Source organism: Bacillus sp. Cr_A10 (assembly GCF_029222665.1).
Lineage (GTDB): Bacteria > Bacillota > Bacilli > Bacillales_A > Planococcaceae > Psychrobacillus.
Genome location: NZ_JARHXR010000001.1, coordinates 1 through 115343 on the forward strand (window position 1 = coordinate 1; position 115343 = coordinate 115343).

The 115343-nt window shown below is 36.5% G+C and carries 114 protein-coding genes, 2 pseudogenes and 3 riboswitches (1 of these 119 running past the window's edge); of the genes and pseudogenes, 45 read left to right on the plus strand and 71 right to left on the minus strand.

All coding sequences use genetic code 11. The annotated features are described in order from the left end of the window. Positions 1-250: 250 nt before the first annotated feature. Genes P2Q73_RS00005 through phnG form a run of 8 tightly spaced genes read right to left on the minus strand, consistent with a single transcriptional unit; the run spans position 251 to position 6826 of the window. Positions 251-1054, minus strand: coding sequence for a PHP domain-containing protein (locus P2Q73_RS00005; RefSeq protein WP_056828838.1), 804 nt, complete (start codon positions 1052-1054; stop codon positions 251-253). Beyond that, positions 1044-1766, minus strand: coding sequence for a phosphonate C-P lyase system protein PhnL (gene phnL / locus P2Q73_RS00010; protein WP_275782530.1), 723 nt, complete (start codon positions 1764-1766; stop codon positions 1044-1046). Before phnL ends, P2Q73_RS00005 begins: the two co-directional genes overlap by 11 nt. A gap of 20 nt (positions 1767-1786) precedes the next feature. Next, a complete protein-coding gene (gene phnM, locus P2Q73_RS00015; protein WP_056828842.1) occupies positions 1787-2968 on the minus strand; it encodes a phosphonate metabolism protein PhnM in 1182 nt (393 codons plus the stop codon). Positions 2969-2982: 14 nt separating this feature from the next. Then, positions 2983-3822 carry an ATP-binding cassette domain-containing protein gene (locus P2Q73_RS00020; protein ID WP_275782532.1) on the minus strand — a complete coding sequence of 280 codons (840 nt, stop codon included), beginning with the start codon at positions 3820-3822 and terminating at the stop codon, positions 2983-2985. After that, positions 3815-4681 carry an alpha-D-ribose 1-methylphosphonate 5-phosphate C-P-lyase PhnJ gene (locus tag P2Q73_RS00025; RefSeq protein WP_275782533.1) on the minus strand — a complete coding sequence of 289 codons (867 nt, stop codon included), beginning with the start codon at positions 4679-4681 and terminating at the stop codon, positions 3815-3817. The genes P2Q73_RS00020 and P2Q73_RS00025 overlap by 8 nt, the downstream gene beginning before the upstream one ends. Then, complete coding sequence (locus tag P2Q73_RS00030) at positions 4671-5786, minus strand: carbon-phosphorus lyase complex subunit PhnI (protein ID WP_275782535.1); 1116 nt, start codon at positions 5784-5786, stop codon at positions 4671-4673. Before P2Q73_RS00030 ends, P2Q73_RS00025 begins: the two co-directional genes overlap by 11 nt. After that, positions 5786-6382, minus strand: coding sequence for a phosphonate C-P lyase system protein PhnH (phnH, locus tag P2Q73_RS00035; RefSeq protein ID WP_275782538.1), 597 nt, complete (start codon positions 6380-6382; stop codon positions 5786-5788). Before phnH ends, P2Q73_RS00030 begins: the two co-directional genes overlap by 1 nt. 21 nt (positions 6383-6403) lie before the next feature. After that, the gene (gene phnG / locus P2Q73_RS00040) at positions 6404-6826 is read right to left on the minus strand and encodes a phosphonate C-P lyase system protein PhnG (protein WP_275782541.1); all 423 of its coding nucleotides are present in this window, start codon (positions 6824-6826) and stop codon (positions 6404-6406) included. 360 nt (positions 6827-7186) lie between these two features. On the opposite strand from phnG, the gene P2Q73_RS00045 reads away from it, so the two are divergent. After that, positions 7187-7378 carry a hypothetical protein gene (locus P2Q73_RS00045; RefSeq protein ID WP_056828855.1) on the plus strand — a complete coding sequence of 64 codons (192 nt, stop codon included), beginning with the start codon at positions 7187-7189 and terminating at the stop codon, positions 7376-7378. A 20-nt stretch (positions 7379-7398) separates the two neighbouring features. Here P2Q73_RS00045 and P2Q73_RS00050 read toward each other — a convergent pair whose 3' ends face one another. From P2Q73_RS00050 to P2Q73_RS00100, 11 genes are all read right to left on the minus strand, one after another. Next, entirely contained in the window at positions 7399-8124 is a 726-nt protein-coding gene (locus P2Q73_RS00050) for a GntR family transcriptional regulator (RefSeq protein WP_275782545.1), read from the minus strand. A 374-nt stretch (positions 8125-8498) separates the two neighbouring features. Continuing rightward, positions 8499-8816 carry a hypothetical protein gene (locus P2Q73_RS00055; protein WP_275782546.1) on the minus strand — a complete coding sequence of 106 codons (318 nt, stop codon included), beginning with the start codon at positions 8814-8816 and terminating at the stop codon, positions 8499-8501. A 2-nt stretch (positions 8817-8818) separates the two neighbouring features. Continuing rightward, positions 8819-9157 (minus strand): YrdB family protein, encoded by a 339-nt coding sequence (locus P2Q73_RS00060; protein WP_056828861.1) that lies wholly within the window; start codon positions 9155-9157, stop codon positions 8819-8821. Further along, a complete protein-coding gene (locus P2Q73_RS00065; RefSeq protein ID WP_275782549.1) occupies positions 9154-9846 on the minus strand; it encodes an MBL fold metallo-hydrolase in 693 nt (230 codons plus the stop codon). The genes P2Q73_RS00060 and P2Q73_RS00065 overlap by 4 nt, the downstream gene beginning before the upstream one ends. A 9-nt stretch (positions 9847-9855) precedes the next feature. Further along, positions 9856-10473: a TetR/AcrR family transcriptional regulator gene (locus P2Q73_RS00070; RefSeq protein WP_275782552.1), complete on the minus strand. Its 618-nt coding sequence runs from the start codon at positions 10471-10473 to the stop codon at positions 9856-9858. A 119-nt stretch (positions 10474-10592) separates the two neighbouring features. Beyond that, the gene (locus P2Q73_RS00075; RefSeq protein ID WP_053590934.1) at positions 10593-11363 is read right to left on the minus strand and encodes a sporulation protein; all 771 of its coding nucleotides are present in this window, start codon (positions 11361-11363) and stop codon (positions 10593-10595) included. Between the two features lie 346 nt (positions 11364-11709). After that, positions 11710-13161, minus strand: a complete 1452-nt coding sequence (locus tag P2Q73_RS00080; protein ID WP_056828866.1) for a putative bifunctional diguanylate cyclase/phosphodiesterase — start codon at positions 13159-13161, stop codon at positions 11710-11712. A gap of 205 nt (positions 13162-13366) precedes the next feature. Then, positions 13367-14275 (minus strand): DUF2971 domain-containing protein, encoded by a 909-nt coding sequence (locus P2Q73_RS00085; RefSeq protein ID WP_053590936.1) that lies wholly within the window; start codon positions 14273-14275, stop codon positions 13367-13369. 109 nt (positions 14276-14384) lie between these two features. Then, positions 14385-15578 (minus strand): quaternary amine ABC transporter ATP-binding protein, encoded by a 1194-nt coding sequence (locus tag P2Q73_RS00090; RefSeq protein ID WP_275782560.1) that lies wholly within the window; start codon positions 15576-15578, stop codon positions 14385-14387. Next, on the minus strand, positions 15575-16435 hold the full coding sequence (locus P2Q73_RS00095; protein ID WP_053590938.1) for an ABC transporter permease: 861 nt from the start codon (positions 16433-16435) through the stop codon (positions 15575-15577). The genes P2Q73_RS00090 and P2Q73_RS00095 overlap by 4 nt, the downstream gene beginning before the upstream one ends. 65 nt (positions 16436-16500) lie before the next feature. After that, entirely contained in the window at positions 16501-17499 is a 999-nt protein-coding gene (locus P2Q73_RS00100) for an ABC transporter substrate-binding protein (protein ID WP_056828870.1), read from the minus strand. Between the two features lie 477 nt (positions 17500-17976). Here P2Q73_RS00100 and P2Q73_RS00105 point away from each other — a divergent pair, with 477 nt between their 5' ends. The 4 genes from P2Q73_RS00105 (at position 17977) to P2Q73_RS00120 (ending at position 22120) form a co-directional block, all read left to right on the plus strand. Further along, positions 17977-19422, plus strand: coding sequence for a sensor histidine kinase (locus P2Q73_RS00105; protein ID WP_275782565.1), 1446 nt, complete (start codon positions 17977-17979; stop codon positions 19420-19422). Position 19423: 1 nt separating this feature from the next. Next, complete coding sequence (locus tag P2Q73_RS00110) at positions 19424-20110, plus strand: response regulator transcription factor (RefSeq protein WP_053590941.1); 687 nt, start codon at positions 19424-19426, stop codon at positions 20108-20110. 168 nt (positions 20111-20278) lie between these two features. Then, positions 20279-21013 (plus strand): ankyrin repeat domain-containing protein, encoded by a 735-nt coding sequence (locus tag P2Q73_RS00115; RefSeq protein ID WP_481747122.1) that lies wholly within the window; start codon positions 20279-20281, stop codon positions 21011-21013. 24 nt (positions 21014-21037) lie between these two features. Beyond that, entirely contained in the window at positions 21038-22120 is a 1083-nt protein-coding gene (locus P2Q73_RS00120; protein WP_275782569.1) for a hypothetical protein, read from the plus strand. Between the two features lie 50 nt (positions 22121-22170). Here the strand turns inward: P2Q73_RS00120 and P2Q73_RS00125 are convergent, their stop codons facing one another. Beyond that, a complete protein-coding gene (locus P2Q73_RS00125) occupies positions 22171-23130 on the minus strand; it encodes a 2-hydroxyacid dehydrogenase (protein WP_056828876.1) in 960 nt (319 codons plus the stop codon). Between the two features lie 153 nt (positions 23131-23283). Continuing rightward, a riboswitch (TPP riboswitch) is annotated at positions 23284-23390 on the plus strand. A gap of 79 nt (positions 23391-23469) precedes the next feature. Here P2Q73_RS00125 and P2Q73_RS00130 point away from each other — a divergent pair. The 6 genes from P2Q73_RS00130 to P2Q73_RS00155 all read left to right on the plus strand — a co-directional run bounded on the left by P2Q73_RS00130 (position 23470) and on the right by P2Q73_RS00155 (position 27920). Continuing rightward, complete coding sequence (locus tag P2Q73_RS00130; RefSeq protein ID WP_056828877.1) at positions 23470-24060, plus strand: YkoF family thiamine/hydroxymethylpyrimidine-binding protein; 591 nt, start codon at positions 23470-23472, stop codon at positions 24058-24060. Next, complete coding sequence (locus tag P2Q73_RS00135) at positions 24053-24634, plus strand: ECF transporter S component (protein WP_053590945.1); 582 nt, start codon at positions 24053-24055, stop codon at positions 24632-24634. Before P2Q73_RS00130 ends, P2Q73_RS00135 begins: the two co-directional genes overlap by 8 nt. Further along, entirely contained in the window at positions 24621-25997 is a 1377-nt protein-coding gene (locus P2Q73_RS00140) for an ABC transporter ATP-binding protein (protein ID WP_481747126.1), read from the plus strand. The genes P2Q73_RS00135 and P2Q73_RS00140 overlap by 14 nt, the downstream gene beginning before the upstream one ends. Then, the gene (locus P2Q73_RS00145; RefSeq protein WP_275782578.1) at positions 25978-26733 is read left to right on the plus strand and encodes an energy-coupling factor transporter transmembrane component T family protein; all 756 of its coding nucleotides are present in this window, start codon (positions 25978-25980) and stop codon (positions 26731-26733) included. Before P2Q73_RS00140 ends, P2Q73_RS00145 begins: the two co-directional genes overlap by 20 nt. Positions 26734-26813: 80 nt before the next feature. Next, complete coding sequence (locus tag P2Q73_RS00150; protein ID WP_275782582.1) at positions 26814-27314, plus strand: DUF1697 domain-containing protein; 501 nt, start codon at positions 26814-26816, stop codon at positions 27312-27314. 237 nt (positions 27315-27551) lie between these two features. Beyond that, on the plus strand, positions 27552-27920 hold the full coding sequence (locus tag P2Q73_RS00155; RefSeq protein ID WP_053590949.1) for a VOC family protein: 369 nt from the start codon (positions 27552-27554) through the stop codon (positions 27918-27920). Between the two features lie 35 nt (positions 27921-27955). On the opposite strand, the gene P2Q73_RS00160 is transcribed toward P2Q73_RS00155, so the two are convergent. Further along, positions 27956-29158, minus strand: coding sequence for a DUF418 domain-containing protein (locus P2Q73_RS00160; RefSeq protein WP_275782586.1), 1203 nt, complete (start codon positions 29156-29158; stop codon positions 27956-27958). Between the two features lie 114 nt (positions 29159-29272). Between P2Q73_RS00160 and P2Q73_RS00165 the strand changes: the two genes are divergently transcribed. Both P2Q73_RS00165 and P2Q73_RS00170 read left to right on the plus strand, forming a co-directional pair. Next, a complete protein-coding gene (locus tag P2Q73_RS00165) occupies positions 29273-29977 on the plus strand; it encodes a response regulator transcription factor (RefSeq protein ID WP_275782589.1) in 705 nt (234 codons plus the stop codon). 1 nt (position 29978) lies between these two features. Beyond that, positions 29979-31652, plus strand: coding sequence for a sensor histidine kinase (locus P2Q73_RS00170; RefSeq protein WP_275782591.1), 1674 nt, complete (start codon positions 29979-29981; stop codon positions 31650-31652). 71 nt (positions 31653-31723) lie between these two features. On the opposite strand, the gene P2Q73_RS00175 is transcribed toward P2Q73_RS00170, so the two are convergent. The 5 genes from P2Q73_RS00175 to P2Q73_RS00195 all read right to left on the minus strand — a co-directional run bounded on the left by P2Q73_RS00175 (position 31724) and on the right by P2Q73_RS00195 (position 38027). Then, positions 31724-32761, minus strand: a complete 1038-nt coding sequence (locus tag P2Q73_RS00175) for a ribonucleotide-diphosphate reductase subunit beta (RefSeq protein ID WP_053590953.1) — start codon at positions 32759-32761, stop codon at positions 31724-31726. Positions 32762-32776: 15 nt separating this feature from the next. Next, entirely contained in the window at positions 32777-35062 is a 2286-nt protein-coding gene (locus P2Q73_RS00180; RefSeq protein ID WP_275782594.1) for a ribonucleoside-diphosphate reductase subunit alpha, read from the minus strand. Between the two features lie 131 nt (positions 35063-35193). Next, a riboswitch (cobalamin riboswitch) is annotated at positions 35194-35372 on the minus strand. A gap of 127 nt (positions 35373-35499) precedes the next feature. Next, complete coding sequence (locus P2Q73_RS00185; protein WP_053590955.1) at positions 35500-36327, minus strand: undecaprenyl-diphosphate phosphatase; 828 nt, start codon at positions 36325-36327, stop codon at positions 35500-35502. 9 nt (positions 36328-36336) lie between these two features. Further along, the gene (locus tag P2Q73_RS00190; protein ID WP_053590956.1) at positions 36337-36939 is read right to left on the minus strand and encodes a DedA family protein; all 603 of its coding nucleotides are present in this window, start codon (positions 36937-36939) and stop codon (positions 36337-36339) included. Next, the gene (locus tag P2Q73_RS00195) at positions 36939-38027 is read right to left on the minus strand and encodes a metallophosphoesterase (RefSeq protein WP_275782599.1); all 1089 of its coding nucleotides are present in this window, start codon (positions 38025-38027) and stop codon (positions 36939-36941) included. The genes P2Q73_RS00190 and P2Q73_RS00195 overlap by 1 nt, the downstream gene beginning before the upstream one ends. 157 nt (positions 38028-38184) lie before the next feature. Between P2Q73_RS00195 and P2Q73_RS00200 the strand changes: the two genes are divergently transcribed. The 6 genes from P2Q73_RS00200 (at position 38185) to P2Q73_RS00225 (ending at position 42184) form a co-directional block, all read left to right on the plus strand. After that, on the plus strand, positions 38185-38538 hold the full coding sequence (locus tag P2Q73_RS00200; protein WP_053590958.1) for a lmo0954 family membrane protein: 354 nt from the start codon (positions 38185-38187) through the stop codon (positions 38536-38538). 13 nt (positions 38539-38551) lie between these two features. Continuing rightward, entirely contained in the window at positions 38552-39190 is a 639-nt protein-coding gene (locus P2Q73_RS00205) for a PspA/IM30 family protein (protein ID WP_275782602.1), read from the plus strand. A 260-nt stretch (positions 39191-39450) separates the two neighbouring features. Further along, positions 39451-40152: a cell wall-active antibiotics response protein LiaF gene (liaF, locus tag P2Q73_RS00210; RefSeq protein ID WP_053590960.1), complete on the plus strand. Its 702-nt coding sequence runs from the start codon at positions 39451-39453 to the stop codon at positions 40150-40152. Then, on the plus strand, positions 40149-41237 hold the full coding sequence (locus P2Q73_RS00215) for a sensor histidine kinase (protein ID WP_056828893.1): 1089 nt from the start codon (positions 40149-40151) through the stop codon (positions 41235-41237). The genes liaF and P2Q73_RS00215 overlap by 4 nt, the downstream gene beginning before the upstream one ends. After that, the gene (locus P2Q73_RS00220; RefSeq protein WP_275782607.1) at positions 41212-41853 is read left to right on the plus strand and encodes a response regulator transcription factor; all 642 of its coding nucleotides are present in this window, start codon (positions 41212-41214) and stop codon (positions 41851-41853) included. Before P2Q73_RS00215 ends, P2Q73_RS00220 begins: the two co-directional genes overlap by 26 nt. Before the next feature lie 55 nt (positions 41854-41908). Next, entirely contained in the window at positions 41909-42184 is a 276-nt protein-coding gene (locus P2Q73_RS00225) for a hypothetical protein (protein WP_275782610.1), read from the plus strand. A 48-nt stretch (positions 42185-42232) separates the two neighbouring features. On the opposite strand, the gene P2Q73_RS00230 is transcribed toward P2Q73_RS00225, so the two are convergent. Next, positions 42233-42742, minus strand: a complete 510-nt coding sequence (locus P2Q73_RS00230; protein ID WP_275782612.1) for a P-loop NTPase family protein — start codon at positions 42740-42742, stop codon at positions 42233-42235. A gap of 3 nt (positions 42743-42745) precedes the next feature. Next, on the minus strand, positions 42746-43210 hold the full coding sequence (locus tag P2Q73_RS00235) for a DinB family protein (RefSeq protein WP_056828901.1): 465 nt from the start codon (positions 43208-43210) through the stop codon (positions 42746-42748). A 151-nt stretch (positions 43211-43361) separates the two neighbouring features. Here P2Q73_RS00235 and P2Q73_RS20305 point away from each other — a divergent pair, with 151 nt between their 5' ends. Then, positions 43362-43595 carry a nuclease-related domain-containing protein gene (locus P2Q73_RS20305; RefSeq protein WP_345798813.1) on the plus strand — a complete coding sequence of 78 codons (234 nt, stop codon included), beginning with the start codon at positions 43362-43364 and terminating at the stop codon, positions 43593-43595. Between the two features lie 779 nt (positions 43596-44374). Here the strand turns inward: P2Q73_RS20305 and P2Q73_RS00240 are convergent. Both P2Q73_RS00240 and P2Q73_RS00245 read right to left on the minus strand, forming a co-directional pair. After that, a complete protein-coding gene (locus P2Q73_RS00240) occupies positions 44375-46486 on the minus strand; it encodes a sensor histidine kinase (protein ID WP_275782615.1) in 2112 nt (703 codons plus the stop codon). Between the two features lie 141 nt (positions 46487-46627). Beyond that, complete coding sequence (locus tag P2Q73_RS00245) at positions 46628-47320, minus strand: response regulator transcription factor (RefSeq protein ID WP_053590968.1); 693 nt, start codon at positions 47318-47320, stop codon at positions 46628-46630. Between the two features lie 395 nt (positions 47321-47715). Between P2Q73_RS00245 and P2Q73_RS00250 the strand changes: the two genes are divergently transcribed. Beyond that, positions 47716-48147 (plus strand): hypothetical protein, encoded by a 432-nt coding sequence (locus P2Q73_RS00250; RefSeq protein WP_275782619.1) that lies wholly within the window; start codon positions 47716-47718, stop codon positions 48145-48147. Between the two features lie 146 nt (positions 48148-48293). Here P2Q73_RS00250 and P2Q73_RS00255 read toward each other — a convergent pair whose 3' ends face one another. Continuing rightward, positions 48294-48491, minus strand: coding sequence for a VOC family protein (locus P2Q73_RS00255; protein WP_275782622.1), 198 nt, complete (start codon positions 48489-48491; stop codon positions 48294-48296). Between the two features lie 48 nt (positions 48492-48539). Further along, positions 48540-48890, minus strand: coding sequence for a VOC family protein (locus tag P2Q73_RS00260; protein ID WP_275782624.1), 351 nt, complete (start codon positions 48888-48890; stop codon positions 48540-48542). A 179-nt stretch (positions 48891-49069) separates the two neighbouring features. Between P2Q73_RS00260 and P2Q73_RS00265 the strand changes: the two genes are divergently transcribed. Further along, positions 49070-49762: a BsuPI-related putative proteinase inhibitor gene (locus P2Q73_RS00265; protein ID WP_275782627.1), complete on the plus strand. Its 693-nt coding sequence runs from the start codon at positions 49070-49072 to the stop codon at positions 49760-49762. 80 nt (positions 49763-49842) lie between these two features. Here the strand turns inward: P2Q73_RS00265 and P2Q73_RS00270 are convergent, their stop codons facing one another. The 3 genes from P2Q73_RS00270 to aceA are packed head-to-tail and all read right to left on the minus strand — an operon-like array spanning position 49843 to position 52906. Continuing rightward, positions 49843-49965, minus strand: coding sequence for a YhfH family protein (locus tag P2Q73_RS00270; RefSeq protein ID WP_216598629.1), 123 nt, complete (start codon positions 49963-49965; stop codon positions 49843-49845). Positions 49966-49995: 30 nt separating this feature from the next. Next, positions 49996-51591: a malate synthase A gene (gene aceB, locus P2Q73_RS00275; RefSeq protein WP_275782632.1), complete on the minus strand. Its 1596-nt coding sequence runs from the start codon at positions 51589-51591 to the stop codon at positions 49996-49998. A gap of 31 nt (positions 51592-51622) precedes the next feature. Then, positions 51623-52906 carry an isocitrate lyase gene (aceA, locus tag P2Q73_RS00280; protein ID WP_275782634.1) on the minus strand — a complete coding sequence of 428 codons (1284 nt, stop codon included), beginning with the start codon at positions 52904-52906 and terminating at the stop codon, positions 51623-51625. Positions 52907-53111: 205 nt separating this feature from the next. On the opposite strand from aceA, the gene P2Q73_RS00285 reads away from it, so the two are divergent. Continuing rightward, complete coding sequence (locus tag P2Q73_RS00285; protein WP_275782636.1) at positions 53112-53768, plus strand: LytR/AlgR family response regulator transcription factor; 657 nt, start codon at positions 53112-53114, stop codon at positions 53766-53768. 206 nt (positions 53769-53974) lie between these two features. Here P2Q73_RS00285 and P2Q73_RS00290 read toward each other — a convergent pair whose 3' ends face one another. After that, entirely contained in the window at positions 53975-54841 is an 867-nt protein-coding gene (locus P2Q73_RS00290; protein WP_275782639.1) for an EamA family transporter, read from the minus strand. Between the two features lie 101 nt (positions 54842-54942). Between P2Q73_RS00290 and P2Q73_RS00295 the strand changes: the two genes are divergently transcribed. Continuing rightward, the gene (locus P2Q73_RS00295; protein ID WP_053590977.1) at positions 54943-55173 is read left to right on the plus strand and encodes an excisionase family DNA-binding protein; all 231 of its coding nucleotides are present in this window, start codon (positions 54943-54945) and stop codon (positions 55171-55173) included. Positions 55174-55267: 94 nt separating this feature from the next. Here P2Q73_RS00295 and P2Q73_RS00300 read toward each other — a convergent pair whose 3' ends face one another. Further along, a complete protein-coding gene (locus tag P2Q73_RS00300; protein ID WP_056828922.1) occupies positions 55268-56254 on the minus strand; it encodes a homoserine dehydrogenase in 987 nt (328 codons plus the stop codon). A 128-nt stretch (positions 56255-56382) separates the two neighbouring features. Continuing rightward, positions 56383-57675, minus strand: a complete 1293-nt coding sequence (locus P2Q73_RS00305) for an O-acetylhomoserine aminocarboxypropyltransferase/cysteine synthase family protein (RefSeq protein ID WP_275782646.1) — start codon at positions 57673-57675, stop codon at positions 56383-56385. Between the two features lie 167 nt (positions 57676-57842). Next, positions 57843-57955, minus strand: a riboswitch (SAM riboswitch). A gap of 137 nt (positions 57956-58092) precedes the next feature. Between P2Q73_RS00305 and P2Q73_RS00310 the strand changes: the two genes are divergently transcribed. Beyond that, positions 58093-58734, plus strand: a complete 642-nt coding sequence (locus P2Q73_RS00310; RefSeq protein WP_275782649.1) for a glycerol-3-phosphate acyltransferase — start codon at positions 58093-58095, stop codon at positions 58732-58734. Between the two features lie 18 nt (positions 58735-58752). After that, positions 58753-59340 carry a YdcF family protein gene (locus tag P2Q73_RS00315; protein ID WP_231687475.1) on the plus strand — a complete coding sequence of 196 codons (588 nt, stop codon included), beginning with the start codon at positions 58753-58755 and terminating at the stop codon, positions 59338-59340. A gap of 364 nt (positions 59341-59704) precedes the next feature. Here P2Q73_RS00315 and P2Q73_RS00320 read toward each other — a convergent pair whose 3' ends face one another. Together P2Q73_RS00320 and P2Q73_RS00325 are read right to left on the minus strand one after the other, a co-directional pair. Further along, a complete protein-coding gene (locus P2Q73_RS00320; protein WP_345798814.1) occupies positions 59705-60067 on the minus strand; it encodes a GIY-YIG nuclease family protein in 363 nt (120 codons plus the stop codon). A 9-nt stretch (positions 60068-60076) separates the two neighbouring features. Then, positions 60077-60832 (minus strand): DUF2087 domain-containing protein, encoded by a 756-nt coding sequence (locus tag P2Q73_RS00325; RefSeq protein ID WP_053590982.1) that lies wholly within the window; start codon positions 60830-60832, stop codon positions 60077-60079. Positions 60833-60993: 161 nt separating this feature from the next. Here P2Q73_RS00325 and P2Q73_RS00330 point away from each other — a divergent pair, with 161 nt between their 5' ends. The 5 genes from P2Q73_RS00330 (at position 60994) to P2Q73_RS00350 (ending at position 66137) form a co-directional block, all read left to right on the plus strand. After that, on the plus strand, positions 60994-62691 hold the full coding sequence (locus P2Q73_RS00330; RefSeq protein WP_053590983.1) for a M3 family oligoendopeptidase: 1698 nt from the start codon (positions 60994-60996) through the stop codon (positions 62689-62691). A 33-nt stretch (positions 62692-62724) separates the two neighbouring features. Further along, positions 62725-63132 (plus strand): RDD family protein, encoded by a 408-nt coding sequence (locus P2Q73_RS00335; protein WP_053590984.1) that lies wholly within the window; start codon positions 62725-62727, stop codon positions 63130-63132. 118 nt (positions 63133-63250) lie between these two features. Then, positions 63251-63904: a lysoplasmalogenase gene (locus P2Q73_RS00340; protein WP_275782662.1), complete on the plus strand. Its 654-nt coding sequence runs from the start codon at positions 63251-63253 to the stop codon at positions 63902-63904. Between the two features lie 36 nt (positions 63905-63940). Further along, positions 63941-65167: a peptidase T gene (gene pepT / locus P2Q73_RS00345; protein ID WP_275782664.1), complete on the plus strand. Its 1227-nt coding sequence runs from the start codon at positions 63941-63943 to the stop codon at positions 65165-65167. A 13-nt stretch (positions 65168-65180) separates the two neighbouring features. After that, complete coding sequence (locus tag P2Q73_RS00350) at positions 65181-66137, plus strand: DMT family transporter (protein WP_053590987.1); 957 nt, start codon at positions 65181-65183, stop codon at positions 66135-66137. Positions 66138-66418: 281 nt separating this feature from the next. On the opposite strand, the gene P2Q73_RS00355 is transcribed toward P2Q73_RS00350, so the two are convergent. Next, positions 66419-67618 carry an NAD(P)-dependent malic enzyme gene (locus tag P2Q73_RS00355; RefSeq protein ID WP_275782668.1) on the minus strand — a complete coding sequence of 400 codons (1200 nt, stop codon included), beginning with the start codon at positions 67616-67618 and terminating at the stop codon, positions 66419-66421. A gap of 483 nt (positions 67619-68101) precedes the next feature. On the opposite strand from P2Q73_RS00355, the gene P2Q73_RS00360 reads away from it, so the two are divergent. The 3 genes from P2Q73_RS00360 (at position 68102) to P2Q73_RS00370 (ending at position 69453) form a co-directional block, all read left to right on the plus strand. Continuing rightward, the gene (locus P2Q73_RS00360; RefSeq protein ID WP_275782671.1) at positions 68102-68788 is read left to right on the plus strand and encodes a hypothetical protein; all 687 of its coding nucleotides are present in this window, start codon (positions 68102-68104) and stop codon (positions 68786-68788) included. Positions 68789-68933: 145 nt separating this feature from the next. Next, a complete protein-coding gene (locus tag P2Q73_RS00365) occupies positions 68934-69248 on the plus strand; it encodes a DUF3243 domain-containing protein (protein ID WP_053590992.1) in 315 nt (104 codons plus the stop codon). Beyond that, positions 69238-69453, plus strand: a complete 216-nt coding sequence (locus P2Q73_RS00370; RefSeq protein ID WP_056828936.1) for a hypothetical protein — start codon at positions 69238-69240, stop codon at positions 69451-69453. The genes P2Q73_RS00365 and P2Q73_RS00370 overlap by 11 nt, the downstream gene beginning before the upstream one ends. Before the next feature lie 36 nt (positions 69454-69489). On the opposite strand, the gene P2Q73_RS00375 is transcribed toward P2Q73_RS00370, so the two are convergent. The 4 genes from P2Q73_RS00375 to P2Q73_RS00390 form a co-directional block, all read right to left on the minus strand. Further along, a complete protein-coding gene (locus P2Q73_RS00375) occupies positions 69490-70029 on the minus strand; it encodes a biotin transporter BioY (RefSeq protein ID WP_053590994.1) in 540 nt (179 codons plus the stop codon). A gap of 484 nt (positions 70030-70513) precedes the next feature. Next, positions 70514-70894 (minus strand): DnaJ family domain-containing protein, encoded by a 381-nt coding sequence (locus P2Q73_RS00380; RefSeq protein WP_053590996.1) that lies wholly within the window; start codon positions 70892-70894, stop codon positions 70514-70516. A 9-nt stretch (positions 70895-70903) separates the two neighbouring features. Continuing rightward, the gene (locus P2Q73_RS00385) at positions 70904-71356 is read right to left on the minus strand and encodes a PH domain-containing protein (RefSeq protein ID WP_275782678.1); all 453 of its coding nucleotides are present in this window, start codon (positions 71354-71356) and stop codon (positions 70904-70906) included. A gap of 14 nt (positions 71357-71370) precedes the next feature. After that, the gene (locus P2Q73_RS00390; RefSeq protein WP_053590998.1) at positions 71371-72459 is read right to left on the minus strand and encodes an AI-2E family transporter; all 1089 of its coding nucleotides are present in this window, start codon (positions 72457-72459) and stop codon (positions 71371-71373) included. Between the two features lie 139 nt (positions 72460-72598). On the opposite strand from P2Q73_RS00390, the gene P2Q73_RS00395 reads away from it, so the two are divergent. Next, entirely contained in the window at positions 72599-73039 is a 441-nt protein-coding gene (locus P2Q73_RS00395; RefSeq protein WP_275782682.1) for an NUDIX hydrolase, read from the plus strand. Between the two features lie 38 nt (positions 73040-73077). Here the strand turns inward: P2Q73_RS00395 and P2Q73_RS00400 are convergent, their stop codons facing one another. The 3 genes from P2Q73_RS00400 to P2Q73_RS00410 all read right to left on the minus strand — a co-directional run bounded on the left by P2Q73_RS00400 (position 73078) and on the right by P2Q73_RS00410 (position 76128). After that, positions 73078-73647: a GNAT family N-acetyltransferase gene (locus P2Q73_RS00400; RefSeq protein WP_275782685.1), complete on the minus strand. Its 570-nt coding sequence runs from the start codon at positions 73645-73647 to the stop codon at positions 73078-73080. Positions 73648-73663: 16 nt separating this feature from the next. Continuing rightward, positions 73664-74533, minus strand: coding sequence for an AraC family transcriptional regulator (locus P2Q73_RS00405; RefSeq protein ID WP_275782688.1), 870 nt, complete (start codon positions 74531-74533; stop codon positions 73664-73666). Between the two features lie 155 nt (positions 74534-74688). Beyond that, entirely contained in the window at positions 74689-76128 is a 1440-nt protein-coding gene (locus P2Q73_RS00410; protein ID WP_275782842.1) for a DEAD/DEAH box helicase, read from the minus strand. 323 nt (positions 76129-76451) lie between these two features. Here P2Q73_RS00410 and P2Q73_RS00415 point away from each other — a divergent pair, with 323 nt between their 5' ends. Beyond that, the gene (locus P2Q73_RS00415; RefSeq protein WP_053591003.1) at positions 76452-76673 is read left to right on the plus strand and encodes a DUF2187 family protein; all 222 of its coding nucleotides are present in this window, start codon (positions 76452-76454) and stop codon (positions 76671-76673) included. Here P2Q73_RS00415 and recQ read toward each other — a convergent pair. The 3 genes from recQ to P2Q73_RS00430 all read right to left on the minus strand — a co-directional run bounded on the left by recQ (position 76658) and on the right by P2Q73_RS00430 (position 79495). After that, positions 76658-78424 carry a DNA helicase RecQ gene (gene recQ / locus P2Q73_RS00420; RefSeq protein WP_275782692.1) on the minus strand — a complete coding sequence of 589 codons (1767 nt, stop codon included), beginning with the start codon at positions 78422-78424 and terminating at the stop codon, positions 76658-76660. The two genes, P2Q73_RS00415 and recQ, sit on opposite strands and share 16 nt — an antisense overlap. 82 nt (positions 78425-78506) lie before the next feature. Continuing rightward, positions 78507-78743 carry a hypothetical protein gene (locus P2Q73_RS00425; protein WP_275782694.1) on the minus strand — a complete coding sequence of 79 codons (237 nt, stop codon included), beginning with the start codon at positions 78741-78743 and terminating at the stop codon, positions 78507-78509. Positions 78744-78922: 179 nt separating this feature from the next. Continuing rightward, on the minus strand, positions 78923-79495 hold the full coding sequence (locus P2Q73_RS00430) for a GNAT family N-acetyltransferase (RefSeq protein WP_053591006.1): 573 nt from the start codon (positions 79493-79495) through the stop codon (positions 78923-78925). 386 nt (positions 79496-79881) lie between these two features. Here P2Q73_RS00430 and P2Q73_RS00435 point away from each other — a divergent pair, with 386 nt between their 5' ends. Next, the gene (locus P2Q73_RS00435; RefSeq protein ID WP_275782698.1) at positions 79882-81072 is read left to right on the plus strand and encodes a class I SAM-dependent rRNA methyltransferase; all 1191 of its coding nucleotides are present in this window, start codon (positions 79882-79884) and stop codon (positions 81070-81072) included. Between the two features lie 466 nt (positions 81073-81538). Next, entirely contained in the window at positions 81539-82108 is a 570-nt protein-coding gene (locus P2Q73_RS00440) for an urease accessory protein UreF (RefSeq protein WP_275782700.1), read from the plus strand. An 81-nt stretch (positions 82109-82189) separates the two neighbouring features. On the opposite strand, the gene P2Q73_RS00445 is transcribed toward P2Q73_RS00440, so the two are convergent. Further along, entirely contained in the window at positions 82190-83017 is an 828-nt protein-coding gene (locus tag P2Q73_RS00445; RefSeq protein WP_275782703.1) for a phytoene/squalene synthase family protein, read from the minus strand. Between the two features lie 200 nt (positions 83018-83217). Between P2Q73_RS00445 and P2Q73_RS00450 the strand changes: the two genes are divergently transcribed. Both P2Q73_RS00450 and P2Q73_RS00455 read left to right on the plus strand, forming a co-directional pair. Next, positions 83218-83961: an alpha/beta fold hydrolase gene (locus tag P2Q73_RS00450; protein WP_275782706.1), complete on the plus strand. Its 744-nt coding sequence runs from the start codon at positions 83218-83220 to the stop codon at positions 83959-83961. Between the two features lie 232 nt (positions 83962-84193). Then, a complete protein-coding gene (locus tag P2Q73_RS00455) occupies positions 84194-85198 on the plus strand; it encodes a nucleoid-associated protein (protein WP_275782709.1) in 1005 nt (334 codons plus the stop codon). Between the two features lie 73 nt (positions 85199-85271). Here the strand turns inward: P2Q73_RS00455 and P2Q73_RS20310 are convergent. The 8 genes and pseudogenes from P2Q73_RS20310 to P2Q73_RS00490 form a co-directional block, all read right to left on the minus strand. Next, positions 85272-85391: pseudogene (locus tag P2Q73_RS20310) on the minus strand (pyridine nucleotide-disulfide oxidoreductase); the annotation flags it as partial. A 210-nt stretch (positions 85392-85601) separates the two neighbouring features. Next, positions 85602-86039, minus strand: a pseudogene (locus P2Q73_RS00460) (universal stress protein). 47 nt (positions 86040-86086) lie between these two features. After that, positions 86087-87451, minus strand: coding sequence for a DHA2 family efflux MFS transporter permease subunit (locus P2Q73_RS00465; RefSeq protein ID WP_275782845.1), 1365 nt, complete (start codon positions 87449-87451; stop codon positions 86087-86089). A gap of 44 nt (positions 87452-87495) precedes the next feature. Beyond that, complete coding sequence (locus P2Q73_RS00470; protein ID WP_275782712.1) at positions 87496-88047, minus strand: TetR/AcrR family transcriptional regulator; 552 nt, start codon at positions 88045-88047, stop codon at positions 87496-87498. A 228-nt stretch (positions 88048-88275) separates the two neighbouring features. After that, positions 88276-89940, minus strand: coding sequence for a hypothetical protein (locus P2Q73_RS00475; protein WP_275782715.1), 1665 nt, complete (start codon positions 89938-89940; stop codon positions 88276-88278). Between the two features lie 111 nt (positions 89941-90051). Continuing rightward, a complete protein-coding gene (locus tag P2Q73_RS00480; protein WP_275782718.1) occupies positions 90052-91308 on the minus strand; it encodes an MFS transporter in 1257 nt (418 codons plus the stop codon). Positions 91309-91865: 557 nt separating this feature from the next. After that, positions 91866-92555 (minus strand): GNAT family N-acetyltransferase, encoded by a 690-nt coding sequence (locus tag P2Q73_RS00485; RefSeq protein WP_056828981.1) that lies wholly within the window; start codon positions 92553-92555, stop codon positions 91866-91868. 14 nt (positions 92556-92569) lie between these two features. Beyond that, entirely contained in the window at positions 92570-93682 is a 1113-nt protein-coding gene (locus P2Q73_RS00490; RefSeq protein ID WP_275782722.1) for a mandelate racemase/muconate lactonizing enzyme family protein, read from the minus strand. Positions 93683-93774: 92 nt separating this feature from the next. On the opposite strand from P2Q73_RS00490, the gene P2Q73_RS00495 reads away from it, so the two are divergent. Continuing rightward, positions 93775-95019: a transcriptional regulator gene (locus P2Q73_RS00495; RefSeq protein ID WP_275782725.1), complete on the plus strand. Its 1245-nt coding sequence runs from the start codon at positions 93775-93777 to the stop codon at positions 95017-95019. A gap of 59 nt (positions 95020-95078) precedes the next feature. Here the strand turns inward: P2Q73_RS00495 and nhaC are convergent, their stop codons facing one another. The 9 genes from nhaC to P2Q73_RS00540 all read right to left on the minus strand — a co-directional run bounded on the left by nhaC (position 95079) and on the right by P2Q73_RS00540 (position 109937). Then, positions 95079-96521 (minus strand): Na+/H+ antiporter NhaC, encoded by a 1443-nt coding sequence (gene nhaC / locus P2Q73_RS00500; RefSeq protein WP_481747123.1) that lies wholly within the window; start codon positions 96519-96521, stop codon positions 95079-95081. A 102-nt stretch (positions 96522-96623) separates the two neighbouring features. Continuing rightward, positions 96624-97727, minus strand: a complete 1104-nt coding sequence (locus tag P2Q73_RS00505; RefSeq protein WP_275782728.1) for a M20 peptidase aminoacylase family protein — start codon at positions 97725-97727, stop codon at positions 96624-96626. A gap of 30 nt (positions 97728-97757) precedes the next feature. Further along, positions 97758-97952, minus strand: a complete 195-nt coding sequence (locus tag P2Q73_RS00510) for a YwbE family protein (protein ID WP_056828989.1) — start codon at positions 97950-97952, stop codon at positions 97758-97760. A 163-nt stretch (positions 97953-98115) separates the two neighbouring features. Further along, positions 98116-99120, minus strand: a complete 1005-nt coding sequence (locus tag P2Q73_RS00515) for an NAD(P)-dependent alcohol dehydrogenase (protein WP_275782734.1) — start codon at positions 99118-99120, stop codon at positions 98116-98118. A 277-nt stretch (positions 99121-99397) separates the two neighbouring features. Then, the gene (locus P2Q73_RS00520) at positions 99398-100141 is read right to left on the minus strand and encodes a hypothetical protein (protein WP_275782736.1); all 744 of its coding nucleotides are present in this window, start codon (positions 100139-100141) and stop codon (positions 99398-99400) included. A 508-nt stretch (positions 100142-100649) separates the two neighbouring features. Then, positions 100650-103259, minus strand: coding sequence for a winged helix-turn-helix domain-containing protein (locus P2Q73_RS00525; protein ID WP_275782739.1), 2610 nt, complete (start codon positions 103257-103259; stop codon positions 100650-100652). Between the two features lie 1314 nt (positions 103260-104573). After that, positions 104574-106142 (minus strand): DUF2357 domain-containing protein, encoded by a 1569-nt coding sequence (locus P2Q73_RS00530; RefSeq protein WP_275782742.1) that lies wholly within the window; start codon positions 106140-106142, stop codon positions 104574-104576. Further along, a complete protein-coding gene (locus P2Q73_RS00535; protein WP_275782745.1) occupies positions 106139-108787 on the minus strand; it encodes a hypothetical protein in 2649 nt (882 codons plus the stop codon). Before P2Q73_RS00535 ends, P2Q73_RS00530 begins: the two co-directional genes overlap by 4 nt. Positions 108788-109052: 265 nt before the next feature. After that, positions 109053-109937 (minus strand): HNH endonuclease, encoded by an 885-nt coding sequence (locus P2Q73_RS00540; protein WP_275782748.1) that lies wholly within the window; start codon positions 109935-109937, stop codon positions 109053-109055. 231 nt (positions 109938-110168) lie between these two features. On the opposite strand from P2Q73_RS00540, the gene P2Q73_RS00545 reads away from it, so the two are divergent. After that, the gene (locus P2Q73_RS00545; RefSeq protein WP_275782752.1) at positions 110169-110864 is read left to right on the plus strand and encodes a hypothetical protein; all 696 of its coding nucleotides are present in this window, start codon (positions 110169-110171) and stop codon (positions 110862-110864) included. Positions 110865-111196: 332 nt separating this feature from the next. Here P2Q73_RS00545 and P2Q73_RS00550 read toward each other — a convergent pair whose 3' ends face one another. Then, entirely contained in the window at positions 111197-112078 is an 882-nt protein-coding gene (locus P2Q73_RS00550; protein WP_275782755.1) for a DUF7687 domain-containing protein, read from the minus strand. Beyond that, positions 112050-112316 carry a helix-turn-helix domain-containing protein gene (locus P2Q73_RS00555; RefSeq protein ID WP_275782758.1) on the minus strand — a complete coding sequence of 89 codons (267 nt, stop codon included), beginning with the start codon at positions 112314-112316 and terminating at the stop codon, positions 112050-112052. Before P2Q73_RS00555 ends, P2Q73_RS00550 begins: the two co-directional genes overlap by 29 nt. 131 nt (positions 112317-112447) lie before the next feature. Here P2Q73_RS00555 and P2Q73_RS00560 point away from each other — a divergent pair, with 131 nt between their 5' ends. The 3 genes from P2Q73_RS00560 to P2Q73_RS00570 form a co-directional block, all read left to right on the plus strand. Continuing rightward, positions 112448-113332: a DNA adenine methylase gene (locus P2Q73_RS00560; protein ID WP_275782761.1), complete on the plus strand. Its 885-nt coding sequence runs from the start codon at positions 112448-112450 to the stop codon at positions 113330-113332. Positions 113333-113717: 385 nt separating this feature from the next. Then, the gene (locus P2Q73_RS00565) at positions 113718-113888 is read left to right on the plus strand and encodes a hypothetical protein (protein WP_275782764.1); all 171 of its coding nucleotides are present in this window, start codon (positions 113718-113720) and stop codon (positions 113886-113888) included. Positions 113889-114065: 177 nt separating this feature from the next. Beyond that, a protein-coding gene (locus P2Q73_RS00570; RefSeq protein WP_275782766.1) for an FtsK/SpoIIIE domain-containing protein crosses the window boundary here: on the plus strand, positions 114066-115343 show its 5' portion. Its footprint extends 24 nt past the window's final position; the window shows 1278 of its 1302 coding nt (coding positions 1-1278); it begins with the start codon at positions 114066-114068; its stop codon lies beyond the right edge, outside the window.

Consider the following 115343-nt stretch of genomic DNA (forward strand, 5'->3'; position numbering starts at 1 on the left):
AAGCGATTTTTATGACGTCATCTACTTTTGCATCCTTCGCGCCAGCAGTTCCTTCTGAGCAAGCTGATAAGAATAGAGCAACTACTAAAACCAGACTGATGATAAACCAATTTTTCTTCATCAATAATTCTCCTTTTCGCTAAATAAAATGGCGTTACAATGTTTTAACCCAGTCGTACGTTTATATTGAAACATAAATTATTTACCAATTGTGTAAATTTACAGTATCTTTAAACACTATTAACCTTATTTACATCCTCTCAAAGGACGGGCTGACAATATCTCCGATTTCAACTATTGCTCCATAAGCACCGTGATAGTCTGTACCACCTGTCATAACCAAGCCATATTTTTTTGCCAAGACTTCTATCTTTAGATGGTCCTCTGCCGTGTGGTCTAGGTGGTTTCTTTCAATTCCGCCTAATCCAACCTCTAGTAGTTCTGGTATCAACTCATACGAATCCAACTGGCCAGGATGAGCGATGACCGCCATGCCCCCATCTGCCACAATAGCTTTTACTGCCTCAAACACATCAATGTATTGAATATCCCCTGAGGCAACTCCACTCCCTTTAAATAGACTTTTATATAGCTGCTTGTACGCTGGAGATGTATAGGCAGCATCTGTTAAATTGTGCATAATATGTTGTTTATAAATGGTCTCGGATGGTTTGGCAGATTCCTCAATAGCCTCTTTATCTAGCTCGTAGCCCGCTAATTTTATTTGTTCCATTTGCCAGAGGGAATGTTCCTGCCGCCTTTTTAACAATGGATCACAAATAGCTTGAATATGTGGTGCACTAGGATGATAGTTATATCCAAGAACATGGACTTTACGGTTCCTTTTATAGTCGAAGGCTGAGATTTCAATACCAGGTATAACTTTTATTCCGTATTTTCTCCCTAGTTCGAGAACTTCCGAAAGCCCTTTAACGGTATCATGATCGACAAAACTAATATGTGTAACACCACGCTGACTAGCTTGCTTCATTACTGTTTCCGTATGCTCCGAACCGTCGGAGTAGCGACTATGGACATGTAAATCAGCTTTCATAGCTAACCGTCTCTTTCGCAACTGTCATTTGTCTTGTTTGCATATCATAAACCTTGTCACAAAGCCCTTCCATAAATTCAATGTCATGAAAGATGCCCACTAAAGTGGTTCCTCTGTTTTTCAATTTCTCAATCATTTCACGAACCTTTACTTTTGATTGTTGGTCTAAACTTGCAGTTGGCTCGTCTAGTAATAACAATCTTGGTTTTTTCACGGTTGCCATCGCTATGTTTAATCGCAATTTTTCTCCACCGGAAAATGTATTAGGATAGCTATCCCATAATTTTGGATCCATTTCAAAATGTGTTAATGCTTTTTCTGCCTCTACAAGGGCTACTTCCTCTGTTTCGCCCATTTCAAGTAATGCATTAATAACGAGCTGGCGACAGGTCGTTCTCGGCATGACATTCAAAAACTGAGATACATAGCCAATCTCATACTTACGTAAATACAACATTTCTCTTTCTGATATATTAGCCAAATCAACTAGTCCAAAGCGTTCTGAGTTATAAAAAATATTGCCGGCGTCAGGTAAATAAGAACGGTAGATGCTCTTTAATATCGTCGACTTACCACTACCACTTTTCCCAATAATTCCAATGAATTCTCCCGCGTCCAATGAGAAATTAATGTGCTCAATTGCAGGAATCGTTTTGCCTAAGTGATGAATAGTGAATCGTTTACCAAACTCTTTAACATCTAACAGCGTCATGTTACTACCTCCTCGTTTCACTATTTGATCCGATAATGCGTAGTTGTTATTAAAGCACCGTTTACCATTGTTGCAGTCAGCATCGGATAACCGTCTTCCATTCTTTCAATTACAAGAATGTCGGCTTTCTTCCCAACCTTAATAGATCCTAATTCATCATCCATTTTCACCGCTTTAGCAGGATTTAAAGAGACCATCATAAACATTTTGTGTAAGTCATTGCCGTGCTTTTCATGCAAATCAAAAATAGCGTGGAGTAATGCAGCTGGATAATAGTCACTACACAAGATGTCTACACAGTCATTTGCAATGGCTTCTGTTGCCGACAAATTCCCAGAGTGGGAACCACCTAACAATACGTTTGGTGCCCCTGCTATCGTATGTAGGCCCATTTCCTTAGCTTTTTTTGCTACTTCGAGCGTAATAGGAAATTCACTAATTGTTGTTCCAAAGGATTTTACGAGCTCTAGCTTTTGAATTTCGTCATCATCATGTGAGGCGACAGCAATCCCTCTTGATATAGCAAGCTCTGCCACTTCTTTTATTTTCTCAATCGTTAAAAACTCAGTGCTTTGTCGTTCCGCGATTAATACATTCACATCGTCATCAGAAATATTGCGATATCCCTTTAACGTTTCGCGATACACTTCTAGATTGCGGTATTGTCCTTGCCCTGGGGTGTGATCCATAAATGACAGTAAATGCACTTTGCCATTTTCGATATTTTGAACAAGGCTGTCAATCTCATCGACATTATCTATTTCGAATCGAGCATGTAACCGGTGACGGATTAAATGTAGCTCGTGATGCGTAGCATCTATTGCATCTACCATTCGTTGAATATTGTTCGGATTTCGCATTGGTTTATGGGTAAAAACATCCTCACGGTAAAAGGAAAGCGAATGAAACATCGTAGTAATTCCGTGGCTAATTAATATTTTCTCTGCTTCTCTTAGGCTAATATTAAAATCCATCATACTAGTAGGTCTTGGCGATGCTATTGTTTCAATATAATCGGAATGAATATCGATAAATCCAGGAGAAATGTATCCTCCTCTAGCATCAATGAGCTCAGCATCCGAATAATTCGCCACCGATTCTTGAGGGATAATCGCTTGAATGACTTCTCCCTGCACTACTACAGCATATCCGTCTACTATTGCTTCCTCTGTTATGATTTTCCCATTATGAATAATGTACAAAGTCACCGCTCCTCTTATAATAATGAGTAAACTAATTGCTGGGTGTACTCATGTTGTGGATCTTCAAGAACTTGATCGGTCAAGCCTTCTTCAATAATTTTTCCGTTCAACAGTACAATCGTGCGGTCTGCAAGCATCCGTATAACTGCTAAATCATGAGACACGACAATCATGCTAATTCCTAAATCTCTTTGAATTTTTTTGATCAAATCAAGTACATTTGCCTGTACAGATAAATCGAGACCAGTCGTTACTTCATCTAAAAAAAGTATTGGTGGGTTGTTCGACAATGCCTTTGCTATTTGAACTCTTTGTTGCATCCCACCCGAAAAGTTTCGAGGCTCTTCTTTCATTCGATGCAATGGGATATGCACGCTTTCCAGCAATTGTTTACTCGTTGCTTCCATAACCGCTACATTGCGATTGCCTGCCGCGATTAGTTTCTCCGCTATATTACCGACAGAAGAAAAGTTCATTTTTAATCCATGAACAGGATTTTGATAAACCATGCCGTATACATGATTTCGAATCGAGCGTTTTTGCTGGGAGGATAGTTCAAAAACGTTTTTCCCAGCTAAAAAAGAATCATTAATATACGCTTCACCTGAAGTAACATCTGAATCGAAGTATAGGCATTGCATCATCGTCGATTTACCACTTCCACTCTCGCCCACTATCCCTAGTATTTCTCCAGGGAACAAATCAAATGAAATATCTTGGCAAGCATACACAGTCCCACAATGCTTACAGAAATTTTTCTCTAACTCCCTATTTTCAATTTCTCTACACTTGTAGCACCCTGTACCAAATTGTTTTCGTAAGTTTTTTACTTCTAATATTGGTTCCTCATGCATAGCTGGTTTGCACCTCAGCTTCCTCTTTCTTATTTAACTGGTCCAAACAGTAGTTTGTGTCGTTACATTGATAAACGGTTTTTCCTGTTTGTTGATTAATTAATTCATCTAAGAAGATATGTGTAGAACCACATAAGTGACATCGCTGACCTTCAAACGATTCGACTGCAAATGGGTAGTCCTCAAAAGCAAGGGATTTTACATCTGTATAAGGAGGAACTGCATATATTTTCTTTTCACGTCCAGCCCCAAGAAGGATTAAAGCTTCAGAATGATGCATTTTGGGGTTATCAAATCTAGGGATTGGACTTGGTGCCATCACATAGCGATCGTTTACGTATACCGGGTGGTCTGCCGCAGTAGCCGTTTTGCCGTATTTCATAATTTGTTCGAAAAGCAATAACCATGCACCACTATAGTCATCTTCCGCATGCATTCTTTTCGTCAAAAGTTCTTTTGCCTCCACAGGCCGGAGGGGTTCTGGCGTCGGTACTTGCAAGACGAGAATTTGGGCATTTGTTAAAGGAACTTCTGGTATTCGGTGCCGTGATTGAATAAGAGTCGCGTCTGCAGTTTTCTCTGTTATTTCAACACCAGTCGTTTCATGAACGAGTTTTTTTATACTTACAGCATTTACAGACTCGTCTGCTCCTTGGTCAATTACTTTCAGCACATCTAACTGACCAATAATTGATAGGGTTATTTGTAATCCACCTGTTCCCCAACCTCGTGCAATTGGCATTTCTCTTGAAGCGAAAGGCACTTGATACCCCGGAATTGCTACTGCCTTTATAATTGCACGTCGAATTTCTTTCTTAGATCCTTCATCGAAAAATGCAAAATGTGTATTAGCTTTCAACTTTCTGCACCCCTTTCTTCACTTGACGGATACTATCCAGTTTGGATTGGAACGTAACATAATGAGGTAGTTTCAAGTGAGAAATAAATCCTGTAGACTCGACAGAATCTATATGCAATAACACAAATTCTTCATCATGCGTCGGAAAATTGGATTCGGGATGCTCCAAACATTGATCTAAAATGCTCATAGCTATTGCCTTTGTTTCGTTTTGTCCATAACAAATGCCATAACCAATCTCTAACTCTAGTTCATATTCGTTGTTCTCATTTTTCACATTTGTTGGCACAAATGACTCTACCTCAGTCACTCTAATTTCTCCTATATAAAACTCATCTTCCGCACTGTGCTCCATTTCATTTGGATGTTGCACATAAATAGGAAGTAAGCCTACACGTACTTCACCGACTGTCGGATGTACCTGGCCATATCCTCTCAATGAAGCATAGCCAAGAGATGTGACAGCTCCCGTTTGTCCACGTGTGAGCACTTGTAGTCTTTCGCTACGCGTAGTTGGGAATTGTATACTTTGCTTTGTAATATCAATAGGAGGGGTATTATCTACCTCATGTGTTTCAAAAAGTCCTTCCTCCCTCAAGTAATCTACTACTTTTGGAAAGTACTTTACTTCATCAAAGGCTTCTATTTGTTTTAATTGATTGTGGTAGTGTTGTAGCCACTTTAGGTTTTCTTCCTGACTTTCTTCTATTAAACTTAAATCGAGCAAACGATGTGTGTAGTCATAAGTTGCCCCTAATAATTGTCCACCTGGAATATCTTTAAAACTTGCCGAAATTCGGCGCTCCACTAGCATCGTTTCCGGTTCAACGGTTTGACTATAATATGGACGAGGTAAAGTGGATCGGTGAGCACGCATGAGAAAAACTGCTTCCTCCATACTTCCTTCCGCTTGCTTTATCGCAAGTGCAGCCAAGTATGGTGAATACAAACTACTTTCCGACATTACTTGGTCTACCATTCCACGCATCGTTGACATAATTGTGTTAATTTCTATAATTTCTCGGTCTTTAATCCGTTCATATTTTAATAGGTTAATAGATGCTTCTATCGCCTGTGTGCCACCTTTAACTGGAACGTAACCCATTAGCTCACCTCCATGTTATTGATTGTAGTTGTTCGAGGGATACAGACTACTTGCTCATGTTCATCTGTGAAAATCAAATCAATTCCAAGCGGATATTCCTTTGTTTTTTCATTTCTTGCTTTCCACATAGATTGATCAAATCGTGTTTGTACCTGACACTTATGTTGAATCCCTGGACCTGTTAACATCCACTGCCCCTCGTCAGAAAGAGGAGTGCTTTCTATAATCCAAATCGAAGACAGCTGCGGATCAATAAGGGTACCGTTTTTACATTGTTGCATAGCTTTTTGAATTACCGTATCTGTATCGTCTCGTAGTACGATGACAAAATCTGCTTCGTTAATTGGTGCATATCTCGAGGATGTATATTCTGAAATTTTTTCGATTAGATCCTTTTGCTCCTCGGAAAGGATATGAAAAGTGGACTCTGCGTCTAAAAATGTCATTGCACTTAAAATAGTTGCATTGTAACAAGGAAGATTAAAATCCACTCTTTCTGCAATTTCAGAAAGTGACGAAATGGTACCGGGCCTCGACATACTGTGCAATATTTTTCTGTAAACTTGCTGTAAATCGTGTACTTGATCAATTGCCATATTATCTCTCCTATTGGTTTATTAAACTTCCATCGTCTCAAAGCTAACTCTCGTTTCGAATAGTTCCGCTTGTCTTTTTGCACGCTCTATATTAATTTGTTTTTCTGCTTCTATGAGTACTGCTTCCCACGCTATCGTTTCATTTAATTGTGCTTTATATGCAGCATCAATAATCGCTAGATGGTGTGCTAGTTCGTCTTTCATGCCTACAACGATTCCTATTCCAATGCGTTTATTAATCTCTACTTTTGCTTCCGTAATTAGGACCTCTCCTATATAAAACAGGGAGCTTTTCGCCGTTTCTCTCATCTTGATCATAGTCAACCCATATTGCGGTGCTAAAATCTCTCGGCATTCATATGTGTCTATAATAGATTCTGCAAACTTTTGAGCCAATTGGGGATCGCCCTGAATGAGAATCTCAGTTCTTCGTCTTCTTTTCATATGGATAAATCCTCCTTTGCAAATTCATCTTAACTTGTCGCCAAGTGGTTGTGTTTTAAGGCTCCGTAAAGCTTTTGTAAATGCCCTTAACAATTGGTTGGGAAAAAGCGAAAATGCCTTTGTTGCCTAGAGGGTAAGTAGCTGAATTCTGGATATAAAAAAGGACAGGTGCTAGACCTGTCCGGGTAAGAATTTATAAAATTTGAGCATTTGGTTGCTTTCGTTTAAGTATTGGTTGCTTTACTTTGAATTTAGTTGCTTTATGTTGCATTTGGTTGCTTTCATCAATGATTTGGTCTCAATTAGGATTATTTATCCATTTATGATAGGATTAGGTCATTAATGTACGGAGGATAATAGATGAAATTTTTCAGAGAGTATTATTATCTACCTCTTTTTATTGGATTATATATGATTTATCTTCTATCGGATTATTCTAAGAACCAAACATTCAATTGGGTAGATAATGCCTTACAAGCATTGTTTATTACTGCCTTCTATATATTTTTTACTTGGGCATTCTCTAGTGATAAAAGCAAAAAAAGCAAATAACCGAATTGTTATTCACCTTTTCATTCCATCGTTATATCGTATTTAAATTTATCGCTTCGATAAAGTATTTTTGTATGTTCTAATACTTTATTGGAGTCAACATCTATACAATCACTCTCTACAACAATGAGCGGCACCATGCTTTTACAGGATAGTAACTGTTGTTCACTTGAAGTCGGAAATGTAATACTTAACAGACTTTTTTTACTTGTAAATTCCTTATAACCCAGGTTTCGATAATATGCAAACATCGACTCAATCTTAGGTCCATCCTGCGCAATTCTTGGAAACGTTGTTTCACTCACAAAGGAAGAATGAATAGCAATTGGCTTCTCATTGATATAGCGTATTCTTGCCACTTTAAAGACACTATCTTCTTTGTTTAAATTCAAGCTTTGATATATTTGTTCATTATAAGCAATCTTTTCGCAAACAACATTTTCCGTCTTTAATTCATAACCCGATTGCCTCATTTTATCTGTAAAACTTGTTTTCCCAGTCAGATGCAATTGAATTTGTATAGACTCTTCTTTTAAGTATCTTCCTTTTCCTTGTTTAGAATATATATATCCTCGTTCTTCTAGTTTCGTTAGAGCATTTCTTACTGTCATTCTTGGTACTTTATATTTTGTTGCAAGTTCATTTTCAGAAGGGATTTTCTTCCCTTGTTCCATTGACTTTGAAACAATTTGATGCATAATGTCATCAATAATTTTAGTTTCTATATCTGTTGAAATAAAAATCATCTCCCTATGAATTTTACTGTTTTTATTAATTGTACTATATCAATTGGAAATGGCTAAACAGAAAAAAACCAAGAACTAGAATCCGTTCTGGTCTTATTAAAATCTTATATAAAAAAATTCAAATAATTATAGGGAGATGCCAAAATAAAATGAAAGTAAAAGAAATGCAGTCATCGCGCAACCGGCCATAATTCCTTTTCCCTTGTGTGCAAATACTTCTTTTTTCAAGGCATAGCTAAAGTAAAAGAAACAACCGATTGCAAGTAATAATGCCTCAAGCAGAACACTTCCGGGAACCGTTTCCCATAGACCTAATCCTAAGAGAGGGAGATTACCGATATTACCTGGCAGAATTGGCATGTCAGGGCGGTGAACTATAAAATCAAGAATCCATGGCTAAATACGACGGCTCCTGTGATAATACCAGATTTCCTACCCCATAATTTTTTAGCTAGCAATGCTGCTAAAACGGAAAGGATAAGTGAACCTACTAAAGAATGCGTGTAGAATGCATAGATCATATCATTGCCATATCCACCATCTCCTATGGATTCTATGTTCTCTAAACCTACCAAATTAAATGGAATAAACACAATATCAAGCAATTGTGTGCTGACGATTAGTGACCATAGTGGCGTTTCAGGGGTTTTACTTTTCACAGCAGCGGATATTCCGAAATGTCCTGCAAACAAAGCTAACGACCTCCTGTATACATCAAAGCCATTCCTATCATAACTACTACTCCATATATAACCGCAAGCTTACTATTTCCAGAAAAATATAGGGAGGCAGTTGCTAAAGCAAATACAATTAGCTGTAAAATAATTCGAACTGGAATAATTACAGGAAAATTGGCTTTAGGGGCAATAAATGCCCCCCAAAAAATAGCAACAAGAAGAGGGGTACCAATTCCAAATAATAACTTTAAAAACCAGGCGTAGTTCAGATGAAAACCCCAATACGAAAATGCGGCAAGCGCACATAATTCCATTAGAAAAAACAGACCATACACTGTATATTGAGCGATTATCATGATAACCCACCGCCAAGTTTTATCTCCATACTTCTAATATAGTTCTCTAACTGATCTGCCGGACGTTCCACCGCATTGCCATGGCACACCTCTAACAGCTTTGGTTTTAACTTACTTATGACGGATGCGCTTTTTACTGCTTGATCCATATCTGCTGTGAACATCGGCATTGGCGGTTGAAGCTTACCTTTCTTTGAAGTGAAAAGATCCCCTCCCAACAATATTTGATCCTTTTCGTGGTAATAAACGACATGACCTGGTGAATGCCCTGGCGTAAAAATAGGGGTAAGTCCACCAATCGGTTGCATGTTGCCAGTCTTATCCTCTAGGAGTGGTTGACTTAATTTTTTCGGTAAGTTTGACTCTAGTTTCTTTCTTTTAGGATAGACAATTTCCCCTTCCATATAAGGAATTTCTATTTGATGTGCGTATACAGGCACATCGTTGTTTTTTAAAATCGATTTCACAGCTCCAACATGATCAGAATGCCCATGCGTTAATAGAATTCTTCGCAAAGGACCAGCATTCAATTGGTTAATAAATTTCATAATTCCATTTGCCATGACAGGCATTCCAGCATCCACCAATGTAACCCCGTCCTCTTCAACAACAACCCATACGTGAATCGGAATAATCATCCATGTTTTTAAACTCCAAATATGGTCCGATATCTTTTTTGCTTTCATCATCTATTCCCCTTACTTTAATTTTTCTTTAAAACCTAAAATAAGAATATCCACTGCAAGGTCAAACGTCGGTGTGAGTCTTTTCATTAACACTCCAAGCGGTTCATGTTGATACGAGTACGTACTCAAAATCCCATTTAGGCTGTAATAATAAATACGAGTAAAAGCTAGCAGTTGTTCATTGTTTGGTAGAGAAAGGATTTTCTGAATGAGCCCTTTCATTATGTCAAAAATTTCTATTCGAAGTTTATTGATCTCTAATTTAGGTTCTTCGTCTACTCTGGAAGATTTAGCATTGAAAAAAACATCATACATACTTCGATTTTGTAGGCAAAAGGTAATATACTCACGACTAATTTCTTTTAGTTTACCTTCTGAAGATAATGTATTTATTTTCAAAATTTCGTTGAATTGTTCTTGTAATTCTTGTAAAGATGGCATAGAGAGCTGATGAAGCAATGCTTCCTTATCTTTAAAATAAAGATAAATCGTCGTATGTGAACAACCTGCATTCTTTGCTATTTCTCTTATCGTTACTGCATCAAAACCCTTTTCGGCGAATAAATTACCAGCAGACTTTAAAATTTCTTGTTTTGTTTCTTCTGAACGTTGCTCTTGTTTACTTTTCAACTAATTACACTCCTCATAACTAACCATTGGTTATATTATAACCAATGGTTAGTTGTGTTGTCAAATATACCCTAGAAACGAATTTCATCTCTAGGGTTTTAAATAAAAGAATTACTTTATCAAGCGTATTTAGTAATGACTTGTTTTAATTTTTCCTGTAAAGTTGGTAAGTCTCTTGTAGTGATCGTTAGTCTAATGTGACTTTCATCCATTTCTAATGCCTCTGAAAGAAAACCTCCAAATCCTCGTGCTCTTCGGTCTACTTGGATAAGTACATCTGCTGATTGTTCCGTTTGGGAAAGGAACAAAATCTCTAATTCATCTAATCTTCCTCTATATACTGCGCTAGTAGGAATGAATTCAAATTCCTGAACGAACGGAAACTTATTGTGGTATCTTCTAGAAGCTTGCTCACATTCCGCTTTTCTCAATCTAAATCCTAGTCGTTCTATTTCGTCTAAAATCTGAGCAGCAAGACTTGTTGGTCTCACTCCTATGAAATCTTTGTCTTTAGGATCTGCACCATTTTTAATATCTAGTCCTGTGCCAACCCATACTCTCGTATTTCCTATAGTGATTGGTGTATCCACTGGAAGGGCAAATGAAAATGGAACTACTTTCGTTTCATTAACTCCTATTGTTAAAGGCTCGTTTACTTTATAGTTAATCACCGAAGCAACATCTGTGTATTTTCTATCGTCCGATTCACGGATATACGTTGTATACACTGTCAAATAAATGGAGTCTATTTGTTGTTCTATATTTCCCCCATAAATTTCAACAACGCCTCTCATTGTTTCGCCAGCAACATACTCTGACTTTTCCAGTTTTGTATCTACTTTGGCTCCACCAATTCCAACACTTGCAAGGACTTTATTAAAAAATGACATTAGAGACCCTCCTAGAATTTTTTTATCACTATCTATACGTAAGAAAATATTTTTAGTTTCATAATTTTATGGCAAACATAAAAAATTAATCCACAAGTTACCTTACACCGATCTATTAACATTTTTTATGTGTATATACATATTTCACAGGCTAATACTATATTAATTCAGTAAATGCTTCTCTTATTTTTATTCATATTTCAGCTGTATAATTATTAACTAATAAAAAGAGGCCATCAACTTGAAAAATAATCAATTAATAGAGATTATAAAAAGCAACTTGCATAGGTCTTAGGAAATTCAGGTAACCACTCCTCCAGGCAAAATGATAAAAAGAGTGCCAGGTTTAATACCTGACACTCTTTTTGAAAGAAGGACAAAATTCTTTATGCCATTGTACAAGCTCATCCGCTTTCATGGGCCTGGCGAAATAATAGCCTTGTATAATCGGTTTTTCACATGTAGTAGTTAAGAATTTTACTTGTTCCTCTGTTTCGACTCCTTCGAATATGATTGCCAGATTTAACGAATGCCCTAAATCGATTATTGCTTGCATTATGGACGAGTCTTTTTTCGATTCTGGTATACCATCTATAAAGGATTTATCGATTTTCAATGTGGAAATAGGCATTTTTTTTAAATAAGACAAGGAAGATACACCAGTACCGAAATCGTCTAATGCTACAGAGAATCCTTCCTTGCGGAAAGTGCTTACTGCTTGTATAGCGTTCTCTATATTTTCCACAAAGCTAGTTTCAGTAATTTCCAATTCTATTTCATGTGGCTCTACCCTATATTTACGTAAAGTGCTTTTTAGTACATCCAATAATAGTGGGGAAGTCACATATTGCCCAGGAATATTGATTGCTACTTGCTTAAATGTAATTCCATCTCTTTTCCAATCTGCTATTTGCTGACAAACTCGTTCAATTATCCAATCTGTCACATGAACAATTCGATTATTTCTTTCTAAAATGGGAATAAAAATCGCTGGGGATAAAAAACCATGAGTCGGATGGTTCCAACGAAGTAAGGTTTCCACCCCAACAACAGCATTGGTAATTCCATTAACCTTTGGCTGGTATACAATAAATAACTCTTCATTTTTTATCGCCTGTATTACATCTTCCTCAATTTCTAATTCAAACACATAGGTATGTATAGCTGAATCATAATGAATGATCTCATAGTTAAATTCAATAGATGGAAAATTTAAGACAGCAAGAGCATTTGTGTACATATTAATCGTTTCATCTAGGTCATATGCTTTAGAAATAGCACATACTGCTGGAAGATAAATTTCATATCCTTCTATTACAAATGGTTTTTGTAAACTTTCTGCTACCTTTTCCATTATTCTATGTAGGTGGTTTACCCCATCTAAATGATTGGAATGAAATGCAAAGCGATGACCATCAAGTCGGTAAAGTACTATCCCAGGTGTTTCAAACGTTTTTAGTAGTATTGACAATTGATTAATTACCTTGTCACCAAATTGATAATCCCGTTCTCTATTTACATGTTCAAAATTATGCATATGCCAAATAGCTAAGCACTGCGGGACATCGGTTTTTTTAATCTTTTTCTCGAAAAAGCGTCTATTAGGCAACTTAGTTAATGCATCAAAATAGTTAGAACGATGTCTAACAGCACTGTTAAACAAGTTATAGATTAGAATAGGAACAATAAGCATTGTTATTATTAGACCTATAACTGTTATATTCCATTTTATTGTTATGAATGCTGGATATTGATTAGAGAAGTAAAATAGTTCTAAAAAATTATCATAATAAAGCACTTTAGTCCCTACCTTTAGAGGTGAAATGTACTAAAAGTATAACATATCAGCAAGGCAAAATAATCCAAAATTAAAAGGACTTTCATATCATTTATGAAAGCTCTCTCAATCAATTTCCAGTACTTTTGATAAAAAAGCACTTTATTTTTACCATTTTATTAATATTTTTATTAAATGACTATACTCGAATTTTTTAATCCAATCGTTATCTATAAGGAATTTTTGATACTTTAATCGGAACAGAAGAATAGCCACTGTTTTTCAAAAAATATTTAACGCTTCTTGCAGTAAATTCATTTGTTCCAGATGGTCCGATTATTAGTTGGTTTATAGGTAGTTTATTATTGTTCTCTTTTGCTTTATTGTGCATCTTCATTTCTATATAAGGCAATATAATATTATCTCTTGCACGGAAGTTTAAATCATGTTGATAATGCATACTTTTGGAGTTTGTCACAATAATACGCCATTCCTTTTCCTCAGAAAAAGTGGAATGCTTAAATAGTGGCAAAAAGTACCCGATCGTTCTCGCTACCTCTTTAGGTGCATAGTCCGGTTGCATACCACTCAGCTCCACACTTATTAAGGCTACATCTATAATACGTCTAATAATTCGTTCTTGTACTTTTTGATCATAAATTACTTTGCGGGGAAAGAAACTTTGTTCACTTAATTGAAAAGAGTCATCGAATAAAGAGGTGAAGTCAAAACCAATAGATATCCCGTATTGGCTTCTACTATAACCTCTCCATTGACTTAGTAAGTCGCCACTCTCGCTAAAAGAAACAACAAAAATATCAGTATCCTGTTCCTCTAAAATTGCAAAAACCTCTTCTAAATAACTTCTTCTAGGATTGTCCAACGGGAGTTCATTGATCAGTTTTTTTACTATACTTTCACAAACCTCTAATCCATGACTATACTCTTTTGAATCATTCATAAACTTAATATGGGATGCCCAAAAAATTTTGTTACTAATAATTCCAAGTGCTCCATCAAGATTCGTATAATGATATAAAGCCTTAATATTTTTAGTGAAATATTTTTTAAACTCGTTACTTATAAAAGGGACAAGTGACTTGAAATCCATTTTTTCCATACTTAGCTTATTCATGCGATTATCTAAGCTCCTGTCTAATGGGATAACCTTATTTTAAAGGTAATCATCCTTGATTACTAAAAAAAGGCACAGAAACAAACTGTTCCTATGCCTTCATTATATTCTACTCTTCTTCTACATTATCACTGATCAAGCTTGCCAATACGTGTACTCGTAAAATGATTCCTTTAATTGTCTTGTCCTCATCTGTTACTACAAGCGGATATTTAGACTCGAGCACTAGCGGAATAATATCTTGTACGTATTCATCAGGTCGTACCGTTTTGACATCTGTTGACATTACTTCTTGCAATGTCTTCTTCTGTTTTATCCCATCTATCGCTTGATCAATTGTAACAATACCCTGCAATTGACGTTTACGATCGGCAACAAACGCACTAGAAATACCATTTTCATTCATAACTTTCGCCGCTACTTGTAAACCATCTTTTAATGACACTAGTCCAAATGGTTTCATCATGATATTCTCGGCCTGTAATATTTTCGAGCGGTCAATGTCTCGAATAAACTCAGAAATATAGTTGCTAGCAGGCTTGTCTAATATTTCTTCCGGAGTTCCTATTTGTTCTACTTTTCCATCTTTCATTACAGCAACTCGATCACCAATTTTAAATGCTTCATTTACATCATGTGTGATGAAAATGATCGTTTTTTGAAGTCTATTTTGAATATCTAGTAACTCAAGCTGCATTTCTCGTCGAATCAGTGGGTCAAGTGCACTGAAAGGCTCATCCATCAGTAGAATGTCTGGATCGTTAGCAAGTGCACGGGCTATACCTACCCGTTGTCTCATACCTCCAGATAGTTCGTCTGGGTATTTATTTTCATATCCTTTTAACCCAACTGTTTCTAAATGTTTTTGAGCAATTTGTAGTCTTTCTGTTTTTGACATCCCTCTTATTTCAAGACCATATTCGATATTTTCCAACACTGTTCGATGGCTAAACAAGCCAAAGTGCTGAAATACCATCGCTATTTTTTTCTGACGATAATATCTTAATTGGTTTTTGTTGTATTCCACAACATTTTCTCCATCAACATATATCGCTCCTGAAGTTGGACGATTCAATAGGTTTAGACATCTGATTAAAGTAGATTTTCCACTTCCTGACAGCCCCATAATAACAAATGTTTCTCCTTCCATAATTTCCATGGAAGCATTGTAAACACCAACTGTATGTCCTGTCTTTTCAAGAATTTCTTTTTTAGAAACACCATTTTTAACCATTTGTATTGCCTTTTTAGGTCGAGGACCGAAGATTTTTGATACGTTCTCAATTTTTAATTTTATTGTCATGCTGCTTCCCTCCTATGTTTCTGAAGGCGCTTAGCAATTCCACCTGTGATACGGTCAATAATAATAGCTAAGAAAACTATACTGATCCCAGCTTCAAAACCTAACGCAATATCAATTCGGTTAATCGCATATAAAACTCTTTCTCCAAGTCCCTGTGCACCAACCATAGACCCTACAACAGCCATAGCAAGCGCCATCATGGTAGTTTGGTTAACTCCAGCCATTATAGTTGGCAAAGCCTGTGGTAATTCTACTTTCATTAACATTTGCATTCTAGATGATCCAAAAGATTGTGCAGATTCCACTACTTCTTGGTCAACATTTCGAAGTCCTAGTTCCGTTAAACGGATGACAGGGGGTAATGCGTAGATAATCGTTGCAATTACTGCAGGTACATTTCCTAGTGGAAAGAAGAAAATGACAGGAATCAAATAAACAAAACTCGGCATTGTTTGCATGGCATCTAATATCGGACGCATGATGGTTGACATTGCCTTGCTAAATGCCATTCCAATTCCAAGTGGTATACCGATGACCAGTGAAAGTATTACGGAAATTAACACAATTGCAACCGTAGTCATAGTTTCTGGCCACAAATCAAAGGTTCCAATTAAAAAAATAAAAATCGAAAATAGGATTCCACCGTACAAAGAAGTAAAATACCAACCTAAGAAGAAAACAATTAATATAAAGATCCACCAAGGTATGGCAAGAAGTCCTCCCTCAAGTCCCTTAATCATGGACGAGGAAATTACAAATATAAAATCAAAAAACGCTTCGAAATTATTCGCTAAAAAATCGATAAATTTCTCTACACCATCTCCTATAGGTATACGTATATCGGGAAATTCAGTCATACTAAGGAGGCTGTTTTATGAGACAGCCTCTTTCACCTCACTCGTTAGATTTTTTACAACATGAATCATTCTGCTAAAGCTGCTTTCACTTTTTCTGCCACTTCTTCTGACACCCAAGCAGTCCAAACGTCTTCATGTTCTTTCATCCACCAATGTGCGGCTTCTTCAGGCTCTGCCTCATTTTCATTCATATATTTGAGAGCTTCTTCCGTTAATGCATTACTAGTTGAGTATTTACTTAAGAAATCAACCACATCTTTTGCTTGTGTAGGTAAATCTTCATGAACTGCAATTACAACATCATTTGGTGGAAATTCAGTTCCTTTCGATTCATCCCATACTGCTTCGTCATATGCATTATCTTCAAGTAGCGTTAAATCGTAACTTGCTGTAACCCATGTTGGTGACCAATAATAACCTACCCAAGGTTCGCCTTTTTTGTATGCACCAGCTAAGCTTGCAACAATAGCTGAATCAGATCCAGGTGCTAAGTAGTTATATTGCTCGTCAAGTCCATATGTTTCAAGTTTCGTCTCCAAGTGTTCACTTACAACCCAACTAGATGGTGCACCGACAATACGGCCTTTGCTACTATCTTCAGGATCTTGGAAAAGCTCTGGATACTTCGCTAAGTCTTCAACAGTTTTTAAATCCGGAGCCACTGGTTCTATACCTCTTTCAGGATCTCCTTCAATAACGTAAGTTGGAACATATAATCCTTGTGAATTATCATTGAAGTTCGTTGCTACTTTTTTAATGTTTCCACTATCAATTGCTTTATCATAGATTTCTTTAATATTATCCGTCCATACTTCCATATTGACATTTATATCACCTTTTTCAAGTGACTGCATAGTAGCTGCAGTTGTACCACTTGTAACCTCGGTTTCATAGCCGTAACCTTCTTCAATTATTAACTGTGCAATGCTATTGTGAACGCGGATACTATCCCAACCTGCATCTGCAAATTTAATAACATCAATACTATCTTTACTTGTCTCACTACTACATGCACCAAGAATTAAAATTGTGCACAACGAAAAAAACACCAACATTTTTCTCATATAAAATTTCCCCTTTTCTCTATATTTTAACTAGACGCACGGTCCTTGCCTCCTTCTAATACCCGTTTAGGTAATTTTTAATCATCTTTATACCAAAATAATTATGCATCCATAATTTCCAAAAAATTGGTACGCCTAATTTATAAGTGTTAATACTACTAAACTTATATACCCTTCGCAAATAAAACAAGAAAAAAAGCACTCCAAAATTATTCAATTTAGAATAATCAGTTACATATTTGAGTGAAAATAGATATATATAAAAGTAATTTATTAGTTCATCAATTAGTATTTAGTTAGGTAATTCGAATTAATCGAACCTTTTTTAAAGAATATAGTTTTGTTTGAGCATTTTTCATTAATACTGAAAAAATATGCTACAGAATTTCATATAGATATTTATGTAGTTTTCATATAAATTTTATATAATTTTAAGATTTGTGTGATAGGCTTCAATTAAGTTAAGGGGTGAAAAATATGTCTATTAAAATGAGATTTTTGTTATCTTATGTTGGAGTGATACTTATTTCTATCACCTTACTGTTAGTAGCTGGATTTCTAATTATTTTTACGATTACTGGGGATATTAGATCTATCGAGCATTTTTATAAAAAAACATATGTTCAAAAACCTTTGACGACGGTCGAAGAAAGTGCGTTTCTAGATTTAAAGCTACTAGCTAAAAATAATCCTACCCTGCTACTTTACGAAGAACAGTTGAAGAAAATCGAACAAGAGGATATCGAACTTGTCGTTAGAAAAGGTAACAGTATTGAGTATGCTTCCCCCACACTTGATGATGAGAATATATTGATTAAATCTCTTCCTGGATTTGAGGAAACGAATATAAATAGTCGTGATTCGATAAAAATCGATCACTCATTTTACACTTATGTGAAGTTTGACTTTTATTTTCCTGATAATAGCAAAGGAAGCATTTTTGTCTTAAGACAGGCCAGTTCCTATGCTGAATTGGCTCGAGAGTTGTTTCCAATCCTATTTGGTCTACTACTTTTTCTATTTATTATGATTATTGGGATTTTAAACTATTTTGTTTCACGAAGTATCATTCACCCTCTTTCTAATCTTAAAAATGGAGCCAACCGAATAAAATCAGGAGATTTAAACTTTGAAATCCAAACGACTTCCAATGATGAAATTGGTCAATTAAATAAATCGTTTGAAGAAATGAGAATAAAATTAAAAGAATCGGTTAATCTCCAGCTGCAATATGAAGAGAACCGCAAAGAGCTTCTTTCAAATATTTCTCATGATTTAAAGACACCTATTACTTCTATAATTGGATATGTAGAAGGAATAAAAGATGGTGTAGCTAATTCTCCAGAGAAAATGGATAAATATTTATCCATTATCCACTTAAAAGCTAGAGACATGGATTCTTTGATAGATGAGCTATTCTTATTCTCCAAGTTAGATTTGAAAAAGGAACCATTTTCTTATGAAACAATCGAACTAACGGAATATATGAGAGATTATGTTGATGAACTTCAACTGGAATTAATCCAAGAAGGAATTCAGATTTACGTTGAGCTAATGCACAAGCCAATGTATGTTACTGCAGATAGGGAGAAGTTAAAAAGAGTGTTGGTCAACTTAATCAACAATAGTGTGAAGTATATGGATAAAGATCAAAAGAATATAACCATTTCCCTTTATGAAGGAGAAAATGACATTACTGTAAAAATAGCTGATAATGGCCAAGGTATAGAACCGTCTGCTCTTCCCTATGTATTTAATCGTTTTTACCGAGCAGAGCAATCTAGAAATACACGTTTAGGCGGTAGTGGTTTAGGTCTAGCGATTTCAAAACAAATTATTGAAGAGCATGGAGGAAATATCTGGGCAACTAGTGAATTCGGAAAAGGTACGAATGTTTTCTTTTCCTTAAAGAAAGGGAGATAATATGAAAAATATTTTACTTATTGAAGATGAAGTGAGTATTGCCGAATTACAAAGAGACTATTTAGAAATAAATGATTTCAATGTAGACATTGAACATACTGGGAATGTAGGTCTTCAACGCGCCCTTAAAGGTAACTATGATTTGATAATTCTAGATATCATGCTTCCAGGGATAAATGGTTTTGATATTTGCAAGCAAATACGTGCAGTCAAGAATATCCCGATATTGCTTGTTTCCGCTAAAAAGGAAGATATCGATAAAATTCGAGGACTCGGTTTAGGAGCTGACGATTATATAACAAAACCCTTTAGCCCTAGTGAATTGGTCGCTAGAGTTAAAGCGCATTTAGCACGTTATGAACGCTTATCCGGGAGCCCAACCAAATCAAATACGATATTCATACATGGTATCTCTATCGATAAATCCTCACGAAAAGTTAATATTAATGGAGAAGATTTACCGTTTACTACAAAAGAATTTGATCTTTTAGTGTTTCTTATGATGCACCCGAACCAAGTATTGAACAAAGAGCAACTATATGAGAATATATGGGGTTTTGATTCGGCAGCAGATGTTTCTACTGTGACTGTCCATATAGGTAAACTTCGTAGCAAAATCGAAAGAGATCCTGCACACCCAAAATTATTGGAAACCGTTTGGGGGGCAGGATATCGCTTTAATGTTTAAGCTTTACTACCGTTACTTAGGTTTTAGTAACGGTTTTTTTAATTGTATTAAGAAATGTTATGAATAAGTTTATCTTTTTTTAAGAAATTATTTAGATGGATTTTAAAATCGTAGGTTAGGATGATTTTAGGCAGAAGTCTATAAAATATTTTTAAGGAGGAAAACTAAATGAGAAGTCCAACCAAGAGGATAAGTAAGATATGGTTGGCGGTAATAACAGGGTTGGTTCTCACACTTCAAGGATGTGTATCAAATATAGGGGAAAGATCCATCAAACAAGATAGGGGAAGTGAAATCGTGGGAGAAGAAATGGAGAAAGAATTATTTCAAGCAGCTGACCGTGGAGAGATTGATAAAATTAGAAGTATTTTGAAGGATGGCGTTAATATTAATGTCCAGGATGCAAACGGACGAACTAGTATTATGATTACAACTTATAACAACGATGTGAAGACTGCGAAGTTTCTAATTGACGCGGGTGCAGATGTCAACATTCAAGATGACATGAAAAACAATCCTTTCCTATACGCTGGCGCAGAAGGATATCTTGAAATCCTGAAGCTGACGATTGATTCTGGAGCTGATCCAAGCATTACTAATCGATATGGAGGCACTGCTTTGATTCCAGCTTCCGAACATGGATACGTAGATGTAATCGAAGAACTTTTAACACGTACTAATATTGATGTGAATCATATTAATAATCTAGGTTGGACCGCTTTATTAGAAGCAATCATTTTGAATAACGGAAATGAAACCCAACAGAAAACAATTCAATTGCTCATAGATCATGGAGCTGACGTGAACATCCCAGATAATAATCAGGTAACACCATTACAGCATGCTCGTGAAAAAGAGTTTAAAGAATTGGAACAAATTTTGTTAAAAGCAGGAGCATTATAAATTAGTTACTTAGGAGATGACAAGATGAAATCAACAAAAATATTAACACCTATACTTCTTGGATTAACGCTTGCAATAACTGGGTGTAATAATGAAGCACAAACTAAGCAAAGCGATCAAAAGCAAGAGCAACCTCAAAAGGAAACACAAAACGTCACACAAGCACAGATTACAGAATTACAACCATTAAATGCAATGACATTACAAATTACCTTCTCTCAGCCACTGTCAGAGGATGATGTTAATCCAGAAAACTTGGATACAATTAAACAAAATTTTAAATTTGATCATGATATGAGAATCGTGAATGTTCCTAGGCTAAAAATCGGGGCGGAAAGTACATATATCGTTCCTGTTACCATTCACAAACCAGGTACAACATATACATTAAGCTTTAAAGGCGGTGAAAAACAATCCTTTGAGGCAAGTGAAGAGAAAATTAATATAAGTAAAACCATGCAAGTGTCAAATGACACCATTGAAATAGAGTCTTTTAAAGAAGATGGTGTAACAGATTATGCTAATATTATTGAAGCATATCGAGCTGGTAGAGGGGATCTTTCTTTTCAAGTAGATGATGAAAACAAAGATGAAAATGGAAATCAGTATGAAGTGATTTCTTCCTTAAGAGATCGTACAGTGACAATAACATCAGATAATGGAGAAAAAATAACAGCGAAATATATTCCTTTCACGCAAGCAGCTGATGGTAGACAAGCACCCAAATTCCGTCTGCCAGAAGGGCAATCGTTAACGCCAGGTACAGAATATACGGTTACATCTGATTGGGGAGAAATCAAAAATCCAACCTTTATAGGAGAAGAATTTGCACCACTCACGATCCAATCAGCAGAAGCAATCGATGAAAAATCATTCGAACTAACATTAGATAAAGACCCAAGTATCGAGCTATTTGCTGGTCGCAGCGTCCAATTGCAAGGGGAGGATGGCAGCATTGTACAAGCACAATATCGCTTCTCTTCTCGTCAAGGGGCAGTCGGAATCTTCGATATTACTGATAACACATTAAAGTCAGGAGTAAAATACACAGTTGCACCGTTGAACAACTGGGCTACAGCCAATGATATAACTTTAATAGCCAAGTAAAACGAAATACCAGATCAAAAGCAATTAACATCGCTCTGATCTGGTATTTTTTATATAACTTTATTCTTTGGCTCTTTATTCTCCAAAACAGCTGCAATATCATCTGCATTCATTTGCATCATCGCCATTCTTGTTCGAATACTCGCACTTCCAATATGCGGTAATACTGTCACGTTCGGCAACGTTAGTAAAGGATGATCTAGTGGCACCGGCTCTACTTCAAATACATCAAGGCCAGCTGCCCAAATTTTATTAGTTGTTAAAGCTTCATACAATGCTTTTTCATCGATAATGCCTCCGCGAGCCACATTAATAATTGCTGCAGTTTCCTTCATAAGATTTAGTTCACGTTCACCAATCAACCCTTTTGTTTCAGCAGTTAATGGCGTTAATAAAACGATAAAATCCGATTCTTGTAATAATGTATCGAGCTCTACATAAGTGAACCCGAATTGTTCTTCCGCTTCGATTTTACGAGAGCGATTGTGATAGAGAACTTTCATATCAAACCCTTTCGCTCGTCTCGCTACTGCCTCCCCAATACGTCCCATTCCAATAATTCCAAGTGTTGCACCAAATACATCCATTCCTGTTAACTGCATTGGTGACCATGATATCCACTTACCTGCTCGAAGATCCCGTTCTGCTTCTGTCACGCGTCGTGCAGTAGCTAGAAGTAAAGAAAACGCAAGATCTGCTGTAGTTTCAGTTAATACACCTGGTGTATTGGTCACAATTATTCCACGCTCTTTCGCTGCCTCAACGTCAATATTGTTATATCCTACCGCTAAATTACTGATTACTTTTAGGTTTGGCAAACTTTCAATTAATGCACGATCTACCTTATCGGAAAGTACTGTCCAAAGTGCATGTGTATCTTTCGCTTGTGATTTTATTTCATCATAGGTCATCGAAATCTCATCACTGTGCCACATCGTCACGTCAAATTTTTCTCTTAATGGGTTTACTACTTCGTCTGGTAGTTTTCGTGTTATAAATATTTTATCCAAATTAGCACCCTCCAACTATTTCTGATGGTTCAAGCATGGACGAAAGAAGGAAATTTTGCAACTACATTTACATTGATAGTTTCATAGGGTATACTGGGGGCACATAAAAAAAACAGATTGTTTTGAACAAAAATCTGTATAACTACATACCGTTTTCTGCACTGGGGGTGCCCACTATGGCTGAGATGCGAGCTTTTTGCTCCGATCCCTTATAACTCGATCAGGATAATACCTGCGTGAGGAAGTGCGGTGACTTTCCGACTTTTTTCATATTGGATAAGTGGCTGCATCTTCACGGATGTAGTCTTTTTTTATGAAAAATTTTAGGAGGTTTTTTATATGCAATGTGGTTTAAGCCCTATCGTCGGATTTCGTTTTTCTTTACATCCGATGACCAATGATTTTATTTCAGTTATTAAAGGAGCGCTTCGAGAAACGGATACATCGAATGTGTGGATGCATACAGACGATGTGTCAACTGTCATTCGCGGAAAACAGGTGCATGTGTTCAATGTCGCAAAGTCAATTACACTGCATGCAGCTAAGACAGGTGTTCACCTTGCTTTATCGGGTACCTTTTCTGCTGGCTGCCCTGGAGATACTGCTGGGGATGTCTATTTAGATAAAGGAGATGAAGTTGCAAATAAAGACACGACAAAGCAATATGTGTCATCTCAATTTGCACTTTATCCGATGAATAACCCAAATTATATGGATGTGATTTATAGAGAGGTTGAGCGTGCAAAAGAACGAGGTGTTTTCAATGAATCCATGCATTATGCAAGTGGTATTCACGGGGATATTCATGATGTGTTTGCATTTTACGAAGAAACATTCACACATGCTCGCTCAGAAGAATATAAGCATTTGGTAATGACTGTTTCGATGAGTATAAATAGTCCTTCGCATGGAGGTATTTTGAATGCTTAAGTCATGGAAGTTAAAAGAGATTGTCCTTATGTCTTTATTTGCTGTTGTGTTTGGGATTGTATATTTATTATTTGTTCATATCGGTAATATTTGGTCAGGATTTATTGGGCCGATAGCATATGAGTGGATTTTTGGTATTTGGTTTATCGTATCAATCATTTGTATGTATATCATTCGTAAACCTGGTGCAGCTGTCATTTCAGAAACGATTGCAGCGGCGATTGAAGTGTTACTAGGAAATGCTGTAGGACCTCGATTAATACTTTCAGGGGTTATTCAGGGACTAGGTGCCGAAGCAGTGTTTGCCGCAACACGCTATAAACGTTTCGACCTTTGGGTACTGATGCTTGCAGGTATCGGATCATCCGTTTTCAGTTTTGTATATGGTTACTTTTTAGGAGGGTTTACTGTATTTAGCACTGGATATGTGGCTTTGATGTTCGGTATTCGAATATTAAGCGGTGCACTTATAGCTGGTGTTGGTGGTAAAGCTTTGTCGGACGGACTACTTGCTACTGGTTCGCTTAGAGGCTATGCAATTTCTCGCTCGAATAAAGGTGATGTTCGTGCATGACATAATTCAGTTTACAGATGTGAGTTTTCGTTATCCCGATGAGGACAAATGGATATTGAACAAGCTTACATTTACTATTCAAGCTGGTGAACGTGTAGTAATTACAGGTCCAAGTGGTTGTGGAAAGACGACATTACTTTATTTATGTAATCGCTTGTTTCCTGATAATTGCGATGGAATTTTAACTGGCTCTGTTAAATTATTTGAAAAAGAAAGTACTTCATATATTCCCGGGGAAATAAATCATCGTATTGCGACTGTTTTTCAAGATCCTGATGCACAATTTTGCATGCAAACTGTAGAGGAAGAACTAGCATTCACCCTTGAAAACTTGCATGTTCCCAAGGAAGAGATGGACAAAAGAATTTGTGAAGTACTTACGCTAACTAACTTGAGTGAATTTCGACTTGCTACTATTCAAAAGCTTTCTGGCGGTCAAAAACAACGCATTGCAACTGCTTGTGCACTCATCATGGAGCCTGAAGTTTTGTTGCTAGACGAACCAATCTCTCATTTAGATCCATATGCTGCGAAAAAATATGTTGAGTGGTTGGATTGTTTACAAATGAAAAGAAAAATGACAATAGTTGCTATAGAGCATCGTTTGGATTTATGGGGAGAATTTTTTGATAGAAGTATTCCATTAATTCAAGGAAAGTCGAGTTCCCCCTTAGAAAGAAGAAAAAACAGCTTGAAAGAAGATGTATCAATAGTTGTCAGTAAAATAAAAGCTCAGCCCTTCTTAAAAGAAACCTCTTTTTCATTAAAGCAAGGGGAAATTGCTGTTTTAGCAGGTCCAAATGGTAGCGGTAAGTCCACTTTGTTGAAGGCACTGTGTCAGTTAATTCCCACTAGCGGAAAGGTGGAACCAAGTTTTTTAGGGTATGTTCCGCAATCTCCCGAGTTTTTATTTATTACGAAAAGTGTACGTGATGAAGTAGCTTATGGCGGAGGCAGTAATGCAGAAGAAATACTTACTCGATTGCAGCTCCAGTCAGTATCAGAGGCACATCCCTTTGCAGTAAGTCACGGCCAAAAGCGTAGAGTGGCTATTGCCGCGATGCTATGTGACGGACGAGAGGTTATTTTAATGGATGAACCTACATCTGGTCAGGATGCTGCAGCATTATCTGAGTTATTCCAATTAATTGATGAGCGTGCTCGTTCAGGGTCAACGTTTGTCATCGTTACACATGATATGGAATTTGCTTACTGTCTAGCCGATTCGATTTTACTGATGAACGATGGACGTTTAACGGGGAAGTTTCCAGCGAGTGATGTTTGGAAAAATGAACGTTTATTATTGGAGCACCATTTGCTTCCTCCGAAAGGATTGTTAAGTTATGAGAAATGCTTTGCATAAAATGAATCCTTCCGTGAAGTTTTTATTAATAACCGTCTGTATGTTAACGATGGCATTTTATTTTGACCCTTGGACTCCCCTTGTATTTTGGGGTGGAGTGCTTGTGCTGCAAATATTGTTTAGCCGGATTAATTGGAAGAAGTGGTCGTTATTCATGCTTCCATTTTTTATAACTGCAATCGGTTATTTCTGGACTACACTTGTTTTTTCCGAAGATCAATCGGGAATAGTTATTTGGTCATTGTGGGATATTGAATTTACAGAAACACAATTGAATCAGGCAATGTCCTTAAGCTTTCGTGTATTAGCATTTTCTAGCTTGTCCTTAATGTTTGCGTTGACGACAAATCCTGTGACGTTTGTGTTGAGTTTGATGCAACAATTAAGACTCTCTCCTAAAATTGCTTATGGCATTATGGTAGGTTATCAGTTTTTACCGGTTTTGAAAGACGAATTTACACAGATCGGGCAAGCACATAGGTTAAGAGGGGTCGGGCGCGAGAAAAATGCCATTCAACGTTTGCTTGGCATTCGGAGAGTTTTGATTCCAATGCTTGCTGGTGCTGTTCGGAAAGCGGAACGAGCCGCTTTTGCAATGGAAGCTAGAGGTTTTACTGGTGAACGCAGAAGTAGTTATTTTCACGTAATTACCGTTGGGAAAGTAGACGCTATAATAGTTACTTTGTTTTTATTGGTATTAGTTTTAAGCTGCACAAACAAATTTTGGTTAGGTTAATCATTTTTATTATTTACTCCTACTTTTATTTAGATAAGATAAAAGTAGGAGTTTTTTATTTGAGGATGGGAGTGCTGAGAATGACATTTGTCGCTTTACTACGTGGTATTAATTTGGGTGCAAAAAATAAAGTGGATATGAAATCATTGAAGGTTCTTTTTGAAGAAATGGGTTATGAAAACGTGCGGACTTATATACAGACCGGAAATGTCATTTTTGATAATACAGCTTATGATATTCTTGAAATGGAAAGAGAGTTGTTTGAAACTTACGGCTTTGACATACCTGTTGTAATAAGGAACAAAGCAGAGTTGGAAGAGATACAACGGCACCCCATTTTCTTAAAAGAACAAGTATATGTCATGTTTTTAGCTAATGAAATATCATATGAACAGCAAGCATTACTCGACAGCTTAATAGATGATGAATTTGTCGTATGGAATCGAAAAAATATTATTATTAATCTTTCGAAGAATTATCATCAAACGAAATTTACAAACACCTTTTTTGAGAAGAAGCTTGGTATGGTATCTACAGCACGTAATCAAAATACATTAAATAAAATTTTGTTGAAAATGTAGGAATTGTGGCGTTTGTGTCCGGATAAGATGGATTTCTGACCGTATAAACAAATTTCCGTCCGCATAAAAATTTTTATAACCGTATAGGACAATTTCTGACCGGATACTACAAAAATTTATGTCCACATGACGCTTATGACATAAGTTTTTCTTATACCAAACAATAATTACTATAAAATTTTCAAATGTCTGTTTGGAGCATATGATGAAAGTAGAACGAAACAAGGAGGACTTGTCATGTCATTCATCTTTAAATCTATCGATCATGTTCAATTAGCTGCTCCAAAAGGTTCAGAACCAATTGCTAGACAGTTTTTTGGTGAGGTTCTAGGATTCAAAGAAATAGAAAAGCCAGAAGCTTTAAAGAAAAAAGGCGGTGTTTGGTTTGAATTTGGTAATTATCAAATTCATATAGGCATTGAGGAACCATTCGCACCAGCTAAAAAAGCACACCCTGCGTTCCAGATTGAAAATCTTGAATCATTAAAAGAGCATTTAACAAATAAAGAAATTAACTATATTGTTGATTATGATCTGCCAGGTGCAAATAGAATTTATATACACGATCCATTTGGAAACAGAATGGAGATTCTAGAGTGGATTTAACTTAAAGAATAAGAAACAAAACACCCTGGTTTTTATTAAACCGGGGTGTTTTCAAGTTCTACTTTCTTTCGCCTTTTCAACGATTTACTACTTTTTCTAACTGACCCATTCCATGAAAAATTGGTCCAGATTCTCATTATTATTTCTAGCGGTCCGCGACGGAATTTTTTCAAATACAATGTACTAATTAGACATTGCATAGCAAAGATTACGAGTCCTAGAATTATACTATTTAACATTCCGAAGTCTCCAAAAAATCCTAAACCGTATCCATAAAATATGGTTGTACATATAAGACTCTGCGAAATATAATTTGTTAGAGAAAGCTTTCCGACACTTTCAAAACTGCGAAATACGATAGAATTAGAAAATGAAGTAAATAGTATTGCAAATAGAGAAATATATCCTACAGAAAGAAGCTGGGCACCAAGATTTAATAAGATAGCAGACCAAGCATTTTCTTGAAGAAGTACACTACCACTCTTTAACGCAAGGCCAATTGGCAAAAGTATCGCTCCAACTTTGTACCATTTTTGTTCCATTCGCGGTCTGGTAAATAGGTTCCCTTTTGCTGCAGCCATCCCAAACAAAAATAGTGGAGCTGTCATAAATGGGGCTAGAATTACTATGAAAAAAATAAAGTACTTATCTTCGAATATTAGCGGATCTTCTGTATTTCGATGATGCTTAATCTCTTCATAGGTTCCGTTTTTATAAATATCATTTGTTTTAACAATATAGGAAGATAATTTTTCTACTTCTTCTTTTGTTTCTTCTAAAATTCCATAGCCCATAGCACTTGTTAAAAGGAACAAAATAACTCCCCATATAATAAGTGTTTTTTTCTTCCTGTTTATAAACATCAATAAAAAGAAACCCATAAATCCGTAAAATGCTAAAATATCTCCTTCCCACAAAAAAGTCCCGTGCAAAATCCCAAGTGTTATTAGCAATATGAATCGTCTAATTAAATGCCATCTCACTTTTACTTCCTTATTTCTTAGAGATTCAACCATCTTAATAAGTGAATAGCCAAAAAGGAAAGTAAAAATTGGCATGAAGCTACCCTCTACTACTATTTTTATAAACTTATATGCCCATGTATCCATACCCGAGAGAGAAAAATAAGAAATTTCATCTTTTCCCCATATTCCATACTGAAATATAAGCATATTAGCTAGTAATATACCGAATAGACTAAGCCCTCTTAAACTATCAATCAATTTTACTCTTTCCATTTTAAAACAAATCCCCCTAGAATTTCGTATCACTCCTTTGTTAGTATAAAATAGAAAGCTTATGACAGAATGAAACGTACCTTAAAATATTCTTAAATTTTGGAGTGGTTATTGGTGTTAGATGCGAAAATATTAGTAGTGGATGATGAACAGGCTATCGGAGATATGGTTGATATAATTCTAAAAAAAGAAGGATTTACCCATGTTGATGTATGTACAAATTACAAAGATGCAGACTTACTCATTTCACATAATAATTATGATCTATTGATATTAGATATTATGCTCCCGGATGGAACTGGACTAGATTTAGCGAAAAAGGTCCGCACAAAATCAGATGCACCAATCTTTTTTTTAACAGCAAAAGCAAATGATGCAGATAAGCTTCGTGGTTTCATGTACGGAGCCGATGATTATATTACCAAACCATTTAATCCAATGGAACTCGCAGCTCGCGTAAAAGTGCAGATGAAACGGTATACCTCCTCCTTCTTCAAGCCTTTATCGAAGCAAGTGTTTGACTTTGGTAGGTTCCAATTGAACGTAGCAGCAGCTGAATTGACTGTAGCAGAAGATACTTCTGTTTTAAGCGGAAAACTTTTTCATTTACTCCAATTCTTTTGCGAACATCCTGGGCAGGTCCTTTCAAAAGAACAAATTTATTCTCAAGTATGGGGAGAAGAGCATTTTATTGATGATAACACGATAATGGTTCATGTCCGAAAGCTACGAGAAAAAATTGAAGTTAACCCAGGTAATCCTCAACTTATTTTAACTATCCGGGGAGTCGGATACAAACTCATTAGTAAGGAGAATTAGTATGAGTTTATCAGGGAAAATGACTACACGATTTTTAGCATATTTTGTTATCTTTTATAGTGTATTACTTATTGTGTCTATCGGACTGATAGTATATTTTGTTTATGATCTAATGGAGAGCAATAGTTACTCTGATATTCGTGAATTAGATGCATTTGAACTTGAGTCCGATTTTACCAAGGATTCAAATGGGGTCTATCATTTATCTCAAAAGTTAATAGATTCAGCGCATGAAAATACAGGACTTGTTCAATTAATCAACAAGAATGGCAAAGTCCTTGCTAGTTCAGAAAATAACAGTAATTGCTGTGAAAGCTACACTTTATCACAATTTGTAGCAATGACAAAAACTAAAGAGGCTTTTGTTTGGGAACAAGGCGATGGCTTATATATAGTATTTATCGAAAAACATCCTGCCTCACAGTTATTATCTATGATAGTTCAAGAAAATATCGGAAGTTTATCGCATGAAACCAAAAAGCAACTAGAGGATGCAGACGCAAGCCTAGAAATCTATACGACAGAAGGTAGACGAAAACAAGTTGTTTATGGTGAAAAAAAACAAGCACTCAGTGGGATTGAAATACTCGCTAGTTCCCATAACTATTCTGAAAGAAAAGAAGTTGTTGCATCTGAAATACTTGAAGATGGTACCATCGCTGTCGTCCGAATGAATAATTCAAATTATTATCCCTTTGAACCCGCATTTTTAGATGGGATGAAAAAGTTTGGAATAGGACTTCTTTTATTTCACCTCATTCTTTTTTTCTTTACTATTTTATTCTCTTTTTGGATTGGGAATCGCTTTGGCCGACCTGTTTTATTTTTTCTTAAACGTATCGAAAAGTTAGCCGAGCAAGACTATAAACCTTTAGATGATCGTAGATTAAGAACTAAAAAGACCGGACGTTTTAAACGAAAATATCGTGTATACGAAGACATTGATCGATCACTTTCCAGATTAGCAAATACGTTAGAAGCTAACGAGCGAAAAATAAAGCAGACTGAAAAGTCACGCGAAGATTGGATTACTGGTTTGTCACATGATTTAAAAACACCACTTAGTTCTATTTATGGATATTCCACTATGCTTGCTTCTGATGATTATGACTGGTCAAATCTAGAAGTTAAAAATTTTGCAAAGACTATGCAAGAGAAGTCGAACTATATGGATGCTTTAATAGAAGATTTAACATACACGTATCAATTAAAAAATAATGCAATTGCTATCAATAAAGTCGATGTGAATCTTTTAAGTTTTCTTAAGATGTATGTTAAAAATTCTGTTTGGGGAGATATACAAGATCCACAAGGAGACAAACATGCACATGTTTTTATTGATCCAAAATTATTTGAAAGAGTTCTCGATAATTTAGTAGGAAATGCGATAAAACATACTCCTAAAGGAACAAAGGTATATTTAAAAGTAAACCAAATGAAAGATACTGTTCAATTAATTATTTGGGATGAAGGAAAGGGAATTCCAAAGGAAGAGCTTGAAAGCCTGTTCGACCGCTACTATCGTGGAACAAATACCACTTCGGAAGTATCAGGAACCGGGTTAGGACTAGCTATAACGAAACAACTTGTGGAAGCACACGACGGACACATACATGTAGAGTCAAGTGACAAAGGAACAATTGTAACGATCATACTGCCCTCTTCTGTAAGTTAGTTAGAAAACTAAAAGCATCCATCAATCAAAAATGATTGATGGATGCTTTTTTGATAAAACAAAAACCGTTCTTATAAGTCATCAAATCCGTTATCTTGCACATTTACCTTCACATATTGGCGAGATTTTTGTTCAAAAAAGTCGGTTTTTCCTAAATCTACTTCTTCATAAGCTTTGATCCACTTTAATGGATTTTTGCGATATTCGGGGAATGGACGGTCATAGCCTAACTGGTTGCATCGTACATTTGCGTAAAAATAAATATATTCTTCCACGTCCTCTATATCTAAACCGTCTATTTTATCACCGATTACCTCACGTGCCCAGTCGACCTCAAGCTGTGCTGCTTCTCGGAAAATCTCCTCCACTTCACTCGCACGCTCAGGAGTATCAAATTGTGGATACTCTGTTAATAACTCTTTATAAATCTTTACGAATAAGTCAACATGCAACTGTTCATCCCTATTTATATAGTTAATCATTGTGCTCGTAGCGACCATCTTTTGATGTCTGGCAAGATGATAGAAAAATGAGAAGCCTGAATAGAAAAACAACCCTTCTAATATGACATCATATACAACAGAGCGTAGTAAGTTATCCACATCCGGCTGCTCTGCGAATTCTTCATACCCTTTTAAAACGAAGTCATTTCGCTTTTGCAAAACAGGCTCTGTGCGCCAGAAATCAAATACACGGTTTTGCTCATCTTTGGAAACTAAGCTAGAAAGCACGTATGAATATGAATGATTATGAATCACTTCCTGCTGCGCTAGAATAATCATCAATGCATTCAAGCTAGAATCAGTCAAAAAGTCTGCTACTTTTCCTGCAAAGTCTGTTTGAACACTGTCTAAAAGGGCAAGCAAACCAATTATTTTTAAAAATGCTTCTCGCTCATTATCTGTTAGCCCCGAAAATTGCTTAATATCATTGCTCATATTAATTTCAAAAGGGGTCCAAAAATTACCGAGCATTTTTTTATATTTTGGATACGCCCAATTAAATCTTACATCGTCCCAGTTTAATATATTGGAACTTTGACCGTTCACGATACTAGTAGAACGGTTTGGCGCTTCTTTATCCATTAATTTTCTTTTTTCTAACTGCATATTAGCTTTTCCTCCTTAGCTTGAACAAGAATCACAATCGACTAGTTCTACAGAAGTTGATCGAACGTAATAAGTTGTTTTCAGCCCGCTATTCCACGCATCTAAGTGTAAATCAAGTAATTCTTTTGCTTTTATTGTGTTTTGAACATATAAATTTAACGAAACACCTTGGTCAATATGGCGTTGACGTGCAGCATTTTGTTTTAAAGTCCAGTGTTGATCAATAAAGTAAGCTGATTTATAAAACCACGTAGTCTCTGAATTTAAATCTGGTACAGTAACTGGAATTTTGTAATCTTTCTTCTCTTCGGAGTAAAACTTTTGAAAGATAGGATCTATGCTCGCCGTGCTTCCTGCTAAAATAGAAGTGGACGAGTTAGGTGCAACCGCCATTAAATAGCCGTTTCGGATTCCATTTTCAGCGATTTCCTTACGCAGTTCATTCCATTCTTGTCCCTCGTATTGTCGTTTTTCAAAATAGGCTCCAGTTTGCCAATCTGACCCTTCGAATAAAGGATAGGCCCCCTTCTCTTTCGCCAGTTCGGCAGAAGCTTGAATCGTTAAGAAAGCAACCTTTTCATAAAGTTTATCAGCAAATTCAACTGCTTCATCTGACTCCCAGCGGATACTATTTAGAGCAAGCAAATGATGCCAACCGAATGTACCAAGGCCAATTCCTCGATAACGAGCATTTGTACGTTGCGCTTGAGGTACCGGAATCATATTTAAATCAATTACATTATCGAGCATACGCACTTGGATCTTTATCAAACGCTCCAATACATTTTCTGGAACCGCTCGTCCTAGATTAATAGAAGATAAATTACAAACTACAAAATCCCCCGCTTTACGTTTTGTCACAATCACATCGTCTTCTAATTGAATGGACTCAAAAGAGGTAGCACTTTGATTTTGAAAAATTTCTGTACATAGATTACTGCTATAAACCATTCCTTCATGCTTGTTTGGGTTACTACGATTTACTTCATCTCGGTAAAACATAAATGGTACTCCTGTTTCCAACTGGGAACGCATAATACGTTTTATCAAGTCTATTGCTGGAACAGTTTCGCGTGATAATCGATAATCATTCACACATTCCTCGTATTTTTCTCGGAAAGAACCTTCGCCACGTTTCTCATCGTAGAAATTCTCTAGGGAATAGCCTTTTAATTGTCGTACTTCATGCGGGTCAAATAGGTGCCACTCTTCTCGTGCGTCTACTTTCTCCATAAATAAATCCGGTAAGCATACCCCTGTAAAGATATCGTGTGCACGAAGACGCTCATCTCCATTGTTCAAGCGTAAATCTAAAAATGTAAAAATGTCTTTATGCCAAACATCTAAGTAAACAGCAATCGCACCTTGACGCTGACCAAGCTGATCCACACTAACTGCCGTATTGTTTAATTGCTTGATCCATGGAAGTACACCACTAGAAGCGCCTATAAACCCTCGAATAGAGGATCCTCGACTTCGCACTTTCCCCATATATACTCCGATTCCGCCACCGAATTTAGAAAGGGTCGCTACGTCTGTGTTACTGTCGTATATCCCTTGAAGACTGTCATCAACCGTATCAATAAAACAGCTAGATAACTGTCCATGTGGCTTTCCAGCATTTGAAAGTGTTGGTGTTGCTACAGTCATATAAAGGTTACTCATTGCCCAATATGCTTCTTTTATTTTGCCAATTCTATTTTCTTTTTCTTCTTTCATTAGCGTCATTGCAATGATTAGCCAACGTTCTTGTGGAAGTTCAACAATTGATTTGTCAAAGTCCCTTGCGACATAACGATCAAGTAAAGTTTTAACACCAATATATGTAAATAAAAAATCTCTCTCTGGAACAATTATTTCTGCTAACTGTTGTAATTCATCAAACGAATAGGCTTCCGTCAAACGAATGTCGTAAATTCCATTAGCAGCTTGAAGTTGTACATTGCTAGCAAATTTACTGTAAACATTATTAGATGTTGTTTTTCTTTGACTAGCGACTTGTTCATATACATGTGCCAAATGAATGCGCGCCGCAACAAAAGTCCAATACGTTTCTTGCTCATCTAAAAAACTTAATGCTTCCAAAGACATCGACTTAGACCAAGCAGAGGTGTTACCCTCCGGATTCTTCCTCATCCATCTTTCATGTGATTTAATGAGTGGTGCCATATTGTCTTCTCCGAATTCTTTTACTAAATGGTGGAGTACCTCCTGTTTTTCTGTAAAGGTAATTGATGTCATTTTTATTTCCTCCTTGTTTTGATTATGAGTTCTGCTGGAGTGATAGTTGCTTAAGGACACAAAAAAGCGATGTCCCAAGCCTCTTCGGCTGAGTCATCGCTCACATTAAAAAAGTAGGAAACAACAAGACATCTAAAAATTAATTGAGATAGAGTCCTTCGCCCCCACCTCTCAACCCCCGAAGAAAGTGTTGCTTCACCGATGAAAAGGCAGGTCTACTGGCTCATGCTTCACCCTCCTGTCGACCTTCCCACGATTTCTCGCAGTGGCTATTTCAACAGTCGTCCACACTTACAGTTGCGGGGACAGCTTCGGCATTTCACCGAATTCCCTTTTAAACCATAAAGGTACCTAATTATCGTTCAAATACTATATGTTGTGTTATATTCACTTATATACCCTATCATATTGTGTTTAAACTTGTACATAGGAATAAAGTACGTGTCTTTCTTTAGTCATAATAAAAGGGCAGACAATTCAAAATGTCTGCCCTTTTATTACATAAATACGATAACTGCTAAAATTGCTGCTATCACTAAACGATAGATTGCAAATGGCATTAATTTGATGCGAGAAATTAGTTTTAAGAAAAATTTGATGGAAATTAGCGCAAATACAAATGCACTGATAAAGCCTGCTGCATAAAAGCCCATATCCCCCATATTAATCTCTTCCCAGTTTTTTACCACAGACACTAGACTAGCCCCTGCCATAATTGGAACAGCCATGATGAATGTAAAATCTGCTGCTGTTTTATGATCCATCCCAAACAATACCCCACCGGAAATAGTTGCACCTGAGCGAGAGAATCCTGGCCATAAAGACAGACATTGTACTAATCCCACTTTAAATGCCTTAGCATACGTAATTTGATCCAAGCTATTGATAGACGGTTTTTTCGGACCAAATTTATCCGCAATAATCATAAAAATAGAACCTGCAACTAGACTGTATATAACTGTTTCTACGCCAAATAAATTTTCATCAATAAAATCTTCTAATAATACTCCTAATACTCCTGCAGGAATTATACCAACGATTACATGTAGTAAATTAAAACGCTTGCTCGAATTTTCGCTTTCTATCTTATATAATCCTACTAAACTAAATAATCGTTTCCACATAACAACCACTACAGCTAAAATAGAACCAAGCTGAACGACAATTTTAAATGTATTCGCAGAATACTGACCTAAAAATTCTTCCGTTTTCAACCACATATCATCAACAATAATCATATGCCCTGTAGAAGAAACAGGAGCAAACTCTGTCATACCCTCAACAAACCCTAATATAATCGCTTTTAATAATTCTAGAAATTCCATAAGATCTCCTTAGTCACGTTTTTTAAAATACCAAACAAGAAATGCAATACCTACTATCGCTAAGATAATATACACTATGTTCGAGTAGATATCCATATACCCTACTATTTCATCCCAATTCTCTCCGACTGCTGCTCCTATTGATACTAACACTGTGTTCCATATCAAAGTTCCTAATGTCGTAAACCAGAGGAATAAGCCAAACTTCATATTAGACATCCCTGCTGGAATGGATATTAAACTTCTAACAAGTGGCACGAGTCTACCGAAAAAGACTGCCCAAACACCATATTTATCAAACCATGCATCTGCTTTATGAATGTCTTTAATAGTCAGTCTTAAAATTTTTCCGTACTTCTGTACAATCTTCTCTAAACGTTCTACGTCTAAAAGTGAGCCAATCCAATATAAAAGAGCTGCTCCAACAACGGACCCTGAAGTAGATGCAATAATAATTCCAAGCTTTGTCATTGTTGTTGTTGTAGTCATAAACCCACCGAGCGTTAAAATCACCTCTGATGGGATTGGAGGGAAGATATTTTCAATTAATATTAAGAAAAATACACCAAAATAACCGTACTGACTAAGCCAGTCCGAAATCCATGCTTCCATTATTTGTTCACGTCCTCTAGCTTAATGTTTACTGCCCATAATTCCGATTGACTACCTAAGCGAATAGGCGGACCCCAAAATCCAAAACCGGATGATACAATCGCATGCAAGCTTCCTTTTTGTTTATACCCATAATCTAGCTCAAATACCTTTCTCGTAATAAGATGATTTGGCCACATTTGTCCTCTATGCGTATGACCTGAAACATGAAAATCTACCCCTTCCGTTTCAGGTATCAATAAATTCGAAGGTGTATGATCCATAACAAACCAAGGAAGATTATCTTTTTCGGGACGTAATTCAGAAAGCTGCTTTCTTTCTCTATTCGTCAAATCTTCTCTACCAGTTAAATAGAACGATTCTGCCAACACAATAGTTTCATCTAACAACATATGTACATTAGACGCTTCCATTTCTTCTACTAATAGAGGAATTTTCTTACCATAGTATTCATGATTGCCGAGTACCCCATATACACCATACGTAGAAGTTAGCTGCTTCATCACTTCTGACATACCTTTTTTTACAAACCAAATAGGATCGTCATCAACTAAATCACCAACTAGTAAGATTAAATTAGGCTGCTCTTCGTTTGCTTTTTTCACAAACCTTTTTAAATGCGCCTTATTGGATAATAAACCAAGATGGAAATCTGAAGCAACTACTACTTTAAGCTTGTCCAACTTGGAATCCTTTTTGGGTAATTTAATAGATAGCTCACGAACAACTGGTGTAAATGCATTGAATGTACCAAACGCAAAAATGAAAACAAATAAGAATAAGATTATCCAACCAATTAATTTTACCTGCTCTGGATATACCCAAGTTAAAATTGTTCCAATCGGAAATAGAATTAGCCCATACTCCATAATTATCATCCAGTAGGATCCCGCAATACTAAATAGCCGCAAGCTATGATTGATTCTCCCAATAAGAAACCCATAAGCAATAAGTACCCAGACTATACCGAAATACCACTTATTTATAGGAAAGAATGTTTCTAACCAGCTAGAAACTACCCATCCAAAATAAAACACTATAGCAGAATACAGGAGAATAGCTATTACAGCACCAGTAATTCTTTTCATATTCAGTTCTCCAATTTATGTATTTTCCATTAGTATAGCAGATTATGTCTTAGTATTACTAAGTCTCCAGACCGATATGAAAATCATGTTCTAGCCCGTTTGGATAAGTTAGCGGAATTGATAAGCTATAAATACAAACGAGAGGAGGAACAATCACATGAAAAAATTTGGTTTATTAGTACTTGGTATTATCGCAGGGGTTGTAGCAGTTGCAAACTTAGGGAGTTTATTAGGTTTAGCAGTTTCTGCTTTGATCGTCTACGCAGGGATACATTTTTACCTTAAAAGCGATTCTACGTTTTTGAAAATCTTTTGGGCAAGTGTAGGAATCGTAGGATTACTTTCGGCAGTTGCAAACGTGCCTGGTTTCTTCGGAATTTTAGCAATCGTAGGTGTTTGGTACGTTATTAAAAAATGGAATAACGAACCCGTTAGCTTTTCAGCACCAGCTGTAAAATCTGATGACCCATTTGTAAATTTCGAAAAACAATGGAACGAACTTTCAAAATAAGGAGGAAAATAACATGACATCATTATTAAAAAGATTGAAATACTCGGTAGAGGCTGACTTACACAAGTTGTTTGATAAAAAAGAGGAAAAAAATCCAATTGCAATGTTGAATCAATATATTCGCGAAGCGGAAAAACAAACAGAGCAAACAGGTAAATGGTTAGAACGCCAAGGAAAATTAAAACAAGAACTTGAAAAAGAACTTGAAGAAACATTACAAATGGTTGAAAAACGTAAGCATCAAGTAGAGCTAGCTACAGCAAGCGGCGAGGAAGACTTAGCTGCTTTTGCTCAAGCCGAATTAAATGCATATAGCGAAAGAACTTCCGTTTTACAAAATAGCATTCAACAAACAACTGAAGAGCTTTTCGGTTTAGAACGTAAATACGAAGAAATGAAACATAAAATTAAAGATATGAAGGTTCGTCAATTACAATTGATGGGCAAAGAAAACGTAACCCGCGCTCATCATCAAATGGATCGCATTCTACAACCAGAACAAAAAGAAAAAAACTTTGGCACGTTCCAAGAAATGGAACAATACATTGAACGACTTGGTCAAAAGATAGAAAAGGAACATGAAATAACTTCTATGGAACAACGTCTTGAAATGTTAGAAAAAAATGCACAACCAAAGACTGAAATTGTGTAAACTATAAGAAAAGCATAAAGCGCCTATTTAGTGGCGACAGAGTATCTCTGTGACGAGCTTCGCGCAGAAACAAGCAAATGACAATTTCCGAGGAGGCAGTTCTTCAGCTACTGAAGGAAATTGTCATTTGACCTCAAGCGGCTGGTGCCTGGAGATTAGACAATTACTTTGTAGAATAGTTTTACTTTCTTGTTTAATATATAAGAGGGGAAGAAATCTTCTCCTCTTATCTCACTATGCGAAGAAGGAGGAATACTCAAATGAAAGAAAATCAAACAAACAAGCTTGCTTTTATCCTCATTTGCTTTGTTTTTCTAATGTTTATTGAAGCAACAATTTTTGGAAATGGCAGCATTGTATTAGTCCTTCTTGGCATTGGGATGATTTATTTTAGCTTACGCAAACGAACTCGTTTTTTATTTTGGACGGGGTTTATCCTAATATTAATTTCTATTTTTTCTATGTGGAGTTTAAGGCTATTACTCATGGCTATTATGGCATATATACTGTATAAGCTCTGGAAAAATGAACCGATTCAACAAGTGATTCGACCATTCGATACGGTGTATAAAGAAACACCAAACAGTGTGATACAAAATAAGCTTTTTTCTTCGCAAACAACTCCTTTTAATGCCTATGAATGGCAAGATGTACATGTACAAGGCTTTTACGGAGAGCATGTTATTGATGTGACACAAACAGTTCTACCAAAGGGTACTTCCTTTATTTCCATACGCCAGTCGCTTGGAAAAGTTACCATTTATGTACCTTATGAAGTTCCAGTGAGACTCCATTACGCAACTATTATCGGAGAGGCGAATATATTTGGTCGAGGGCTTCAACGTTTGTGGAATCAATCGGTCGTATTAAAAGACGGTTATCAAGAGGATGTTAGCTATGCTTCTGAACTTGTCGTTACTGTATCGACATGGATTGGGGATATTGAGGTGATCCGTAAATGAAAATACTTTTGGGTCAAGGCTTTTCCCTCTTTATTATATTAATGGCTTTAGCAGCATTATTACTCTATGCACTGTGGGGCTGGCCAAACGATAACGCATGGTGGTCATTGCTAGAGACTACTTACGCAGAAGTACCATTAGGTGCTTGGATTATCATCATACTAGCGTTTATGAGTTTTAGTTTTTCTTTGAATACTCTTCAAAAGGTTCGTGACCAGGAGAAGAAAATAGAATCTAGCTTGAGACCTTTATTAGAAGCAGAAACGTCACTACCAAACAATAAAAAGTTCTCATATTCGAAAAGATTACATGTCACAACCAATCAATTAGAGCAGCTCATTTTGACCCAGCGGAAAACCTTGCAGCGTATTACAAATGAAAAAGCAGAAGCACAAGATAAGCTTATTCAGGAACGAATCGTACAAGAAAGACAACGCTTGGCTAGGGAGCTGCATGATTCGGTTTCACAACAATTATTTGCAGCGTCTATGCTTCTTTCAACGATGGTGGAAATAGAGGAGTCGCAGAATGGGGAAGCTCCTAAAAATTTATTGCAAACAGAAAAAATAGTTCAACAAGCTCAGTTAGAAATGCGAGCCTTACTGCTCCACCTTCGTCCAGCAGCACTACACGATAAAACGCTTAAGCAAGGAATGGAAGAACTATTACTAGAGCTCCAACAGAAAGTTTTTTTTACCATTCGATATCGCTTAGAAGAGGTCTCATTACCAAAAGGCGCAGAGGACCATTTATTTCGAATTGCACAGGAAACCTTATCCAATACGTTACGACATGCAAAGGCTACGGAAGTCGATATTTTATTCGTAGAACGTGACAATCTAGCAATTTTTCGAGTGCAAGATAATGGGGTTGGCTTTGAGATGGCGGATGCTAAAACAGGCTCATATGGCTTAGAGAATGTCAAAGAAAGAGCTGTTGAAATTGGTGCTACGTGCAAAGTTGTTTCCGTTCCGTCGCAAGGAACAATTGTCGAAGTGAAGCTTCCAATCGAGAAAAACTTAGAGCTAGTTGGAACAGTGAAGAGAGAGGAGCATAAAGATGATTCGAATATTGTTAGCGGATGACCATGAAATGGTTCGTATTGGTGTATCTGCTTATTTACAGGCTCAGCCCGATATGGAAGTGGTAGCAGAAGCTACGAACGGTCTAGAAGCTGTTGATATGGCTCTTGCGCATAAACCAGATATTATATTAATGGATATGGTTATGCCTATCTTGAATGGTGCCGAAGCTACACGTGAGATTGTGCGACAATGGCCGGAAGCAAAAGTAATGGTTGTTACGAGCTTTATCGATGATGATAAAGTGTATCCAGCACTTGAAGCAGGAGCCATCAGCTATTTGTTAAAGACTTCCAAAGCATCTCACATAGCTGAATCTATTCGCAAAACGTTAAACGGTGATGCAGTATTAGAGCCAGAAGTGACAAACAAAATGATGAAGCGAATGCGCCAAGGTTCCGAACAAGCACTGCACGAAGACTTAACAGATCGAGAACTCGAAGTTTTACTGCTTATGGCAGAAGGCAAAACAAATCAAGACATAGCTGACTCTCTCTATATTGCATTGAAAACAGCAAAAACACATGTGAGCAATATTTTATCGAAGCTTGAAGTAAGTGATCGAACACAAGCAGTCATTTATGCATTCGAGCATCAACTCGTGAAATCCAAAAAATAACGTATGCGAGTTTTTTATCATATGCTAATGGAAAGACGGAGTAAAGGATGTTTGTGTGTATATTCCTGAAGATCCAAATAACGAAAATGAAATCCCAACTAGCACCACTGTTGAATTTATTGGGACTGTCGTTCTCACACTAGGGTATGTGATCGTAGCTATTGCCGAAGGTATTGCTTTATCAGAACTGGCTCAAGCTAAAGATAAAGAAGAGCAAGAAGCTAAATTAGTAAACCAATCTAGCCAAGAACAAAAGGAACAGCTTTCCGACATACAGAGTAAGTTAGACTATCTTGTGAATGAAATAGAAATGTTAAAGAAAAAGGGATAACCAATAGGTATCTCCTTTTTTACATGGAAAAAGGATGATGCTAATCCATCAGCCTCCTTCTAATTGGTTCAACCAGCCCTCTACTTCTTTATCTGTTTGAAGCCAATGCACTTTCTTCTCATATTTATTAAATTTTACTAGAAACGCGGGTTTCATTTCATTTTCAAAGTATTTATTCCACTTGAACATCCGACGAAAAATGGTAAATGTCGGGTGGTAGTTTGCTTTTTCTATTTTAAGTAATTGACGTATAAATCGAAGTACGATGCGCCTTCTTCTTATCCTAAATGGAATATCTAAAAAAACGATTTGATCTGCTGCTTGTAAACCTTCATCGGTCCAATCGATATGGACGCCCTCTATCACCCAAGCGTCTCGATGAATCGCCTCTAGCAGCAAATGATCCCGAACTTCCGGTTCATTTCGTATATCACCGGTTAGTTGTCGTGTCCACACAAAATTATCCGTTTCAAAATGTGTTACTTGAAGCTTGCAGGCTACTTTTCGAGCTAGTGTTGTTTTACCACTACCAACGGATCCTATAATATATATTTTCATCCCTCACTCCGTCGTTGCACGGTTCAAAGCGTGAATAATTCCAGCATGCACTCCTTCATGCCAAATCATAAATTGCATAAGTGCATCCACCGTATCCATTTGATGTAGATTGCCAATAGACATCGGTTCTACTAATTGGTTATGTAAATTAGGTTCAATTGCTGCCTTTATTCGATCGGATTGTAGCTTTAATGCATTCATTAGTTCTTCCATCGTTGGAGGCTCGGTATCCCATTCATCTGGGTTAGTTCCTGGAACAAAGAGAGGTAACCATTCTGGATGTAAGATTTCGTAAGATGGAATTGCTTTTTGCGTGAGCACTTCCCCATTCACATAAATATGGCCGACATTCCATCGAATCGTATTGTTAAATCCACTTGGTTTTATGTCCCAAGCACTCTCTTTACTCTGTTTGATTCTCCCCAATGTATAAATTCTTGTAAAATTTAATTGATTTAGTGTTTCCATTCTCCTGTTCAACCCCTTTTCAGACTATTGTATCTTTTACTGTGATATTACTAGAAAAATGGTACTTTCAATGCATTACTTACTAAACATAAGGAGGGTTTTCTATAGATATACCACGAAATCTACCTAAACAGTCGCTATATACAAGCGCATGCTTCGGCGACTCCCTATACACCACCCTACTTGCCTTGAAATTGAAAATAAAATTAGAGCAATTGAAGCTGGTTATGCTGGAGAGTCGTACGTTGACAATTTCTTAAAACAAGTAAACTTCCCCAAAAATTACGCTATTTTAAAGGACCTCCATATCCCAATTAGCCCGCATAATTATCTACAGGTAGACACGCTTATCCTCACAAGAAAATACATCGCTGTTTGGAAATAAAAAATATACGGGGCAAATTGTTGTTCCAAAAAATCCCGACCAGTTAATTCGTGTTCTTGACGAAGAATCTACAGCTTTTAAATGTCCGGAGCAACAAATAAAACGACACGGTAATAACTTGCAAACACTATTAAATTCTTTAAAGATAGATATACCTATTAAAAGCCTTATTGTTCTCGCTTACTCTAAAACACATGTCGTACTCCCTCCAAAAGATACGACCATTGTAATGGATTGTGATATATCTGAATACATCAACAATTATAATCAATATTCAGATATCATTTCTACAACTAAATTCCATCAACTTCTAAATAGCCTACTCTCTAAATCTACTGAGTTCACCCCTAAACCTATAGCTCAAACTTATCCACTAGAACTCTCGCAAATAAAAACGGGATTGCTTTGTCCAAAATGCTTAAATAAAATTTATAACACTAGCACGTGTCCAACTTGTAAAACTTCTAAAATAATTATGCAAACCCAAGCGATAGAAGACTGGTTTTACCTTGTCAAACATACTATTACTAACCGTGAATGTGTCTATTTCCTAGAACTCAAAGACAAATTCGCAGCCAACTATCTACTAAATAAACTTAATCTTCACCCGGTTAATGATTTTAAATCTAGATACTATGTTTTACAGAGACTCGAAGTCATGGGGGACAACAGCCGCTAAAGAAGCAAGCTGTTTTTTCAACTAAATGTGCCAAGATTCCAACTAATCTATGTGGCTAACAAAAAACGAGAAACCCATCTCTGGATTTCTCGTTTTACTATTAGATTGCTGCTATAGTAACGGTAACTTTAAATAAGTCGCCATCTACTTCCATTCGTAAACTACCACCATGTAAATCCACAATAGATTGGGCAATAGCTAGCCCAAGACCTGATCCGTCTGTGTGGCGTGATGTGTCTGCTCGCTTGAATCTCTCCGTTAATTCAGATACTTCGTTTCCTAATTCATACTTTGCAATATTCTTGATAACAAAGACTGCTTCTCCGTCTACCTGGTCTAAATTGATATAAACACGTGTATTAGGAAGGGCGTACTTTAACGTATTGATGATTAAGTTATCAAGTATTCTCCACCATTTTTGACCATCCACATTCGACATTATTGGCTTTGTACCGATTGCTACTCGATAATCTAACTCTGACTTATCTATTTCTTCCTGATGTTCTGCGATCGCCTGTTGTAGTAACTGAGTTAAATCGACTTTTTGTTTCACTAATTCTATATTACCGGTAGCCATTTTTGATACTTCAAATAAATCCTCAATCAATGTCTTCAAACGCATTGATTTTTTATCCAAAATCGCAATATAGGATGCTCGCTCTTCATCCGTTATGCTAGGATTCTTCAACAAGTCTGTATAAGTTATAATTGAAGTTAATGGAGTTCTCAAATCATGACTTACATTTGTAATTAGCTCTGTTTTGAGTCTTTCACTTTTTGCTTGTTCCGAATGAGAAGACTTTATTCGATCCCGAAGCTGATTTAGATTAGCCGCATGATGCGCAACTGGTGATTTCCCTTTTACTTCTAATTCTCCTCGAAGAACTCCCTTTGCCATTTCCTCTGTTTTTACGATGATACGGTTTAAATAGGACATTCTCGATAATAAAAACACTAGTACTGGTATCCCAATTAATATTGTTGCAGGAACCCAGATAAGAATAGCCTCTGGCACTGGAAACAACATCATTGTCCCGAATCCCCAGAAAAATATTACGATTAGCATGATTAATGTTTGAACCGCAATTGTTCGATTTAAGAAAAATCCTTCTAGCGATCTTCCCCAGCTAAAAATTAAACTTTGTTTCCAATTAACATGACCAATTCCAGCACGTAGCCATGTCCATTGATACAATGTACATGCTGTAAAAGTTATTGCAATAATAGGTGCCAGAATAATAAGATCGTATCCTTTGTAATATAAAACGTACTGTATTATTTCTCTCGCAGACAAAATTGCCACATAAATACTTATGAAGAATAGTGCGAGTCTGACATCAATTGGATACTTATTATACTTTTGCTCTGCTTTCTCATATCTAAAATTCTCGCGGTTTCTTTTCCATAATAATACAAATGCAATTGCTGCCAATACTCCTACTACAAGAACTCCATAAAAGATTCGTTGATTCACTATAAAATATTTATATTCATCTTCTCTGCTACCACTTAAAATACTTGCTTCCGAAATAGCGACTGTTCCTTCAAATCGAGCAAATTTATTTCCTATTAAGTTAGTTACATCCCAGGATGTTTCTCCATTTTCAAATACTACATTTTCTTTTAAATACCCATTTTTACTTGAGTACAATTTTGTAAAGGCATTTTTTGAATTTACTTCCCCATTAGTAAAACGTTCACCTGTCTCTATATTTTTCAAGTCATAAATATAGTCATCCATTGTATTTAAGAAATTATTTTTTTCTCTTTCAATTGTTCGAAAGTATTCTTCAATCTTTTCTTCTTTTTCTATAAGGATTTTCTTTTCAACATAAGCATTATCCTCGAAGTTTTTCGTAATATCTTCCATTTTTTTATTACGCTCTTCAATTGATTCTTCATCAGTTCTTCCTTCATATTGAAATCTAATAGAGTCTAATTGTTCTTGTAGACCTCCATACCGATAGCGATATTCTTCTATTTCATCTCTTGTCACAGTAATATTTTTCATTACATCCTCTTTATCCGGAACCGCTAAAACTAACGGAACAAGAGAGGATTGAAAACTTTCTAATTCCACTTGAAAGCTATCACTATCAAAATAATTTTTACCTATATAATTTTGTCCCTCATCTACTACTGTAAAAAGTCCACAAATCATTATAACTGCCAAAATACTAATGATTATATTTTTCATTATAGGATGTTTCATTCAGCTACTCCCCCTTTCATCGATCGGATAATTTCGATAAAGTTTTCCTTAATTTCAAAAATAGGAACAAGATTGGTTATACAATAAGATAAACAGAGCACTCCACATATAATTGCAACTATGGATAGAAGTAAATTCACTTTACTTGTCGATTTTATAGCCAACGCCCCACACCACCTTCAAATACCTCGGATTTTTAGGATCTGCTTCTATTTTTTCTCGAATTTTACGAATATGTACTGCTACAATGTTTTCCGCGTTGTAAGCAGGTTCATTCCAGACTCTTTCATATATTTCATTAATGGAATAAACGCGACCTGCATTGGTCATGAGCAACTCTGTTATTTTGAACTCTATTGGCGTAAGCTTTACGGTTTCCCCATCTACACTAAGTTCCTTTGCCTCTTGGTTTAACATAAGCCCATCAATTTCAATCACAGATTGCTGCCCTTGATAGGTTCCTAGCTTTGTATAACGTCTTAGTTGTGACTTTACCCTTGCTACAAGCTCCATTGGATGGAAAGGCTTTGTCACATAATCATCCGCTCCAACCGATAAACCGTGGATCTTATCGGAATCCTCTGCTTTCGCACTTAACATAATGATTGGGATATTTTTTTGTTCTCTTATTTTAAAGGTCGCTGCAATTCCGTCCATTTTAGGCATCATAATATCTAACACAATGACGTGAACTTCATTTTCTTCTATTAATTGAAGAGCCTCTAATCCATCCGCAGCTTTTAACACGTTGTATCCTTCATTTTTAAGGTAAATTTCGATTCCATCTCGAATATCCTGGTCATCATCTGTTACTAAAACAGTAAACTGGGTCATCTTCTTGCCTCCTCACATCTCTTTCTTATGTTTCTTATTGTAACCTTGATTTCTTAACATTCCATTAGTATAAATCTGAAGAAATTCTTAAGAATGACTTTTATTTACCTGTATTTACATGTTCGCTTTACTATTACTATAAGTTTTTGAAAGGTTCAAATGAAATTAAGTGTTTATTTTAATGTTGCTATTTGCATTTACAAATGGGGTACATTTGGGGTACTAAGCAAAATCGAGTGGGGTACTTTGGGGTACATAATAATAAAAGGAAATTAATTAATAATATGGTAATATTAATTATAATTGTAGTGTTAAGATTTTGAAAATATTAGTAGTTTTGTTATTCAACTAATTTGCATATTAGTAAGTAAAAAAAGATAAAAGGAGGATTCAGAATGAAAAGATTTTTATTTATCTTCTTTTCCACAGCAGTTATTGGAATTATTTTTTATCTAGGAATGGATTATCAAGTAAAATTAAGGGAAGAATCGGCAATTACATTTAATTTGAAACCTTTTTTAATATTTGCAAGTATTTTTCCTGTTTTGTTTGGGTTGTTGTTACGACTCCCTAAATTAATTATAGAAATTAAAAATAAAAAGCAATGGGCATTTGATTGGATTAAGTTCATTACAGTTGGAATCCCGTCTCTATATATCTCGATGTTGCCACTTCTTGCTTTTTTTACAACGAATTTGTTTTTCTCAAAAGCATTTATACTTTTAGGGGATACAACATTCACATCAATAGCTGGGATTGTATTTGGTTATGTTTTGTTAGATAGCCTGAAAAGTAACAATTCCTCAACTAACAATTTACAATATTAATTGAAGGTTCATTATTTCTGCTGTTAATATCAATAATAGAAAGAACCCTGATTCATATGAATCACGGTTCTATTTGTGTTTAATTTCGATTTTGTATTATTCATCTGAACGGGTTACATAATTACTGGTTGGTGGTTTCTCTTTCATCATCTAACAGGCTTCTCGTTGTTGTTTGTTCGAACTAACGTAAGAAGTGTTTCACCAATGTCTAAAGCGGCATATCCACCTTTATCATCTTTCCATCTAAGCTTAAACCCTAACACATCACCGTACCATTTGATCGCTTGCTCAAAATCACTTACTTGTAAAAATACAGTATCAATTCTCTTAAATATAGAAGACATCTCTTATCCCACTTTCCACTGTTTTTTAGGCAGCAATTTGTCCACGGTTTATTTTTTTTGAATTAAACCAAACCCCAGACCGACAGGATCTACCAAGTAGGCAAGGTAAAATTCATCGAATTCCATTTTATCCCTCACTATTACAGCACCATTATTTTTAGCTTTAGCTATGTACTCATCCATTGACTCCACTTCAATTTGAATACGAGTGCCATGAGGATAATCATATGGTCCTTTACCGATTCCTCCGTTAATTCCTGAGTTAACATCCATTCCAGTAGTAACTGCCCAATAATCCCAATGTGGTTCAGCAACTTCCCAACCAAAAACTTCCGAATAAAATTCTGCTGCTTTTTTAGGATCTTGACTATTTAGTTCGAATCCAATTACTCTCCCCATCCCTATTCCCTTCTTCCAAATATATTTTGTACATTAAAATAATCATTCTATATATTTCATAAATATCCTGCCTCGTCATATTAGATGGTTAGGATGTTCCTATTCGAAAACAAAAAAGCTACAACTAGTGTAACTTTCTGCCTTAAAAATGGTCTAATTTTTAAACAGGAGGTGTCAAAATGAATAAATTAAAAAGAATCCCTTGGTTATTTTTATTAGCTGTAACCCTATTTACATTAGCAAGTTGCGGTACGAGTGATGTAGACTACTCGACAGGTAGCCAAGAGGACAAAATATCTACTCAGCTTAACGTGTTAGCTGATGGAGAGGCTTCCTTCATCATCATAAATGGTGCAGAAAAAGAAGCTGTTCTAACTATGTCAAGTGGGCAACAAATTGAATTTCAGCTATTAAATGAAGCAAAGGAAGTAATATATACTTATTCCGCAAATAAAATGTTTGTACAAGAGATCCAGGAGAAGAAGCTACAGCCGGGTGAAAAGTGGGCCATACCCTTAAATCTTCAAGAAGAGCTTGCAGGAGTTCCTGCCGGTTCTTATAAATTGATTGTTTGGTCTACAGCAGATGGATTAGAAAACCTTAAGGTCGAGACTAATTATGAATGGGCTGGGGAGTCTATAAGTGGAGCAACCGGGAAATTAGTAGTGGAATCACAAGAAGTCACTTATGTCGGACAAATTGATCTTCATTCTATTGAAGTGAAAAATCTAGATGGTGTAACAGAAGTTATGCGGCTATCTGAAGTTGCCATTCCTTTCTTTGAAGGATTAGAGGAAGGTAAGCAAATACTCGTTGATTATGTAGTAGAAAATGAACAAAAGGTGATTCAATCTACTCGTCTAGTAGAGTAAAAATATTAAAAGCCCTATCCCTCTTTAAAAAGATGGATAGGGCTATTTGTATGGTGGTTTCCATTGTCGATGCGTCTAAGTTATTCTTCGTTCATGCCGATGCAGCGTTCACATTCATATAAGGATGATTCTACTTGCTCATGAATAACACATCCACATTCGCGACAATGTTTTGTATTTGCTTCTTGGTTTTTTATTTTCATGCAAATCACCTCCTATAATAATATGTTTTTTTAACTAATTTTTTCGTAGCCTGGCAATGTTAGAAATTCGATAAATTCATCTTTATTCACTAATGAAAGAAACAGTTCAGCAGCTTCTGTGTATCTGCCTTTTAAATATGCTTCATTGCCAAAGGAAGCTTTTAGTTTTCCTAATTCTTCCGTTAGAACTTGTTCCACTAGTGGAATAGTGATTTTACGATCATCTTCTAGTTTTCCTTCTGGATGGCGAATCCACTGCCATACTTGCGTGCGTGAAATTTCTGCTGTCGCCGCATCTTCCATCAAGTTGTTGATAGGTGCTGCTCCATTTCCTCGTAACCATGATGCTATATATTGAACCCCTACGCTACAATTTAATCGAAGACCTTCTTCTGTAATTGTCCCTTCAGGCACTTCGAGTAAATCTGCCGCTGTTACTTGAACATCTTCCCGTTTTCGATGGATTTGGTTAGGTGTTGGCATATGCGTGTCAAATTGTTCCCATGCAACTGGTACTAAACCTGGATGCGCTACCCATGTTCCATCGTGACCATCAGTTGCTTCTCTTCGTTTATCTTCACTTACTTTTGTAAATGCCGCTTCGTTAGCAGCTTCATCACCTTTGATCGGGATTTGTGCTGCCATTCCTCCAATTGCCGAGGCATTACGTCGGTGACATGTTTTAATGCACAGTTGCGTATACGCTCTCATGAAAGGTGATGTCATTGTTACTTGACCACGATCCGGTAAGATTACATGCGGCTGATTGCGAAGTCGTTTAATATAACTAAATATATAATCCCAACGTCCACAGTTTAGACCTGCCGAATGATCACGTAACTCATATAAAATTTCATCCATTTCAAATGCGGCCATTATCGTTTCTATCAACACAGTTGCTTTGATCGTTCCATTTGGAATTCCCAATTGTTGCTGAGCATAAACAAAGATCTCATTCCAAAGCCTTGCTTCTAAATGGCTTTCCAACTTGGGGATATAGAAATAAGGACCAGTTCCACGAGCGATAAGCTCTTTTGCATTGTGGAAGAAATAAAGTCCAAAGTCAAAGAAACTACCGGAAATCGGCTTCCCATCTATTAGAACATTTTTCTCCAAAAGGTGAAGCCCTCTAGGGCGTACTAGAAGAACTGCTACTTCCTCATTCAAACTATATACTTTCCCATTATCCTGACTAAAAGAAATAGTTTTTCGCACTGCATCTCGCATATTCAATTGGCCTTCGATCATATTCTCCCAAGTTGGAGAAGTTGCATCTTCAAAACAAGCCATAAACGTTTTTGCACCAGAGTTTAACGCATTGATAACCATTTTACGATTTACAGGACCAGTAATCTCAACACGACGGTCTTGTAAATCCTGAGGAAGTGGAGCGATAGTCCACTCTCTCTCACGAATTTCTTTTGTTTCTGGCAAAAAGTCTAATGTACCCCCATTATTCAGCTTTTCTTGACGTACTTGGCGTGCTTCCAGCAATTCTTTTCTTCTCTCATCAAATAACTGATGAAGAGATGCTACAAAGTCTAGTGCTCCGGGAGTTAAAATTTCTTGAATCCCATCTACTTCTTTTCCTATAATTTCAACTTTTTTTGTTATTGCTTGTTCCATCCAACGTTCAGCCTCCAATCAACTTTACTTATCAAGAAAATTGTGCCACCTCAGTAGAGCCTTTCATTGCAGTAGTAGATGAAGTACCTCCTGATATTACTTGGGAAACATCATCGAAGTATCCAGTTCCAACTTCGCGTTGATGTTTTGTAGCTGTATAACCTTTTGCTTCATTTGCAAATTCTGCTTGTTGAAGTTTAGAGTATGCAGCCATTCCTTTTGTTTTATACTCATGTGCCAATTCGAACATGCTATGGTTTAATGCATGGAATCCAGCAAGCGTTACGAATTGGAACTTGTATCCCATTTTTCCTAGTTCAACTTGGTATTTTGCGATTGTTTCTTCATCTAAATTCGCTTTCCAGTTAAAGGATGGTGAACAGTTATATGCTAGCATTTTATCAGGAAACTCTGCGTGAATAGCATCTGCGAATTGTTTTGCTTCCTCTAAGCTCGGGTGAGATGTTTCGCACCAGATTAGATCTGCATAAGGTGCATACGCTAAACCGCGAGCGATAGCTTGCTCAATCCCTGGTTTAGTACGATAAAATCCTTCAGGAGTTCTTTCGCCTGTAATAAAATCATGGTCGCGAGAGTCGATATCACTTGTTACCATATCTGCTGCGTCAGCATCTGTACGAGCGATTAATACAGTTGGTACACCTGAAACATCTGCTGCTAAACGAGCCGCTATTAGATTGCGAACAGCATTTTGTGTTGGAAGAAGTACTTTACCACCTAAATGTCCACATTTCTTTTCAGAGGCAAGTTGATCTTCTAAATGAACTCCTGCTGCTCCTGCTTCAATCATACCTTTCATTAATTCAAACACGTTTAGAGGTCCACCAAATCCAGCTTCTGCATCTGCAACAATAGGAGCAAACCAGTCAAAACCATCTTCTCTTCCTTCCGCATGGTCAATTTGGTCTGCACGCTGGAAAGCTTGGTTAATACGTTTTACTACTGCAGGTACACTGTTTGCTGGGTATAAGCTTTGATCCGGATACATTTGACCAGAAAGGTTCGCATCTGCCGCTACTTGCCAACCACTCAAATAAATTGCTTGGAGTCCTGCTTTTACTTGTTGTACTGCTTGATTTCCCGTTAAAGCTCCAAGTGCATTTATAAAGTCTTCCGTATGAAGTGTGTTCCATAAACGTTCTGCACCTTTACGAGCTAACGTATGTTCAATTTGAATGGAGCCGCGAAGTTTAATTACCTCTTCTGGTGAATAAGGGCGTTCAATCCCCTTCCAGCGTTCATTTTGTTCCCAATCTTTACGTAATTCTTCCACTTGTTGTTGTCTCGTTGACATATTTAACACACTCCTCAAATTTATAATTATAACTGTCTGAAAAATATGACTTTATTACTGTATCATAACAGTTACTTTTCTTGTACATTAATATATAACAGATTAGAATTGTTTGTATCGTTTTTAGGATAAGAGAGGATTATTTTAGGATGAACAACAAATAAGACGGATGAATGCAGAAAGTTTAGAATATGGAGGAGAAGCAATGGAAATTTCGAAAGATTACTTAAAACAGTATAGTATTTTGCTAGAAGAGTGGGTTCCCAAAGAGGCCTCTATTGCAATAGCAATGGGTGATCAGTACATCTATTACATGGCAGGAAAACATGATTTACGTATTAAGGAAGGACAAAAGATAAAACCAGGAAGCATTGCAGATTTAGTTTTAAAATGCGGTTGTAGAACAGAGGCTGTAATAGATGAAACGCTTTTTCAGCTCCCATATTACGGAGTAGGTTATCCGATAAATATAAATGGGGAAAATGCAGTAGTGGTTGTTATACTTCCCCCTAAACCAACTGTACCAACTGCTCCTCCTTATCGATTTTTGACAGGTAAACTCGAAGAAGAATGGCGTCCAATACCAATAGAAAAAATTGCATACATGGAAAGTCTACAAAAAAAAACATGGTTTTATGCCGACAAAGAACCATATAAAACAAATATTCCATTGAAGGAATTACAGCAGCGTCTTCCTGAATCCTTTTTACGAATTCACCGCTCATATATCGTGAACATATCTTTTATCGATCGCATCATACGAGATTTTTCGTCTAATCTGTTGGTGCTTCTTCAAGATGGTACAGAACTTCCTGTCAGCCAGTCTTATAATGCTGAAGTTAGAAATATATTGGGATTTTAAGAGTTTCGTAGGAGTGTTTCTATAAGAAGTTAACCTTTTATAAAGAGAAATGGTCGCGGTTAGTTTACATTTGGTTACGGTTAATCGAGAATTGGTCTCTCTTCTTCGTGATATGGTCTCGGTCAGCATTCAATTGGTTGCGCTTTGCCATTAAATAGAAAAAGAGATCTGCCATGCAAGGCAAATCTCATATTCTATCTCACAAGCTACTTTTTGGTTGATTTACTACCAATAGTTAACACTACAATACTTCCAAGTAGTAACAAAATTCCTATCCAAGACATCGTACTAAGATTCTCTCCAACTATGAACACACCTAAAATAGCAGCTGTTGTTGGTTCTGCTAAAGACAATGTAAGTGCGGACGATGAGGGTATTTTGTTTAATCCTCTAGCATATAACACATACGCAATACTAGTAGTGGCTAGACCTAAGTAAAAAATAATTCCGATATTTCCTGCTTCCTTTAACCAGCTTACATCATATATAAAGAAGAAAGGCATGAGCAACAATGCACTAACTGAGAATGTCATTGCTACAGCAGGTATCGCTTCTTCCTTTTCTAATAAGGACTTACTAGATATCGTGTACAACGCAAAGATCATACCTGCTATTAAAGAATACATGATACCAATTGGATTTATAGTAATCTCACCTTTGTTTAAAAATAAAAACAAACATCCGACGATTGCAAATAATGTCGAGATTGCCCATATTCGAGATGGTCGTAACTTTAAAAAGAGCCATTCAATGATTCCCGAAAATACAGGAGCACTTCCTATAGCAACTACACTTGCAATCGCTACACCTGTCAATTTAACGGAAGAGAAGAATAATAGTTGAAAAAGTGCAATACAAATTGCTGCATAGAACGTTTCCTTCCAAGGCCAAGTTTTAAATTTTATTTTTCTCCATAAAACCATAATGATCAATAGAGAAAAACCACCTACCGTAGACCTTCCCGCACTTATAATAAATGGATGTGCATTGTCTGGTAAAAACGTTTGTGCAGTACCCGTCGTACCCCATAAGATAGCTCCAAGTAGTACAAATATGTATGGTAAAACAGACATTTCTTTACTCCCACCACCTTCTATATATTAACTTTCAATATAGCACATATTGAGATAGTGACAATCGTATCTTATACTAATAATGATAGGAGGCATTCACTATGTATATGACAGTGGAAGAAACTGCGAATTATTTATCAATGCCTATTGAACAAGTAAAAAGATATATTGCAGAAAAAAAAATTCGTGCTATTTTTGATGGAGAAGATTATTACATTAATAGCGCTCAATTTGATACGCATTTGCAGCAAATCGAGGAACTAAGACGCCAAATAGATGAGTGGCGCAATACTCCAATTCCGGATGATTTGGACGTAAAAGATGAAGATTAAAGGGTGGAGTGAAGGTGACAAAGTCACTTCACTCCACCCTTTCTCTTTTTATATCTGTTGAACAGTACTTAGTAATCCCTAAACATGAGATAATTTAAATGGTAATCATAAAGCCTGCACGTTTGCCGATAATCTCTGCATAATCTTCTACCATGACACTTGCAGTTGGGTACATACCTGCTCCAGGACCAACTAGTGTAAGTGTACCGATATAGTTTGTATCTAAGGAAACAGCATTGTTTACACCCTCAATTGCATATAACGGGTGGTCAGGACCAACAAGTTGTGGTCCTACAGAAGCGAAAAGCTCTCCATTTTCGTCTTGCTCAATTTCTGCTACATGGCGATAACGAAATCCTTCTGCCTTTGCTTTTTTCACGTCCTCTAATGAAATCTCGTTAATACCAACTACACGTACATCATCCCAGTTTGGTTGTTTTCTAAATGCAAGTGCACTAAGAATCATCAACTTACGGAATGCATCTTGACCAGAAATATCATTATATGGATCTGCTTCAGCATAGCCTAGAGCTTGCGCTTCTTGTAGAGCATCATCGAACTGACATTCATTTAAACGCATTTGTGTCAAAATATAGTTAGATGTTCCATTTAAAATACCTTGAATTTTCTTTACTGAGTTCACTTGTAGTAAATTTTTAAGTGTTTTAATTACTGGAACGCCACCAGCTGTTGTAGCTTCATATCCGATAAATACGCCTCGTGACTTAGCACGTTCATGAAGTTGAATACTATATTTAGAGAACATCACTTTATTCGCCGTTATCACATGACATCCCTTATCAATCGCTCTACATAAATAGCTATAAGCTGGTTCCTCGTTCACAATCGCTTCAAACACTACTTGAAGACCTGGAATATTAATAATATCCTCGAAATCGTCTGTTACTAGAATACCAGGCGTTTCAGGTCTTTCTTTTGCCAAATTGTTAATTAAAATCGCACTAATTTCAATATCTAAGCCTAATGATTTTTTTAATTCTTCTCTTTTTTCATTCACAATGTGATAAATTCCTTGGCCGACTGTTCCGAAACCTAGAATTGCTGCTTTTATTTTTGCCATACTTTCTCCTCCAAATGAATTTGCACAATTGAGCTTCCACATTCATATTTAATAAAATCTCTTTCGTAAAATTACGATTGACTATTTTACATATTGTAGACTATTTTAGCCCAATTAACAACAAAATTCTATCTAGAGAGGACATTTGTTTTTCCTACAAGTACTTTATCAAGTGCATTTTGTAAATCCTCTACTGCCTCTAGACCAACAGACAAGCGGATTAAGTCCTCGGTAACACCTGATTTCACTAAGTCTTCAGGAGTTAATTGTTGATGAGTCGTAGAAGCAGGATGAATAATTAATGATTTCGCATCTCCTACGTTTGCTACATGCGACCAAATTTCAATATTATCTATAATATGTCTACCCGCTTCTTTTCCACCCTTTACGCCAAAAGTTAAGATAGAGCCGAAGCCATTGTGTAAATATTTATGTGCAAGTTCATGGGAAGGATGATTTTCCAGGCCTAAATAATTTACCCATTCTACCCCTTCATGGTTTGATAAATAATCTGCAATTTTTAGTGCATTTTCGTTGTGCTTTGGCACACGAAGATGAAGGGTTTCTAAACCTTGTAAAAAAGAAAATGCTGCTTCAGGGCTTAACGAAGGCCCAAAATCTCGAAGCAATTGAACACGTAGTTTTATGGCAAACGCTACGTTCGGAACATCAATACCGTATCGTAGTCCGTGATAGGTTACATCTGGTTCAGTAAAACCAGGGAATTTCTCGGAATTCCAGTCAAAGTTACCACCATCTACAACTACTCCCCCAATTGTTGTTCCATGACCGCCAATCCATTTAGTAGCTGAATGGATAACTATGTGAGCACCGTGTTTAATCGGGTTAGCACCATAAGGGCTTGCAAATGTATTATCTACCAACAATGGAACACCGACTTCATTTGCAATTGCTGAAACTTTCTCCACGTCTAGCACATTCAAACTCGGATTTCCAATAATTTCAGCAAAGAAACCTTTTGTTTTATCCGTTACTGCTGCTCGAAAATTCTCTGGATTAGTAGAATCTACAAATTTTACGTGAATTCCATAACGAGGCAATGTATGGGCGAATAAATTAAATGTACCACCATATAAGTTTTCCGCTGCAATGATTTCATCGCCTGCTCCCGCAATATTCAAAATGGAAAATGCAATTGCCGCCATACCAGAAGAAAGTGCAACAGCAGCCGTTCCTCCTTCAAGTAGAGCAACGCGTTGTTCAAAAACATCTACAGTAGGATTAGTTATACGTGAATAAATATTGCCAGACTCTTTTAATGCAAATAAATCTTGGGCATGGTTTGTATCACGAAATACAAAAGAAGTTGTTTTGTGAATTGGCACTGCTCGTGAACCTGTAACTGGATCTGGTTGCTGACCACCGTGTAAAAGAAGTGTTTCTGGTTGGAAATTTGTCATTTTGAATTCCTCCTAAATAATAGTTTTAGATGGACGCATATGGAGGCGGGAGAGGATTTTGAGAAATACGAAAGCACTTATGTTTAGCCGGAAAACGTATCGTAAATCGACTAAACAACAAAAACCCCTCTTCTTTAAGAAGAGGGGTGCGGTTTCGCATATTCCTCCTCTTATCTTCCAAATTCGCGTGAATTTGTAGGATTTAGCACCTTTCCAAGTTTAAAACTTGTTGGTTGCCGGGCATCGTAGGGCCTAGTCCCTCCGCCACTCTTGATAAGAGTATTAGATTAGTATTCCATCTTGTTACACAGTATAAGACTCTATTAATCTGTACGTCAAGTACTTTTTATAAAAATTCTGAAACTTCTTTTAGGCTTGTACGTTTAATGTATGGGGGTTACTTTTGGAGGTGTTGTAATGGTAATATGGATTATTTGTATTTTAGTAGTTAGTTATTTAATTGGTTCCATTCATGGTTCAAAGATTGCTCAGTTTTTTAGTGGAATCAATATTAAAGCAGAAGGTCTTAAAAACTCAGGTGCTTCTAATGCAGCTATTGTGCTTGGAATGAAATACGGAATACTTGTAGCTTTCATCGATATAATAAAAGGTGTATTGGTTATTATTGGCACACGATTTTTTATGCAGCAATATGGTAACTTTTCAGTATTAGAACAGGATGCACTTCTTTACTTAGCGGGGGCTGCTGTCATTTTAGGTCACAACTTTCCCATTTTCACAGGATTTAAGGGAGGAAAAGGGACAGCTTCTGTAATCGGCATACTTTTTGCAATTTATTGGCCTTTAGGATTGATCGGACTTTTATTATTAATTGGCACAACTTTTTTAACGGACTATTTATTAATTGGAGTATTTGTTTTTTATTTTGTTTTTTTAGGCGAGGCTATATGGTTTTCAGAAGGATATATACCAATTGCAATTGCAAGCTTTTTATTCGTGATGGCACTCATATTGCATATCGAAAACTTTCGTCGTTTAGCTCGTAAGGAAGAGATGAGAATTTCTACTTTTATAAAAAGAAAAAAACCTTCTTTATAAAGAAATGAGTGAATTGGAATGTCTAAAAAAATGAGGTGGATTGTGCTTATCCCTTTATTTGTTCTCGCTTCCAGCGGAGTTGGATTGTGGATGCTAACTAGCAAATGGATGGATGAAGGATTAAACCCTAAAGCTGACGGTTCCAACGATTACGCCATTGTCCTTGGTGCAAAAGTAAAAGAAGGTAATATTCCTTCGCTTGCATTAAAATTCAGATTGGAATCAGCACTTGCGTATGCAAACGAATATCCTCATGTCACCCTGGTACTTTCTGGAGGACAAGGAGACGATGAAGATATTGAGGAAGCGGTCGTAATGAAAAATTTTCTTTTGGAGAATGGGATAGCAGAAGAGAGGCTAATCATTGAAGATCAGTCGACATCTACTTATGAAAACTTGTTGTTTTCTAAAGAGCTTTTGCCAGATAACGTAAAGTCTATAACGATCATTACGAGTGACTATCACCTACAGCGAGCAAAAATACTTGCCAAAAAGCTAGAATGGAAAACAGACGTGGTAGCAGCACAGACCCCCGAAGTGGTAGAAGCGAAAGTACGCTTACGTGAGCGCGCCGCACTTTTAAAGACCTATATTGTTGGGAAATAACTCCGAATCCCTCGGAGTTATTTTTTATATCTGCAACAATTACAAATACATCTTGAAATACGAGTTCCTTGTTTACAGCCCTACTTCCTGGTTAGAAATGCATTGTCTCCCCACTTGTTACGAATCCATGTATCTACTTTATAGCCATGTCAAATCACTTCTAGTGTTACATCAAACATTATGTTTTAGCTATATAATCTAAATGTAGCTGTATTATATGCAATCAAGTCACCTTGCATAGCTAGATAATGTATTATATTTTCTATAAAAGAATTTTTCATCCAAAACCAAAGATTATATATGTAAAGTAATTTCTCCAAATATAATTAAAAGGCTTCCTCGTTTATTAGGAAGCCTTTCTTGGTCACTCTTTCTTCGTATGATACCCTTTAGTGCCAAATGGTTGTAATTGCTCCATCCATTTGTTTAAAAGTTTTTCTAGTTCTTTCTTTTCGTCTACGTATTGATTTTCTGATGTTTTCAGCGTCTCTACTTGTTCAATTTCAAACGCATCTTTGCCAAATTGCTGCCATTCTTCTTGAAGTATTCTATTTGTATGTGTCCCTGTTTCTAGAGTAAACTTCGTGCCATTTAACGTCTTGAAGTTTCGTGTGGATCCAACGAATTTTTTACCGTTTTGTTTATTCGTTATGACATAAATTCCACCTTCAATCTTTACTTCTTTATATGCTTGTTTCAGTTCCATTTTACGATCCAATTTCCCCACTCCTCGTATTTATTTTTTCACCCAGTACTCACTGCCGTCATCTTTTCTATCTAAAAACCCATATTCTATTAAGTAACGTCTTAATGTGACATAGTCAGCATATACATTTTTTAGTACCTCATTTATCTCTTTTTCTTTATATACTCGCTCTAAGTCAAATCGTTGTATGATCACCCTAAGAGTTGCCAGTTTTTGTTTTTCTTTTTTCGGAAATTTTATGAGAGGACCATCTATACCTTTAGAAAAAAACTTCTTTTCTATCTCTTCTTGCTCTTCTTTCGTAATGTTATATCGTTCGTCCACCATCGTTGCAGTCTTATGAAGCGGCAAAAAGGTTGGTGCATGACTGTCTTTTTCCTTTAACAACTCCATCATCGTTATAAAGATTTTTGCTTGGCGTTCTTTTTCCTTCAATACAAATCGGTGGTTACGTATCGTAGAGGCACTACCAATACTTAATTCTGCCTGTATGTCTGCATCACTCTTACCTTCGTAAAACAATCGAAGTAAGCTATTTTGATGATCTGTCAATCCTGTTAATTTTTTATTTAATCCAATTAAATAATGAAATACAGATACATGTTCCTTTTCAATATGGTGTTTCATATAACGTTCCGCTTCATACAAAACAGTGGCTTCTGGATAAATAATTCCCTTTTCCACTCTTTCACCACATAATAAACAAACATAATCTTCCTTCTCTTCCACATAACCAACTTTCAATTGTTCTGCATTTGCATCCCAAAATAATTCAGATATCTCCATTTTATAAACACACTCCATAAATATTTATTATATAATAGACATAATATAATATTGTTTGTTTAAAATCAATTGTAAATTATTGTTGCAATAAATCTGAAAATAATGAACAATGGAAATGAGACCTTTCGATTTTCGAAAGAACGTACAGGAGGAGAATTTTATTGGTTACATTCAAGGACTATGAGTACAAAAGACCAAATTTAGAAGAAGAAAAAACAAAATTTAATGATGCATTAACAAAATTCAAACAGGCTACTTCCGTTGAAGAACAAAGTGTTGCAATTGAAGAACTAAATGCACTTCGAAATGATTATTCAACACAAGCTAATTTAGTGTACATTCGTGCATCGATTGATACGAATGATGAGTTTTACCAAAAAGAGCGTGATTTTTTTGATGAAAAAAACCCAGAGGTTGAAGAATTAATTACAGAATATTATAAAGCACTAGTCGCTTCTCCATTCCGTAAAGAATTAGAAGAAAAATGGGGAAGCCAATTATTTGATCTTGCTGATTTTCAAATTAAAGCATTTTCCGCAGAAGTAATTTCACTTATGCAGAAAGAAAATAAATTGGCTTCTGACTATTCTAAGCTTGTTGCTTCTGCTCAAGTTGAATTTAACGGCGAAACATTAACACTTGCCCAGCTTGGACCTTACGGTGAATCAACTGATAGAGAAGTACGTAAGAAAGCAACGGAAGCAAGATTCGGCTTTTTCAAAGAACATGAGGATAAATTTGATGACATATATGATCAGCTTGTAAAAGTACGTCATGAGATTGCTACAAAGCTTGGATACAAAAACTTTGTGGAGCTTGGCTATATACGTATGAATCGCATTGACTATAATGCGGAAATGGTGAAAAAATTTCGTGATCAAGTTCGTGATTTCATCGTTCCTCTTGCAACAAAACTTTATGAGCGTCAGGCAAAAAGAATTGGGTTTGAAAAGCTAAAGTTCTACGATGAATCTCTGAATTTCTTGTCTGGGAATGCAGCACCACAAGGTTCTCCGGAATGGATCGTTGAAAATGGAAAGAAAATGTATGATGAGTTATCTCCTGAGACAGCAGAGTTTTTCCAATTCATGATTGACCGAGATTTAATGGACTTAGTAGCGAAAAAAGGGAAGGAATCTGGAGGTTATTGTACATTTATCGATAACTATGAGTCTCCTTACATATTCTCAAACTTTAATGGAACATCTGGAGACATCGATGTGTTGACACATGAGGCAGGTCACGCATTCCAAGTGTTTACAAGCCGTAATATAGGTATACCTGAGTATGTATGGCCAACATTTGAGTCTTGTGAAATCCACTCGATGAGTATGGAATTTTTTACTTGGCCTTGGATGGAATTATTCTTTAAAGAACAAACAGAAAAATATAAATTTGCACATTTGAGCGGCGGCCTTCTATTCTTGCCGTATGGGGTTGCAGTGGACGAATTTCAACATGTCGTATATGAAAATCCTGAAATGACACCTCAAGAGCGTAAATCCGCTTGGAAAAAGATTGAGGAAATTTATTTACCTCATCGTGACTATGACGGAAATGGCTATTTGGAAGCTGGTGCTTTCTGGCAACGCCAAGGTCATATTTATGCAAGTCCGTTTTATTATATTGACTACACGTTGGCTCAAATTTGTGCGTTCCAATTTTGGAAGCGTTCCAGAGAAGATCACGAAGCAGCTTGGAAAGATTATCTACACCTTTGCCAGCTAGGTGGTTCGAAATCTTTCACTAAGTTAGTAGCTGAGGCAAATTTAATCTCTCCATTTGAAGAAGGCTGTGTCGAGTCCGTTATTGGTTCGATTGAGAAGTATTTAGATGGCGTTGATGACGCAGCTTTATAGTTAAATAGAAAAGAATAAAAAAGGAGTTGCAACATGTTGAATCCAGTTGGTTTTTGGGCACGACTAGGGGCAAGTTTATTAGACTTTATAATAATAGGTATTCCATTGTCTATTATTAGCTTTCTTCTTTTCGGTCATTGGCAGGAATCACCAATCACTAGCTTTGGAAATCTTCTTTACTCTCTTATTGTTCCAGTATTATGGACCGGATACACAGTAGGCAAAAGAATGTTAGGCATCCGTATCGTCAAATTTGATGGCACCAAACTAGGTTTTGGAACAATGCTTATGCGTGTTATTGTAGCAGGTTTCGTATATGTAGTCACATTAGGAATAGGTCTGATTGTTAGTGCTTTTATGGTAGGCTTACGTGAAGATAAGCGTGCAATCCATGATTTTATCGCTGGAACATATGTAACAAGCAATCCTCCTGTTGATTAATATCTAAGAACAAGTATCTACCGAGATGCTTGTTCTTTTTTTATTTTTTGACCCGTACAATAGGGCAGGATATTTAATGAAAAAAACGAATGTATAGTAAAGGGGTGCATGTATTATTATGTGGAGTAAAATTTTAGGTCTATTAATAGCAATAATGGGAGTTACGTATATTTTCCTTATACCGGATGAACCTATAGGAATTAAAATGATGTTTAAGATAATTCCGATGTTTTTGATATTAGTTTTTGCATTTATCCAACCATCCGGTGAATCAAAAAGATATAAATCGCTAATCATGATAGGTCTATTTATTTGCATGTGGGCGGATGGTTTAATTTATTGGTTTATCGCTGGACTCATTACCTTTTTAATTGGACATATTTGGTATATTTTTGCGTTCCGCCATATTAAAGTATCGACTATTCCAAAGTGGGCAGCAGCTCTTCTAATTGCTTATGGAATTGGAATGGTATTATGGATAGCTGGGACTCTTTGGGCAGAAGGAGAAAATATTTTAGCTTTTGCTGTGGTAATTTATATTGTTGTTATTTTATTAATGGGTTGGAATGCTCTTCAAACAGCAAATAAATTCGCAATTATTGGTGCTATTTCATTTATTTTTTCGGACTCGGTGCTTGCTATTAATCGATTTATAATATCTATTCCTTTTTCTGATGCTCTTATAATGATTTCCTATTATGGAGCCCAGTTTTTATTTGCCTATAGCATATATGCTCATTATTCCGCATCTCGAAAGAATCTGCTAAAATAAATATATGCTTTTAATTTGGAAAGGGGATTTTTTCTCATGAAAGAAACATTAATCGAGCGTTTAACTCGTTATGCAAAAATAGACACACAATCTAATGCATCAAGCACAACCTGCCCATCAACGGAAGGTCAATGGGATCTGCTCCATGTACTTGAAAAAGAATTAGCTGAGATTGGGTTAGAAGAAATTACTTTAGATGAAAACGGTTATTTATTTGCTTCATTACCTTCCAATACAGATAAGGAAATTCCGACAATCGGGTTTTTAGCTCACGTGGATACAGCTACAGATTATACAGGGAAAAATGTAAACCCTCAGCGAATTGATAATTACGACGGATCAGACATTCAACTGAACGAAAATACAGTTATGACTGTTAAAGACTTCCCTGAGCTTTCAAATTATGTCGGACATACTTTGCTTACAACGGATGGCACAACACTTTTAGGTGCTGACGATAAAGCCGGGATAGCTATCATCATGACAGCTATGGAATATTTCATCCAAAACCCTGAAGTGAAACACGGAAAAGTTCGTGTTGCCTTTACTCCGGATGAAGAGATTGGTCGCGGACCACATAAATTCGATGTAGAAAAATTCGCAGCAAAATTTGCATATACAATGGACGGAGGTCCACTTGGTGAATTGCAATTTGAAAGCTTTAATGCTGCTGGAGCAAAAGTTATAACGAACGGTACAAGCGTTCATCCTGGCTCTGCAAAAGGAAAAATGGTGAACTCTATTACTATCGCGACTAAGTTCCAATCACATATGCCAGTGGATGAAGTACCTGAAAAAACAGAGGGCTATGAAGGATTTATACATTTGATGAACTTTAACGGAGACGTTGAAAAAACAGAGTTAAGCTATATCATCCGTGATCATGATCGAGTAAAATTCGAAGCGAAAAAGCAATTGTTCTTAGACACTGCCGATAAAATCAAAGCAGAATACGGTACAGGCGCTATTTCAGTGGAATTAAATGATCAATACTACAATATGGGTGAAAAAATTTCACCTGTAATGGAAATTGTCGATGTAGCAAAAGAAGTAATGATCTCACTCAATATCGACCCTCTAATTATTCCAGTTCGTGGAGGGACAGACGGTTCTCAGCTTTCCTACATGGGAATGCCAACTCCAAATGTCTTTACTGGTGGAGAAAACTACCATGGTAAATATGAATATATATCAGTAGATGTAATGGAAAAATCAACGGAAGTCCTAAAAGGAATCATTCAATCATTCGAAAAACAAGCTTAAAGAAGGTGTACCTGTGCGTGAAATTTTATTAGGAGTTTTAGCATCATTATTTTTTGCAGTAACTTTTATACTTAATCGATCAATGGAAATATCGGGTGGGAGCTGGCTTTGGAGCTCCTCCCTCCGATACTTTTTCATGGTGCCTTTCTTATTGATCATAGTCGGTTATCAAAAAGGGTTATCCACAACATTTAAGGAAATGAAAGCTTCTCCGTCTACTTGGCTCGTTTGGAGCTTTGTTGGATTCGTATTATTTTACGCACCTCTAACCTTTGCAGCAGCTTATGGACCAGGTTGGTTAATATCAGGCATGTGGCAATTTACAATTATCGCCGGTGTTCTTCTTGCCCCATTATTTGCTTTAAAAATAGACGGTGAGCTGATTAAACAAAAAATACCAATGGTATCACTTTTTATTTCTCTCATTATATTAATAGGCATTATCTTAATCCAAATTCCAAATACAGAATCCGTTCAGATGAGCATGTTCTTTTTAGGAGTTTTACCTGTGATTGTGGCTGCATTTGCTTATCCACTCGGAAATAGAAAAATGATGGATCATTTAAACGGAAGATTAGATACCTTTCAACGCGTTTTAGGTATGACAATCGCATCGATGCCCGCTTGGATTATATTATCTATTTACGCTATTTTCACGGTAGGACTACCATCTATGGACCAAGTTTTTCAATCGCTTATTGTAGCGGTTAGCTCGGGTGTGATTGCCACCATATTATTTTTTATGGCAACTGACCGTGTTCGTGACCATCAAGGTAAACTCGCAGCAGTAGAAGCGACTCAATCGACGGAAATTATTTTCGTTATTATCGGTGAAATGTGGTTACTTCATGTTCCTTTACCTGCACCAATTGCCCTAATCGGACTTGCTATTATTATTTTAGGAATGTTTTTACATAGCTACTATACGAAGGTTTTAAATTCTAAACTGCTCGTTCCAAAAACAAAATAAAATTTGCAGGGCGATGAATAATTTTACTTCATAACCCTGCAATTTTTTTGCCCTTATAGTTTATATTCTCCGAGCACTTTTTCCACACTACCGACAAAATTCCCTCCAGCTCCCCCTTTGGATAATAAAAGGTCCACATCATTTGATGTAGACCTTACTTTCTAATGTTCTGGTTTTCTTTTCCGATAATTATTGACGGTCGTTACGATTAACCTTCTTTATTAGTTGATTAGAATTGCTATTTTCAACATTAAACACCATCTTAAAACTATTCTATAGACCTATACTTCTTTTAATGCTGGTTGATAAAGGATAGACACGCCTGATTCAATTGCCGCTGCTTTAACCGCTTCTGCAACAGCAATTACTACACGTTCATCAAAAGCATCTGGAATGATGTAATCTTCCCTTAACTCATTTTCGTCAATAAGAGAAGCAATTGCCTGAACTGCCGCCAGCTTCATATCTTCGTTTATATCAGTCGCTCTTACATCTAGAGCCCCTCTGAAAATTCCTGGAAAAGCTAATACATTATTTACTTGGTTCGGATTATCCGAACGCCCCGTTGCAATGACTTTAACTCCCCACTCTTTTGCTAAATCATAAGCAATTTCAGGCGTAGGATTTGCTAATGCAAAAACAATTGGATTAGGATTCATTGCATCAATTAATTCTCTCGTTAGAATATTTGCTACAGAAACTCCAATAAATACATCTGCACCATCCATAGCATCTTTTAATGTTCCTTTTAAACCTAATGGATTCGTAGTGCTTGCAATTGCCTCTTTAACCGGATTCATACCCTGTTCTCTACCTTCATAAATAATTCCGGTTGAATCGCACATGATTATCTGTTGATAACCCAGCTGTTGAAGAACTCTTAAAATGGCCATTCCGGCCGCACCTGCTCCATTTATAACAACCTTTAATAAAGGAATATCCTTTTGAACTAACTTAACTGCATTTTGTAGTCCCGCACCAACGACAATAGCTGTTCCATGCTGATCATCATGAAATACAGGTATATCTAATTCTTGTCGAAGTCGATCTTCCACTTCAAAGCATCGTGGAGCAGAGATATCTTCCAAATTGATCGCTCCAAAGGTTGGACTTATTGCTTTTACAATTTGCACAATCTCATCTACATTTGTTGTGTCTAAACAAATTGGAAAAGCATCGACATTGGCAAAACGTTTTAATAAAATTGACTTTCCTTCCATTACAGGCAATGCTGCTTCAGGTCCGATATCACCTAAACCCAAAACGGCTGTACCGTCCGTAACTACTCCTACTAAGTTTCCCTTCATCGTGTAATCATAAATAGTAGATGGATTATTTTTTATTTCTATACAAGGTTCTGCAACTCCAGGGGAATAAGCTAAGCTCAAATCCCCCATACTTTCCATAGGTACCTTTGAAATCATCTCCATCTTCCCTTTATACGTTCGGTGTAAATTTAAAGCTTTTGTTTTTAAATCCATCTCCTCACTTCTCCCTTTATATATTTTTTATTGGCATTTTAGGAACTCAAACTCCTAAATAGCTATATATTCTGAAAATTATAATGATTTAGTGTAGTAAAGTCAATTTAGTGAAAGGCTGCACAATGACCTATAATTTTCTACAAAAAACAAGGCGATCACTGACTTTGTTTCGAATTTTATACCATTAGTATTAGCTATACATTCCACATTAAACAATTTTATTTTTTGTCTTTAATTCGATTACGTGATGAAATACATTTGGTCTTTTTTTGCACAAAAAAATCGGCAACCACATTGGTTACCGATAACATGAATGCACTGACTTAACGTTGAGGGGGTTAAGTGTGCGATGATCAGCTACGATTGGAGAAAAGTCGCTGTTAGAACCTTCTCACATTAAGAGTAAGTTTCTATATGGTAATGATAATCATTTTCAATTAAAAAGTCAACTAAAAATTAAAAAAATTGTATACTAGGGTTATGACAACATTAACGAATGACCAAATCAAACAATTGAATAATTATAGTGTGTATGTTGAACCAAGTGGTACTCCCATTTTCCATGCAAAAAACGTAGATATGGCACTCCCTGTAATTAAGTTAATCTCTGGAGCTTCCAATGATCCTATTGCTGCCTCATTCTTCATGAGAAGAGTCGGGATGTTCGTCTCGATGCAATTTTATATGATGACTTTATATGATGAAATTTGGGATGGACCACTGGAAGAACTTCACTACTTTGCAACAACTGAGTACGGAAATAAAACCATTAGCACATATATCCCATCAAAATATTACCGGGATGTACGTGATCATCGCGCCGATGATATTCAAATGGTTTGGCATCAGCAATGCTATACAATTATCCAACAGCTTCGGTCACAATGTAGTATTTCTCCTCTGACTCTATGGGAGAATGTTTTTGGCTATTTACTGTGGCATTACTATGTTTTTATGGATAATCCCGTAACTTCGATACAAGCGAAGGAAGACTGGTTGCTACTCCAGGATGAAGACATTTGGAAAAAATTTACAACAAAATCTTTTTTAGCTCATTATTTGAAAGGCAAAAGCCCTTCTGATTTAATCAATACAACCGTACGAACTACTTGCTGTTTTTCAAAGGATATTCCCGGACTTCAAAAATGTGGATTCTGCCCCATTTGAAATATGGAAAGCCTTGTAGACTAGACAGAAACTATGCCTACGAATACAACTTTTTGTTTGAAAATAAAATAAACTTTTCTCATGCATGTTTGACTTAGCTTTGGGAATAGCTAATAAGAGTCTAATATCAAAGGAGTGAGAAAGCTTGGGAAACAAAATAGATGAACGCATTGACAATAAGCTCAATAGCATTGGTACAGAAGAAAAAGAAGAAATTCTAAAAAACTTTTCTGCATTCAAATCTTATTTATCTGAAAAAGTTGCTGCTGGAGAAAAATTGGGCTTAAGTGACGAGGCTTTAGCAAAGGCTACTGAAAAAGTGGCTGGCTACTTAGCAAAGCATGAGGATCCTCGAAACCGTGAAGAACATCTTCTACAACAGTTATGGAATAGTGGAAGTAAAGAAGAGCAACACGCACTAAGCCATATGCTTTTAAACCTCGTAAGAAATGAAGGATAGAGTTCGTAAAGATGCTGAAGGTCCATTTCTTGATAACCCGGATGGGGTCCGAACAACGAAACAAAGTTTGTTCGATATGCATGAAGACATGCAAACAGTAGATGCCATTCAAGTGGAAGAACTGAACATGAAAGTACAAGACGAAAACTACCACCACCATACAAAAGATCGTTCTATAAGTGAAGAACGGTACTCCCCAAACTAACAAAACAAGCTCCGAGCCACCTCGGAGCTTGTTTTGTTATATTAGTTTTGCTGATACTAAACGTGTTCTAATAATAACCCCTAACAGAGCTGCAACTACTGCTTTCGCAAGATCTGGTAAGATAAACGGAAGCATTCCACCTTTAAATGCACCATTCCATGGAAGATCTGCAACGACTTTTAGCCAAACTGTTCCAATAATTAATATAATAAGAACGGCTATCATATTTGCGATAATCGCTTGGACTTTCGTATGTTTAAATTTTTCTAAGTACCATCCTATAAACAAAGCTGCTGGAATAATGGCAATAAGATACCCTCCTGTTGGACCTAAAATGATTCCCAATCCACTCTTCATACCTGCAAATACAGGAATTCCTACTAACCCCATTAAAACATATACAGTAACCGCCAAGGATCCATATTTTTTCCCAAGAATCGTTGCTGTCAGCATTACCGCTATTGTCATTAATGTAAACGGTACTGGCGGAATATTAATCATCAGTTGGGCAGCAACTGCAATTATTGCAGCAAATAAAGCTGCGACAATCATCATTTTCAAACGATTATTTCTCATATAATTTCCCCCTACGTAAAATGAGTTAACTTTATGCAACAACAAGTTAACACAAAGGTATCATAATAAAAAATAAGATTTTCGTCAATATAAAAAACAGAGCTCCACTATAAATAGGGCTCTGTACAGACTGTAGATTTTCACTCCTGGCGGACGCTTTCCGCTGGCGGGGCCGAGCCGCTTCCCTTGCTCCTGCGCAAGCTCGTCTCAAAAATTAATTTCGCTACGCTCCGTCCAGGGTCTCGACTGTCCCGCTTTTCCCGCTGGAGTCGCCACCCTCCGCTCCAATCGATCCAAGCGTTTACAAAAAATACGTACAATTCTTTCGGGGTGGCGGATCATGATTACTAGAAATGATTTTAATGAACGTGATCTGTAAGAGTTGCCAGGAATCAATGCTGACTATAAAAGATAAAAGGTATCGAGAAGTCACCTTCTCGATACCTTTACTGTACAGAGATCATATAAGTAGGGCTCTGCTTATTTACCATCTTTGACTTGCTGACTCGATTGTTTCTAATCGAACAACTCCTTTTTGCATAGGAGGTGGACAAGACTTATTATACTGAATAATTTTTTCATTCACTTTTGTTACTCTGAATTGTAGGTCGGTCTTTTGCCCCTTCACGTACTTTTCAGCAATGTCTTTTAATTCATCTCTAATTTCATGCTGCAATTTTAACCAATGTGGCTTGAATCCAGCATCCTTCGCTATTTTTTGAAAGTGTTGGAATATGTCACCAGAAAAATATTCATCTGACAGAGGTTTTCCTTGCCCTTTCAAATTATCCATTCCGCCTGTTTTCTCATAGTTTTTTAAGATATCACCGATTAAATCATTGCTTGGTTTATTGAAGTTTTCCATGTTAAAACCTCACTTTACAATATGAATTTGCGGTACTTTTTCTTTTAAAACCTTTAAAAATTCTTTCTGATTCTCAGGAGAGATAATAACACTTCCCATGAATGCCTTTTTATAATGAATCTCTAAGGCATCCTTAGAGGAAAGAATTCGGTATCCAACAAGAATTTGAGATGTCGGATTCGCTTTTGTTATGTCTTCATATGGAATTTTACTTCTAAAAAAACCTCCACGGACTAATAAGTAATCTTCTTTAAAAGTGTATTCAATATCAAAAGAAATCCATAGGATAAACCCTGTCATCACTACAAATAAGATAACCATTATCCAAATGGCTACTAAGTCAGGAGACTCAGTAAAATACAACTCAAATACAACTGGCCAAAGTGTCGCTATAGCTATGATGATTACAGCTATAATAATTAGATTAATAAATGACCGATCTCTTTTTGATTGAAATGTCATGAGATCACCTCTATCTATATTGATTCTGTGGCAGCATCCTTTATTCCTTCCCGATGAGCATACAGATTTTTTAGTATTGATTTAACTACTGCATAAGTAGGGACACCTAAAATAATCCCCCATAAGCCTGCAATATTACCGGCTGCTAAAATAATTGTTATTACAGTTAACGGATGAATATCCAATGATTTACCCATTACATTTGGTGTAATAAAATTACTTTCGATTTGTTGAGATATGAGCATAATAATAGCTACGTAAATTGCAAGCTTCGGCTCTTGAATCAATGCAATAATTAGAGCAGGCACTACCGCAATATAAGGGCCTAAAAACGGGATTACATTCATCATCATGCCGAATAATGCAAGTAGCAAGGCATATTTTAGGCCTATAGCAAAATAACCGATGAATAACATAAGTCCGACTAAAAAGCTTACAAATAATTGCCCTTGAATGTAAGAACGTAATGTATCATCAATATCGGCTAATGTTTTTCGAATCCAAGTTTTCTTTTCCCCTTTAAAAAACTGCGCAATAAAAGGTGCAAACCTTTCATGGTCCTTCAACATATATACAAGGAAAAAAGGAACAAGAACTAGTAAGAATATTCCTTGGAACAAGTTTTGAATGAATCGGATTAACAAAGAACCAATAGAAACTGCAATCGTGTCTATTTTGCCCGTCGTATCTTCTATCGTTTTTTGAACGGACTCCGGAAGATCTGGCAGCTTGTCTTTTTGAGAAAATGCGAATTTTGTTAAGTCCTCTACCTCATTAATAAATGCCGGTGTATTTTTCACTAGGTCATTCACTTGTTTTGTAAGTGGTGGTCCTATTAATGCATAAAATCCCCAACCGATTAACCCAATTACGATAAACACCGATATGATACTTGCCCATCTTGGGAACTTTATTGACTCCAACCATTTCTGAAGGGGTCTTGATAAATAAAATAAGACACCACCAATTAATAATGGGATAAATATTGTTTGCCCGACAATTATTAATGGTGAAAAAATTGTTTTCACTTTCATGAACATAAAAATTATTAATAATGTAAGGAGAATGGCTACTCCCACTTGAAACCAACGCTTGTTCGTCAACTAGTGCTCACATCCTCGAATAATTTCGTTATTATCTAATACGATTCATAATACATGAGGTTTCACTTTATAATGTATCTTACCATTTTTTGTTCTATACTGTTAGCAAGACTTTTGCTTTTGAAAGGACAAAGAATATATGGAATATTACAAACAACTACGACAATATGTTGGACATGACCCACTGATACTTCCCGGAGCTGTTGTACTTATTTTTAATGATAAAAAGGAATTATTGTTGCAGGAACGAGAGCGTGGAGTTTTCGGATTGCCTGGTGGGTTAATGGAGTTAGGAGAAAGCTTAGAAGATACCGCAAGAAGAGAGGTTCTAGAGGAGACAGGACTCCGACTTGGTAGATTAACATTATGCAACGTATATTCTGGGCCAGATTATTATTCGGAAAATCCAAATGGGGATAAATTTTACTCTGTGACAGCTGTCTATAAAACATATGAATATACTGGAAATATCACACCAGATGAAAACGAAACAATTAGTCTTCAATTTTATTCACCTAAACATTTACCAGATGGCATACTGACATCTTATCGAAAGTTTATAGAAGACGAGTTTTTGTAATGCTGCATAAACTCGTCTTCAAGTAGGCACACATTTTTTTATTCTACGTAATCCTCTTTAAGCAAACTGTAAATCTCTAAATCGACAATCCCTTTGCCTGACCACAAGGTAGCTTGCCTTAACAGACCTTCTCTTATAAAACCATTCTTATTTAGTACTTTCTTCGAAACCTCATTGGCAGGCATGACCTCTGCATGAATTCTATTCAAATTAACTTCTCCAAACAAGTATTTTACTATCAGCTGTACTGATTTTGTCGCAATTCCATTGCCCCAACACTCTTCAGCCAAATAGTATCCAATAGTAACCGAGTTAACTTTTTGGTTAAAATCCATACATTCAATTATTCCTAATAATTTTTGACTATCCTTCTTCTGAAAAATTCCCCATTTGATTCTGCTTCTTTTTTGATAGTCTCTCTCAAAATGGCCAATCATTTTGCTTACCGTTTGTATATTGTGCTTTGGGATGATCCCACAGTATTCAAAAACTTTGTCATTATCGTATAATCTAAACAAATCCTGTAAATGTTTTTCTTCTATTTTCCCAAGAATTAGTTCTTCTGACTCCAATACTGGAAAGTGATCAAACATTATATCCATATCCATCTCTTCTCTCCTCATACTAAATCTCAATTGGAATGTATATTTTCATTTTCATATCATTTGGATATGTTGATCTTAAAACATCCGTAATCTCAAAATCTGGCCCCTCTTTTCTTTCGTAATTAGAGTTAGGCAGCCATGTCCCGTATATGTATCTTCTCGTATTTTGGATTAAATCAGATGTTCCGTTAACTGTAAATAACGCATACTTACCCTCAGGTATTTCTATATTTAAAAAACCCTTTTCTAAATCCCTATTATATTTGTGCACCTCTTCTCCTACTATAAACGAAAATTGACCATTATTATTAAAGTCAGTAGATATACCGTAGGCCATATTAGGAGAGATTCGATTTGGTATTCGAAGATAACGCTCCTTCTCTCCAAATTCAATATAATATTTTGGAATATCACCAAAATAGTCTTCATTTATTAAAGTTGTGTAGTATTCATAGCCAGTAATGTGGATCTTCTCAAGCATTATAATTTCTGGCTTATTCAAATATAAGTTTTCATTTATTTTATTTTTATAATCTAGAAAGTTTATTTTGTTCTGCTCTCTTATATTCATTTCTTCCTTACGATACTTTGCAGGCGTTATACCGAAGCGATTCACAAAAGCACGAGTAAACGCTTCTTGTGAACCATATTGGAAGGATATCGCTATTTCTAATATGTTCTTTTTCTTCTTTAGTAGCCTTGCTGCCTCCGAAAGTCTTCTACTCCTAATATACTCTTGTACAGAAAAACCTGTAATAGCATGAAATAGTCGTTGGAAATGAAAAGCCGAGAAATAAGATTTTGAGGAGATTTCTATTATATTCAATTCCTCTTGTAGATTGCTTTCTATAAATTCAATTGCATGTTGAATTCTATTAAAATAATCCATCTATTTACCGCCCCCTATAAGCTCTATTATAAATTTCCATGAAATGATTTTTTTGATAATTTGTGCTCTTCCCTTTATTGTATCTTACTAAGAGATTCTCTTTATAAAAAGGATGAAAACGATAAAAAAAAGAAGAAGGAAAGTACTCCTTCTTCTTATTTATGTGCTATATGAACTTTTAGTTGTTTCCCTTTTACTGTAGTATTTCGCATTGTTTTTAACACAAGCGGACCTTTGCCGTTCAGTATTTCTACATAAGTAACATTGTCTTGAATCGTGATAATTCCAATGTCATCAGCAGAAACACCCTCTATTTTAGCAATAGTGCCTACAAAGTCCACAGCGCGCAGTTTCTTTTTCTTACCTCCGTTGAAATACAGTTTTGTAATGTTTGCATTTAACTGTTCACCTTTGGATTTTTTCAGTTCTGGTTGCTCTTGCATTTTCAAGTCGAAAGCTGCACGATTTTTTGATACTGACTCATCAGAAACATCAGGTCCTGCGGGTATTTCAAAACCAATAAATGACTCAATTTCTTTTACAAATTTATCTTCATGTGGAGTAGCTAGCATGATTGATTTTCCACTCCGTCCCGCTCGGCCAGTTCTACCAGTACGATGGACATAGCTTTCTTGTTCCAGAGGGACATCAAAATGCACAACATGTGTAATATCTTCAATATCAATTCCACGAGCAGCTACATCTGTCGCAATTAAATAACGGAATTCACCTTTTCGGAATTCGTCCATTACTTCAAAACGGTCCTCTTGCATCATCCCACCGTGAATTTTGTCAGCAGTATAACCCTTCGCATCAAGGGCATCCACAAGCTGATCCACTCGCTCTTTCGTACGGCAGAAAATAATACAACTATCTGGGTTTTCTAGTATCGTTAGCTTTTCTAGGAATGCTTGTTTTTGCTCTTCCTTTACTACATACTTCAAGTGCTCAATATCTGGAGCTTGATCTTCGCTATCAGCAATTTCTATTGATACAGCGTCTCTCATGTATTTATTACTTAATTTTTTTATTTCGTCGGATAGAGTAGCTGAGAAAAGCATGGTTGTACGTTCTTTTGGAAGTAGCTTAATAATGGACTCTACTTGCTCTAAAAAGCCCATATTCAACATTTCATCTGCTTCATCAATCACGAGGTATTCAATTTTAGAAACATCAAGCGTACCTTTTTCCATATGGTCCAGCACTCGTCCTGGTGTCCCTACTACGATATGTGTTTTTTGTTTTAAAGCTAATTTTTGTTTCGCGAAAGGCGATTTTCCGTATAAAGCTAGTCCTTTAATTCGTTTATAACGACCAATATTCGTTATATCTTCTTGGACTTGAACTGCTAATTCTCTCGTTGGCGTTAGCACCAATGCCTGAGGCTTATTTTCTTCCCAATCTACTAGCTCACATAATGGTGTCGCAAAAGCAGCTGTCTTTCCGCTACCTGTTTTCGATTTAACAAGTATATCCCGCTTTTCAAGGGCAACAGGAATTACCTTTTGTTGCACTTCTGTTGGCTCTGTATAGCCTAATTGTTCAATGGCTTTTAAGATCTTTTCATCTAACTTCAATTCTTTAAAATGCACTATGCATAAACTCCTCTTTACTTCCCTATTTTAATCCCGAACATATCTGAATCTTCTAAAGCTCTTCATGTACCTTTTTCATCTATCAAAATTGGTGTCTCAACTATATTCACTCTATCCTAGTATATTATAACCCGAAGAAATGTTACTTAAGCCTATCATAAGTTGTTATTCGAAAAACATCTTTTCCTACTAAAAGCATATAATTATATTAATTAAAGAGAAAGAGCACTTAAATAATCTCCTTAACATCTTATAACAAGCTAACTATGATATAATTAATATATCGCTTTATTTGCGAATAAAAATAGAAAAGAGGCAACCACATGAGTTTCCAACGACAACCAAAAGAAGTTTCAGACTTCGTAGCAGCACGGAAAATTGATGAGAAGATCTCTTTTACACGTAATAATTACGAAGTACAAGGTACTATTTTTAAAATTTTAGAGCAATCGGTTATTGTAGAAATATCTACTGAGGATGCGAAGAAAATTAATGTTCCTTCTAATTTAACAGTAGTATCCCATAAAAATTACACTGTGCTATAACGATGAATTTCTTCGAGAAAAGCTTCTCCATATTTTTCTTTTTTATTAGCACCGACTCCGTGTACATCTAACAATTCTTCTTCGGTTTGCGGACGCTTCACACACATATCTTGTAGTGTTTTATCAGAAAAAATAACAAACGGTGGTACACCGGCTTCGTCCGCAATTTTTTTCCGGAGTATTCTTAATCCCTCAAACAATGGGTCATTCTTCGCAATTTGTTTTGTCACCGCGATGCCTTTTCGCATAACATTTCTTTTTCCAAGTAATACATCTTTTCCTGCGTCCGATACATAGATGGTCGGTAAGCTTCCATGGTTAACCGAAAGTAATCCTTCCGATATCATAAACTCCATTAGTCCAGACACTTCTTTTAACGATTTATCCTTTAATATCCCGTAAGTAGATAGTTTAGTAAATCCAAATTCCATTACTTTTTTGTTTTGAGAACCCGTTAAAACCTGTGCTGTAATTGTCTTTCCAAATTTCTGCCCCATGCGTACAACACAAGATAATATCATCTGCACTTCTTTCGTAACATCATTCATCTCTCTCGTATCAGTGCAATTACCACACTGACCACATGGTTCCCCATTAGGTTCTCCAAAATAGTTCACAATAAATTGTTGTAAGCAATTCTCAGTATGGCAATAATCAACCATCCCTTGGAGTTTTTCAAGTTCTTGTGGAATTCGTTCACGGTCCAATGCTTGGTCTATTAAAAAGCGTTGCGTCTGAACATCCTGTGACGCATATAGCACAAGGCACTCACTCGGAAGTCCGTCCCGTCCAGCTCTTCCTGCTTCTTGATAATAACTTTCCATATTCTTTGGTAATTGGTAATGAATTACATATCTTACGTTTGATTTATCAATACCCATTCCAAATGCATTAGTTGCTACCATTACTTGCGCTTCATCTGTCAAAAAACGCTCCTGCTCTTTGTTACGAAAAGCTTCAGGAAGGCCAGCATGATATTTTGCAGCTTGAACACCAGACTTTGTTAATAGTTCATATAGAAGATCGACAGTCTTCCTTGTCGCGGCATAAATTATCCCGACTTCCTTGTTATTCTTCTTAATAAAATCTTTTAAAAATTTATTTTTGTCTTGCCCTAATACAACCGAAAAAGATAAATTTGAGCGAGCGAACCCTGTTATAACCGTGTTTTCTTCTTTTATTTGAAGAATTCGGCAAATATCTGCTCTTACATCTGGTGTAGCAGTGGCAGTTAAAGCCAAAACACTCGGTTGCTCAGTAAAAACTTCCTTCAATCGGTGAATGGACCTGTAGCTTGGACGAAAATCATGTCCCCATTGAGAAATACAATGTGCTTCATCCACTGCGATAAGTGGCACTTTCACTCGTTTTAATTGATTTAAAAAACTTTGGGATTCTAACCGCTCAGGTGCTATATAAAGCAAACGATATTGACCATTTTGCACTTCTGCTATTGTTTCCCTTACTTCTTCTGCAGTTAATGTACTATTAATAAAAGTGGCTGGAATTCCCGCCTGTATTAATGTATCTACTTGATCCTTCATAAGTGAAATCAATGGTGAAATAACAATTGTTGTTCCTTCAAGCATCAAGGATGGAATTTGATAGCATAATGACTTTCCTCCACCCGTCGGCATTACACATAAACTAGATTTATCGTTTAGGACGTAATTAATAATCGTTTCTTGTCCTTCACGAAAAGATTCATATCCAAAGTATTCTTGTAATAATTGTCGTGCATGTTCCAGCATTCCGGTCACTCCTATCTCCTTCACTTTACCATAGAACCGCTCAGTATTGGAAACGTTCCTACTAACACAAAAAGGAAACAGATTATTTTCTGTTTCCCTTCTTGCTTTTCACTTCATAGTCGTTTGATTTTGGGTCTACTTTATCTACGTCCACTCCAAGTAAGAAATATCCTATAATGGATGACACAATGGCAGCGCCAACAATAATAAGTATTTTGTTTATAGTGGTTACTTCATTATATTCGTCTTGGTTTAGCATGATTGTTGCTAATACTGCTACGACAATCATAATCGGCACGATTACTTTTGATTTTTTCACAGTTTACTTCCTTCCTCTGTATATACGTAAAGTATATTGTACCATAAGACTTCAGGTGGAGAGGATTAGAATACAGATGTACGCTTACCGCAAAAATGCGCAATCCCCATTCAAGTGTTGGGAATTGCGCATTTTATACCCCTAGTATATCTATGTCTACTTATACTATTTCTCTCTTGTCAGTATGACTTCAACATATTTTTCTTACCCTCTTCATTAAACACTAATACTTCATGAGACGGGTCATAGGAATCACCATAAAAGTGCTCATCCTTATACGTGTGGATGTTTTCATACGTCCATTTCATGGCTTCGTAAATTACTGATTCATCTTCATCAGATGGGGACCAATATAAAATTTCCAAAACGGTATTTTCACCTGTAGCGAGGGAGCGACGTGTGTAACCAATGCGCGTGGCGTGCTTAAATTCTTCACGTGCATAAAATCTAAGTCGCTTTTCTGAATCTGTATCATCATAGTTAATGGGTTCTACTTCCAATAAAATGACTTTATTTTTTTCTTTTAATTGATTCAATAATTTCCGGCCAAGACCTTCTCCACGAGCTTCCTTAGAAACAAATAAATAATCCACAAAGATAAAGTTTTCAAATTCAACGTACATTAATACGTGCTTTGGACTTTCATCTTTTATATACACATTTCCTTTATCAGCTAAAAGTGTTTCCATATGCACCCGTGATTTCATTTCGTCGACTGGAAAGTATTGATTGAGCTTTTCATACCAATTCATTTGGAACCATTCTCCTTCCAAAATTGTATTTTGCTCGGAGGTTTTGTTTGTGAGGTTATATAAGAGGAACAAAGTGGCCGAGAAAAATCCTCGATTATATTTATTCCCTATTTTCCATCTCATAATCATACTTCAACAACTTTCTGTAAGAAGTGTACTCGTTTAAAAAAGTTTGATTAAAAGTTACAAAGGATGAGATAGATACATCTTAAGTATGAAATTAAATTTCAATATATTGTCTCGTGTAGGAAATATCGAAAGTCTATATTTCGCACTTATACATATCAACAAATGTACAGCTTTTCTTACCCTAATTTATCACCTTACTTTTTAAAAATGCCTTCGTGTGGGATAATAAACAAAAACGAAGCTTAAGGATGACTATAATGCAAAAAGAAATAAATATGAAAATAAATGATACACTTGCTCAGGAATTGCAAAAGGGTGTTCCGATTTTATATAAAGATGCATTCAAGGATACTGACAATTTAGAAGAAGGTTCTATAATGAAATTACAGAATCCAGCTGGTAAGTTTCTAGGTAAGGGCTATGTAGGAAAACAAAATAAGGGAATCGGCTGGCTACTTACCAAAAATGAAAACGAGATAATCGATACTGCATTTTTTCAAAAGAAAATAGCAGTAGCCATCAAACATCGAGATAATTTTTACAATAGCTCTGAAACTACCGCATTCCGTGTTTTTAACGGGGAAGGAGACGGAATTGGTGGTTTAATCATTGATTACTTTGATGGTTATTATGTTATTAGTTGGTATAGTGAAGGGATATACTCCTTTAAAGAAATGATTCTAGAGGCATTAGAGGCGTCTGTTTCATATAAAGGCATTTATGAAAAGAAACGATTTGATACAAAGGGTCAATATTTAGAAGACGATGATTTTGTGAAGGGTGAACGCGGAGAATTCCCTTTAATAGTAAAAGAAAACGGGCTGAACTTTGCCATTTACTTAAATGACGGAGCAATGGTTGGTGTGTTCCTCGATCAGCGAGATGTTCGTAAAAAGATTCGAGAGGTTTATTCCAAAGGAAAAACCGTGCTTAACACATTTTCCTATACAGGTGCTTTTTCCGTTTTCGCCGCAGCAGGTGGTGCAACGAAAACAACGAGTGTCGATCTGGCAAAACGAAGCCTCGGCAAAACAACCGAGCAATTTGAAGTAAACGGTATCGATGTAGAAAAACAAGATATTATTGTAATGGATGTATTTGATTATTTTAAATATGCAAAACGCAAGGAATTATCCTTTGATGTTGTTATTTTAGATCCTCCAAGCTTTGCTCGATCAAAAAAATACACTTTCAGCTCTTCTAAAGATTATACAAACTTATTAAAAGATGCGATTGCAATTACTGAAAAAAGTGGTGTAATCGTTGCTTCTACTAACAACGCGACTTTTGGAATGAAGAAATTCAAAAGCTTTGTAGAAAAGGCTTTTAAAGAAAGCAATCGAAAATACATCATTGAAGAAGAATTTTCCCTTCCAAGTGACTTTAAGACTTCTCCTTTATTTAAAGAGGGTAATTATTTGAAGGTTTTATTTATAAGAGCTAAATAATTTATTTAGATAAAATAGCACTGTCCTAGAGTTCAATTAAAAGGGCAGTGTTTTTTTGTCTTTATTCTAACAGGAACAAAAGATATTGTTAGAAAACTTAACGCATTCTTTTCACTTTTTAATAATAATACTAAGATTTTCAGAATAAATTTGATTAATACAAGGATTTATGTATAATGAATTATAAAATGATGTTACATTTCCTTACATCAAAATATTTGTTTCTTTCATGTATTAATTGGATAGGAGGATTTCTAGATGAAGATTGTTTTTTTAGTCGAAAAATTACTTCACGGCTTAGCATTTGTTTGTACAAGGTGGAAAGTAAATCAGAAATATAAATTTACACGGTACTCTCATGAGTAATAAATTGATACACTTACTGCAAATTTTTGATTCTAATTTCCCCTTAGGCGTCTTCACACATTCCCTTGCTCTGAAAACGTTTTTACAAGAGGCAAAAACAATGAATAAAGAAACTTTTTTATTTGGAATGAAGCAACAATTACAAACTCAGTTTAGCTACACGGAGGGGCTAGCTTGTCGGTTAGCATATGAAGCAATTGAAAATCAGCAATTTAACAAGATCAAACAAATTGATCAAGAATTATTCAACCTTGCAAGTTCTAGAGAAATACGTGAAGGCAACAAGAAAATGGGACGTCTGCTCATACAAGTTACGAAACAATTGTATCCATTTGATTCCCTAAAATTATATGAAAACAAAATAACTTCAAATGAGTTACATGGACATACGACCATTATTTTTGCGATTGTAAGTACAGAATTAGAGATTGAACTAGAAAGAACTTTATCCTTTTATTTATTTGCTATTATTTCTTCACTTGTTCAAAACGGATTGGGAGGAATCCCATTAAAACAAGTAGATGGTAAAAAAATTCTCCATGAACTTCAACCGTTTATACAGGAACAAGTTGAAATGATTTTGCACCTTCCCGAGGAAGAATTTGGAGGTTCTCTACCTTGTTTAGAGAATGCACACTTGATGAAGAACAGCATACGGTACGCTTATTAACGTCTTACACAATAGAAAAAAAGATTTTACAAAAACCAAATCCCAAGAAGAGACCATACTCTACTTGGGATTTTCTGTGTTTTAATTAACCTCTGCTTGTACTTCTTCTACCGTAGCTTCGACTTCTGTTCGAGACATTTTTTCTTTTCCACTTTTTAATGCTTTTAACGTTTTATGTGCAAGGGCGAGTGGCAGCTTACAAAATAATAAGATACTGCGACGATTTATACTTTTGATATACTTATCAGCTTTAGCCAAATTTCCTTCAGCATAATCAAACATATCCGCTCGAGTCCAACCTTCTGGAAAAAATTGAACTCCTCGTTCACTATCTTCTTCTTTATTACGTAAAATATTTACTGCCTGTAGACCTCGTCCGTATGCTATAGCAAGCTCACGATCTGTATCTATATCCGCATTCCACTTCCATAAGTCCGATAACATTACCCCAACTAATCCAGCTACATAATATGTATACTCGTCTAAATCTTCTTTGGTTTTTACTTGCCAGTTTTTCCCTACCCATTTAGCCATTCCTTCTGCCATTTCACCGGTGTAGGCTTTTACTGTTTCAACTAAATCTGTAGGGCAAATCTCTATCCAGTCCCCCAGTCTAATCGATACCTCAGGTAGTATGTTGTTAAAAGGGGCAACTAGCTCTTCGTATTCTTTTGAATTAAAATCATCATTCAACAGCATTTTGCTTGTAGCTAATAATAATTGTTGTTTCTCGTTATGCCCTAGTGATTCATGGTCCTCAATTTCATCTATCGCACGCATACACAAGTAAGCAGAAGCAACCGCCTTTTTAAGTGTCGGATCTAAAAAGGTGATTGGGATATAAAATGTTCTACTTGTTTTTTTTAGCATGTCCATTGCTTCTTTTTGTAAAGCCGCTCTTTCACGCACAACTAGTCCTCCATTTCACAATCAAATACTCTACATACTATTGTATCGGATTTCAGCAAAAAGACAAAATGACGTCCCTCTGAAAGTGTTCTTCACATTCTTAAAAGTAGCCTTCTTCTTTCCTCTGAATAAAATAGAAACAATCAGAATTCACGATTGAACTAGAATCTGTAGTAAAGGAGGGTTGCATCATCTATTACTTGGACATTGGCAAAGGTGAAACTGTAGTACTAATTCATGGCTTAGGGAGTAAAAAAGAATCATGGGTAAACCAATTCAACCTCTCTTCCAATTATCGATTAATAATACCTGACCTGCGTGGACACGGAGAATCTGAAATAACCAATAATATTTCCATTGCCAATTTTGCTGAAGATATTTTATCACTTTTAGATTCATTAAATATAAAAAAAGCACACTTTTGCGGTCTCTCCATGGGAGGTCTAGTCGTACAAGAAATTTACAAACAAAAAAAAGAATGTGTCCTATCCATGGTTTTGTCTAATACATTTTCTTATGCCCCGTCATTTTTAGGACAATTAACTGTTATGAAAGGAGTTAAGAACCTACAACTGACATCAAGTGACGACTATACAACGTACACTGCAAAAAAATGTCTCTATCAAAAGGAATCCACGCTCATTGAAGCGGCAAAGAAAATGTTTCTTATTCGTAAAGAGCCTTATATCGTGTCAGCTCTGTCAGCAATCCAATCTAATTATCTACCAATATTACCCTTTGTAAAAGTTCCAACTTTAATTATCGGAGGTAAATACGATGAAATAAACCCCTTAATTAACATCTATTTAACCAAAGGCTTTTTGCCAAAAGCAGAACTCGTCATATTTGATAACTGTGGACATTTACCAATCTTAGAGAAAAAGGAAGAGTATAATAAGTTGCTTGATCGTTTTTTTCGCACGAATAATAGACAGGGTTTTTAACGATAATAAAACCTCGAAGAGACATCCAATTAGCTGTACATTTGGATGCCTCTTTTTGTCGCTATTTTACTCCTTCAACCAGTCTGCCAATGGCTCGCTTGAGATTCATTCTTTATTCAAAGGAATATGTTACATATGAAAATAATCATTTCTATTAGAAAAACACATGAAATTATTGTACGGAGTATGATATGGTAAATTATCTACAACTAAAGATTAGAAGGTGAAGACAATGCTAGAAGTAAATGAAAGTAAGTTAGCACAGTATGTCGCTCATTATGTAGGCGATACACTTGTCTTGGGAGAAGAGGCATTCGCTAATCCAGAGATTATGCTAGAGGCAGCCTTTACGCAATTAGCATTTAGCAAAATCGATTTGGGGCAGCATTATGAATTTTTTCATGAAACAGATATTGGATTAAATGAAGTATATACATACGTTAAGTTTATTTTCGATCAAGAGAATAGTTTCCTTGAACAATCAAAGAATATTGCCACTCACTTACATAGTTCATCGCAACATCCTAATATTAAAAGTGGAGAATTGTTCATTGGATTATTCGAAAATTGTATATGGCATACAGAGGTTAAAAGAGTACTCGCTATTGTAAAAATTGATGAAAAAGAAATGTTTTTAGATGTAAAAAACGAGCAAAACAAAATGATTGTGAATGGAATCGACGGTATTAATGTTAAGAAAACAAATAATATGGCTGTAATCATAGATATGGGGGCAGACGAAGCACCTATAGTCTTTATGAAAACAAAAAAGAAAGAAGATGTTGTCTATTGGCAAGAACGCTTTTTAAAAATTAAAGTAGCGGATGAACATTATCATAAAACAAATTTAGCATTAACCGAGTGTAAAAAATATATTTTAAAAGAAGAGAGTTTTACAAATACCGAGAAATTAGGTTTTTTAAACAAAACGCTCGATTATTTTAGAAATGAAGAAGAATTCCAAGTAACCGACTATATCGATACGGTATTTGAAAAAGCGGATTCGGTACAAAAAGATATTATCGTAAATACGGTAAAACCATACGAAACTGTTATTTCTGAGAGTGCAATTGCAAAGGCGGAAAAAGGTTACAATCGTAAAATTAAACTTGACTCCAATATTGAAATTCAGGTTAACGTACGTAATATCGAGCAAGTACATGAATTGATTGAGGTTGGATATGATGAAGCAACCAATCGAAAGTTTTATAAAATCTATTTCCAAGAAGAAATATAATCCAAAAATAAAAGAATCCCGCACTTCACCTCATAGTAGAGGTGTGGGATTTTGTATATTTAGAGTTTAGTTTTCAAAATTCCTTATTTAGAGTGGACACTAATGCTTCGTTCCTAACTTCTAATATATACTCATGAAAAATATATTCTCTACCACCATTTTTCTCGTACCATTCTTTAACTTTTTGAACGTGCATAAATGCATAGTCTAAGGTTGCTCTTCTTTATTCAACAATAGTCTTCCAATTCCTTATTATTACACTCATCGTTTCACACACTATTACTATTTCTATAAAAAACTTTCGTAGAAGTATACTTCTACGAAAGTTAGCTAAATGTTGATTTATTATTAAAAATTATAGTTTTTGTAAAAGGAGAATGTCCAATTAAGGACAAACAATCACTCACTCAGGTGTACGAATTACTAAAACATCACATTTAGCTGAACGTACGATTGCTTCAGACACGGAACCAATTAAAAAACGTTCAACTGCATTTAGCCCAGTTGCACCACAAATTATTAAATCGGCTTCAACTAAGTTTGTAAGCTCATTAGTAATTATACTTTTGGGAGAACCATATTCGATTACTATCTTTACATTTTCAACACCTTCAGCCTCTGCTCTTGCCTTGTAGCCATTTAAAAGTTCCTCTGACTATTTTTGTGCAGTATCGAAAATAGATCGTTCGTATGCTTCGAATGAACGAGTATCAATTATATTTACTATGTTTAATATAGATCCCTTGTTACGATGTGCAACATCTATTGATTTTTGAAATGCATATTCCGCTTCTTTTGAACCATCTACAGCTACTAAAATACTTTTATAATGATCTGCCATTTGTCATAATCTCCTTATAAAATAATGTTAACCTTCATATTAAATTATCATTTTACCTCTTTTGGCTTTTTCATGAATAGAGACAAAATAACATTAACCACTGCAAATGCTAAACCGACTTTAAATACAAATGATGATCCTGTTGCTGCGGCTGCAGACAAATCATCACCAACTGTCGCTAAGTAACTACCTTGTTTGGACGCAAATATCGAAACCATTACTGCAATACCAATAGCACCAGCAACTTGCTGAATTGTTTGTGTAATAGCTATTCCATCTGGATAGTACTTTTTCGGAAGAGAGTTTAATGTGTTAGTTTGTGTAGCTGCAAGCACCGCACCGATACCTAACATCATGATTATATGAGTTACAACAACCATCCATAACGCCGTATCTGTACCAAATTGTGCATAGATTAAATAACCAAGTGCCACCAAAATAGTACCAGGAGTTATAACTGCTTTCGGACCATATTTGTCAAATAGGCCACCAATGATAGGCGCTAATATACAGTTAAGTAAACTACCGGGTAGTAGTATCAGACCTGTTGTAAATGCCGCGATTAATAATGCCATTTGCATATACATTGGTAAAATAACAAGCATTGACAACATGTTGAAGAATGTAATAAAACTCATAAAGACACCAAGAATGAACAGTGGGTACTTAAATGCTCTTAAATTCATTACGGGAGTCTCCATCTTTATCTGACGGACACAGAATAGAGCGATTGCAATAATACCTACGATGATTGCACCAAGAACCGTTGCACTAGTCCAACCAGCTTCACCAGATACACTAAATCCGTATACGATACCACCGAAGCCTATTGTTGAAAGAACGACCGATAATATATCAATCGAAACTTTACGTACCTCATTTACGTTAGGCAAGTAAATAATCCCGAATATTAGAGAGAAGAGTAAGAATGGTACTTGAACCCAGAAAATCCATTCCCAAGATAGTGTATCTAATATAAGTCCTGCTATTGTTGGACCTAATGCTGGACCTGCTAACATAACTAAGCCCATAATACCCATTGCGGCTCCTCGTTTATTTGGAGGGAAAATTGTAAAAATAACATTTTGTGTTAAAGGTAAATTAATTGCTAACCCTGCCGCTTGAATAATACGCCCTACTAATAAAAAACTGAATGAAGGTGATATTGCAGCTAGAATTGTACCAATAATGGTTAATAGAATAGATGTCATAAACATCTGGCGTGTCGTAAATTTTTGCATCAAGATCCCTGTTACTGGTATTAAAATACCTAGTGTTAAGAAATAACCTGTCGCTAACCATTGAACTGTTGTAGGCTTCACATCAAATATTTGTCCTAAATCACCTAAGGCAATATTTAAAGCCGTTTCACTAAAAAGTCCTACAAAGCCAGCTACTAAAAGAGCCGCCATTATAGGACCTGTCTTATATTCTTTATTCACTTAATAAAACTCCTCTAAAGCATTTTTGGTAATAGTTGCGAAATAACTTTTAGTGGCTCAGATGCTTTTTGAGTTAAGCAAAGCATCATTCCACCTTCAATTGAAGCCGTCATCATAAGTGCAATTGACTGAGCCTTATCTTTAGAAAATCCATCTGCTACTAATTTCTCCATATAAATATCTTGTATTTCTTGATACAACTGAGCACATGCATTTCTAACTGGATCACTTAACGAAGCCATTTCGCTAACCATACTGCTAAATGTATATCCAGTAAGGGTTCCATCCGTCTCAAAACTATCAATTAATTTTGAAATCATTGCTATTGTTGCTTCTTGTGTTGTTGGATAACGATCAAAAATGTCCACGATATCCTTCGTAATCTCTTCATTCAAAGATTGAAGGCAAGCGATTAGTAATTCTTCTTTTCCATTTGGAAAGTGATGATAAAGCGAGCCTTTTGAAATATCACATGCTTTTAATATTTCGTTTAATCCAGTACCTTTATATCCTTTTTGTTGGAAAAGCGTTGTCGCGATGTTGATTATCAGCGATTTTGTATCCATTTCCGTAGTACACCTCCACCATACCAACCGGTCTGTTTGTAACTATATCAAAAAAAAACTCTATATTTCAAGACATTTTTATCTCATAACAATAACGTCGTTCACATTTTAGACACAAACTAATGGTTTCTATTCTCTTGAAAGAGTTCAAGTTGAACCATTTATAACAAAAAGAAAAGCACTGCGTTTTGCAGTGCTTAAAAATTGTTAAGTATTAAACGGAACACCTTAGTTACTCTCAATTCCTTGAATAGTTAGTTCTTTTACAGGTAGAAACAGTTCTCCAGTGTTTAAATATTTTACTTGGACGGAGTCTCCTTCCTGCAAATAAACTGCAAGTGGAGCTACTTCTGAAGATACAATATAGTTTTCCTTATTATTTAGAAGGAAAGAAACTTGAGTGAAATCACCTACTCGTTCTTTAAATACTCGAACGACTGAACCAGTTACTGATTTTTCCTCTGCATTTGAGCTTCCATCCACCGAACTACCACCTCGTTGAATAGCTGTTTTGTACAATTTTAGAGCTTCGTTAGGTGTGTTGCCATACACCGAGATTTCCGGATTCGCAGCAGAGACAATAAAGTAATTTTGCAAAAATCCATTCGAATCCAATACCGGTGTTAACCAACTAGCTTCCCCGTAAAAATTGTACAATACAGGCATTTCACCAGTCCATTTCTTCTCAATAAATTTCTTTTCTATTATTTGAAGTGCACCCTGAGAATCCATGTAGGACTCTTCCAGATTTCCAGTATAATAAGTTGCTTCGCCAGTCCGACCGTCTGTTAAGGAATAACCAAGCATCGAATCGACGCCTTCTTTTGGACTTGTAAAGTCTGTAAAGTAATACATTTGACCGTCTTCACCGAAGATTGGACTTACATTTGCTTCTGTACCTTCATCCGAAGGCAATTTCACATCTTTTTTACCAAAAATACTGTTAATAAAACCATGAACATACTTCCCGTAGTAACCATTTTGCAAACTAACGGTTTCTGGGGATACTGCGCCATCAATAAATGCCGGGGCTTCCTTTAAACTATATGAATCCGTTTGACCTGTAGCAGGATCTACTGCAACAATCCCTTCTACTTCAAAGCCGTTTCGTGCAGAGACGAACTGCCCATAAGAACGGATATAATAAGGTTTTCCATCCTCATTGATTTCCAATTGTGGGTCTCCATAAAAAATCTTTGTCGGATGTTCCATACGAATACGTCTTTCTAGGTTTTTGTGCAAGTAGGATGAAGGTGTATAGCTCATTTCTGCTTTTACAAACTTCGGATTGTCAGATGAATCTGTTGCGCTCATCGTGAAATACCCAGGAGTAACATCTCCATTGATCCATTTAAAAAATCCTGAAAATTCTACGGGAGCTATATAGACATATTCCTCTTGTACTTTTTGAATTTGTAAATTTCCTAACTCGTAGTAGCTAGTATTTGGTACTTGCCCAAACGCTTTTTTCATTTTATTACGTGCAAATTTGGGTGGAACACTTGCAGGTGTTTTAGTCTCATCAAAAGCTTCGATTTCCACTTTCTCATCCATTTTCGCTACTTCAAATTTTTCATCTGCATTCCAAACTGGAGCGGACAACATGAAAATGGCAACTACTAAACTTCCTAAGAATAATAAACCTTTTGCTTTTTGCTCTTTCCCTTTAGAAAGTAACGTCCCTGCTAAAGTGACAAGTACAAGCCAAGGCCATAAAGCTGTCCAGTTTCGATCCAAATTCGTTATATAGTATACTACCGCTAACACAATAAACGTTAAAACCGCCAGACCAATAAAGGAAGACATCGTATCCTTCCTCTTAGCTGTCCATGGTATGATTATTAACCCAGTTAGCACTGCCACCACTGCCGAAATTATAAATACAAACGTCATAATCCTCATCCTTCTTCCTCTTTTTTGCCTAGTTATTATACGGATGAAAGGCAAAATGGTTTCAGGAAACTTTGGTTGTTGAGTAGAAGGAAAAACACCCAGTAAATAAATTTACTTGGTGTTTTCTGGATAAATAATATCCGATTTTAGCATAAGGTTAATACTCCTTCCATTCGTATCAAACCCTTTTTTCCAAGAGAAGATAACGAAGATAGAAGAAATAACTAATAAACTACTAAGAACAACCATACAAAGAACAATTAAACCGGAAGATACCATTCCTGTAAATATAGCAAGCAACACAATTCGGAGTAATAATCCAATGGATCGGAACAGACTATCCACTCTACCTATTATGTCATTCGGAATATTGTCCATTAAGAAAGAGTTTCTTGCAACCCTTGCACCACTATTTCCTAACGCCAGGAAAAACATCAGTGAAAGATATACAGGAAGGTTTACAAATACAATCAATGAAATAGCTATTGTATAAGTAATCACTCCAAAAATAATGGTCTTTTCATTTCCTGCCCTCCTTGCAAGTGTGGGAACAAACATTCCAGCGGCAACTGCTCCCATCGCATAAATCATCCCTTCTAATCCATACACACTTGCATCAGCCTTTAGTATATCTACAAGATAAACTGGAAATAAGTAATTTGTAAGCATTACTCCGATAAACGGCATAAATGAGAACACGAGAAATACAAACATTATTGGATGCTTCAACATATATGTAAGTCCATCACTCGCTTTAGACTTTATCACTTTACCGGTTTTATTCACCTTAGCCCGTACATAAGGAAGTTTCATGTAATAATAAATAGCTGCTCCATAAGATAATACATCCAATAATAAAATATAGTGCAAATCCCACTTCAACAATAAAACACTAGCTATCCCCCCAGCAATCATGCTTGAGAGCTGTCCTTGCACTTCCATTATTCCATTTAAGGATTTGTATTGATCCTTTTTAAAGATTTCTTGATTTAATGCGAACATAGTTGGATAGAAAATTGTGTAGTATAAGCTTCCAATGATATAAATGATAGTAAAATGCCATATTTCATACGATAAACCAACAAATCCAATCATCGCAAAAAATAATAGGAGAATAAGACATACAACTTCACTTGTTAATAGCAAGGTTTTTCTAGATACTTTATCCACTAAATTACCAACAAACGGTGTAATGATAAAGCTAATAATAGTCATCCCTATGGATACATATCCAAATACAGCATTTCCATTTTCACTTGATACGAGCATCCATGGAATAGCGATCATCGTTATCCCAGATCCAATAGATGAAGCAATATTCGCACATATAATTAAACGAAAACGAGAATCGTTATATAAATTTTTCATCCTATTTCACCCCTTAGCTCTCCTTATATTTTCACTATAATGGAAATTGCCAGTTTCGGATTCAGTCATAGGTCTTGATTGGACTTCATACATTTGACTGAATAGAGGGTTAGAAAAGTGCTAATCGAGCCTTTAAAAACATACCTGTTTTCAATGGTTTCTGGAGTGCTTTGGACAGACTTGAGCTACATCGTTATCGTGTGAATTTTTGATGGGGAGGGTCGTGACTAACGTCATGACCCTCCCCTCTTTTCGATAATCTTGTGGCAGTCGTCTGTCCGTTGCCCTCCTGCAACTTTTGGAGACGTATTCATAGCTTTTTGGATAATGAAAGAATAGATGCTATCCTATTCATTTTGTAAGCTCCAGAAGATGCAATTTCGGGAGCTATCCTCCTACACTATTAGGTAAGTGCTTACCATTCTTCTGGAATTCGCTAATAACAATACATTCAGCATGGTAGGTAATAATAACTTTAGCTCAATACTTTTCAAGATAAAAAAGCACTTAGTGTATTTTTACACTAAGTGCTTTCCTATAGATTTAGTTGATTAAACTTATAAATACGTTCCTTTTTTCTCGTACGTTACATACCAGTCATCATCTTTATACAAAATACTTGTTCCAATCCAACCTTCTGTAAGTAGCTGTTGTTGTTTTTCTATGTCACCCATATTAATTTCTAAAACTTCATTACTTACTTCACGGTCTTCGTGCAACTTTTTATAAAATACATAGCGCAGCATTTCAGCATACTTATTTTTTAATGCACCAATTACCATTCCTTGGCTTAGCTTATCCTTTAAGCTTGCAATATTAAATGGCGCTACCGTTGCGCACACATGTGTATATGGAGAGGCATCTAAAAGCTCCATAACAATTGCTCCAAGTCTTTTTTGCAAACCAAAGCCTCGGTAATTAGGAAGGACATTTGTGATTTCTTGATAGACGACACTGTCCAGTTGCTCTGTAGTAAGACCAATATCATAACCTAAATGATGTTCGTCTATTTCTGGAATTGCCAATGCACGGAATGCGATTAATTCCTTTTCTACAAAAACCCCTACCATTAGGTGATTCGAGATAGAATCTTCAAATTCTTCCTTTGTTACTGGCGATAAAAAATCATTGTTTTCGAGCGTTTCTAAAACAATTTCTTGAATGCTTAAAATATCTTCTATACTGTCTTTTGTTAATACTCGGACTACATATTCTTTGTCCCCAAGCATTCCATTCCATTCTTTCATAAAAACACTTCCTCTTACTTTGTTACTTTTGTGGAATACTCTGTTAGCTCTTGTAAAATTGCTTCATCAACTTCTATACCTAATCCTGGACGTTCATTTAATTTAATAAAAGGAACATCATATTGTAGATTCCCGACATCTTTAGAAAATTTTAAAGGGCCAGTTAACTCTACACTCGTAAATGTTTTTTTAGAGAATGCTACATGAAAACCTGCAGCTGATCCTATGGAGGATTCAACCATTGAGCCTATTTGGCATTCGATACCGGCCATTTCTGCCATATGCGCAAGTTTCATTGCTGGATAAATACCACCGCATTTCATTAGTTTAATATTAACTTTATGTGCAGCTTTTTTCTCGATTAATTCGCGCATATCTCGAAAGCCCCTTAGACCTTCATCCATCATTAGTGGCGTGCTTGTTTTTTCTTTAATCTCTACCATGCCATTGAAGTCATCTGCAACTACCGGTTGCTCTAGCCAATCTAAGCCCGTAGTCTCTAATTGACGCATAGCAGTAATAGTGTTCGAACTATTTTTCCAGCCTTGGTTCACATCTACACGTATTGCGATCTCGTATCCTACCTTCGCGCGAACTGCTTGAATACGTTTTACATCAGCTTGAACTTCTGTGCCTACTTTCATTTTAAACGATGAATAGCCTTCCTTCATACGTTTTTCCGCTTCTTCTGCCATCGATTCTGGTGTTCCAATGCTTAATACATGTGTAATAGGAAACTTCTCGTGATAGCGTCCGCCAAGTAGCTGATATACCGGCACCCCTAGTTTTTTACCTACAACATCATAGCAAGCAATGTCGATTGCTGCCTTTGCTGCTGGTGTTTGATAGACTGCTTTGTCCATCTTTTCATGTAAACGTTCAAATTCCATTGGGTTTTCTCCGATTAACAATGGTGCTAATGTATTCTTCAATATGGCATATGTACTTTCCCAAGTCTCACCTGTTACATGCTCATCTGCTACGGCTTCTCCGTATCCTATTAAACCATCATCGGTTGTTAACTTTACAATAATTGATGGCATATCTTTATACGTATGATAACTAATGATAAATGGTTCTATTAATGGTAATCTAATGGCATATATTTCAATTTCTTTTATTTTCATCTAAATCTTCCTTTCTTCTTTACAAAAATTAAATAGTTGTTTATAGTTGTCGTTAAATAGTCGCTTAAAAAATAAAAAAATGAGGTGGAAGCATGGTTACCCGGATTGCAGTCTTAGGTTCTTATAATTTTATCGAACGTTTAAAACATTTGGAAGTTGAGCTACCTTCTATCCATATGGATTATTATATGTACAAGACGCCGATTGATGCAGTAGCCATAATACCAACGATAAAACCATGTGATGCAATATTTTTTTCCGGGTCACTTCCGTATGTTTACACTAAGGATGCGAGAGAACAACTGCCTATTCCTTCTCATTATCTTCGTCAAGACGAAACTGCTATTGCTACAACACTTTTATCTATTGGTTTTTCCAGCTCCATTCCAGTATCAAAGCTTTCAATCGACTTGATCGAGCCACAAAGTGTACAACATGTTCTAGAGGATATTGGCCAAATGGATGAATATCCGTTTATGATGAAAATTGATCCTACTTTTGATTTGAAAGAAGTTGTTGCTTTTCATGCCAATTTGCAAAAAAATGGTGAAGTGAGCCTTGCGATAACAAGTATTCATGCTGTTTATCAGCACTTGCGCGAAAATAATCTATCGGTCATTCGTATGATTGACCCTAAAAGTTCTATAATAAAGGGACTCGAAGAAACAAAATCGATGGCTCTTCTTGCAAAAAGCCAATCAGCTAAAATTGCTGTTGGATTTATTCAAACAATTGACGATAAATTAATATCAGATGATACATTAAAGAAAATATCAAGTTCTATTCAAGCAAGTTTTACTAAGGGTGAAAAGGATTTATACATGCTTTATTCAACTCAGGGTGACGTTCAAAAAGCTTTTGTAAACAACTATATAGACACTTGGTTTGAGCTTTCTTCCTCTCCACTTAAGATTGCCTTTGGATTCGGTAAGACAGTTGTAGAAGCTATGAAAAATGCAAAGGATGCTCTTACCTATACAACAGAAAACTCCGCTTATGTGATAACGGATACGAAAGAATTATTAGGACCTTTCCCAAACAATCAAAAGAAGGTACATCTGAAAACGAATGAACCTAAAATAGCTAAGTTAGCTAAAGAAACAACATTAAGTCCAGCTAATATCTCCAAAATAATGCAGTTCAGTCGTTCACGCACTTCCGTTGAATTTACTGCATATGATTTAGAGGTCTATTTACAAGTTAGTAGACGCACAACTGAACGAATCTTAAAAAAGCTCGTAGATAATGATTATGCTCGAATTACTGGGGAAGAAATGACCTACCAACAGGGTCGACCACGTGCCATTTACGAGTTGAATTTCCCTACATACTTATAAGAAGTTCAGACAAATTGTAAAGAAAGGAAAGTTCACTTTTGCTGAACTTTCCTTTTTTCTTATGACTCTAATGAAGCTTCTCTTTTGTTGATTTCTGCAATATCTGCTTGTGTTAACTTTTGGATCGTAAAGCCTGTCATCGCATAACAAATAGATAATAGTGGCACAACATAGTTTAAAATTGCATATGGCGCATACTCAAATGCACCTACACCTAGAGTTCCAAGAATAAACACTCCACATGTATTCCAAGGAATAAAGACAGAAGTAAGTGTCCCTCCATCCTCTAATGCCCGGGATAGATTTTTTGAATGTAAGCCCATTTTCGTGTAAGCTTTTGAAAACATACGAGCAGGAACAACGATTGAAATATATTGCTCTGAGCAAGTCGCATTTGTCGTGAAACAAGCTACAATCGTTGCTGCTACTAGTGTACCTGCTGATTTTGCTAGTTTAAGAATTTGATTCATAATCGATTGGAGCATTCCCGAATATTCGAGTATTCCCCCGAACGTCATTGCAACCAGTGTCATGGAAACCGTATACATCATGGAATCTAATCCACCACGATTAAATAAATCATCTACCATAGCATTTCCAGACTCAATAACATATCCACTTTGAAGTGCTCCAATTGCTTCCGCAAGAGAGCCACCTTGTACAAATACTTGCGCTAAAGTCCCTAAAATAAACCCTACGACAAGTGCTGGAATTGCCGGAACTTTCATCACTACAAGCGCAATTAGCGCAACCGGTATCAATAGCAACCAGGGAGAAATAACAAAGCTTTTTTCTAACATAGATATCGTTTCTTGAATACTGCCTTGATCAAGGTTACTTGCTTTGTATTTCGTACCGAGAAAACCGTAGACAGTTAGAGCAATGATTATCCCAGGTATAGTTGTATAAAACATATGTTTAATATGCACAAATAGTCCTGTGCCAGTAAGACCTGCTGCTAGATTTGTTGTATCAGATAGCGGTGACATTTTGTCTCCAAAATAAGCACCTGAAATAACCGCACCTGCTATAATTGGAGCAGGAATTCCCATGCTTAATCCAATACCCATCCCAGCAACACCGACAGTTCCCATCGTTGACCAAGAACTACCAATTGCTAAAGAAACAATCATACAAATAACGCAAATTGTCACTAAGAAAAAGGCTGGTGTAATTATTTTAAGTCCATAATAAATCATCGTAGCAATTACTCCGCCACCAATCCAAGCTCCTATGATTAAACCTACCAAAATAATAATAACTACAGCTGGTAAAGCAAGTTTAATCCCCTTGTACATCATTTCTTCAATATCATCCCATTTAAATCCATGCTTCCATGCAACAAGCGCTGCTACTGCTGTTCCAATAATTAATGGAATATGTGGCCCTTGTTCTAAAACAACAATTGTTACTATCATTACTGCAATCATTACTAATAAAGGAGTGATCGCCCAAAGTAAAGACATTTCTTTTTTTGCTACAGCATTTTTCTTTTCTTCCATCCCATTTCCCCCTTGTCATATTATTTTGACAATTCTTAATTGACGTTTAATAGTCGTTAATAGTCGTTAATAGGCTAATAATAATGCCAAATGATTGTCACGTCAATAGTTTTTAGATATTCTTGAAAGCGTTTCCGCCAGAACATTTGCACCTAATAATAGCGAGTCATGATTAAACGTCATATTTGGATGATGTAATCCCGGAGAAAGATCTGATCCAATACCTATCATGGCAGCTTTTAATTCAGGATATCTAATCGTATAAAAATGGAAATCATCGCTTCCGGAGGTAATTACTTCATCTGCCAGTTTGTCTTCTCCCAGTACATGAATGATCCCTTCTCTTGCTATTTGAGCAGCTTCAGGTGAAACCTCCGCACCAGGTGTTATATCTTGCCACTCCCACTCAATTTCTATATCAAATAGTTTTTGTAAAGCATCTAGATTTCTATCTATTTGGTCTTTCATTTGAAATAAAATAGTATTTTTAGCAGCTCGAACATCTATCGAAAACGAAGCATTACCAGGAATAATATTCGCATTTTCGCCACCAGCTTGTATCTTTGTTAACTTCGCAGAGTATGACTCAAATGGTGAGAAGTAGATATTTTTTAATACTTGGTGGATAGCAACTGTTACATCAATTGCATTTTTCCCTTGATGCGGCCTAGCACCATGTGCATCTACTCCCTTAATTTGTCCTTCTAAAAACATTGCCGCTCCGTGATGAATTGCAGGTGAGACTTTTCCAAACGGAAGTTCTTCAATAGGTCGTAAATGCACACCAAATAGATGAGTAACATCCTCTAGTGCTCCTCTGTCAATCATCGCATTTGCGCCATTGCCTTTTTCCTCTGCTGGCTGAAAGATAAATCGGATACGCTTATATAATTTTTCATCTTTGAGTAACAATAAAGCACCAAGTACCATGGAGATATTTGCGTCATGTCCACATGAATGATTTGCTCGAAATACCCCATCTACTTCCTGCCATAGTGCATCAATGTCTGCTCGAACTGCTATCACTTCTTCGCCTTCACCGATCTCTGCTAGTAATCCAGTTACATCATCAAATCGGCGATAGTGAATATTAAGCTCATCTAGGATTTCTGCAAGCTTGTTAGTCGTTTCATATTCCTTCCAACTTATTTCCGGATTTTCATGAAAGTGATGAAACCATGATAATATTTGTGATTCTACATCCATTTCTTGTAATCTTCCTTTCCTATTTCTGATTTATCCTATAATTTCACAAACCCTACCTATTTGTCCATCCTCTAATCGTACTTTAATTCCATGTGGATGGAAGGAGGCATTCGTTAATAAATCTTTCACGACTCCTCGAGTTTTTTCCCCTGTACGTTGGTCTTTTTTTAATATTATGTACACTTCTAAGCCTGGTTTTATATCTTTTCTATTTTGTCCATTCATTTGGATTCACCTCTTTTTGTATCGTACCACGTTCATGCTAGTCTTACACCATTTTGTAAGATAAGATGGGACGATAGGCTAACAATAACGACATTACCACTTACATTAAGAAACAATATAAAAAACCATTTAAAAGATAGGTTCTAAATGGTTTCTTTATATATTAATTCTGTTTAGTGTTCTTATTTAACTTTGTTTTTTCTAAATTTATGATGACATTTCCCTTCTTGTGACCTTTCTCGACATACCTATGAGCCTCAACTATGTCTTCAAGTGGATAAGTTCGGTCAATCACCACTTTTAATTTCCCTGCCTCCACGAGTTCTTTGAGGTAGTTTAGAGCTTCCGAAGTTTCAGGTGAATTTTGGCTTAATATTATTTTCTTGTTGCTAGTTAATTTAGTCCATAGCATTCGTGCACTTGGTAACGGTTCATTAATATTTATATAAGTGCCAACCTTCTTTAAAGATTTCATACATGCTGAGAAAGAAGTCTTGTTTACAGCTTCAAAGATAACATCATAAGCCTCACTATCACTCGAAAAATCTTCCGACGTATAATCAATTAACTGATCAGCTCCCAAAGATTTCACCCATTCTAAATTTGCTGTACTGCATACCCCTGTAACATGTGCTCCTAGGTACTTGGCAATCTGTACAGCATAACTTCCTACACTTCCTGAAGCTCCATAGACAAGGACCTTTTGTCCGCGTTGAATGTTAGCTTTTCTAAGAAAAAACAAGGCTGTCCGTGCTCCAATTGGAATAGCTGCTGCTTCCTCAAAAGTTATATTGGAGGGTTTAAGACTTACTGGTCCACTTTCTGAGAGACACTTATACTCAGCATAAGCACCAAAACCCTCTAGAGATGCTGCAAAAACATGGTCACCCTCCTTAAACAGTGTGACATCTTTACCTACTGACTCAACTTCACCAGCTAATTCCATTCCCAATATAGATTTTTTGGGACCTTTAAAACCAAGCGCTATCCGAGCAAACAGCCAAAAAGAAAGAGGAACCTTGAAACTCCGTGCCCGAATATCTGCCATTGTTACGGTTGTCGCTTTTACTTTTACCAGTATTTCATTTTCCTTTGGAATAGGTTTTTCTACTTCTTCCAGTTGAAGAACATCAGGCGAACCGTACTTCTTATACACAATAGCTTTCATTTTGTCTCCTCCAATTCATTGATACACGGATAAATAAGAAAAATGTTGGCGGAACTCATCCTTATTCTATTGCTTTCAAAGATCCAAACTCTGATAGCCTGTAAAACCGCTTTCCTTTAGGCTGACCTCATTGGAGCTGGGAAACACTGGCTGATTCCGTAGTGGCTAGAGGGGGTTGACCTTTTTCGAACAGTCCATTCGGCTACAGCTAGCTTTATCACCCATCCCGCACCATTCAATACAGCTCGGCTGAGTTCACTCGGCGGATTGCTCTCAGCTACAGATTATTGGAGCTGGAAGCTTCTATGCTAGGAATGGATTTCGATGCATTCTCTCGTCGTTCAGACCAGAGCGCGTATCCCAACCAGGCCAGACCTATCCCAAGCGGTACCGCCGCTATCCGGTCGAGCGGGTGTGGGAGCAGTGAAACCACGATGGCCGATACTGGCCCTCCAGAGGCAAACAAGCCTGTCGCCCAGCGCGGTAGGATACCGGCGCGGAGCATCGCCAAACCAAACAGCGGTCCCCCGATCATATACAGTACCCCTACTAGCGTATAAACACCTGCGAGAGCCCCAATGTTCACCTCGCCGGTAGACCCACTGGCGAGTGCCAAGAAAGTCTCAACGACCCTTGGTGCCTCGGTCAGCAACAATGGCGAGATAAATGCTTCAGTGAAGTTAAAGCCCAATGTGAGTGCATAAAAGAGGCTAAACATGAGATAGCCGATCAGACCAAGCCAACCTGCCTCTTCCACTTGCCTAGCGTAGATCCCCGCAATGCCGAGCATGCCGAAGAGGCACATGACGATGCTCAAGTAGTGGACGATTGCCCATCTTTCGGTGGTGACTGACGAAAGAATATCAGCTGGATGGATAATCTGAATGACTATGAAAAGGCACCCTGCCAGCATAGCTGTTAAACCAGCCCATTGGATGAGTTTTGAGGTTGTAATCTTCATTTTGTTCTCCTTTGATTTAGTTATTTGTCGAACCACTGCGGTCTTGCGATTGGCGTTCATGAGTTTTTCTCCTTTGTCGAATGATTGTTCTTGGTTTGGATATTAGCTACCAACACGTTCACCTGTTTAAGTTCAATTTGATTGACCGAAATCAATGGCAAGGCAAGATCACGCACTATCCTCAGTAAGCCATGTAGCGCAGCCTGATCAACCACAGGGCCTGAAAGAATGGTTGTTTCGTCACTTTCGTAGATAAACTTAGGCCAGCAAATTTGTCCATCCACCGGGGATTCAAGTGTCCCTTAAGGTCAATTTCATAAAATTTAGATTCGCGGTGATCCTCCGTTAATGCTTTTTGATTCATTCATTATTCACCTGCTTTCTCTGAATGCAATCCCATAATGTTGTATGTTCCTTTCAAAATCTAGGTTACACGTTGAAGTGGTGAGTTGGCATCACTACATGTGGTGATTGGTGTGGTGATTTATCTATTGGAGGGTGTGAGAATAGAAAAAGCCTCGGCAGATTCGATAAAACCTGCCGAAGCGTGGATGTTAGTTAATACTTGCTAGAACAAATCGAGTTCCTCGGCCCTTCGTACTGCTGCCCGACGATTGTTCACCTCAAGCTTGCTATAAATGTTCTTTGTGTGAGTACGCAAGGTGTTCAAGGACACTATAAGTTGTCGTGCTATATCCGGTCCACTTAAGTCAGTTCTAAGCAACCTTAGAACTTCATGTTCACGTTCACTCAGTGGTTCACTTAATACTTGTTTGGAAGGCGTTCTATCCTCCTTCTGACCAAAGGCTGCAAGTAGTTGGTGAGCATAATTCGGTGCTATCCCGTGTTTCACTGCCACTTCTAGCAATTCCGCCATAGGCTGACCTTCGTCTAAGAAAATCCGGACATAACCCTCTGGTTCAGCTTGGGTTAGGACGCGGTCCAGTGGCACAAGCGCGGCAGGGATGTCGCCTTGGAAATAGTAAGATAGTGCCTGCAACACTAGTATTTCATTCGAGCTTCCCGTTCTCCCACCCTCCTCTGCTGCTTCGAGAAGACGTTTAAGAAGTCTCATCGCCTCAAGCAAAGAGCGGTCTGAACGATCTCTCGTAAACCGAGCTAAAAACAATCTTGCCAGTGTGATATGCTCGAATTCGCGCATGTAAGTAAGTTCATCTTGGCCAGATAGGCCCTGCTCCCGTGCCCAGTCGAGGGCTTCAACAAACCTACCCTGTTTTAACCATACCCGTGTCTTTACTGCTCCTATAGGTCGTACATTTGGAAAAAAATCACTTACATACAGTTGCTCTGCCTCAAGGAGCAACTCAAGAGCGCCTTCAAGATCTCCTTTGGCCTCAAGTATTCTAGCCATTGCAACACGCCAACGATGCTGATTTGGTGGAAACCCGGTCCGCTCACCCTCCTCCTTACTTCTAAGCAGATGCTGCGTGGCGGCATGCAGTTCGTTATACTCACAGTAGAGCTCACTCATTCCCACGTACATGTTTGCGGTTCCACGCGGTACAGGCTCACCATGTTCCTTCGCAAACCGCAATCCCTGCTCATAGGAACGAATTGCTGATCGAAGTCGTCCTTGAGCAATTCGTATATTAGCAAGTGCGAGTGAGCCCTCGATTGCGTCCGAGATCGCCCCGGACAGCCTTACACTAGCCATGCCATCTGCAAATGTCCTGTGCGCCGCCTCAAGATACCCGCTAGTCCATAATGCGAGTCCAAGGAGCCCAGCCGCTGCCCCGTACCGAAGATGGTCGTCCTCATGCACAAGCTCGAGCACACGTCGAGCATATTTTATAGTAGCGTCTACGTCACCGAGCGCCTGTGCATGCGCAGCACGGTACACGGCGATCGTACTCTGTAGGCCACGAAATTCCTCCTCATTGATGATAATCATCCCAACTAAGGCGTTAGGCTGCTGGTTTGTTGTCGCCTCTAGCCACCGTTCGGCAGATTTTAGACGGTCCTCAACGTCTTTGAGCTCACCACCAGCCAGCAAAGCCCAGGCATACACTACGCTGAGTACAGGTCTACAGTTTACCAGTTCATCAGGAAGAGCCTTCATCCATCCCAACACCGCAACACCCTGTCTATTTCTACGCATTTCTGGCCAAGCTAGCTCAAGAAGGTTTGCTGTCCGGGCAAAATCCTTTGCCGCCAGCCCATGGCGGATTGCATCTGCCTCAAAGCCATGCTGCTCATACCACATACTCGCACGCCGATGCAGGATAACTACCTGATCGGGTTGATCCTCTCTTAAATGCGCATAGAGAACCTCGGCAAAGAGGTGATGATAGCGATACCATTGACGCCTGTCATCCAGAGAAACAACAAAAAAGTTGCCGCGCTCCAAGGCATCCAACCGCGCGTTGCCATCGTCCTGGCCAGTAACGACATCACACAGAGGGCCATGCAACCGATCAAGAATAGAGGTCTGAACTAAGAAGCTCCGGACATGGTCAGGCTGACGCTGAAGAACCTCTTCGACCAAATAGTCTAATATGTACCGATTGTCTCCAGTAAAAGCCCTTATAAACGCGGAATTATCATTACGCCCCTGCATCGAGAGTGCTGCCAGCTGGAGTCCTGTAATCCATCCTTCCGTACGTGTTTCTAATGCAGTAATTTCTTCTGTCGAGAGACTAAGGCCCATCATTTCATTTAGGAACACCGCTGCTTCACCGGATGTAAAACGTAGGTCTGTGGCACGCAACTCGGTCAAATGTCCCTGGGCACGTAACCTGCCCAGCGGAAGCCGTGGATTTTCACGCGTGGCAATGACAAGGTGTATCTGTGGAGGTAGATGCTCAAGCAGGAAGATAAAGGCATCGTCTATCCACTTTGAATCAATAACATGATAGTCGTCAAGAACGAGTACGAATTTGTAAGAAATAGCTGAAATTTCATTGAGAAAAGCCGTCAAAATAGACTCCGTTGACGGCATCTGTGGGGAGTTGAGCAAACCAACTACGCCTTCTCCCATATTCTCATCAATCGACTGTAATGCAGCTACAAGATGAGTAAAAAAACGTATAGAGTTGTCATCTCCTTCGTCCAGCGACAGCCATGCGACAGGACGCTCACAATTGGCAATCCACTCGGTGACCAACGTAGTCTTGCCAAAGCCAGCTGAGGCTGAGATAAGCGTCAGCTTGCGATCCAAACCACTGTTCAGCCGCTCGATTAGGCGCGGTCGGAGGACAATATTAGTCCGTGGCAAAGGGATATAAAGTTTAGTGGTTAAAATCGGAATATTCATACATTGATGATAACACGAAAAAAAACTTCAGCCCACAATATTTCAACATAATTGATTGCCGCATCCGGTGACTTTATATCTATAACTTCAAACTTAATTTTTCACCATTGCAAGATACGTCAACAAAAGCATTTTGCTATTCAGGCTAGTTGGTTTAGTTGTTTGTGGAATTGTAATCACGGAACTAATCAACCAATAGCTCGAAAGACTAACACTAATTTAGGTTGCTATATCATGAAGCCCTTGCCATTACTTGAATATCCTTATGCGTCCTCTGTTTTTGGAAAATGCATATAGTACATGCTATACTAACATCTGTTTGCAAAATAAGGTGCGATTATTTTACAAAAACAGTAATACCAACGCTTTATCTAACACTTATCATTTTTATGTCTATGCAAAATAAGGTTTTAAAATGAAATTTATTGGGGCTAATTGGGGCTAAATTTGGGGCTAATAAAAACTATATAAATGGCGGCGTATGTACAGGAATGTGTAAGTGTAATTTGGAAAAAAAGCACCTCTTTTAGGTGCTATAAATATTAATCAAGATGATATATTCTTTACATCATTCCCGCCCATCACTTAATTCCAAAAATGAGGACAAATATATCTTCTGTTCCCCAGTTAAATAAGGTTTTTAAATTAATATTATTCAAATCTATATATGCAATAACAAAAAAGTGGTCAAAGTTTTTCTTACATTATGGATATGGTTTCCCAAGATGAACTGTTGTGGGAATGATATAACGACCCGTTTTTAAATGGGGCATTCATAGGGTGCTTATAGGGTGAAAATTATGTGGTTTATTCTGTATAATACGACAGCTTCTAAACAGCACATATCTCCTTATTTAAGTACATCGAAGCTAGTTAAAATCGTAAACATATTAAGGTAGCATTGGTTATTTAACGCCAGGTGCATTCGAAAAAAAGTGCCGTGCAGCAGTAAAAAAACTAGGTTGAAAGAAAAACATCCCTTCGCATTTTTCGAGCGCAACCACCAGGCATTTTCCGCTTTACATCCCGAGCAGGCGGTCAAAAGATCTTTTCACTTTAACGGTCTACTCGGGATGTGGAACATTCCATAAATGGTGATTGCGGTGAATTTAATTTTTTGTTTCCAAAATCTTGAAATAGGTACTATTATAGTTAATAAACTTAATTCCCTAAATTTATTTATCACCGATATCGTCAACAATTATTCCAACAATTAACTTATCTAAACTGTCTCCCTATTTTCCCCTCTATTATAATAGATTGAATGATTTGATCCAGATGGGTGTTGTCTATATCAATCATAAGATGTACTACACCTATACCACCATTCACTATAGGATCTTCAAAAAATTCGTCTTTATATCCATCCGCTGCTGGATAAAGTGCCAAAGCTAACCTTGTGTTATGAATAGCGTCTTTGTATACATGCATTTTATGGATATCTTCTATTTTATAAGTATCTGAAAGCTTATATTTCGCATCAAAATGATACCATTGCTCATGCCAGTAAATACTTATATCCGGACGAAGTTCAACAGAATATGACTCACCTGTCGAAAAAGTTTTATTGTAATAAAGTTCTAAAGTTTCTTCACCAAACAAATATGTGATTTTGGGAATTTTCCCTAAATAAACACCTGTATCAGGATTGGAATTAAAGATACTAACTATGCTTGGGTTGCCTATCACCCTGCTGAGCGCTTTTTCGATTTCAAAGAAGCACCACATTTCATAAATTTTATCTATGCTTTTTGTTTCAATTCTGTTTTGTAATTCTTCTTTAGTCATTGGATATCCAATTCCCTGAATAAATGTTTGATAGAACACAAACCATTGCCTATAGCCTTGTCTTCTTTGCAATATGGTACTATCACCAAGAGTATTAGTGAATGTCAGACTAACCTCTTTCATCAATGATGTTTCCAACTTATTTTGTATATCTTTTTTCATTGCCTGGTTGATACGATGGACATCGTCCAATTGATGAATGGACCTGAGTTTCATCTGTTTTCTTAAGTAGGTGTCAAACCACTCAACTAACTCCAAGTACTGAATAAGCATATTCTTGATAAAACGGTTCTCCTTCGTGTCATACGATTTTCTTTTTACAGATTCATCTAGTATCTTAGGGAAGTAAACTGATCCATTTCTTGCAAGCTTTCTTGCAACTTCCTTGCTTGCAAGAGGATGGTTTCCTCGTAACTCCACAACATTTCCCTTTTGAATAAAACGGTTCCAGCTAGTTTCGTCTACACGAGATATTTTCCAGGGTTCTGTACTTTGATATTGTGAAATTATCATAGTATGTGGTTCTTTCACAATGGAGTCCCAAGCGTCTTTTAATACAGTGGAATGGAATAACTCTTCCCGCAGTAAAATCCATTGATGATATCTAATGAGTGAATGGTTACCCAAGTTTTTCTCAAATGATTGATTTGCAACGGACAGTGAATAAAAAGGGAGATTTGAAGCCTGTTTACTTACCTCTTTGTAAAGGTACTCAATCTGTTTCTTATTCCACTTTTTCGAAAGTACTTCAAACAATTTTCCAAATAAGTTGATACTCCCCACATAATTGCTTAAAGACAGTGTATAAAAAGCACCGAAAGAGGATTTCAATATGGATGTGTAATTTGCTTCAATAAAAGTCTTTTGATCTTTGGTTAGTTCCTGTTCAAATTCGATTCGATAGACTGACTGATCGAACAACGGCTGACCATCTTTTAATACTTCTCCTTCTTTATCAAATAACCGAAAATTAACATTTATACTTATTTCCTGATTCATTGAATGAAATTCCCATAACCTGTTCTCATGATCTGCCTGAACATCCCTTGGACTTTCTTGGCTGAAAGAGGAAAACGGAACAAGGAAGCATCGTAGTCTAGATCGATTGCGCTCAGTGTCCCATCCAACTTTTCCACTAAACAAAAATTAAAAAGCTGATGTAACAGTGGCTCAAGTTGTGTTCGATTTCCATGAATTTTTGGTAGGATTTTTTGCAGGATCATGATATCCAACGCAGAATCATCCTTAAATCCCCCATAATTTTGGTTTTCTACAATAAATGTGAGGATTTCATCAAGCACTCTATAACCGAAGGCATACCCTTGATTCATCATGAATTGTTGTAGCTCTTCCAATAGACTTACCAGTTCCATGTTGTTTGGACTGTGCATAAACTCTTTTCTATATAACGTTTTATGATAAGTACCATGATTAGTGAACCATGAGGTCTTCTCTACTAAACTTAAACTTTGTGTCGCGTTTTTTACCATGTTTACAACTGTAGTGTTCTGTATATATGCAGAAAAGTCCATTTCATTACACTCAATGATATGTGCTCTATCCAACACCTTGGGACTAAACATATAGGTTGTTTCATCTATGTTAACCGTTCCAATCAGGTATAGATTTTTCGGTATTTCCATCGTTCTTGGAATATCGTAGATCATTCCGTTTTCATCAACGAATGTAAGTTCATTTTCTTCCTCGTGCAAAACAAGTTTCTCTTGAATTATTTCCCCGAACTCATCGATTCTTCGACTTTCGAGACAACTTAGAAAATCAGAGAAATAATACTCAACTTTAGAAAGGTTCATTTCGTCTAGCAATACGAAAAAAGGCAACTCTGGATTTGCTTTGGCCCTGATCATGATTTTGAGCATTTCAGTAACCCGATACTTTTGTATTATTGGATTATAGAAACCCAGCAATCCATGATGATCCAACCAATCAGGACGAACTGATATAAAAGTTGATTGGTGCGGTTTGACAGGGTTAGCAGCATAAGAAATCTTGCTGAATTCAATGCTATTTCCACCATCGTTAATTTTGATATATATTTTGCTTTCAACGACAAAGTTTTCTCTTAGCCACTTCATAAATCTTTTTCGGAACCCAAGACGTATGACACCTGTTCTTTCTTCTTTAATCAAAGCCTTTTCCATTTGACCCTCAAAAGAAAGCGAAATTTCTGCTCCCACCTGCAGATTGACTATCTCCAGGAATTCAGCCATATATTGAGGAACAATCATTCGCTGGTAGTCAAAGTTATACGGATTAAGTTTATATTCAAATACACTCAAGGGTGCAGCAATAAATTGATCCGTAGATTTATCCATAAATTCAAAAAATAGTTGCGCTATCTTAGTTTTACCCGTTCCTGATATACCGGATAAAATGACAAATGGCTTTGACTTCAAGGAATAAATAAATCTCATAACAAGTTCTTTACTAAAGAAAAAACCCCTGCTTTGAACAAATTGATAAAAATCCTCAATGAAAGGACTTTCTTTAGGTTTGCCAAATAACATTTGCCATTTCTCCTGTCCATTCGGAACTTGTTCCAAGACTGCTTTCTCGATTAGTTCAAGTTTTTCATTCGTTATTGGAGAAATCGCTTTGACTTGGAACATATTTTCATCGAACGTTACAGAGTCTTTGATGACCCAATCTACTTTCCGCGTATGGGGATAGTCATCACCTTCGTGTAAAATATATTCATAATTACCGATGACTTTTCCAATACCTTCAATCTTTTTGAATCCGTTATTAGCTATAATCACATCACCGATTTGAATATGCTTGTAAAATGACCATAGGGTGTCACTATTATTGATCGGTTCCGGTAAATTAGGATAAATTAATTTGTATGCATCTATCATTTTCTCTTTTGTTTCGTACTTATTTAGATCGCCGAGTTCTTTCCACTCAATAAAGATATTACTATCTTCTTGAGCATGCCCCCAAAATTCGGCTTTTCTCCCAGGAGCAATTTTCCATACATTTAACAATACATTCACATCCTTCTCTTCATTTTCAGGTATTACAGGCAGTCCACAAAAATTAATCAACTTCGAATTGCGGTAATGAGCCTTGAGCAAGGTCGTGAGCAATATATTAGATACAAAAATATTCACGGTATCAATAAAAGTACCTTCGAAAAGGTCCCATACACCTAGATGTACTTTAGAACTTTCAATTTTCAAATCTTGTTCTTTGAGAAGGTCTAAAGTGAAGTCCCTGCGTAAATAATTTTTCTCTTGCCCATCTCTTAAACTGTAGGTTACTGAACTTAAAAAAGGTACTTGTCCCTCTTCTTCGATGTCTATTTTAGGAAAATATCTCTTCAAACTAATTTCATGATGGTATTGATCCTCAATATATCCGATTATGTAGTAGGAACTGTTATTTGAAAAAAAGTTCCTGTTCCACGATCCAAGTCGGAGACGAAGTAAAGTCTTGCGATCAATCCCGTTATCAGACCAAGTTGATTCAAAAATTAGCCACCGTGTTTCTTGATTTTCATCTTCTTTTCTTTCTAAAAACTTTACATGAACCGAACTATCTCTTAACGTATAACTCATATCCGTATATTCACAATTCCATAACTCATGATAAATTTGTTCTGCAACTTGAAAATCTTTCATTTCTACCTCCGATTGAGATTAGACAGAAAAACAGTTCTACCAAAATTAATATCATCTAAAATATACCATTTTATCAATGGATAAAATGGTTTTTAATTGTTTAAGAGTAATATTAGTTATAAGTAGAAATATAAGAACATTGCTACAATCTACGTATCTTTAAGACTTTGATAATTCTTCCACAGTCACTACTTGAGATTGCACAACATCTGATATAGATTTTGGTTCAATACACTAAGTTTATATAGTCCATCTATAACATCTATTAAATTAAATTTTGATTATGTTCCTCCATATAAAACAACTGCTTTTGAGTTAACTCAACTCGCATTTCATCATTTACATTCATAAATATGCGAACCGTTTCATCTAATGTTTGCGATATCATAATCTTCCCCTGCATATCAAACGAAATTAACTGTTTATCAAACAACGCATCATGATTCGGACATAGCAATAATCCGTTATTCACATCAAGTCGTTCTTCATTTGTAGAAGTGCTCCATGGTTTTATATGACTCGCAATCAAAATCCGTGGATCTGTTACACCACATAATGCACATTTACATTCACGTTCGATCAGTAACCTTTTAAACTTCCCTTGGCCAATACGTGCTTTGATCAAACGTTCTTTTTCAGTTTGTGTTATTGGCAGATTTTCAACTTGCTGAATTTCTTTAAATTCTTCTTGCAGCTCTTGCTTATCATTCGCTCCAGATGTTAGTTTCGTAAATTTGGCATTGCCATCCTTTAAGCGCAGTGGAAAAATCCAAACAAGGCGCTGTCTCCCATCTTGATCCTTCTGTTGTTCCTGATATGGCTCACCCACAAGCTCTACTTGCCCTCGATATGTATATTCCCTTGGCTTCATTACCTCAAAGAAATGAATCTGTACTCCATTACGATCTGATTCCGCTAACGTCAAATTTTGCCCGCTCATCTTCTGATCGCCACTCTGGCCCATACCTGTGTAATGATAAATATTCCCGACAACCCGATCATCATAAAGCTTCGTCTTATCTGAAATAAGCGTCAATGTATTCGTTCGATTCGACTTACGCATTCCTCCCTGCGGGGCACATAAAAACACCTCACAAAGCCGCTGATTATTTACTACTTCATTTATTGCTACCGGACGTGTCATCGACATAGGAAAAAGCCTCCAAATATATTTCATTTTCGTTATTAAACCCATTGTACTATAGTGGGGAATATTAGGCTTTAGTAGGTTGAACAGTCTTGAGTCATGAAAGAGTTCCCTCAATTACTTATCTAATCAACACCACTATACATAACTTAGACAGGCAATTCTTAAAAATAGGGATATTTTATCTTAGTAATTAATACCCTTTACAGTAGTTATTTTTACGGAGGTGTTGATTTGTTAAATGTGCAGTCTTATTCAGTAGAAAATTTTTTAGACTCAATCTGTGACTTGAGCTTCTTGCGCTCTAGGGGCATAGAAATTAAAAATGATTATCCAGAATTACCTTATTTAATATCAAAGTATAAAAAAAGAATAACAGAAGCATCAAAAACACCTTCATTGGAAGGTTTAAAAGTGCCTAGAAACGGAGAAGTACTTTCTGAATTACTGAACACAAAATCCCCACAATACTTTGAACAGATAATCATTTTACCGGTTGGGGACGATTATTACACTGTTTGTTGGAGTGTTCAAAAAGCAAAGGAGGTAATCAAACGGCACAACATTCAATTGATAAACTTTATCACAAAAGTTGTAGCAGACGGAGTCCCTCCAGGTGCAGTAAATACGGCATATTTAGAACAAGCTCTCATTAATAATGAACCTGTGATCGTAATTAAATATCCGCTTTTTTCAACAAGAACACAATTTATAGTTATAGATGGTAATCACAGAATTATTAGTAGATTGCAGAATGGTGACAAATATGTAAAAGGTTACTTAATCGATTCTGAACTTCAAAATGAAGCGCTAGCTGGTGAGTTAGATAGGATACTTTATGTGGTCCATTACAACATTTGTGCAATTATTAACTACGTGATCGGGGACATCACCAAGAGCCAACTTAAGAGAGGACTTTTACCCGTCTAATGTCATTTCAGTCCTTGCAAGGCTTTTTTGATTTACAAAGTATCATCTCTTTAGAGGTGGTGCTTTTTCTATTTGAGAACAAGTAAATAAGCACGCTCATTAGAGCGTGCTTATTATTCGTGCAAGTGACAATTTTTATTGGTAAATGACCATCACAAAACCAGTGTGAATACCAAGTAATTTTAATTTAAAGATACCAAATATAGGTAGTTTTTATCTGAAATTGGTCATTACGTATAGTCGCGTCCCATGAAATGACCCATAATAATTAATAAACCTTAAAACTTATTTTTTATATGAGTTTATGAAAAAAAAAGACCTTGGAGGAGCCATTAAATCGACTTCTTGTCTATAAAGTTTTCTTTGTAATATATTAATGACTTTTCAACAATTACTGGCCATCTATCAAATACTTCTTTCCCCAAAAGTACTTCATCAGCAAGTCCAGCATGCAACATGTCAACAACTCTACAAAGATAAGGTTTTCCTTTATCCCACCATGTACCATGAGCATCAACTATTAAAACATGATTGATATGAACTCCCGTGTCTTCTTTGATAGTTTTCACTTCATATCCATCTAATTGAGTTTCATATACCGCTCCAGATATTTTACTACCAAAGGATGTTGTGTAGTAATATTCTTTTAGTTCCCAAATAAGATGTGCATTTTTTACATCGGGAAACGCACCATCAAAACGACGTGACATAATTCCCTCTAGTTTTCTATCCTCACTTAACACATAAGATAGTGAACGTGGATCGTGATTAAATCCTATGTCCTTGCCATATTCTAATCCATGAAAATCCGCAAATTTACGAATTGTACTTTCGGTTAAAATATTTACAATACCAGTTAAATAGGCAACTTGCTTCTTTTCACCTGATTGTTTATTCATTGGAATGTTACTTGTGTATGTATCAACAGGAAAAATCTCTAAAAGTTTATTGAACTCTTTTGCTGCTGTCGCTGCATCCATTAAGTAATGCTCATGACTATTTAATAATTCTGCTCTATATTCTATGTAAGACAATGCTTCATCTAATACATCTTCTTCTATGTTAATTTTTAAAAAAGTAAATTTGCTTATTACAGCTTGTTTCGTGTGAGATATTACTGCTCCGTTTTTGGAGTAACCCAATTGTTCAGAAATGAGTTTAACATAAGCCCAAAAAGAAGAATCTCTACCTAGAAATATCGGATTCGCTTGCATATTGATCTGCTCCATTCTCCATGCGACTAAAGAAAGATGAAACAGGTATATCAAGTTCTTTACATATTTTTATAATGTTGATTAGAGATAGATTTCTATCACCTCGCTCAACATCACTTACATATGTTCTATGAAGTCCCACTCGTGCCGCTAATACTTCTTGAGATAATTCTCTCTCTTTTCGTATCTCTTTTAAAGTATTTCCGAATGCCTTCTTGATTCTCGATTCATTTACCATCTTTTCTCAACTCTTCTTTATTTAGTCTTTATATACAAAATGTAATCCTTTTGTATACTATAAGTCTACAGACTATAAGTGACATATCATTGACTACTGTAGTATAATAGTAAGCATAGAGGTGATTGGTTTTGGCTACTAAATTAAAAACGGATGTTCCACAGTTATTGAAGTGGATCGGCAATAAACATCGATTTGCAAAAGAAATTGTTTCATACATGCCTAACGATATAAATACATACTACGAGCCTTTCTTGGGTAGTGGTGCAGTATTGGCGACACTAATTAGTGAAAAAAGAAATAGTCTATTCCCTACTTTTGAACAGGCGGTAGGTGCGGATATCCTTCCCTTTCTTATAGATATATTTAATTATGTAAAGTTTGAACCTGGAATACTAATTAATCACTATCGAAATTGTATCACGGAATACAATACTGATCGAGAACAGAAATACATAAAAATTAGAGACAGATTTAATGAAGATTTTAATGCATTAGATTTTGCTGTCCTAACTCGTACTTGTTACGGAGGTATTATTCGTTTCAGAAAATCCGATGGATATATGTCTACTCCAATTGGACCACATAATCCAATATCCCCAGACAGTTTTGAAAATAGAGTAATGCAATGGCATGAACTACTACAAGAAGATATTTCATTTGCTAATCGTGATTATAAAGAAATCATGGACATGGCACAAGAAGGTGATTTAATCTATTGCGACCCTCCATATACTCACAGTCAAACGATTTTATATGGTGCACAAGCATTTAAGATAGAGGAACTATATGAGAAAATTCAAGAGTGTAAAGATCGCGGAGTAAAAATCATGCTGTCAATAAACGGAACAAAAAAATCAGGTCAAGAAGATATCGGTATTCAAGCCCCTGAAGGATTGTTTGAACGCTCGCTATTTGTAAACTGTGGTGTGAGCATGATAAATCGATTGCAACGTCAAGGTGAAAAAATGGAAGATGAAATAGTCCACGATAGTTTGTTTTTCACATGGGAGTAGAGAAATCTACTCTCTTTTGGTAGTACTTTAAAATTATTGTAAATACCTTATTAGGCTTAATAAACGATATATACACTAAACTCTTCCTTATGTTTGTTTCAAATTCTGGACCATACCCCTCTTCTCCTATGTATATTGTAAGTCCGTTCTCACTTACTACGTCTATTCCAAGACGTACAGAGGAAATTACGAAACAATCTTTAGTTAAAAGCTTCAAAAGGAACTGAAATTTAAAATTGCCCAACCACATATTATTGTGGTTGGGCTTTAATTGTTCAACTTTTTCTAACTTTTTATAAAGAGACGGGAATTAAACTGAAATACGCTACATAGGTTATAGAGAAAGTTAGAAATGGTTAGAGAATTTAGAAATGAGGCGTTCACATTGGCAGAAAAGAAAGAAGTAATACAAATAGCAGCTAAACTAAACCCAGAGATCGATGCAGATTTAATTGAAGGTATTCGGAAGATACCAAAACGTGATAGAAGTCGAACTTATCGTGAAGCCTTACGTTTTTACTTCAAACATAAAAAGAAAACGGAGGAAAATGATTGAGTTTTTTGAATACCCGATTAAAGTCCCATTTAAAGTCTCGCCTAAGACGTCAAATGGGACGCTTTTCTTTCCTTGTATATCAAGGGTTTATCTGCGATTTAAAAACTTCCCATTTACCGCAACTATTTATACTAAATAGAACCTCTGTGGCGTTTGGGGCTAGGGAGGAATCGTCCGATGATTTTTGAAATCTTAACAACTTCGATTATGGGTGGAATTGCCATTAAGGCAGCTATAAAAAAGAATGGTCTCTCGACAAATGACAGCGGTAAAATTCAACGGATCATATCGTTATCTGGATTAAACGTTAAAGATGGTAAGAACACTTTAACTACTCAACTTATCCGTAAAAAATCGTATGAGTGGGGATGGGAGTTCCACTATAGGATTCCGCTTGGGCGCAGTTATGAGGATTATCTCGCAAAACAACGTGTATTAGAGGATGGCTTGAACAATCGGCGAAAGCAAATAACTATTACCGACTTAAAAATTTTAAAACTAGACGGAAACATCATAGATAATCTAAAGGTGTTATGGACCAACAAACTAACAGAACGCAAGGAAATCGAAATATCCTTTGATGGACTGCTGAAAATACGAGTATACAACGAGTCTTTACCGTTACAAGTACCGTTTCAACCTGGCGTTAATTGGAGCATTCCAGTAGGTGTAACTCGCGATAAAAACATGTTTAAGTATCACGATTTCGAGAAGATTCCGCATATGGTTTTAGGCGGTGCAACACGATACGGTAAATCTAATTTCATAAACTCGATGATTACGAGTTTGCTGCAGAGTCAACCGGATCACGTCAAACTGTTTCTAATCGACTTAAAAGGTGGAGTCGAGCTTTGCGACTATGAATCTATTAAGCAAACGCTATCCATCGCGTATGAACCAGAGGAAGCATTTGAAACGTTACAAGCAGCCTACGACCAAATGCGCTCCATACAAAGCCGTATACGATACCTCGGTAAGAAAAACGTACAGGAAGCTGGTATAAAGGAACGTTACTTCGTGATAATAGACGAGGTTGGTGAATTGAACCCGTCGGAATCGGTAAGCATTCAAGATAGGAAATTAAAAGAAGAATGTCAGAAGTTAATGAGTCAAATAGCGAGGCTTGGCGCAGGTTTAGGCTTCCGTCAAATATTGGCCACTCAATATCCTACTGGCGACGTTATACCGCGACAATGTAAGCAAAATTCAGACGCTAAAATTGCTTTCCGTGTACAGTCGGCAGTCGCTTCGCGCGTTGTCCTTGACGAAGTAGGTGCCGAGAACTTACCGGAAATTGTAGGGCGCGCCATCTATCGAACTGCATCCAAACTCGAAATCCTACAGACACCTCTTATTACACCAGAAATGATTCAGAATACGCTTGCTCCTTATAACGTCGAGAAGGAGGTTATTATACTTGAAAAACCGGAAGTTGAGCAACCGGGAGGAATCGAT

Excerpts from the sequence above, each read along its gene's own strand:
- P2Q73_RS00005 (WP_056828838.1), bottom strand. The coding sequence starts at position 1,054 with ATGAAAGCTGATTTACATGTCCATAGTCGCTACTCCGACGGTTCGGAG.
- phnL (WP_275782530.1), bottom strand. The coding sequence starts at position 1,766 with ATGACGCTGTTAGATGTTAAAGAGTTTGGTAAACGATTCACTATTCAT.
- P2Q73_RS00020 (WP_275782532.1), bottom strand. The coding sequence starts at position 3,822 with ATGCATGAGGAACCAATATTAGAAGTAAAAAACTTACGAAAACAATTT.
- P2Q73_RS00030 (WP_275782535.1), bottom strand. The coding sequence starts at position 5,786 with ATGGGTTACGTTCCAGTTAAAGGTGGCACACAGGCGATAGAAGCATCT.
- phnH (WP_275782538.1), bottom strand. The coding sequence starts at position 6,382 with ATGGCAATTGATCAAGTACACGATTTACAGCAAGTTTACAGAAAAATA.
- phnG (WP_275782541.1), bottom strand. The coding sequence starts at position 6,826 with ATGAAAAGAAGACGAAGAACTGAGATTCTCATTCAGGGCGATCCCCAA.
- P2Q73_RS00045 (WP_056828855.1), top strand. The coding sequence starts at position 7,187 with ATGAAATTTTTCAGAGAGTATTATTATCTACCTCTTTTTATTGGATTA.
- P2Q73_RS00050 (WP_275782545.1), bottom strand. The coding sequence starts at position 8,124 with ATGATTTTTATTTCAACAGATATAGAAACTAAAATTATTGATGACATT.
- P2Q73_RS00060 (WP_056828861.1), bottom strand. The coding sequence starts at position 9,157 with ATGATAATCGCTCAATATACAGTGTATGGTCTGTTTTTTCTAATGGAA.
- P2Q73_RS00065 (WP_275782549.1), bottom strand. The coding sequence starts at position 9,846 with ATGATGAAAGCAAAAAAGATATCGGACCATATTTGGAGTTTAAAAACA.
- P2Q73_RS00075 (WP_053590934.1), bottom strand. The coding sequence starts at position 11,363 with ATGTCATTTTTTAATAAAGTCCTTGCAAGTGTTGGAATTGGTGGAGCC.
- P2Q73_RS00085 (WP_053590936.1), bottom strand. The coding sequence starts at position 14,275 with ATGAATAAGCTAAGTATGGAAAAAATGGATTTCAAGTCACTTGTCCCT.
- P2Q73_RS00090 (WP_275782560.1), bottom strand. The coding sequence starts at position 15,578 with ATGACAATAAAATTAAAAATTGAGAACGTATCAAAAATCTTCGGTCCT.
- P2Q73_RS00095 (WP_053590938.1), bottom strand. The coding sequence starts at position 16,435 with ATGACTGAATTTCCCGATATACGTATACCTATAGGAGATGGTGTAGAG.
- P2Q73_RS00100 (WP_056828870.1), bottom strand. The coding sequence starts at position 17,499 with ATGAGAAAAATGTTGGTGTTTTTTTCGTTGTGCACAATTTTAATTCTT.
- P2Q73_RS00105 (WP_275782565.1), top strand. The coding sequence starts at position 17,977 with ATGTCTATTAAAATGAGATTTTTGTTATCTTATGTTGGAGTGATACTT.
- P2Q73_RS00110 (WP_053590941.1), top strand. The coding sequence starts at position 19,424 with ATGAAAAATATTTTACTTATTGAAGATGAAGTGAGTATTGCCGAATTA.
- P2Q73_RS00115 (WP_481747122.1), top strand. The coding sequence starts at position 20,279 with ATGAGAAGTCCAACCAAGAGGATAAGTAAGATATGGTTGGCGGTAATA.
- P2Q73_RS00120 (WP_275782569.1), top strand. The coding sequence starts at position 21,038 with ATGAAATCAACAAAAATATTAACACCTATACTTCTTGGATTAACGCTT.
- P2Q73_RS00130 (WP_056828877.1), top strand. The coding sequence starts at position 23,470 with ATGCAATGTGGTTTAAGCCCTATCGTCGGATTTCGTTTTTCTTTACAT.
- P2Q73_RS00135 (WP_053590945.1), top strand. The coding sequence starts at position 24,053 with ATGCTTAAGTCATGGAAGTTAAAAGAGATTGTCCTTATGTCTTTATTT.
- P2Q73_RS00140 (WP_481747126.1), top strand. The coding sequence starts at position 24,621 with ATGTTCGTGCATGACATAATTCAGTTTACAGATGTGAGTTTTCGTTAT.
- P2Q73_RS00145 (WP_275782578.1), top strand. The coding sequence starts at position 25,978 with ATGAGAAATGCTTTGCATAAAATGAATCCTTCCGTGAAGTTTTTATTA.
- P2Q73_RS00150 (WP_275782582.1), top strand. The coding sequence starts at position 26,814 with ATGACATTTGTCGCTTTACTACGTGGTATTAATTTGGGTGCAAAAAAT.
- P2Q73_RS00155 (WP_053590949.1), top strand. The coding sequence starts at position 27,552 with ATGTCATTCATCTTTAAATCTATCGATCATGTTCAATTAGCTGCTCCA.
- P2Q73_RS00160 (WP_275782586.1), bottom strand. The coding sequence starts at position 29,158 with ATGGAAAGAGTAAAATTGATTGATAGTTTAAGAGGGCTTAGTCTATTC.
- P2Q73_RS00170 (WP_275782591.1), top strand. The coding sequence starts at position 29,979 with ATGAGTTTATCAGGGAAAATGACTACACGATTTTTAGCATATTTTGTT.
- P2Q73_RS00175 (WP_053590953.1), bottom strand. The coding sequence starts at position 32,761 with ATGCAGTTAGAAAAAAGAAAATTAATGGATAAAGAAGCGCCAAACCGT.
- P2Q73_RS00185 (WP_053590955.1), bottom strand. The coding sequence starts at position 36,327 with ATGGAATTTCTAGAATTATTAAAAGCGATTATATTAGGGTTTGTTGAG.
- P2Q73_RS00190 (WP_053590956.1), bottom strand. The coding sequence starts at position 36,939 with ATGGAAGCATGGATTTCGGACTGGCTTAGTCAGTACGGTTATTTTGGT.
- P2Q73_RS00195 (WP_275782599.1), bottom strand. The coding sequence starts at position 38,027 with ATGAAAAGAATTACTGGTGCTGTAATAGCTATTCTCCTGTATTCTGCT.
- P2Q73_RS00200 (WP_053590958.1), top strand. The coding sequence starts at position 38,185 with ATGAAAAAATTTGGTTTATTAGTACTTGGTATTATCGCAGGGGTTGTA.
- P2Q73_RS00205 (WP_275782602.1), top strand. The coding sequence starts at position 38,552 with ATGACATCATTATTAAAAAGATTGAAATACTCGGTAGAGGCTGACTTA.
- liaF (WP_053590960.1), top strand. The coding sequence starts at position 39,451 with ATGAAAGAAAATCAAACAAACAAGCTTGCTTTTATCCTCATTTGCTTT.
- P2Q73_RS00215 (WP_056828893.1), top strand. The coding sequence starts at position 40,149 with ATGAAAATACTTTTGGGTCAAGGCTTTTCCCTCTTTATTATATTAATG.
- P2Q73_RS00220 (WP_275782607.1), top strand. The coding sequence starts at position 41,212 with ATGATTCGAATATTGTTAGCGGATGACCATGAAATGGTTCGTATTGGT.
- P2Q73_RS00230 (WP_275782612.1), bottom strand. The coding sequence starts at position 42,742 with ATGAAAATATATATTATAGGATCCGTTGGTAGTGGTAAAACAACACTA.
- P2Q73_RS00235 (WP_056828901.1), bottom strand. The coding sequence starts at position 43,210 with ATGGAAACACTAAATCAATTAAATTTTACAAGAATTTATACATTGGGG.
- P2Q73_RS20305 (WP_345798813.1), top strand. The coding sequence starts at position 43,362 with ATGCTTCGGCGACTCCCTATACACCACCCTACTTGCCTTGAAATTGAA.
- P2Q73_RS00240 (WP_275782615.1), bottom strand. The coding sequence starts at position 46,486 with ATGAAACATCCTATAATGAAAAATATAATCATTAGTATTTTGGCAGTT.
- P2Q73_RS00245 (WP_053590968.1), bottom strand. The coding sequence starts at position 47,320 with ATGACCCAGTTTACTGTTTTAGTAACAGATGATGACCAGGATATTCGA.
- P2Q73_RS00250 (WP_275782619.1), top strand. The coding sequence starts at position 47,716 with ATGAAAAGATTTTTATTTATCTTCTTTTCCACAGCAGTTATTGGAATT.
- P2Q73_RS00255 (WP_275782622.1), bottom strand. The coding sequence starts at position 48,491 with ATGTCTTCTATATTTAAGAGAATTGATACTGTATTTTTACAAGTAAGT.
- P2Q73_RS00260 (WP_275782624.1), bottom strand. The coding sequence starts at position 48,890 with ATGGGGAGAGTAATTGGATTCGAACTAAATAGTCAAGATCCTAAAAAA.
- P2Q73_RS00265 (WP_275782627.1), top strand. The coding sequence starts at position 49,070 with ATGAATAAATTAAAAAGAATCCCTTGGTTATTTTTATTAGCTGTAACC.
- P2Q73_RS00270 (WP_216598629.1), bottom strand. The coding sequence starts at position 49,965 with ATGAAAATAAAAAACCAAGAAGCAAATACAAAACATTGTCGCGAATGT.
- aceB (WP_275782632.1), bottom strand. The coding sequence starts at position 51,591 with ATGGAACAAGCAATAACAAAAAAAGTTGAAATTATAGGAAAAGAAGTA.
- aceA (WP_275782634.1), bottom strand. The coding sequence starts at position 52,906 with ATGTCAACGAGACAACAACAAGTGGAAGAATTACGTAAAGATTGGGAA.
- P2Q73_RS00285 (WP_275782636.1), top strand. The coding sequence starts at position 53,112 with ATGGAAATTTCGAAAGATTACTTAAAACAGTATAGTATTTTGCTAGAA.
- P2Q73_RS00290 (WP_275782639.1), bottom strand. The coding sequence starts at position 54,841 with ATGTCTGTTTTACCATACATATTTGTACTACTTGGAGCTATCTTATGG.
- P2Q73_RS00295 (WP_053590977.1), top strand. The coding sequence starts at position 54,943 with ATGTATATGACAGTGGAAGAAACTGCGAATTATTTATCAATGCCTATT.
- P2Q73_RS00300 (WP_056828922.1), bottom strand. The coding sequence starts at position 56,254 with ATGGCAAAAATAAAAGCAGCAATTCTAGGTTTCGGAACAGTCGGCCAA.
- P2Q73_RS00305 (WP_275782646.1), bottom strand. The coding sequence starts at position 57,675 with ATGACAAATTTCCAACCAGAAACACTTCTTTTACACGGTGGTCAGCAA.
- P2Q73_RS00310 (WP_275782649.1), top strand. The coding sequence starts at position 58,093 with ATGGTAATATGGATTATTTGTATTTTAGTAGTTAGTTATTTAATTGGT.
- P2Q73_RS00315 (WP_231687475.1), top strand. The coding sequence starts at position 58,753 with ATGTCTAAAAAAATGAGGTGGATTGTGCTTATCCCTTTATTTGTTCTC.
- P2Q73_RS00325 (WP_053590982.1), bottom strand. The coding sequence starts at position 60,832 with ATGGAGATATCTGAATTATTTTGGGATGCAAATGCAGAACAATTGAAA.
- P2Q73_RS00335 (WP_053590984.1), top strand. The coding sequence starts at position 62,725 with ATGTTGAATCCAGTTGGTTTTTGGGCACGACTAGGGGCAAGTTTATTA.
- P2Q73_RS00340 (WP_275782662.1), top strand. The coding sequence starts at position 63,251 with ATGTGGAGTAAAATTTTAGGTCTATTAATAGCAATAATGGGAGTTACG.
- pepT (WP_275782664.1), top strand. The coding sequence starts at position 63,941 with ATGAAAGAAACATTAATCGAGCGTTTAACTCGTTATGCAAAAATAGAC.
- P2Q73_RS00355 (WP_275782668.1), bottom strand. The coding sequence starts at position 67,618 with ATGGATTTAAAAACAAAAGCTTTAAATTTACACCGAACGTATAAAGGG.
- P2Q73_RS00360 (WP_275782671.1), top strand. The coding sequence starts at position 68,102 with ATGACAACATTAACGAATGACCAAATCAAACAATTGAATAATTATAGT.
- P2Q73_RS00370 (WP_056828936.1), top strand. The coding sequence starts at position 69,238 with ATGAAGGATAGAGTTCGTAAAGATGCTGAAGGTCCATTTCTTGATAAC.
- P2Q73_RS00375 (WP_053590994.1), bottom strand. The coding sequence starts at position 70,029 with ATGAGAAATAATCGTTTGAAAATGATGATTGTCGCAGCTTTATTTGCT.
- P2Q73_RS00380 (WP_053590996.1), bottom strand. The coding sequence starts at position 70,894 with ATGGAAAACTTCAATAAACCAAGCAATGATTTAATCGGTGATATCTTA.
- P2Q73_RS00385 (WP_275782678.1), bottom strand. The coding sequence starts at position 71,356 with ATGACATTTCAATCAAAAAGAGATCGGTCATTTATTAATCTAATTATT.
- P2Q73_RS00395 (WP_275782682.1), top strand. The coding sequence starts at position 72,599 with ATGGAATATTACAAACAACTACGACAATATGTTGGACATGACCCACTG.
- P2Q73_RS00400 (WP_275782685.1), bottom strand. The coding sequence starts at position 73,647 with ATGGATATGGATATAATGTTTGATCACTTTCCAGTATTGGAGTCAGAA.
- P2Q73_RS00405 (WP_275782688.1), bottom strand. The coding sequence starts at position 74,533 with ATGGATTATTTTAATAGAATTCAACATGCAATTGAATTTATAGAAAGC.
- P2Q73_RS00415 (WP_053591003.1), top strand. The coding sequence starts at position 76,452 with ATGAGTTTCCAACGACAACCAAAAGAAGTTTCAGACTTCGTAGCAGCA.
- recQ (WP_275782692.1), bottom strand. The coding sequence starts at position 78,424 with ATGCTGGAACATGCACGACAATTATTACAAGAATACTTTGGATATGAA.
- P2Q73_RS00430 (WP_053591006.1), bottom strand. The coding sequence starts at position 79,495 with ATGAATTGGTATGAAAAGCTCAATCAATACTTTCCAGTCGACGAAATG.
- P2Q73_RS00435 (WP_275782698.1), top strand. The coding sequence starts at position 79,882 with ATGCAAAAAGAAATAAATATGAAAATAAATGATACACTTGCTCAGGAA.
- P2Q73_RS00440 (WP_275782700.1), top strand. The coding sequence starts at position 81,539 with ATGAATAAAGAAACTTTTTTATTTGGAATGAAGCAACAATTACAAACT.
- P2Q73_RS00455 (WP_275782709.1), top strand. The coding sequence starts at position 84,194 with ATGCTAGAAGTAAATGAAAGTAAGTTAGCACAGTATGTCGCTCATTAT.
- P2Q73_RS00465 (WP_275782845.1), bottom strand. The coding sequence starts at position 87,451 with ATGGCGGCTCTTTTAGTAGCTGGCTTTGTAGGACTTTTTAGTGAAACG.
- P2Q73_RS00470 (WP_275782712.1), bottom strand. The coding sequence starts at position 88,047 with ATGGATACAAAATCGCTGATAATCAACATCGCGACAACGCTTTTCCAA.
- P2Q73_RS00475 (WP_275782715.1), bottom strand. The coding sequence starts at position 89,940 with ATGACGTTTGTATTTATAATTTCGGCAGTGGTGGCAGTGCTAACTGGG.
- P2Q73_RS00480 (WP_275782718.1), bottom strand. The coding sequence starts at position 91,308 with ATGAAAAATTTATATAACGATTCTCGTTTTCGTTTAATTATATGTGCG.
- P2Q73_RS00485 (WP_056828981.1), bottom strand. The coding sequence starts at position 92,555 with ATGAAAGAATGGAATGGAATGCTTGGGGACAAAGAATATGTAGTCCGA.
- P2Q73_RS00490 (WP_275782722.1), bottom strand. The coding sequence starts at position 93,682 with ATGAAAATAAAAGAAATTGAAATATATGCCATTAGATTACCATTAATA.
- P2Q73_RS00495 (WP_275782725.1), top strand. The coding sequence starts at position 93,775 with ATGGTTACCCGGATTGCAGTCTTAGGTTCTTATAATTTTATCGAACGT.
- nhaC (WP_481747123.1), bottom strand. The coding sequence starts at position 96,521 with ATGGAAGAAAAGAAAAATGCTGTAGCAAAAAAAGAAATGTCTTTACTT.
- P2Q73_RS00505 (WP_275782728.1), bottom strand. The coding sequence starts at position 97,727 with ATGGATGTAGAATCACAAATATTATCATGGTTTCATCACTTTCATGAA.
- P2Q73_RS00510 (WP_056828989.1), bottom strand. The coding sequence starts at position 97,952 with ATGAATGGACAAAATAGAAAAGATATAAAACCAGGCTTAGAAGTGTAC.
- P2Q73_RS00515 (WP_275782734.1), bottom strand. The coding sequence starts at position 99,120 with ATGAAAGCTATTGTGTATAAGAAGTACGGTTCGCCTGATGTTCTTCAA.
- P2Q73_RS00520 (WP_275782736.1), bottom strand. The coding sequence starts at position 100,141 with ATGAACGCCAATCGCAAGACCGCAGTGGTTCGACAAATAACTAAATCA.
- P2Q73_RS00530 (WP_275782742.1), bottom strand. The coding sequence starts at position 106,142 with ATGAATCAGGAAATAAGTATAAATGTTAATTTTCGGTTATTTGATAAA.
- P2Q73_RS00535 (WP_275782745.1), bottom strand. The coding sequence starts at position 108,787 with ATGAAAGATTTTCAAGTTGCAGAACAAATTTATCATGAGTTATGGAAT.
- P2Q73_RS00540 (WP_275782748.1), bottom strand. The coding sequence starts at position 109,937 with ATGTCGATGACACGTCCGGTAGCAATAAATGAAGTAGTAAATAATCAG.
- P2Q73_RS00550 (WP_275782755.1), bottom strand. The coding sequence starts at position 112,078 with ATGCAAGCGAATCCGATATTTCTAGGTAGAGATTCTTCTTTTTGGGCT.
- P2Q73_RS00555 (WP_275782758.1), bottom strand. The coding sequence starts at position 112,316 with ATGGTAAATGAATCGAGAATCAAGAAGGCATTCGGAAATACTTTAAAA.